The 115,343-nt window shown below is 65.6% G+C and carries 99 protein-coding genes and 2 tRNA genes (1 of these 101 running past the window's edge); 55 read left to right on the forward strand and 46 right to left on the reverse strand.

Annotated elements, in window-relative coordinates; all coding sequences use genetic code 11:
- A partial coding sequence (locus tag C4B30_RS09275) for a chloride channel protein (RefSeq protein ID WP_105132436.1) occupies positions 1 to 1,528 on the forward strand: 1,528 nt, incomplete at its 5' end.
- Positions 1,529 to 1,644: 116 nt separating this feature from the next.
- On the opposite strand, the gene C4B30_RS09280 is transcribed toward C4B30_RS09275, so the two are convergent.
- The 5 genes from C4B30_RS09280 to C4B30_RS09300 all read right to left on the reverse strand — a co-directional run bounded on the left by C4B30_RS09280 (position 1,645) and on the right by C4B30_RS09300 (position 4,928).
- Positions 1,645 to 2,046: a YXWGXW repeat-containing protein gene (locus tag C4B30_RS09280; RefSeq protein WP_105132437.1), complete on the reverse strand. Its 402-nt coding sequence runs from the start codon at positions 2,044 to 2,046 to the stop codon at positions 1,645 to 1,647.
- A gap of 160 nt (positions 2,047 to 2,206) precedes the next feature.
- The gene (gene minE / locus C4B30_RS09285; protein WP_006476634.1) at positions 2,207 to 2,461 is read right to left on the reverse strand and encodes a cell division topological specificity factor MinE; all 255 of its coding nucleotides are present in this window, start codon (positions 2,459 to 2,461) and stop codon (positions 2,207 to 2,209) included.
- Between the two features lie 12 nt (positions 2,462 to 2,473).
- Complete coding sequence (gene minD, locus C4B30_RS09290; RefSeq protein WP_027783808.1) at positions 2,474 to 3,289, reverse strand: septum site-determining protein MinD; 816 nt, start codon at positions 3,287 to 3,289, stop codon at positions 2,474 to 2,476.
- Positions 3,290 to 3,348: 59 nt separating this feature from the next.
- Entirely contained in the window at positions 3,349 to 4,134 is a 786-nt protein-coding gene (gene minC, locus C4B30_RS09295) for a septum site-determining protein MinC (RefSeq protein WP_105132438.1), read from the reverse strand.
- 170 nt (positions 4,135 to 4,304) lie between these two features.
- Positions 4,305 to 4,928 (reverse strand): GNAT family N-acetyltransferase, encoded by a 624-nt coding sequence (locus tag C4B30_RS09300; protein ID WP_227789552.1) that lies wholly within the window; start codon positions 4,926 to 4,928, stop codon positions 4,305 to 4,307.
- A 556-nt stretch (positions 4,929 to 5,484) separates the two neighbouring features.
- Here C4B30_RS09300 and C4B30_RS09310 point away from each other — a divergent pair.
- On the forward strand, positions 5,485 to 6,645 hold the full coding sequence (locus C4B30_RS09310) for an alkane 1-monooxygenase (protein ID WP_105132439.1): 1,161 nt from the start codon (positions 5,485 to 5,487) through the stop codon (positions 6,643 to 6,645).
- Between the two features lie 421 nt (positions 6,646 to 7,066).
- Here the strand turns inward: C4B30_RS09310 and C4B30_RS09315 are convergent.
- Together C4B30_RS09315 and serS are read right to left on the reverse strand one after the other, a co-directional pair.
- A tRNA-Ser gene (locus tag C4B30_RS09315) sits at positions 7,067 to 7,157 on the reverse strand.
- 118 nt (positions 7,158 to 7,275) lie between these two features.
- Positions 7,276 to 8,577, reverse strand: coding sequence for a serine--tRNA ligase (serS, locus tag C4B30_RS09320; RefSeq protein WP_105132440.1), 1,302 nt, complete (start codon positions 8,575 to 8,577; stop codon positions 7,276 to 7,278).
- A 248-nt stretch (positions 8,578 to 8,825) separates the two neighbouring features.
- On the opposite strand from serS, the gene C4B30_RS09325 reads away from it, so the two are divergent.
- Positions 8,826 to 9,098, forward strand: coding sequence for a DUF2164 domain-containing protein (locus C4B30_RS09325; RefSeq protein ID WP_105132441.1), 273 nt, complete (start codon positions 8,826 to 8,828; stop codon positions 9,096 to 9,098).
- Between the two features lie 19 nt (positions 9,099 to 9,117).
- Here the strand turns inward: C4B30_RS09325 and C4B30_RS09330 are convergent, their stop codons facing one another.
- From C4B30_RS09330 to C4B30_RS09340, 3 genes are all read right to left on the reverse strand, one after another.
- A complete protein-coding gene (locus C4B30_RS09330; protein WP_105132442.1) occupies positions 9,118 to 10,428 on the reverse strand; it encodes a replication-associated recombination protein A in 1,311 nt (436 codons plus the stop codon).
- A gap of 258 nt (positions 10,429 to 10,686) precedes the next feature.
- Positions 10,687 to 11,376 carry an outer membrane lipoprotein chaperone LolA gene (gene lolA, locus C4B30_RS09335; protein ID WP_027783801.1) on the reverse strand — a complete coding sequence of 230 codons (690 nt, stop codon included), beginning with the start codon at positions 11,374 to 11,376 and terminating at the stop codon, positions 10,687 to 10,689.
- Between the two features lie 46 nt (positions 11,377 to 11,422).
- Complete coding sequence (locus C4B30_RS09340) at positions 11,423 to 13,732, reverse strand: DNA translocase FtsK (RefSeq protein ID WP_027783800.1); 2,310 nt, start codon at positions 13,730 to 13,732, stop codon at positions 11,423 to 11,425.
- Positions 13,733 to 14,115: 383 nt separating this feature from the next.
- Between C4B30_RS09340 and trxB the strand changes: the two genes are divergently transcribed.
- The 4 genes from trxB to C4B30_RS09360 all read left to right on the forward strand — a co-directional run bounded on the left by trxB (position 14,116) and on the right by C4B30_RS09360 (position 17,107).
- Complete coding sequence (gene trxB / locus C4B30_RS09345) at positions 14,116 to 15,078, forward strand: thioredoxin-disulfide reductase (RefSeq protein ID WP_027783799.1); 963 nt, start codon at positions 14,116 to 14,118, stop codon at positions 15,076 to 15,078.
- Between the two features lie 136 nt (positions 15,079 to 15,214).
- Positions 15,215 to 15,994: a Smr/MutS family protein gene (locus C4B30_RS09350; RefSeq protein WP_027783798.1), complete on the forward strand. Its 780-nt coding sequence runs from the start codon at positions 15,215 to 15,217 to the stop codon at positions 15,992 to 15,994.
- The gene (locus C4B30_RS09355) at positions 15,981 to 16,604 is read left to right on the forward strand and encodes a trimeric intracellular cation channel family protein (RefSeq protein ID WP_027783797.1); all 624 of its coding nucleotides are present in this window, start codon (positions 15,981 to 15,983) and stop codon (positions 16,602 to 16,604) included. Before C4B30_RS09350 ends, C4B30_RS09355 begins: the two co-directional genes overlap by 14 nt.
- 272 nt (positions 16,605 to 16,876) lie before the next feature.
- Positions 16,877 to 17,107, forward strand: coding sequence for a bacteriocin (locus C4B30_RS09360; RefSeq protein WP_105132443.1), 231 nt, complete (start codon positions 16,877 to 16,879; stop codon positions 17,105 to 17,107).
- Positions 17,108 to 17,953: 846 nt separating this feature from the next.
- On the opposite strand, the gene C4B30_RS09370 is transcribed toward C4B30_RS09360, so the two are convergent.
- The 4 genes from C4B30_RS09370 to C4B30_RS09385 all read right to left on the reverse strand — a co-directional run bounded on the left by C4B30_RS09370 (position 17,954) and on the right by C4B30_RS09385 (position 22,355).
- Positions 17,954 to 19,072 carry an ABC transporter ATP-binding protein gene (locus C4B30_RS09370; protein ID WP_027783796.1) on the reverse strand — a complete coding sequence of 373 codons (1,119 nt, stop codon included), beginning with the start codon at positions 19,070 to 19,072 and terminating at the stop codon, positions 17,954 to 17,956.
- A gap of 112 nt (positions 19,073 to 19,184) precedes the next feature.
- A complete protein-coding gene (locus tag C4B30_RS09375; RefSeq protein WP_011544828.1) occupies positions 19,185 to 20,042 on the reverse strand; it encodes a carbohydrate ABC transporter permease in 858 nt (285 codons plus the stop codon).
- On the reverse strand, positions 20,032 to 20,970 hold the full coding sequence (locus C4B30_RS09380) for a carbohydrate ABC transporter permease (protein ID WP_027783795.1): 939 nt from the start codon (positions 20,968 to 20,970) through the stop codon (positions 20,032 to 20,034). The genes C4B30_RS09375 and C4B30_RS09380 overlap by 11 nt, the downstream gene beginning before the upstream one ends.
- Positions 20,971 to 21,107: 137 nt before the next feature.
- Positions 21,108 to 22,355: an ABC transporter substrate-binding protein gene (locus C4B30_RS09385; RefSeq protein WP_027783794.1), complete on the reverse strand. Its 1,248-nt coding sequence runs from the start codon at positions 22,353 to 22,355 to the stop codon at positions 21,108 to 21,110.
- A 427-nt stretch (positions 22,356 to 22,782) separates the two neighbouring features.
- Here C4B30_RS09385 and zwf point away from each other — a divergent pair, with 427 nt between their 5' ends.
- From zwf to C4B30_RS09400, 3 genes are all read left to right on the forward strand, one after another.
- Positions 22,783 to 24,252 carry a glucose-6-phosphate dehydrogenase gene (gene zwf / locus C4B30_RS09390; protein WP_105132445.1) on the forward strand — a complete coding sequence of 490 codons (1,470 nt, stop codon included), beginning with the start codon at positions 22,783 to 22,785 and terminating at the stop codon, positions 24,250 to 24,252.
- Positions 24,253 to 24,340: 88 nt separating this feature from the next.
- Entirely contained in the window at positions 24,341 to 25,021 is a 681-nt protein-coding gene (gene pgl / locus C4B30_RS09395; protein WP_105132446.1) for a 6-phosphogluconolactonase, read from the forward strand.
- Positions 24,999 to 26,927 carry a bifunctional transcriptional regulator/glucokinase gene (locus C4B30_RS09400; protein ID WP_027783791.1) on the forward strand — a complete coding sequence of 643 codons (1,929 nt, stop codon included), beginning with the start codon at positions 24,999 to 25,001 and terminating at the stop codon, positions 26,925 to 26,927. Before pgl ends, C4B30_RS09400 begins: the two co-directional genes overlap by 23 nt.
- A gap of 104 nt (positions 26,928 to 27,031) precedes the next feature.
- On the opposite strand, the gene C4B30_RS09405 is transcribed toward C4B30_RS09400, so the two are convergent.
- Entirely contained in the window at positions 27,032 to 28,249 is a 1,218-nt protein-coding gene (locus C4B30_RS09405; RefSeq protein WP_105132447.1) for a Bcr/CflA family multidrug efflux MFS transporter, read from the reverse strand.
- Between the two features lie 248 nt (positions 28,250 to 28,497).
- Here C4B30_RS09405 and C4B30_RS09415 point away from each other — a divergent pair, with 248 nt between their 5' ends.
- From C4B30_RS09415 to C4B30_RS09455, 9 genes are all read left to right on the forward strand, one after another.
- Entirely contained in the window at positions 28,498 to 28,950 is a 453-nt protein-coding gene (locus C4B30_RS09415; protein ID WP_012328082.1) for a hypothetical protein, read from the forward strand.
- A gap of 178 nt (positions 28,951 to 29,128) precedes the next feature.
- Positions 29,129 to 30,412, forward strand: coding sequence for a glutamate-1-semialdehyde 2,1-aminomutase (gene hemL / locus C4B30_RS09420; RefSeq protein WP_105132448.1), 1,284 nt, complete (start codon positions 29,129 to 29,131; stop codon positions 30,410 to 30,412).
- Positions 30,413 to 30,427: 15 nt separating this feature from the next.
- Positions 30,428 to 31,549: a bifunctional diaminohydroxyphosphoribosylaminopyrimidine deaminase/5-amino-6-(5-phosphoribosylamino)uracil reductase RibD gene (gene ribD, locus C4B30_RS09425; RefSeq protein ID WP_105132449.1), complete on the forward strand. Its 1,122-nt coding sequence runs from the start codon at positions 30,428 to 30,430 to the stop codon at positions 31,547 to 31,549.
- A gap of 14 nt (positions 31,550 to 31,563) precedes the next feature.
- Positions 31,564 to 32,199 carry a riboflavin synthase gene (locus C4B30_RS09430; protein WP_105132450.1) on the forward strand — a complete coding sequence of 212 codons (636 nt, stop codon included), beginning with the start codon at positions 31,564 to 31,566 and terminating at the stop codon, positions 32,197 to 32,199.
- A gap of 829 nt (positions 32,200 to 33,028) precedes the next feature.
- Positions 33,029 to 36,499, forward strand: coding sequence for a BPTD_3080 family restriction endonuclease (locus tag C4B30_RS09440; protein ID WP_105132452.1), 3,471 nt, complete (start codon positions 33,029 to 33,031; stop codon positions 36,497 to 36,499).
- A complete protein-coding gene (locus C4B30_RS09445; protein WP_105132453.1) occupies positions 36,496 to 37,104 on the forward strand; it encodes a hypothetical protein in 609 nt (202 codons plus the stop codon). Before C4B30_RS09440 ends, C4B30_RS09445 begins: the two co-directional genes overlap by 4 nt.
- 30 nt (positions 37,105 to 37,134) lie before the next feature.
- Positions 37,135 to 40,062 (forward strand): site-specific DNA-methyltransferase, encoded by a 2,928-nt coding sequence (locus C4B30_RS09450; protein ID WP_105132454.1) that lies wholly within the window; start codon positions 37,135 to 37,137, stop codon positions 40,060 to 40,062.
- A gap of 19 nt (positions 40,063 to 40,081) precedes the next feature.
- Positions 40,082 to 40,255: a hypothetical protein gene (locus C4B30_RS35260; RefSeq protein WP_158683446.1), complete on the forward strand. Its 174-nt coding sequence runs from the start codon at positions 40,082 to 40,084 to the stop codon at positions 40,253 to 40,255.
- A 17-nt stretch (positions 40,256 to 40,272) separates the two neighbouring features.
- Complete coding sequence (locus tag C4B30_RS09455; protein WP_105132455.1) at positions 40,273 to 42,420, forward strand: UvrD-helicase domain-containing protein; 2,148 nt, start codon at positions 40,273 to 40,275, stop codon at positions 42,418 to 42,420.
- Between the two features lie 91 nt (positions 42,421 to 42,511).
- Here the strand turns inward: C4B30_RS09455 and C4B30_RS09460 are convergent, their stop codons facing one another.
- Positions 42,512 to 43,162, reverse strand: a complete 651-nt coding sequence (locus C4B30_RS09460) for a hypothetical protein (protein WP_105132456.1) — start codon at positions 43,160 to 43,162, stop codon at positions 42,512 to 42,514.
- Between the two features lie 697 nt (positions 43,163 to 43,859).
- Between C4B30_RS09460 and C4B30_RS09465 the strand changes: the two genes are divergently transcribed.
- The 5 genes from C4B30_RS09465 to C4B30_RS09485 all read left to right on the forward strand — a co-directional run bounded on the left by C4B30_RS09465 (position 43,860) and on the right by C4B30_RS09485 (position 47,951).
- Positions 43,860 to 44,378, forward strand: coding sequence for a DUF1993 domain-containing protein (locus C4B30_RS09465; RefSeq protein WP_105132457.1), 519 nt, complete (start codon positions 43,860 to 43,862; stop codon positions 44,376 to 44,378).
- Between the two features lie 157 nt (positions 44,379 to 44,535).
- Positions 44,536 to 45,678, forward strand: coding sequence for a bifunctional 3,4-dihydroxy-2-butanone-4-phosphate synthase/GTP cyclohydrolase II (gene ribBA, locus C4B30_RS09470; RefSeq protein WP_105132458.1), 1,143 nt, complete (start codon positions 44,536 to 44,538; stop codon positions 45,676 to 45,678).
- Positions 45,679 to 45,731: 53 nt separating this feature from the next.
- Positions 45,732 to 46,250, forward strand: a complete 519-nt coding sequence (gene ribH / locus C4B30_RS09475; protein WP_011351235.1) for a 6,7-dimethyl-8-ribityllumazine synthase — start codon at positions 45,732 to 45,734, stop codon at positions 46,248 to 46,250.
- Entirely contained in the window at positions 46,247 to 46,684 is a 438-nt protein-coding gene (nusB, locus tag C4B30_RS09480; RefSeq protein ID WP_027783780.1) for a transcription antitermination factor NusB, read from the forward strand. The genes ribH and nusB overlap by 4 nt, the downstream gene beginning before the upstream one ends.
- A 70-nt stretch (positions 46,685 to 46,754) precedes the next feature.
- Complete coding sequence (locus C4B30_RS09485; protein WP_105132459.1) at positions 46,755 to 47,951, forward strand: pyridoxal phosphate-dependent aminotransferase; 1,197 nt, start codon at positions 46,755 to 46,757, stop codon at positions 47,949 to 47,951.
- 115 nt (positions 47,952 to 48,066) lie between these two features.
- Here C4B30_RS09485 and C4B30_RS09490 read toward each other — a convergent pair whose 3' ends face one another.
- The gene (locus C4B30_RS09490; protein ID WP_105132460.1) at positions 48,067 to 49,194 is read right to left on the reverse strand and encodes a lytic transglycosylase domain-containing protein; all 1,128 of its coding nucleotides are present in this window, start codon (positions 49,192 to 49,194) and stop codon (positions 48,067 to 48,069) included.
- Between the two features lie 598 nt (positions 49,195 to 49,792).
- Here C4B30_RS09490 and C4B30_RS09500 point away from each other — a divergent pair.
- A complete protein-coding gene (locus C4B30_RS09500) occupies positions 49,793 to 51,349 on the forward strand; it encodes a UbiD family decarboxylase (RefSeq protein ID WP_089499760.1) in 1,557 nt (518 codons plus the stop codon).
- 58 nt (positions 51,350 to 51,407) lie between these two features.
- Positions 51,408 to 52,076, forward strand: a complete 669-nt coding sequence (locus C4B30_RS09505; protein ID WP_105132462.1) for a LysE family translocator — start codon at positions 51,408 to 51,410, stop codon at positions 52,074 to 52,076.
- A 114-nt stretch (positions 52,077 to 52,190) separates the two neighbouring features.
- Here C4B30_RS09505 and C4B30_RS09510 read toward each other — a convergent pair whose 3' ends face one another.
- Positions 52,191 to 52,496 (reverse strand): hypothetical protein, encoded by a 306-nt coding sequence (locus C4B30_RS09510; protein ID WP_027783774.1) that lies wholly within the window; start codon positions 52,494 to 52,496, stop codon positions 52,191 to 52,193.
- A 516-nt stretch (positions 52,497 to 53,012) separates the two neighbouring features.
- Here C4B30_RS09510 and C4B30_RS09515 point away from each other — a divergent pair.
- Both C4B30_RS09515 and C4B30_RS09520 read left to right on the forward strand, forming a co-directional pair.
- Positions 53,013 to 53,942 (forward strand): Rossmann-like and DUF2520 domain-containing protein, encoded by a 930-nt coding sequence (locus C4B30_RS09515; protein WP_105132463.1) that lies wholly within the window; start codon positions 53,013 to 53,015, stop codon positions 53,940 to 53,942.
- 75 nt (positions 53,943 to 54,017) lie between these two features.
- Positions 54,018 to 54,581, forward strand: coding sequence for a YggT family protein (locus tag C4B30_RS09520; RefSeq protein WP_006488584.1), 564 nt, complete (start codon positions 54,018 to 54,020; stop codon positions 54,579 to 54,581).
- A 13-nt stretch (positions 54,582 to 54,594) separates the two neighbouring features.
- Here C4B30_RS09520 and C4B30_RS09525 read toward each other — a convergent pair whose 3' ends face one another.
- Both C4B30_RS09525 and crcB read right to left on the reverse strand, forming a co-directional pair.
- Positions 54,595 to 54,945, reverse strand: a complete 351-nt coding sequence (locus C4B30_RS09525) for a DUF190 domain-containing protein (protein ID WP_050011622.1) — start codon at positions 54,943 to 54,945, stop codon at positions 54,595 to 54,597.
- Positions 54,946 to 54,968: 23 nt separating this feature from the next.
- Entirely contained in the window at positions 54,969 to 55,355 is a 387-nt protein-coding gene (gene crcB, locus C4B30_RS09530) for a fluoride efflux transporter CrcB (protein ID WP_105132464.1), read from the reverse strand.
- A 410-nt stretch (positions 55,356 to 55,765) separates the two neighbouring features.
- Between crcB and C4B30_RS09535 the strand changes: the two genes are divergently transcribed.
- Entirely contained in the window at positions 55,766 to 56,977 is a 1,212-nt protein-coding gene (locus tag C4B30_RS09535) for a S53 family peptidase (RefSeq protein WP_105132465.1), read from the forward strand.
- A gap of 37 nt (positions 56,978 to 57,014) precedes the next feature.
- Here the strand turns inward: C4B30_RS09535 and C4B30_RS09540 are convergent, their stop codons facing one another.
- From C4B30_RS09540 to C4B30_RS09550, 3 genes are all read right to left on the reverse strand, one after another.
- On the reverse strand, positions 57,015 to 57,884 hold the full coding sequence (locus C4B30_RS09540; RefSeq protein WP_105132466.1) for an SIR2 family NAD-dependent protein deacylase: 870 nt from the start codon (positions 57,882 to 57,884) through the stop codon (positions 57,015 to 57,017).
- A 183-nt stretch (positions 57,885 to 58,067) separates the two neighbouring features.
- A complete protein-coding gene (locus C4B30_RS09545; RefSeq protein WP_105132467.1) occupies positions 58,068 to 58,448 on the reverse strand; it encodes a DUF4406 domain-containing protein in 381 nt (126 codons plus the stop codon).
- On the reverse strand, positions 58,445 to 59,044 hold the full coding sequence (locus tag C4B30_RS09550) for an NUDIX domain-containing protein (protein WP_105132468.1): 600 nt from the start codon (positions 59,042 to 59,044) through the stop codon (positions 58,445 to 58,447). Before C4B30_RS09550 ends, C4B30_RS09545 begins: the two co-directional genes overlap by 4 nt.
- An 81-nt stretch (positions 59,045 to 59,125) precedes the next feature.
- Here C4B30_RS09550 and C4B30_RS09555 point away from each other — a divergent pair, with 81 nt between their 5' ends.
- The gene (locus tag C4B30_RS09555) at positions 59,126 to 59,881 is read left to right on the forward strand and encodes a DeoR/GlpR family DNA-binding transcription regulator (protein WP_105132469.1); all 756 of its coding nucleotides are present in this window, start codon (positions 59,126 to 59,128) and stop codon (positions 59,879 to 59,881) included.
- 178 nt (positions 59,882 to 60,059) lie between these two features.
- Here the strand turns inward: C4B30_RS09555 and scpB are convergent, their stop codons facing one another.
- From scpB to C4B30_RS09570, 3 genes are all read right to left on the reverse strand, one after another.
- Entirely contained in the window at positions 60,060 to 60,869 is an 810-nt protein-coding gene (gene scpB, locus C4B30_RS09560) for a methylmalonyl-CoA decarboxylase (RefSeq protein ID WP_105132470.1), read from the reverse strand.
- Positions 60,866 to 62,089, reverse strand: a complete 1,224-nt coding sequence (locus tag C4B30_RS09565) for a CaiB/BaiF CoA transferase family protein (protein WP_105132471.1) — start codon at positions 62,087 to 62,089, stop codon at positions 60,866 to 60,868. Before C4B30_RS09565 ends, scpB begins: the two co-directional genes overlap by 4 nt.
- A gap of 61 nt (positions 62,090 to 62,150) precedes the next feature.
- A complete protein-coding gene (locus tag C4B30_RS09570; RefSeq protein WP_105132472.1) occupies positions 62,151 to 63,473 on the reverse strand; it encodes an MFS transporter in 1,323 nt (440 codons plus the stop codon).
- Between the two features lie 181 nt (positions 63,474 to 63,654).
- On the opposite strand from C4B30_RS09570, the gene C4B30_RS09575 reads away from it, so the two are divergent.
- Entirely contained in the window at positions 63,655 to 64,584 is a 930-nt protein-coding gene (locus C4B30_RS09575) for a LysR substrate-binding domain-containing protein (protein ID WP_105132562.1), read from the forward strand.
- A gap of 68 nt (positions 64,585 to 64,652) precedes the next feature.
- Here C4B30_RS09575 and C4B30_RS09580 read toward each other — a convergent pair whose 3' ends face one another.
- From C4B30_RS09580 to C4B30_RS09605, 6 genes are all read right to left on the reverse strand, one after another.
- The gene (locus C4B30_RS09580) at positions 64,653 to 65,819 is read right to left on the reverse strand and encodes an enolase C-terminal domain-like protein (RefSeq protein WP_105132473.1); all 1,167 of its coding nucleotides are present in this window, start codon (positions 65,817 to 65,819) and stop codon (positions 64,653 to 64,655) included.
- Between the two features lie 346 nt (positions 65,820 to 66,165).
- Positions 66,166 to 66,510: a cupin domain-containing protein gene (locus tag C4B30_RS09585; RefSeq protein ID WP_027783759.1), complete on the reverse strand. Its 345-nt coding sequence runs from the start codon at positions 66,508 to 66,510 to the stop codon at positions 66,166 to 66,168.
- 54 nt (positions 66,511 to 66,564) lie between these two features.
- Positions 66,565 to 67,515, reverse strand: coding sequence for an Imm72 family immunity protein (locus tag C4B30_RS09590; RefSeq protein WP_234015422.1), 951 nt, complete (start codon positions 67,513 to 67,515; stop codon positions 66,565 to 66,567).
- Between the two features lie 68 nt (positions 67,516 to 67,583).
- The gene (locus C4B30_RS09595; RefSeq protein WP_027783758.1) at positions 67,584 to 68,660 is read right to left on the reverse strand and encodes an Imm71 family immunity protein; all 1,077 of its coding nucleotides are present in this window, start codon (positions 68,658 to 68,660) and stop codon (positions 67,584 to 67,586) included.
- On the reverse strand, positions 68,657 to 70,114 hold the full coding sequence (locus C4B30_RS09600; RefSeq protein WP_105132474.1) for a hypothetical protein: 1,458 nt from the start codon (positions 70,112 to 70,114) through the stop codon (positions 68,657 to 68,659). Before C4B30_RS09600 ends, C4B30_RS09595 begins: the two co-directional genes overlap by 4 nt.
- Entirely contained in the window at positions 70,111 to 72,882 is a 2,772-nt protein-coding gene (locus C4B30_RS09605) for a type VI secretion system Vgr family protein (protein ID WP_105132475.1), read from the reverse strand. Before C4B30_RS09605 ends, C4B30_RS09600 begins: the two co-directional genes overlap by 4 nt.
- Positions 72,883 to 73,286: 404 nt before the next feature.
- On the opposite strand from C4B30_RS09605, the gene C4B30_RS09610 reads away from it, so the two are divergent.
- Positions 73,287 to 73,361 (forward strand) — tRNA-Gly (locus tag C4B30_RS09610).
- 133 nt (positions 73,362 to 73,494) lie between these two features.
- Positions 73,495 to 74,262, forward strand: a complete 768-nt coding sequence (gene trmB / locus C4B30_RS09615; protein WP_105132476.1) for a tRNA (guanosine(46)-N7)-methyltransferase TrmB — start codon at positions 73,495 to 73,497, stop codon at positions 74,260 to 74,262.
- A gap of 124 nt (positions 74,263 to 74,386) precedes the next feature.
- Here trmB and C4B30_RS09620 read toward each other — a convergent pair whose 3' ends face one another.
- The 3 genes from C4B30_RS09620 to C4B30_RS09630 all read right to left on the reverse strand — a co-directional run bounded on the left by C4B30_RS09620 (position 74,387) and on the right by C4B30_RS09630 (position 76,192).
- Positions 74,387 to 75,217, reverse strand: a complete 831-nt coding sequence (locus C4B30_RS09620; RefSeq protein ID WP_011544783.1) for an undecaprenyl-diphosphate phosphatase — start codon at positions 75,215 to 75,217, stop codon at positions 74,387 to 74,389.
- Between the two features lie 79 nt (positions 75,218 to 75,296).
- Positions 75,297 to 75,878, reverse strand: a complete 582-nt coding sequence (locus C4B30_RS09625; RefSeq protein ID WP_027783754.1) for a DUF1439 domain-containing protein — start codon at positions 75,876 to 75,878, stop codon at positions 75,297 to 75,299.
- On the reverse strand, positions 75,875 to 76,192 hold the full coding sequence (locus C4B30_RS09630; RefSeq protein WP_027783753.1) for a YkgJ family cysteine cluster protein: 318 nt from the start codon (positions 76,190 to 76,192) through the stop codon (positions 75,875 to 75,877). Before C4B30_RS09630 ends, C4B30_RS09625 begins: the two co-directional genes overlap by 4 nt.
- A gap of 172 nt (positions 76,193 to 76,364) precedes the next feature.
- Here C4B30_RS09630 and hemN point away from each other — a divergent pair, with 172 nt between their 5' ends.
- The 9 genes from hemN to urtE all read left to right on the forward strand — a co-directional run bounded on the left by hemN (position 76,365) and on the right by urtE (position 85,361).
- Positions 76,365 to 77,756 carry an oxygen-independent coproporphyrinogen III oxidase gene (gene hemN, locus C4B30_RS09635; protein WP_105132477.1) on the forward strand — a complete coding sequence of 464 codons (1,392 nt, stop codon included), beginning with the start codon at positions 76,365 to 76,367 and terminating at the stop codon, positions 77,754 to 77,756.
- Between the two features lie 88 nt (positions 77,757 to 77,844).
- Positions 77,845 to 78,102, forward strand: coding sequence for a hypothetical protein (locus C4B30_RS09640; protein WP_027783751.1), 258 nt, complete (start codon positions 77,845 to 77,847; stop codon positions 78,100 to 78,102).
- Positions 78,103 to 78,206: 104 nt separating this feature from the next.
- A complete protein-coding gene (locus C4B30_RS09645) occupies positions 78,207 to 78,863 on the forward strand; it encodes a protein-L-isoaspartate O-methyltransferase family protein (RefSeq protein WP_105132478.1) in 657 nt (218 codons plus the stop codon).
- Between the two features lie 14 nt (positions 78,864 to 78,877).
- Positions 78,878 to 79,201, forward strand: a complete 324-nt coding sequence (locus C4B30_RS09650) for a rhodanese-like domain-containing protein (RefSeq protein WP_006476692.1) — start codon at positions 78,878 to 78,880, stop codon at positions 79,199 to 79,201.
- 345 nt (positions 79,202 to 79,546) lie between these two features.
- Positions 79,547 to 80,854: an urea ABC transporter substrate-binding protein gene (gene urtA / locus C4B30_RS09655; RefSeq protein WP_089499750.1), complete on the forward strand. Its 1,308-nt coding sequence runs from the start codon at positions 79,547 to 79,549 to the stop codon at positions 80,852 to 80,854.
- A 147-nt stretch (positions 80,855 to 81,001) separates the two neighbouring features.
- On the forward strand, positions 81,002 to 82,621 hold the full coding sequence (gene urtB / locus C4B30_RS09660; protein ID WP_105132479.1) for an urea ABC transporter permease subunit UrtB: 1,620 nt from the start codon (positions 81,002 to 81,004) through the stop codon (positions 82,619 to 82,621).
- Between the two features lies 1 nt (position 82,622).
- On the forward strand, positions 82,623 to 83,810 hold the full coding sequence (gene urtC / locus C4B30_RS09665; RefSeq protein ID WP_105132480.1) for an urea ABC transporter permease subunit UrtC: 1,188 nt from the start codon (positions 82,623 to 82,625) through the stop codon (positions 83,808 to 83,810).
- Positions 83,807 to 84,664, forward strand: a complete 858-nt coding sequence (gene urtD / locus C4B30_RS09670; protein WP_105132481.1) for an urea ABC transporter ATP-binding protein UrtD — start codon at positions 83,807 to 83,809, stop codon at positions 84,662 to 84,664. Before urtC ends, urtD begins: the two co-directional genes overlap by 4 nt.
- Positions 84,665 to 84,668: 4 nt before the next feature.
- Positions 84,669 to 85,361, forward strand: a complete 693-nt coding sequence (urtE, locus tag C4B30_RS09675; RefSeq protein ID WP_105132482.1) for an urea ABC transporter ATP-binding subunit UrtE — start codon at positions 84,669 to 84,671, stop codon at positions 85,359 to 85,361.
- Between the two features lie 267 nt (positions 85,362 to 85,628).
- Here the strand turns inward: urtE and C4B30_RS09680 are convergent, their stop codons facing one another.
- Together C4B30_RS09680 and C4B30_RS09685 are read right to left on the reverse strand one after the other, a co-directional pair.
- Positions 85,629 to 89,261, reverse strand: coding sequence for a GLUG motif-containing protein (locus C4B30_RS09680; RefSeq protein WP_325047921.1), 3,633 nt, complete (start codon positions 89,259 to 89,261; stop codon positions 85,629 to 85,631).
- Positions 89,180 to 90,859: a ShlB/FhaC/HecB family hemolysin secretion/activation protein gene (locus C4B30_RS09685; protein ID WP_325047922.1), complete on the reverse strand. Its 1,680-nt coding sequence runs from the start codon at positions 90,857 to 90,859 to the stop codon at positions 89,180 to 89,182. Before C4B30_RS09685 ends, C4B30_RS09680 begins: the two co-directional genes overlap by 82 nt.
- Before the next feature lie 412 nt (positions 90,860 to 91,271).
- On the opposite strand from C4B30_RS09685, the gene C4B30_RS09690 reads away from it, so the two are divergent.
- From C4B30_RS09690 to ureG, 7 genes are all read left to right on the forward strand, one after another.
- Positions 91,272 to 92,147: an urease accessory protein UreD gene (locus tag C4B30_RS09690; protein ID WP_105132484.1), complete on the forward strand. Its 876-nt coding sequence runs from the start codon at positions 91,272 to 91,274 to the stop codon at positions 92,145 to 92,147.
- A 236-nt stretch (positions 92,148 to 92,383) separates the two neighbouring features.
- Positions 92,384 to 92,686, forward strand: a complete 303-nt coding sequence (ureA, locus tag C4B30_RS09695) for an urease subunit gamma (protein WP_006406310.1) — start codon at positions 92,384 to 92,386, stop codon at positions 92,684 to 92,686.
- Positions 92,687 to 92,694: 8 nt separating this feature from the next.
- Positions 92,695 to 93,000 carry an urease subunit beta gene (locus tag C4B30_RS09700; RefSeq protein ID WP_027783742.1) on the forward strand — a complete coding sequence of 102 codons (306 nt, stop codon included), beginning with the start codon at positions 92,695 to 92,697 and terminating at the stop codon, positions 92,998 to 93,000.
- A 38-nt stretch (positions 93,001 to 93,038) separates the two neighbouring features.
- A complete protein-coding gene (gene ureC / locus C4B30_RS09705; protein ID WP_105132485.1) occupies positions 93,039 to 94,745 on the forward strand; it encodes an urease subunit alpha in 1,707 nt (568 codons plus the stop codon).
- Between the two features lie 18 nt (positions 94,746 to 94,763).
- A complete protein-coding gene (ureE, locus tag C4B30_RS09710) occupies positions 94,764 to 95,369 on the forward strand; it encodes an urease accessory protein UreE (protein ID WP_105132486.1) in 606 nt (201 codons plus the stop codon).
- Entirely contained in the window at positions 95,356 to 96,036 is a 681-nt protein-coding gene (locus tag C4B30_RS09715) for an urease accessory protein UreF (protein ID WP_105132564.1), read from the forward strand. Before ureE ends, C4B30_RS09715 begins: the two co-directional genes overlap by 14 nt.
- Positions 96,037 to 96,052: 16 nt before the next feature.
- Positions 96,053 to 96,700: an urease accessory protein UreG gene (gene ureG, locus C4B30_RS09720; protein WP_105132487.1), complete on the forward strand. Its 648-nt coding sequence runs from the start codon at positions 96,053 to 96,055 to the stop codon at positions 96,698 to 96,700.
- 82 nt (positions 96,701 to 96,782) lie between these two features.
- Here ureG and waaA read toward each other — a convergent pair whose 3' ends face one another.
- The 4 genes from waaA to C4B30_RS09740 form a co-directional block, all read right to left on the reverse strand.
- On the reverse strand, positions 96,783 to 98,141 hold the full coding sequence (gene waaA / locus C4B30_RS09725; RefSeq protein ID WP_105132488.1) for a lipid IV(A) 3-deoxy-D-manno-octulosonic acid transferase: 1,359 nt from the start codon (positions 98,139 to 98,141) through the stop codon (positions 96,783 to 96,785).
- A gap of 37 nt (positions 98,142 to 98,178) precedes the next feature.
- Complete coding sequence (locus C4B30_RS09730; protein ID WP_027783736.1) at positions 98,179 to 99,063, reverse strand: Kdo hydroxylase family protein; 885 nt, start codon at positions 99,061 to 99,063, stop codon at positions 98,179 to 98,181.
- Positions 99,064 to 99,086: 23 nt separating this feature from the next.
- Positions 99,087 to 100,082 carry a lipopolysaccharide heptosyltransferase I gene (gene waaC, locus C4B30_RS09735; RefSeq protein WP_105132489.1) on the reverse strand — a complete coding sequence of 332 codons (996 nt, stop codon included), beginning with the start codon at positions 100,080 to 100,082 and terminating at the stop codon, positions 99,087 to 99,089.
- A gap of 175 nt (positions 100,083 to 100,257) precedes the next feature.
- Complete coding sequence (locus C4B30_RS09740) at positions 100,258 to 101,652, reverse strand: phosphomannomutase/phosphoglucomutase (RefSeq protein ID WP_027783734.1); 1,395 nt, start codon at positions 101,650 to 101,652, stop codon at positions 100,258 to 100,260.
- A 244-nt stretch (positions 101,653 to 101,896) separates the two neighbouring features.
- Here C4B30_RS09740 and C4B30_RS09745 point away from each other — a divergent pair, with 244 nt between their 5' ends.
- From C4B30_RS09745 to C4B30_RS09765, 5 genes are read left to right on the forward strand one after another with little or no spacing between them, the layout of a single operon-like run.
- Positions 101,897 to 103,153, forward strand: a complete 1,257-nt coding sequence (locus tag C4B30_RS09745) for a lipopolysaccharide biosynthesis protein (protein WP_105132490.1) — start codon at positions 101,897 to 101,899, stop codon at positions 103,151 to 103,153.
- The gene (locus C4B30_RS09750; RefSeq protein WP_105132491.1) at positions 103,150 to 103,974 is read left to right on the forward strand and encodes a glycosyltransferase; all 825 of its coding nucleotides are present in this window, start codon (positions 103,150 to 103,152) and stop codon (positions 103,972 to 103,974) included. The genes C4B30_RS09745 and C4B30_RS09750 overlap by 4 nt, the downstream gene beginning before the upstream one ends.
- Positions 103,975 to 104,026: 52 nt before the next feature.
- Entirely contained in the window at positions 104,027 to 105,163 is a 1,137-nt protein-coding gene (locus tag C4B30_RS09755) for a glycosyltransferase family 4 protein (RefSeq protein ID WP_105132492.1), read from the forward strand.
- Between the two features lie 14 nt (positions 105,164 to 105,177).
- Positions 105,178 to 106,200 (forward strand): UDP-glucose 4-epimerase GalE, encoded by a 1,023-nt coding sequence (galE, locus tag C4B30_RS09760; RefSeq protein WP_105132493.1) that lies wholly within the window; start codon positions 105,178 to 105,180, stop codon positions 106,198 to 106,200.
- 27 nt (positions 106,201 to 106,227) lie between these two features.
- Positions 106,228 to 107,334: an MraY family glycosyltransferase gene (locus C4B30_RS09765; RefSeq protein ID WP_105132494.1), complete on the forward strand. Its 1,107-nt coding sequence runs from the start codon at positions 106,228 to 106,230 to the stop codon at positions 107,332 to 107,334.
- Between the two features lie 115 nt (positions 107,335 to 107,449).
- Here the strand turns inward: C4B30_RS09765 and C4B30_RS09770 are convergent, their stop codons facing one another.
- From C4B30_RS09770 to C4B30_RS09790, 5 genes are all read right to left on the reverse strand, one after another.
- Complete coding sequence (locus tag C4B30_RS09770) at positions 107,450 to 109,816, reverse strand: protease pro-enzyme activation domain-containing protein (RefSeq protein ID WP_105132495.1); 2,367 nt, start codon at positions 109,814 to 109,816, stop codon at positions 107,450 to 107,452.
- A 350-nt stretch (positions 109,817 to 110,166) separates the two neighbouring features.
- Positions 110,167 to 112,047 carry a polysaccharide biosynthesis protein gene (locus C4B30_RS09775; RefSeq protein ID WP_105132496.1) on the reverse strand — a complete coding sequence of 627 codons (1,881 nt, stop codon included), beginning with the start codon at positions 112,045 to 112,047 and terminating at the stop codon, positions 110,167 to 110,169.
- A 12-nt stretch (positions 112,048 to 112,059) separates the two neighbouring features.
- A complete protein-coding gene (locus C4B30_RS09780) occupies positions 112,060 to 113,070 on the reverse strand; it encodes an MraY family glycosyltransferase (protein ID WP_234015423.1) in 1,011 nt (336 codons plus the stop codon).
- A gap of 5 nt (positions 113,071 to 113,075) precedes the next feature.
- On the reverse strand, positions 113,076 to 114,041 hold the full coding sequence (locus tag C4B30_RS09785; RefSeq protein ID WP_105132565.1) for a UDP-glucose 4-epimerase family protein: 966 nt from the start codon (positions 114,039 to 114,041) through the stop codon (positions 113,076 to 113,078).
- Positions 114,038 to 114,883, reverse strand: coding sequence for a glycosyltransferase family 2 protein (locus C4B30_RS09790; protein ID WP_105132498.1), 846 nt, complete (start codon positions 114,881 to 114,883; stop codon positions 114,038 to 114,040). The genes C4B30_RS09785 and C4B30_RS09790 overlap by 4 nt, the downstream gene beginning before the upstream one ends.
- Positions 114,884 to 115,212: 329 nt before the next feature.
- Between C4B30_RS09790 and gmd the strand changes: the two genes are divergently transcribed.
- On the forward strand, positions 115,213 to 115,343 hold the start of the coding sequence (gmd, locus tag C4B30_RS09795; RefSeq protein ID WP_105132499.1) for a GDP-mannose 4,6-dehydratase. 904 nt of this gene lie beyond the right edge of the window; only the first 131 of its 1,035 coding nucleotides appear in the window; the start codon lies at positions 115,213 to 115,215; the stop codon falls past the right edge of the window.

Below are 115,343 nucleotides of genomic sequence, written 5' to 3' on the forward strand. Positions count from 1 at the left end.
GTTTCCCGCCCTCACCCGCCGCTCGCTGCGAATCTGGCGCCAATATGGTGTTTTCTGGCTCGGCGCGATCGTCGTCGGCCTCGCTGCCGTACTGTACGCCCGGTTGATCGACTGGGGTTACGAGACCTTCCGTGCGATGCGCGATCACGCCGTCTGGCTGCCGCTGTTGCTGACGCCGGCGATCGCCGCGATGTCGGTATGGATCACGCGGCGCTTTTTTCGCGGCGCCGAGGGCAGCGGCATCCCGCAGGTGATCGCGACGCTGCATGCGCGCCCGAGCGCATTTGGCGCCCGGCTGCTGACGCTGCGCATCCTGTTCGGCAAGGTGCTGATCTCGTTCCTCGGCATCCTGGGCGGCTTCACGATCGGCCGCGAGGGGCCGACGGTGCAGGTCGGCGCGGCGCTGATGTTCAACCTGCGGCGCTTCTACCCGCGCTCGAACGCGCAGATCGAACGCCAGCTGGTGCTGGCCGGCGCGGCGGCCGGGCTGTCCGCCGCCTTCAATACGCCGCTCGCCGGGATCGTGTTCGCGATCGAGGAGCTGACCCGCAGTTTCTCCGCGCGCGCCAGCGGCGTACTGATCACCGCGATCATCCTCGCCGGCGTCGTCGCGCTCGGCCTGAACGGCAACTACACGTATTTCGGCACGATCGACACCGGCCTCCATTTCCCGAAGCTGCTGGCGGTCGCGGTGCTGGTCACCGCGATCGTGACGGGCATCGCGGGCGGCCTGTTCTGCTGGCTGCTGCTCAATACGGGCCGCTGGCTGCCCGCGCGACTGCTGGGCCTGTATCGCGAGCGGCCGATCACGTTCGCCGCGCTGTGCGGCTTCACGATCGCCGTCGTGGGCCTCGTATCCGGCGGCACGACGTTCGGCAGCGGCTATGCGGAGGCGCGCGGCCTGCTCGACGGCAGCCAGCAGCTGTCGGTGTTCTATCCGTTCCTGAAGATGATCTCGATGGTCGCGTCGTACCTGCCGGGCATCCCGGGCGGGATCTTCGCGCCGTCGCTGTCGATCGGCGCCGGCTTCGGCAACCTGCTGCATACCGTGTTCAGCAACATGAGCCTGCCGATGCTGATCGCGCTCGCGATGGTCGGCTATCTTGCCGCCGTCACGCAATCGCCGATCACGTCGTTCGTGATCGTGATGGAAATGATCAACGGTCATGCGCTGGTGATTTCGCTGATGGCGACCGCACTGGTATCGAGCCGCGTATCGCGCTTTTTCGCGCCGCCGCTCTACGAAACACTCGCGCAGCGCTATCTCGCGCCGCCCGTCGCGGCCGTCGCGCCAGCTGCGGCCACTGCAGCGGCCGCCGCGAGCAACGTGACCGACGTGACCGAACCCCAGGATGCAAACGCGGCCCCCGCCGATCCGCTCGACACGCTGCGCGATGAAGGCGGCGAGGAGCCGGCCGCCGCCGCGGCCGACAGCCCCGCGCATGCGCCGGCGCCGCACGATGCCGGGCCGGCTGCGACCGACGCGAACGATTCGGCGCAACGGCACGGCCCGCGCGACGCTCAGTAGATCACGACGGGCGCCGGCCGGTAGTAGACCGGCCGCGCCGGCACGACGATGCACCCGGCCAGCGTGATCGCGACGAGCACGATGGCGATTGCGGTTCTTTTCATCGCGCGCCTCCGTCAAGCCCAGTGGCCACGCGTCCAGAACCAGTTCGGGCCGCGCTGGTTCCAATGCCCGGGCACCCATTGCATGCCCACACGCTCGGTTTCCCAGTGGCCGCCGATCCACACGTAGCGGCCATGATCCCAGTGCCAGTGCCCGCGCTCCCACACGTAGCCCACGCGCGTGGCCGGTACGATCTCGTAGCGTACGGGCGGCGGCGCATTCGGCGCGACGACGACGATTTCCTCGGTGCGCACGGCGACCGGCTCCGCGATGACCATACGCCCCTGCGGCGCGAGCACGGGCGTACCGACGAGGATTTCGTCCGCATGCGCGGCGAACGGTGCGGCGACGGCTGACAAGCCCGCGGCAAACAGCGCGAGCGAAACGATACGACGTGAAGCGGTAGAGACGGCCATCACAACCTCCAGGTTGAACAAGTCACGCGAGCGTATTCGTTCAATGCGGGAGAGTCGATTACGGCCGACAGGCGCCGTGTTACGGCGTGCCCGAAAGTGCAACAGGGCGTAAGACGCGCACGGCGGCGGGCGCCGCCGTGCGGAGGGATACGCGCAAGCGTCAGGCTTGCGGGATCTCGATCTTCACTTCGAGGACTTCGAGGTCGTCCTGGCGCTCCAGGCTCACGCGGATGTCATCGTCCGAAATATGGACGTACTTCGAGATGACCGCGACGAGCTCTTTCTGCAGCGCCGGCAGGTAATCGGCCGGCGGCCGGCCGCCGACCCGCTCGTGCGCGATGATGAGCTGCAGGCGCTCCTTCGCGACCGATGCGGACTTCTTCTTCTCGCCGAGGAGAAACGAAAGGATGGACATGGGCGGCCTCCGTTACTTGCTGCCGAAGAGGCGCTGCAGCAGGCCCGGCTTCTGGTAATCGGTGAAGCGCAGCGGCTTGTCCTCGCCGAGAAAGCGCGAGACGACGTCCTTGTACGCTTCCGCGACGTCGGTGCCGTCGATGTGCACGGCCGGCAGACCCTGGTTCGACGCGTGCAGCACGGCTTCCGACTCGGGCACCACGCCGATCAGCTTGATGCGCAGGATCTCGCTGATGTCTTCCAGCGACAGCATCTCGCCTTCGCTCACGCGCTTCGGGCTGTAACGCGTGATCAGCAGGTGTTCCTTGATCGGCTCCTTGCCTTCGGTCCCGCGCTTCGTCTTCGACGACAGGATGCCGAGAATGCGGTCCGAGTCGCGTACCGACGACACTTCCGGGTTCGTGACGATCAGCGCTTCATCCGCGAAGTACATCGCATGCAGCGCGCCGGCCTCGATACCGGCCGGCGAATCGCAGACGATGTATTCGAAGTCCATCGCGACGAGGTCGTTCAGCACCTTCTCGACGCCGTCGCGCGTCAGCGCATCCTTGTCGCGCGTCTGCGACGCCGGCAGGATGAACAGGTTCTCGCACTTCTTGTCCTTGATCAGCGCCTGGTTCAGGTTCGCTTCGCCCTGGATCACGTTCACGAGGTCATACACGACGCGACGCTCGCAGCCCATGATGAGATCGAGGTTGCGCAGGCCGACGTCGAAGTCGATCACGGCCGTCTTGTGGCCGCGCAGCGCGAGGCCCGACGCGAAGCTCGCGCTCGTCGTCGTCTTGCCAACGCCGCCCTTGCCCGAGGTCACCACGATGATTTTTGCCATTTACCCAATACCCTGTGTTCGTCAATGAGAGCCGATCGATCCGGAGCGCACCGCGTGAATCACGTCAGGCGCAGCGGTTCGATCATCAGTTTTTCCTCTTCGAGCCGGATCTGCACCGATTTGCCCAGTACGTCGGCGGGCAGCGGGTTCTCGGTCGTTCGATAGATACCCGCGATCGAAATCAGTTCCGGTTCGAGACACGTGCAGAAAATGCGCGCGTCGTGATTGCCGTGCACGCCCGCTAGCGCGCGGCCGCGCAACGGCGCGTAGATGTGGATATTGCCTTCCGCGATGATTTCCGCACCGTGACTGACCGGCGCGAGCACCACGAGGTCTCCTTTCGCGTAAATCTGCTGCCCCGAACGCAACGGCCGGTCGATCACCAGCGTCTGCCCGCCGGCCTGCAAGAGCGTCGGCGCGGGCTCCGACGGCTGTTCGGGCGCCGCCGCGGCTGCGGGAGCGGCGGCGGTCTCGGCGGCTGGCATAGCCGCCGGTTCCGCTTCGTCGGCAGGTTTCGCGGCCGGCGCGCGGCGATCGCGCGCCTCCAGCAACGGCAGACCGGCTTCCCCCGCCCAGCCCTGCGTTGCCAGTGCGACGACGCCCACCGGGCGCATCCGCACGTCGTTCAGCATCTGCCGGATGTCCGCGAGCGCGACGCGTTCGCCGTCAGCCAGGCGGCGGACGTCGATCGCGACGACATCGTCGGCGAAAAACTCGGGAGTCGCTTCGAAGCGCTTGACCAGTTCGGCACGCAACGCATCGAGATCGGTCGTCTTCACGGTGAACAGCAACGTATCGACCGATCCGCTGCGCAGCTCGAAGAATGGCGATTTTTTAAGCGACATGGACACTCTGCAAAAATTTTTTGCGTATTTTACAGGCGTCCACGCACGCGGCCATTATTTTTGGGACGCGGGGTTGCGGCGGCACGGGCGGACGCGCCACCGGCCAACGGGCAGGCCAGCGGGCGAACGGGCTGTCATCGCGCCGCGCGGCTGGCTATTTCGAGGTCGCGTCAGTGCTTCACCTGCGACACGAACAGCGATTTCATCGCGCCGGGTATGCGCGCGATCGGCGCGTGTTCGCCGGTGTTGCCGAAACCGGCACGCTCGTAGAAGCGGATCGCGTTGCGGTTCGCATCGGCGATCCATGCGTAGACGTCGGTGGCGCCGCGCTCGGCGAGCCATGCGGTGGCCGTCTCCAGCAGCAGCACGCCGCCGCGCAGGTGACGCACCGCATGCGCCACCCACAATTCGCTGACGAACGCGCGCCGATCGGGCGTGTTGTCGAAATACGCGCCGATCATGCCGGCCGGGTGGCCTTCGGTGTACAGCAGGAAAGTCGTCGACTCATCAGAGACAGCGCGCTGCGCGGCAATCGCCGACGCCGCGTCCGTTTCGACGGTCAGCAATTCGGCCTCCGGCGCTTCGCCGGGTGCGTAGGGCTCACGCAGCGATGCGGCGCGGAGTTCGCGATACACACCGCCCTGATCGGCAGCGATACGACGAACGGTCAAGGTCGAACTCATGCAGGCACAGCCCCCTTCGGACAGCAAGCTAGTAGCTTCAACCGAAAGCGGGGCATGAGTCAAATCGTAATTTTCAAATGGCGGCGCGGATCGAAAGGCGGCAGATGTCATCAGCGACGATACGCGCCGCTCGATGTGCAGATGCAGCATCGGTGCATCGACGCGGGCGGGCGAACGGTAAGCGCGATCCCGTGATCCGGCGATTCGCGTCGTTCTCCTTGCGATGCGCGGCCGGCCGGTTTTGACTCGCATTGCATCGCGTTGCCGCGACCGTAATGCTACGTAATATAAGCAGGCGGAAAGCGCGCGACGCCCCTCCTTCGCCAGCCCGGTTATTGCGATGCAACATATGTTGCAGCCCCGTCATACCGGCCTGTGCACGCGGCACGGCGAGCCATTCGTCTGACAAACGCGTCGCCGCCGCGGGCCGATCCGCCGTCGGCGGCATGTTTCAATCGGCGCGTGCCGGCCCCTCCCCGACGCACGTTGCGCGCACCCCGTCGTTTGGAGCGACGCGCCTAGCGCCAGAGTTTGGCAAGCGCGCGCACCCAGTCGTATAACAGGCAGAACCGGGCAGCGATCCGGCGCCGCCGCGCACGCGGCGGACCACGACGATTCGAACAATCTGCATGCGGCCGCCCGCGGGCCGGCCGACTGGAGGGAGACAATGGCAACGACCGACGGATCGGCTTCGGGCTGGTCGGATGGCAAGCGTTACCTGTGGCTGCTCGGCGCGCTGACGATCACGCTGCCGATCCTCGCCGCGCAGCTCGCGCTGTCGACGGGCCTTCACGTGTTCTGGTGGTTCGGTCCGCTGTTCGCGTTCGGCGTGATCCCGATCCTCGACACGCTGATCGGCGACGATCGCGACAATCCGCCCGAAGCCGCCGTGCCGCATCTCGAACGCGAGCGCTATTACCGGTACATCGTCTATCTCGCGACTTTCGTCGAATACGTCGCGTTCTTCACGTGCGTGCGGATCGTCGGCACGCACGCGCTCGCGTGGTACGACTACGTCGGCTTCGCGCTGTCGCTCGGCGCCGCGACGGGCATCTCGATCAATACCGCGCACGAGCTCGGACACAAGACCGACCGCTTCGAACGCTGGCTCGCGAAGATCACGCTCGCGCCCGTCGCGTACGGCCACTTCTACGTCGAGCACAATCGCGGCCATCACGTGCGCGTCGCGACGGCCGAGGATCCGGCGAGCGCGCGCTACGGCGAGTCGTTCTGGGCATTCCTGCCGCGCACGGTGACGGGTGGCATCCGCTCGGCGTGGCGGCTCGAAAAGGCCCGCCTCGAACGGCTCGGGCATTCGCCGTGGACCTGGCGCAACGAAGTGCTGCACGCGTGGGCGATGACCGCCGTCGTGTGGGGCATCGCGATCGCGATGGCCGGCAAGGTCGTGATTCCGTTCCTCGTGATCCAGGCCGTCTACGGCGCGTCGCTGCTCGAAGTCGTGAACTACGTCGAGCACTATGGGCTCGGCCGTCGCAAGCTGCCGAGCGGCCGCTACGAACGCTGTACGCCGCAGCATTCGTGGAACAGCAATCACGTCGTCACGAACCTGTTCCTGTACCAGTTGCAGCGACACGCCGACCATCACGCGAATCCGACGCGCTCGTACCAGGCGCTGCGCCACTTCGACGATGCGCCGCAATTGCCGGCCGGCTACGCGACGATGATCCTGTTCGCGTACGTGCCGCCGCTCTGGTATCGCGTGATGAACCCGCGCGTGGTCGCGCACTATCGCGGCGACATGGCGCAATCGAACATCAAGCCATCGATCCGCGACAGGGTGCTGGCGCAGTATCCGACGGCGGCGTGATCGTTCGGTAAGGATTGTGCGGAAGCCGGCGTGTGCCGCTTGAAACGGTCGGCGCGCCGGCATCCGGTTTGCACGTGCCCGGTGTCGCAGCGACGCCGTCACACCTCATTGAACGTGGCCCTTGCCTGCGGCGCGCTCGACGTGCGCTGCGAACGCCCACGACCGCGATGGCCGCAATCCGCCATGCAATAACCGTCAGGACTTCCGACAGTCGGTTCGTCATCGAGCGGTGGCGGTCGTGATGCAGCGAGCTGCATCGAAGCTGCGGCACGATCGTGCGCGCGGCGGATCGCCATCGTCTCGGCACGATCCGATGCACCGGCAGCCGGCCTGTCGCCGCGGCATCGGCAATCGACGCATTGCATCTGCGACCCAAAACGAAAAACCCCTTGATCCTTCCGGATCAAGGGGCTTCGTATTTTGGCGGAGAGGGTGGGATTCGAACCCACGGTACGGGGAAACCGTACGCCTGATTTCGAGTCAGGTACATTCGACCACTCTGCCACCTCTCCTTCCTTACTGCATTTCGCGGTTGGTCATTCCCGCGAAAGAAGAGATTATAAAACGATCTTTTCTTGGCTGACAAGCCCCCCTCGGCAAATTTTTTTGCGGGGCTTCGGAAGGCCCGCGTTACGACGCCTGTGCCGGCGCGTCGATCCGCTCCATGCCGCCCATGTACGGACGCAGCACGTCCGGCACCGTGACCGAGCCGTCCGCGTTCTGGTAGTTCTCCAGCACCGCGACGAGCGTACGGCCGACCGCCAGGCCCGAACCGTTCAGCGTATGCACGAGCTCCGGCTTGCCTTGCGCGTTGCGGAACCGCGCCTGCATCCGGCGCGCCTGGAACGCCTCGGTGTTCGAGCAGCTCGAGATTTCGCGATAGGTGTTCTGCGCGGGCAACCACACCTCGAGGTCGAACGTCTTCGCTGCCGAGAAGCCCATGTCGCCCGTGCACAGCGTGATCACGCGGTACGGCAGGCCGAGCTTCTGCAGGATCGCTTCCGCGTGGCCGACCATCTCGTCGAGCGCCTCGTACGACGTTTCCGGCGCGACGACCTGCACCATCTCGACCTTGTCGAACTGGTGCTGACGGATCATCCCGCGCGTGTCGCGGCCGTACGAACCGGCTTCCGAGCGGAAGCACGGGGAATGCGCGGTGAGCTTGATCGGCAGCGCGGATGCGTCGACGATCGACTCGCGCACGGTGTTCGTCAGCGAAATCTCGGACGTGGAGATCAGGTATTGCGTGACCGTGTTTTCCGCACCGCCCTTCTCGACGCGGAACATGTCGTCCGCGAACTTCGGCAACTGGCCCGTGCCGTACAGGATCTCGGGATTGACGATGTACGGGGTGTACGTTTCGGTATAGCCGTGCTGCTGCGTGTGCGTGTCGATCATGAACTGCGCGAGCGCGCGGTGCAGGCGCGCGATCGGGCCGCGCAGCATCGTGAAGCGCGCACCGGCGAGCTTCGCGCCCGTCTCGAAATCGAGGCCGAGCGGCGTGCCGACGTCGACGTGATCCTTCACCTCGAAATCGAACTGGCGCGGCGTGCCCCAGCGACGCGCCTCGACGTTGCCGGCTTCGTCCGTGCCGACCGGCACGCTTTCGTGCGCGACGTTCGGCATGCCCAGCATCAGGTCGGACAGGCGCGCCTGGATCTCGCCGAGCTTGGCTTCTCCCGCCTTCATCTCGTCGCCGATTCCGCCGACCTCGGCCATCACGGCCGACGTGTCCTCGCCCTTCCCCTTCATCGCGCCGATCTGCTTCGACAGGCTGTTGCGGCGCGCCTGGAGCTCTTCGGTGTGGGTCTGGATCGCGCGGCGTTCCGCTTCGAGTGCGGAGAACGCGGCAACGTCGAGGGTGTAGCCGCGATCGGCGAGGCGCTTGGCGACGCCGTCGAGGTCTTTGCGCAGCAACTGGATGTCGAGCATGGGAGGACTTGGAAAAATCGTTGTGTAAGACGGGAATTCTAACGCACCCGGCGGCGGCCACGGCGTCGTCCGGACGGACGATGCCGCAAATGGGCGGCCGTGGCGGTATCGTATTGGCAGTCCGCGGCATCGGCGCCCGGAGAATTGCCGCGCGCCTCGCCATGACGGATCGCATCACGCCCGCGCCGTCTGGCGGCAATCGAATCGAGCGGAGCATCGGCTCCGCGTCACAGCCCCTAGGGAATCCGATGAGCATCGAACTCGACAAGGAGCTACGCGATCGCGCGATCGCGTCGCTGCAACGTTATTTCACAGAAAACATGGACGAGCCGATCGGCAACATCCAGGCCGGCGCGCTGCTGCATTTCTTCATCCAGGAAATCGCGCCGGCGATCTACAACCTCGCGATCGCCGACGCGCAGGAACGCCTGCATGCGCGGGTCGCCGAACTCGACATCGAATGCCACGAAGAGCCGTTCGAATACTGGAAGAAACAACAGCCGGGCCGCAACAAGCGCTGACGCATCCGCGGCAGCGCCGTCAGTCCTTCTTGCCGGCCTCGCGATCGAGCTCGCGCAGCCATGCAAGCTTGTCGGCGATCTTCGATTCGAGCCCGCGCGGCACCGGCTGGTACCAGCGCGGCTCGCGCATCCCGTCCGGCAGGTACGTCTCGCCGGCCGCGTACGCGTTCGGCTCGTCGTGCGCGTATCGATACGCGTGACCGTAGCCGAGCTCCTTCATCAGCTTGGTCGGCGCGTTGCGCAGGTGCACGGGCACCTCGCGCGACTTGTCCTGCTTCACGAACGCCATCGCCTGGTTGAACGCGTTGTAGCCGGCGTTGCTCTTCGCCGCGCACGCGAGATAGATCACGGCCTGCCCGAGCGCGAGCTCGCCTTCCGGCGAGCCGAGCCGTTCGTAGGTTTCGGCAGCGTCGTTCGCCACCTGCAACGCGCGCGGATCGGCCAGGCCGATGTCTTCCCACGCCATCCGCACGATGCGCCGCGCGAGATACTTCGGATCCGCGCCGCCGTCGATCATCCGGCAGAACCAGTACAGCGCGCCGTCCGGGCTCGAGCCGCGCACCGACTTGTGCAGCGCCGAAATCTGATCGTAGAAGTTGTCGCCGCCCTTGTCGAAGCGCCGCGCGTTCAGCGTCATCGCGCTGCCGACGAAATCGGCATCGATCGTCGCGACGCCGGCCGACGTCGCCGCCGTCTGCGCCTGTTCGAGCAGGTTCAGGAAGCGGCGCGCGTCGCCGTCCGCGTAGCCGACCAGAGTATCGATCGCCTTGTCGTCGAACGCGAGGCCGCCGAGCGCGATGTCCTGCGCGCGCTTCAGCAACTGGCGCATCTCGTCGTCGCTCAGCGACTTCAGCACGTACACTTGCGCACGCGACAGCAACGCCGAGTTGACCTCGAAACTCGGGTTCTCGGTCGTCGCGCCGATGAAGGTCACGAGGCCCGACTCGACGAACGGCAGCAGCGCATCCTGCTGCCCCTTGTTGAAGCGGTGGATCTCGTCGACGAACAGGATCGTGTGGCGCCCGGTGCGGTTCAGCGTGTCCCTCGCCTGCTCCATCGACTCGCGGATGTCCTTCACGCCGCTGAGCACCGCGGACAGCGCGATGAACTCGCAGTCGAACGCGAGCGCGGTGAGCCGCGCGAGCGTCGTCTTGCCGACGCCGGGCGGCCCCCACAGGATCATCGAATGCGGCTTGCCCGATTCGAACGCGAGCCGCAGCGGCTTGCCTTCGCCCAGCAAATGCGTCTGGCCGATCACCTCGGCGAGCGTTTTCGGCCGCAGCGCCTCGGCGAGCGGACGGCGCGGCTCGACTTGAAACAGGTCGGACATGAACCCTCGCTCCACATCAAACGATGGCGGCCGAACCGGCCGCCGGACCCGACATTATGACAGCCGCACGACGGCGCCGCCGGGCCTGGTGCCTGGTGCCTGGTGCCTGGTGCCTGGTGCCTGGTGCCCGGTGCCCGACGCCCGATGCCCGCGCCCGATGCCCGCGCCTGGTGCCCGCGCCTGGTGCCCGCGCGCAGAAACGACACGGGCCTGCCGTCGCCGGCAGGCCCGTTACGGAAAAGCAGTGCGCGGCGCCCGTCAGCCGTTGATCACGTCCGCGCCCTTCGGCACGACGAACTTGAACGTATCGCCCTTCAGCGACGGGTTCGTCTGGATGTTCGTGAAGGTCAGCAGCGTGACGTTGCCGAACACGTCGTGCAGTTCCATCGCGGCGAGCGTGCCGTTCCGGAAGCCGATGCCGATCCGCTGGAACTGCGTGTCCTGCGCCTTCGGCAACATCTCGAGCCACTCGATGCCGCCCTTCTCGCCGGCATCGCGCAACGTGTAGCTCTTGTCGAGGTCGTTGCTGCCGAACAGGATCGCGGCGGGGCTCGCGCCCAGCGCACCGTTCAGCTTGCGCTCGGTGACCTGGTTCAGGTCGCGGTCGTACACGTAGAGCTTGTCGCCGTCGGCCTGCAGGACCTGCTGATACGGCTTCTGGTACGTCCAGATGAACTTGCCCGGCCGCGCGAACACGAACGTGCCGCTCGAATTGTCGGTGGGCTTCGGCGCGGCCTGCGCGGCGCTCGCGCCCTTGGCCGGCGCCTTGACGATCTGCTGCGTGAAATCGCCCTTCGCCGAACGCACCTGCGACACGAAGGCCTTCAGTTGCTCGGTGCCGCCCGCGAACGCGTGCGTCGCCGCGAGCATCAGCGATGCGCCGGCGAGCGCCGCGCCGAGCCAGCGCCGCGTCGAACGAAGGGACATTGCGAACGAATGTTGCTGCATATAGCGGTTTTCTCCCTGGGTGGCCGGCGCTGCGGGCGCCGCGGACTCATTCCGCGTCGCGCGCCGGCACAAGAATTTCGCGGTTGCCGCTCGACGACATCGCCGACACGAGCCCCGACTGTTCCATCTGCTCGAGCAGCCGCGCCGCGCGGTTGTAGCCGATCCGCAGATGGCGCTGCACGAGCGAGATCGACGCGCGGCGGTTCTTGATGACGATCTCGACCGCCTGGTCGTACAGCGGATCTGACTCGCCGCCGCCTTCGCCGGTTCCCGCGCCGGCCGAGCCCTCGTCGCCGTCGGCGGTGCCGCCTTCGAGCAGGCCCTCGACGTAGTTCGGCTCGCCGTGCTCCTTGAGCTTCTCGACGACGCGATGCACTTCGTCGTCGGAGACGAACGCGCCGTGCACGCGCACCGGCAACCCCGAGCCGGGCGGCAGGTACAGCATGTCGCCCATCCCGAGCAGCGATTCGGCGCCCATCTGGTCGAGAATCGTGCGCGAGTCGATCTTCGACGACACCTGGAAGGCAATGCGCGTCGGCACGTTCGCCTTGATCAGGCCGGTGATCACGTCGACCGACGGACGCTGCGTCGCGAGGATCAGGTGGATGCCGGCCGCACGCGCCTTCTGCGCGATCCGCGCGATCAGCTCCTCGACCTTCTTGCCGACGACCATCATCAGGTCGGCCAGCTCGTCGATCACGACGACGATGTTCGGCAGGCGGCCGAGCGGCTCCGGATCTTCCGGCGTCAGGCTGAACGGGTTCGGGATCTTCTCCTCGCGCTTCGCCGCATCGTCGATCTTGTTGTTGTAGCCCGCGAGGTTGCGCACGCCGAGCTTGCTCATCAGCTTGTAGCGGCGCTCCATCTCCGCGACCGTCCAGTTCAGCGCGTGGCCGGCCTGGCGCATGTCGGTGACGACCGGGCACAGCAGGTGCGGAATGCCTTCGTAGACGCTCATTTCGAGCATCTTCGGATCGATCAGGATCAGGCGCACCTGCTCGGCGGTGGCCTTGTACAGCAGCGACAGGATCATCGCGTTGATCCCGACCGACTTGCCCGAACCGGTCGTACCGGCCACCAGCAGGTGCGGCATCTTCGCGAGATCCGCGCACACCGGCTTGCCGCCGATGTCCTTGCCGAGGCTCAGCGTCAGCGCCGACGAGGCGGCCGCATACACCTCGGAGCCGATGATCTCCGACAGATGCACCGTCTGGCGGCGCTGGTTCGGCAGCTCGAGCGCCATGTAGTTCTTGCCGGGAATCGTCTCGACCACGCGGATCGACACGAGCGACAGCGAACGCGCGAGATCCTTCGCGAGGTTGACGATCTGGCTGCCCTTCACGCCGGTGGCCGGTTCGATCTCGTAGCGCGTGACGACCGGGCCCGGATACGCGGCGACGACGCTCGCCTCGACGCCGAAGTCCTTCAGCTTCTTCTCGATCAGGCGCGACGTGAATTCGAGCGTATCGGCGGAAATCGCCTCCTGCGTCTTCGGCGCGGGATCGAGCAGCGACACCGGCGGCAGCGTCGAATCGCCCGGCAGGTCGGTGAACAGCGGCACCTGGCGCTCGCGCTCGACGCGCTCGGACTTCGCGGGCGTGACCACCGGCGGCACGATCGTCACAGGCTCGTGATCCTCGATGCGCACGCGCTCCTCTTCGACCTTGCCTTCGCGGCGCACCGCCGCGGCCTCGCCGAGCTTGCGGTCGCGCTCGGCCTCGCGGCGCAGCTTCGCGACGTTGACCGCGGACAGGATCGCGCCGCCGACACGCTCGGCGACCGACAGCCACGAGAAGCGGAAATACAGCGACAGGCCGATCGCGAGCGCGATCAGCAGCAACAGCGTGCCGCCCGTGAAGCCGAACGCGTGCGACATCGCGCCCGCGACGGCCTCGCCGACGACGCCGCCGGGCGCACGCGGCAACTGCACCTTCAGCGACCACATGCGCAGCGCCTCGATGCCGTCGCATGCGAGCACGACCAGCACGAACGCAAGGATTTCGGTGAGCCAGCCGATCGGCCGCTCCGGTTCGTCGGGCATCGCGTCGTGACGCGTGATGCGGCGGTAGTTGACGGCGATGCGCCGCCCGAGCGGCACGATCAGCCAGTAGGCCGACAGGCCGAACAGCAGCAGGATGATGTCGGCCGTCCACGCGCCGACGCGGCCGGCCCAGTTCGAGATGTGATCGACCTGGGCGGCGTGCGTCCAGCTTGGATCGCGCCGGCTGTAGCTCAGCAGGGCCATCACCAGAAAGGCGCAGAGCGCGACCTGGAGAATCCAGCGGATCTCCGTGAGGAGCTTCGACATCCGGTGCGGCAACGCCTGTGCCTGGGCGGAATAAGGAGCTTTTGCCATGAATCCGTATAAAGAGGACGGGCCGTGCGCCCGCCTGTCGTTCGATCGCGCTTATTGTAAACGCTGCACCGCGCCGCCAAGTGTAAATGACGGTTACATCACGGGGACGGGGCGCCGAACCGGCGCCGCCCGCGGCCGCAGGCCGGCCGAATGTTCGCCCCTGCGACAACTCGCCGCCGCGCGGCAAACCGCCGCCCGGCGCGCTGCCACGGTACGACGGCGCGCCGCGAAACGCTATCGGCGCGATTGAAACTCTCGTTCGGCAACGCAGCAACGGGGCCTTTATAATGCGCGTCTGATACCCATCTATGACGGCATCCCGGTCAACCGGAGCGTACGGCGAGCCTACCCCGCCCGCCGCGCCGCCTTTTACGGATTCGCACATGTCCACGCCCAAACACGCCAAAGTCCTGATTCTCGGTTCCGGCCCCGCCGGCTACACGGCCGCCGTCTACGCGGCACGCGCCAACCTGTCCCCGGTGCTGATCACCGGCATCGCGCAGGGCGGCCAGCTGATGACCACGACCGACGTCGAAAACTGGCCGGCCGACGCGAACGGCGTGCAGGGTCCGGAGCTGATGGCGCGCTTTCTCGAGCATGCCGAGCGCTTCAACACCGAAATCGTCTTCGACCATATCCACACCGCGAAACTGCACGAGCAGCCGATCCGCCTGATCGGCGACTCGGGCGAATACACGTGCGACTCGCTGATCATCGCGACCGGCGCGTCCGCGCAGTATCTCGGCCTGCCGTCCGAGGAAGCGTTCATGGGCAAGGGCGTGTCGGCCTGCGCGACCTGCGACGGCTTCTTCTATCGCGGCCAGGAAGTCGCGGTGATCGGCGGCGGCAACACGGCCGTCGAGGAAGCGCTCTACCTGACCGGCATCGCGAAGAAGGTCACGGTGATCCATCGCCGCGACAAGTTCCGCGCGGAGCCGATCCTGATCGACCGCCTGCTGGAGAAGGAAAAGGAAGGCGTCGTCGACATCAAGTGGGATCACGTGCTCGACGAGGTGACCGGCGAAGCGTCGGGCGTCACGGGCCTGCGCATCAAGAACGTGAAGACCGGCGCGACGGAAGACCTGCACGTGCAGGGCGTGTTCGTCGCGATCGGCCACAAGCCGAACACCGATCTGTTCCAGGGCCAGCTGGAGATGAAGGACGGCTACATCCTGACGAAGAGCGGCCTGCAAGGCAACGCGACGTCGACGAGCGTGCCGGGCGTGTTCGCCGCGGGCGACGTGCAGGACAACGTGTACCGCCAGGCGATCACCAGCGCGGGCACGGGCTGCATGGCCGCGCTCGACGCGCAGCGCTACCTCGAAAGCCTGCACGACAAGAAGTAAGCCGGAAGCCTTGCCGCGGCGGGCGCTACAATGGCGTCCGCTGCCGCGAAGCGGGCTCGACCGGAAAGCCGCTGCCGCCGCGCAGCGGCTTTTTTTGTGCCCGCGCGCCCGAACGCGCCTGCCCCGTTACCGAATCATGGCGAAGAACCAGCCCCATCCGAGCGATCCCGCGAAGCGAAAGATCGCTGCCCGTCCCGTGACCCCGGCGCCCGAGGCGCCCCCGCCCGCGCCCGATGCGGCCGCGTTACGCGGCCAGGGCCTCGCGGGCCTCGGCGCATTGCGCAAGTCGCTGCAAGGCGAAGCCGATCGTCGCGAACGCGCGCGCGTCGAAACCGCGAAGGCCGAGCGCAAGGCGGAAGCCGACGCGAATCTGTTCCGCAACGAAATCGGCACGATCCGGCCGCTGAACGCGCCGCCGCGCGCGTCGTCCGGCCGCATGCCGCCCGACCCGCTGCCGAAGCAGACGCAGCGCGACGAGGAAGCCGTGCTGAACGCGACGCTGTCCGATGAATTCGATCCGGAGACGCTGCTCGACAGCGACGACTCGCTGTATTACCACCGCCCCGGCATCAGCCGCGACGTCGTGCGCAAGCTGAGGAGCGGTGCGTGGATCGTGCAGGCACAGATCGATCTGCACGGCATGCGGCGCGACGAAGCGCGCGATGCGCTCGCCGAATTCATCCGCGAAGCCGGCAAGAAAGGGCTGCGCTGCCTGCGCGTGATCCACGGCAAGGGGCTCGGCTCGATCGGCAAGGAACCCGTGCTGAAGGGCAAGGTGCGCGCATGGCTCGTGCAGAAGGAAGAAGTCATCGCGTTCTGCGAGGCGCGCGGCCACGACGGCGGTGCGGGCGCGGTGCTCGTGCTGCTGCAGCCGCACCCGGCGCCGGCCGAGCGGGGGCCGCGTGCCGCATCCTAGGCTGACGCTCGCGATCGCGGTACTGGAGGCGATCGCCACGCTGGCTTTCGCGATTTCGGGGTTCATCGAGGCGCGCAAGAACCGCCTCGACTCGGTCGGCACGTTCGTCGTCGCGCTCGCGACCGCATTCGGCGGCGGCACGCTGCGCGACATCCTGCTCGAGCGCCGGCCGTTCTACTGGGTCGTGCACGACGACTACGTGATCGCGATCTTCGTGCTCGCCCTGTTCGCGCCGTTCGTATTGCGGATGCTGTCGCGGCTGTCGGCCGAACGGCTGCTGCTGATCGCCGATGCGATCGGGCTCGGCATCTTCAGCATCTCGGGCACGGCGATCGCGCTCGACGCCGAGATGCCGCGCTTCATCGCGGTGATGATGGGCGTGATTACCGGCGTGGTCGGCGGGATCGTCCGCGACGTACTGTGCAACGACATCCCGCTGATCCTGCGCGATTCGCGGCCGTACGCGACCTGCGCGTTCGTCGGCTGCTGGTTCTACCTGCTGCTCGTGTGGCTGCAGTGCGACTCGGTGTACAGCGTGCTGCTCGCCACCGGCTTCATCCTCGTCGCACGGCTGGCGACGTTCAAGTTCGACGTGCGGTTGCCGCACTGAGCGGCTCGATCCGCCGCCGCGCCCCACCTCGACAATTCACCGCTGAACGCCGATCGAGACGGATCTTGAACGCCGCGTCGAGAACAGTATGCAGCTTCGCTCCTTCGGACGTATCAGTTGCCTTCGCAGTGTTGCTTCTCACGATTAATGCAACACGACGGCTCCAGGCGAATATCTCAAAATAAACCGCTTGCAAACATCCGTCAATTACGCAACACTATGAAAGCAATTCGTAATTATTTATCTAAATAATTTTGAAGAGTAAATATCGAATGAGAGAATTGACCATCAACGAATTGGATCTCGTTTCCGGCGCCACGTGGGCAGGCGATATTGCGATGAGTTCGGCGACCGGCTGGGCTGGCGCTGTCGCGGGGTTCGGCATCGGCGGCGTGATCGGTTTTGGAATGGGAGTGGCCGCGAGTGCAGGGTTCTCTGCAAGAGGCGGTACATTCGGGCGTGAACCAGCCGGCACGGATTATTCCGGCTGCAGCCACCATTAACATTACGGATGCGTCACGATATAAAAATCTCCAAAAGGATACTTCGTGAGTATTCAATTCAGAGACGGAAATAAAATCACAAAACAAAACTAATAACCGATCTCTGCCACCATGACATTATTGAAATAATGACCGCATGACATGCAGAATTACCGTCGAAACCCGTCCCAATCGTTTCGCACGACCGGCCCCGAACTACCTCGCCTTGACCAAACTTTCCAATCAAACATCGATTACGCCAAAAGACGACAATGAAGACGATCCCATTCCTATTCGTCCTTCGACTAATTGTTCCGGAACTTAAATCCATCCCCGGAAACGAAATTCACTCCGTTCTCGAAAGAGCTGAACTAACCTCCGAGGACCGCAAAAGAAAATGCTACCGGCAATGCTTCGTCGCATCCATATTTGTTCCATTCCTCGCATTGTTCTCCATCTTCTTTTCGCTTGATCTGTTCTCAATGGCGCACAGGATGCTGACCGTACCGATTCTAAGTGCTGCCTCGGTCTACTTGAGCTTGCTCATGCTCTCCGTTCTCGGTTCAATTATATTTGCCCCCGAGATTCGTAGGGAACTCAAATCGAGGCGTCGCTTTCGCCAATTCGATTGACGTCGCTTCAGATGGGTATTTTTTGTCCGGTGATCGAGGACTCGTGAAGCTCTGTCGTCTCGTGAGAAATACAGGTTGGAACCGAGATGTTTTTTCGCACTTTTTTGACGGCACGGAGCGCGTTCGCCAACGTACGGAAAATTGTGCACCGCAGCTATCAACACCGATGTATTCCGAAAAAAAAGGCCGTCACACGTTGGACGGCCCTTTGCACTTTCGGTGAGACGTGCCTACATCACGCGATCCGCTCTTCCGACGCCGGATCGAACAGCACCGCCTTCGACACGTCGAACAGCAGCGACTGCGTCTGCCCCGGCTGCGGGTTCGCGGCCGGATGCACGCGGCTCACGATCCGCTTGCCGTTCACCTGCGCGAACACGTGCGTGTCCGGCCCGGTCGGCTCGGTCACGTCGACGCGCACGTCGATCGGTTGCAGGTTCGACGCCTCGCCGTTGTGCGCGTGGCGCGCGTCGGTGATGCGCTCCGGACGCAGCCCGAGGATCACCTCGCGGCCGACGTGCGACTTCAGCTTCGCCGCGTCGAACGGCAGGATCAGCGCGCTGCGCGCGAGGCCCGTGTCGATCTCGAGCGCGATCCCGCCGCCCTGCTCGACCAGCCGGCCGTTGATGAAATTCATCGGCGGCGCGCCGATGAAGCCCGCGACGAACAGGTTCGACGGCGAATCGTAGATCTCCTGCGGCGCGCCGAACTGCTGGACCACGCCGTCCTTCATCACCGCGATCCGGTCGCCGAGCGTCATCGCCTCGATCTGATCGTGCGTCACGTAGACGATCGTCGTGCCGAGACGCTGGTGCAGCAGCTTGATTTCCGCGCGCATCTCGATGCGCAGCTTCGCGTCGAGGTTCGACAGCGGTTCGTCGAACAGGAACAGCGACGGATCGCGTGCGAGCGCGCGGCCCATCGCGACGCGCTGGCGCTGGCCGCCCGACAGCTGCCCCGGCTTGCGGTCGAGCAGATGCTGGATCTGCAGCATCGACGACACACGGTCGACGATCTGCTGCTGCTCGTTCTTCGGCACCTTGCGGATGTTCAGCCCGAACGAGATGTTCTCGCGCACCGTCATCGACGGATACAGCGCGTACGACTGGAACACCATCGCGATGTCGCGATCCTTCGGCGACAGGTCGTTGACGACCTTGCCGTCGATGCAGATCTCGCCGCTCGTCACGGTCTCGAGGCCGGCGATCATGTTGAGCAGCGTCGACTTCCCGCAGCCCGAGCCGCCGACCAGGATCAGGAACTGTCCGTCCTCGATCTCGATGTCGACACCCTTCAGGACCGGCACCCCGTTCGGGTAGGTCTTGTACACGTCACGGATGGAAAGGCTTGCCATGCTGTGAATCCTCTGTCTCGTCTCGCGCGGCGCATTCGGGCGCCGCGTCGGGTTCGTTTCGATGCGCCGCGCGTGCTGCGCGGCCGGTTCGTCGTATCGGATAAAGCCGCGCTTACCCCTTCACCGCGCCCGCCGTCAGCCCGCGCACGAAGTAGCGGCCGGCGACGATGTAGACGAGCAGCGTCGGCAGCGCGGCGATGATCGCGCCGGCCATGTCGACGTTGTATTCCTTCACGCCCGTCGACGTGTTGACGAGGTTGTTCAGCGCCACCGTGATCGGCATCGAATCGACGCCGGAGAACACGATCCCGAACAGGAAGTCGTTCCAGATCTGCGTGAATTGCCAGATCAGGCACACCATGAAGATCGGCAGCGACACCGGCAGCAGGATCTTCGTGAAGATCGTGAAGAAACCGGCGCCGTCGATGCGCGCGGCCTTCACGAGTTCGGCCGGCACGCTCACGTAGAAGTTGCGGAAGAACATCGTCGTGAACGCGATCCCGTACACGACGTGCACGAACACCAGGCCCGGAATCGTGTTCGCGAGGCCGAGCATCCCCTGCAGGCGCGCCATCGGCAGCAGGATCACCTGGAACGGGATGAAGCAGCCGACCAGCATCATCGTGAACAGCGCGTCCGCACCGCGAAAGCGCCAGTGCGTGAGCACGTAGCCGTTGAACGCGCCGATCAGCGACGAGATCAGCACGGCCGGAATCACCATCTGCAGCGAGTTCAGGAAGAACGGCTTCATCCCGTCGCAGCGCACGCCGGTACACGCGCCGCTCCATGCCTTCACCCACGGGTCGACGGTCCACGTGGTGGGCGGCGTCAGCAGGTTGCCGGTGCGCAACTGGTCGAGGTCCTTGAACGACGTCGACAGCATCACGTAGATCGGAAACAGGAAATACAGCGCGAACAGGATCAGTGCCGCATAGATCACCGCCCGGCTGATCGTCATCTTAGGCTGCATTGCGGGTGCTCCTCGATTCCATATACATCAGCGGCACCAGCACCGCGACCACGGTCGCGAGCATCATCACCGAGGACGCCGCGCCGAGCCCGAGCTGGCCGCGGTTGAACGAAAACGTGTACATGAACATGGCCGGCAACGACGACGACGTGCCCGGGCCGCCGGCCGTCAGCGCGACGACGAGGTCGAAGGTCTTGATCGTGATGTGGCAGAGGATCAGCAGCACCGAGAAAAACACCGGGCGCATGCTCGGGATCACGATCTTGCGGTAGATGGTCGGCAGCGTCGCGCCGTCGACCTGCGCGGCCTTGAAGATCTCGCCGTCGACGCCGCGCAGCCCGGCGAGGAACAGCGCCATCACGAAACCGGTCGACTGCCACACGGCCGCGATCACCACGCAGAAGATCGCCTTGTCCGGATCGTCGAGCCAGCCGAACGAGAAGCTCGTCCAGCCCCAGTCGTGCATCACCTTCTCGAGGCCGAGGCCCGGGTTCAGGATCCACTGCCACGCGGTGCCGGTGACGATGAACGACAGCGCCATCGGGTACAGGAAGATCGCGCGCAGCGCGCCTTCGTTGCGGATCCGCTGATCGAGCAGGATCGCGAGGAACAGCCCGAGCCCGACGCAGATCGCGATGAACGGAATCCCGAACCAGCCGAGGTTCGCGGCGGAGGTCCACCACACGTCGTTCTGGAACAGGTCCGTGTAACGGCCGAAGCCGTCGAATTCGTAGTTGGGCAACAGCCGCGAGTTGGTCAGCGACAGATAGCCGGTAATCAGGATGAAGCCGTAGATGAACACCACGGCGATCGCGACGCTCGGCGCGAGCACGAGCTTCGGGATCCAGCGATCGGCGAAGGCCGACATCGGCGACGTACGCCGTGCGGCGGCAGCGCCGGATCCGTTTCCGCTAAGAGGGGCAGCCACTTGATTCGACTCCTGGAACGAGGGCGACGCAGGCCGGGCCGGCGCCGGTACGGCACGGGCCCGCGGGCGAGCCCGTTTGCTGCACATGCAAAAACGCCCGGCCGATGAAGCGTGTCCGGCCGGGCGCCTGGCGCGCGTTACTTGACCTTCGCGGCCTTCGCGAGCGCGGCGACCGCGCTCTTCGAATCCTGCTGCGAGTTCATGAACTTCGTCACGACGTCCGTGATCGCGCCGGCGGTCGCGTCGCTTTGCGCCATGCCGTGCGCGAGCGACGGCACGAAACCGCCCGACTTGATCGCGGTCTGCTCGTCGGCATACGACTTCTTCGCGCAGTCGTCGAACTTGTCCATCTTCACGCCGAGACGCACCGGCACCGAACCCTTCAGCAGGCTGAACTGCTCCTGGAAGTCCGGCGTCATGATCGTCTTCGCGAGCGCGAGCTGGCCCGGCGTCGCGTTCTTCTCGCCCTTCTGCTGGAAGAACACGAACGAATCGACGTTGAACGTGTACGCGTTCGCCGTGCCCGGCACCGGTGCGCAGATGTAGTCCTTGCCCGACTTCTTGCCGGCGTTCTCGAACTCGCCCTTCGCCCAGTCGCCCATGAACTGCATGCCGGCCTTGCCGTTGATGACCATCGCGGTCGCGAGGTTCCAGTCGCGGCCGTTACGGCCGGTGTCGAAGTAGCCCTGGATCTTGCGCACCGTGTCGAACACCGACAGCATCTGCGGCGACGTCAGCGTCGCCTGGTCGAGGTCGACCAGCGCCTTCTTGTAGAACGCCGGGCCCTGCGACAGCACGACGTCTTCCCACAGCGTCAGGTCCTGCCACGGCTGGCCGCCCATCGCGACCGGCTGGATGCCCGCGGCCTTCAGCTTGTCGGCCACCGCGAAGAATTCGGGCCAGGTGGCCGGCACCTTCGCGCCGACCTTGTCGAGCGCGGCCTTGTTGATGTACAGCCAGTTGACGCGGTGCACCGAGAACGGCGCGGCGACGGTGTGGCCCTTGTACTTGATGATCTTGTCGATTTCCGGCGGCAGGTTCTGCTTCCAGTCGCCGGCGACGGAATCGATGTTGACGAGCACGCCCTGGTCGGCCCAGTCCTGGATCAGCGGGCCCTTGATCTGCGCGGCCGACGGAGCGTCGCCGCTGATCACCTTGGTCTTCAGTGCGGTCATCGCCGCGGCGCCGGCGCCGCCCGCGACCGCGAAGTCCTTCCACACGTAGCCCTGCTTCTGCACGTCGTCCTTCAGCACGCCGACGGCCTTCGACTCGCCGCCCGACGTCCACCAGTGCAGCACGGTTACATTTTCGGCTGCCTGCGCCGCCACGGCGCCAGCCATCAGGCCTGCGGCGCAGAGCGCGCCCATGATCGAGCGAACTTTCATTACTTATCTCCTCCAGACTGAATCAACTCGTTAAGTTCCCATGGGGAACCGGCTTCTTGATAAACGACGGGGAAATCGAGCCGCGGGACGCATGCAGCGTACGGGCCGATGACCGGCCGGGCTCTTACAGAAAGCGTGAATCGAGATTCAACGGCGTGTCTCCTCTTTGTGTTTCTGGCCCGCCGCGATGCTGCGACGCGAGCCCGGGGTCGACGGTGCGCGGACGATGCGCGCCGTCAATGTCCGATACCATTCGGCACAAGGCGTTCCCGAAGGCGAAGCTCGCGCGGCTCGGCGACCGCACTTCTTTTTTTCTTCACCCGGGTGCTACCCCTTGCGGCGGATTGTAGTTAAACTACAATTCAGTGTCAAAAATATTTTTATCGCACTACGGATCGCTTCCCAGCACCCCCATTGGCGGAGACACATGCATACCGATTCCAGCTTTACCTTCGTACTTTTCGGCGGCACCGGCGACCTGTCGATGCGCAAGATCCTGCCCGCGCTGTTCGAAGCGCACCGCGGCAACATGCTCGCGGAAAGCGGCCGGATCGTTGCCGTCGCGCGGCACGAATCGGATCGGGCCGGCTATCTCGAATGGGTCGACACGCACGTGAAGCCGCATGCGGCGAAGGCCGCCGGCAAGGCATTCGACGAAAGCGGGTGGAAATCCTTCCTCGAACGCATCGAGTACGTGAAGCTCGACCTCGGCCGCGCGGAGGACTACGTCGTGCTGCGCGATGCGGTCGCGCACTTGCCCGGCATCCGCGTGTTCTATCTCGCGACGGGCCCGTCGCTGTTCGTGCCGATCTGCAAGGCGCTCGCGTCGGTCGGGCTGAACGAAGGCGCACGCATCGTGCTCGAGAAGCCGCTCGGCTACGACCTGAAGTCGTCGAATGCGATCAACGACGCGGTCGGCGAGATCTTCGCGGAAGGCCAGATCTACCGGATCGACCACTATCTCGGCAAGGAGCCGGTACAGAACCTGCTCGCGCTGCGCTTCGGCAATGCGCTGTTCGAGCCGCTGTGGCGCCGCGAATGGGTCGAGAGCATCCAGATCACGATCGCCGAGGAGCTCGGCGTCGAGGCGCGCGGCGATTTCTACGACAATACGGGCGCGCTGCGCGACATGGTGCAGAACCACCTGCTGCAGCTGCTGTCGATCGTCGCGATGGAGCCGCCGCACTCGATGGATTCCGACTCGGTGCGCGACGAGAAGCTGCGCGTGCTGCGCGCGCTGAAGCCGATCGATCCGCGCGACATCGGCAAGGTCGCGGTGCGCGGCCAGTATCATGCGGGCGTGATCAAGGGCGCGCAGGTGCCGGCCTACGCGACCGAGCCGGGCGTGAAGCCCGACAGCCAGACCGAAACCTTCGTCGCGCTGAAGGTCGAGATCGAGAACTGGCGCTGGGCCGGCGTGCCGTTCTTCCTGCGCACCGGCAAGCGTCTGGCCGACCGCGTCGCGGAGATCGTCGTCAACTTCCGCCCTGTGCCGCACTCGGCGCTCGGGCCGACCGCGCTGCGCCCCGGTGCGAACCGCCTCGTGATCCGGCTGCAGCCGAACGAGACGATCCGCCTGTACTGCCTCGCGAAGCAGCCGGGCGAAGGGATGAATCTCGCGAGCGTGCACCTCGACCTCGCGTTCGACCAGTTCTTCAAGGAAGGGCAGATGGAGGCGTACCAGCGCCTGCTGCTCGACGTGATCAACGGCCGGCTCGCCCTCTTCGTGCGTCGCGACGAACAGGAAGCCGCATGGCAGTGGGTCGAGCCGATCCTGAACGAATGGGCGCGCACGCTGAAGCCGCCGAAGCCGTATGCGGCGGGTACGTGGGGGCCGGCCGCGTCGAGCGCGATGCTCGCGCAGCACGACACCTGCTGGCTCGAAGAAGAAAACTGATGCAAACCGTTGCCGCGTACGCCACCGTACGCGGCAACGTGCCTCACGATTCGTACGATTTGAACAGACAAAGCAGTCCGGAGGAGATGTGATCGAGATCCACGCTTTCGACACCCAGGAAGCGCAAAGCGAAGCGCTCGCGCGCGCCGTCGGCGAGGCGCTGCGCGCGGCGCTCGCCGGCCCCGCGCGCCCGACGCTCGCGGTGTCCGGCGGCACCAGCCCGCGCCCGTTCCTGCACACGCTGTCGCATGCGGCGCTCGACTGGGCCGGCGTCGACGTCACGCTGGTCGACGACCGCTGGGTGCCGGACGACGACGCGGCCAGCAACGCGCAACTCGTGCGCGACACGCTGCTGCAGCACGCGGCGGCCCCTGCCCGCTTCCTGCCGCTCGTCGACACGCGCACCACGCTCGACGCACACGTCGCCGCGCTCAACGCGAACGCCGACTACCGCGTGCCGAGCGTCGCGGTGCTCGGCATGGGCGAGGACGGCCACACCGCGTCGATCTTCGCCGACGCGCCCGAATGGGACCACGCGATCACGACGCCCGAGCGTTTCGTCGCCGTGCATCCGGGCGCGGCGCCCCATGCACGCGTGAGCTATTCGCTCGATGCGCTGAAGCGCGTCGACCGGCTGTTCCTGCTGATCGCGGGTGCCCGCAAACGCGACGTGCTCGACGCCGCGGCCGCGTCGCTGCAGAAGAACGCGATTTCCCAACTGGCCAACGACAAGGGGACCCAGCTCGATGTCTACTGGTGCGCAAAGTAAGGCGGTCGTCGCGGGTCAGCATGCCGACGGCCCGCGCCTGCTCGCGGACGTCGGCGGCACCAACGCGCGCTTCGCGCTGGAAACCGGCCCGGGCGAGATCACGCAGATCCGCGTGTATCCCGGCGCCGACTATCCGACGATCACCGACGCGATCCGCAAGTATCTGAAGGATGTGAAGATCAGCCGCGTGAATCACGCGGCTATCGCGATCGCAAACCCGGTCGACGGCGATCAGGTCACGATGACCAATCACGACTGGCGCTTCTCGATCGAGGCGACGCGCCGCGCGCTCGGCTTCGACACGCTGCTGGTCGTCAACGACTTCACCGCGCTCGCGATGGCGCTGCCCGGCCTGACCGATGCGCAGCGCGTCCAGATCGGCGGCGGCACGCGCCGCCAGAACAGCGTGATCGGGCTGCTCGGGCCGGGCACCGGGCTCGGCGTATCGGGCCTGATTCCGGCGGACGACCGCTGGATCGCGCTCGGCAGCGAAGGCGGTCATGCGTCGTTCGCGCCGCAGGACGAGCGCGAGGATCTCGTGCTGCAGTACGCGCGCAAGAAGTTTCCGCACGTGTCGTTCGAACGCGTGTGCGCGGGCCCCGGCATGGAGATCATCTACCGGGCGCTCGCCGCGCGCGACAAGAAGCGCGTCGCCGCGTCCGTCGATACGGTCGAGATCGTCGAGCGCGCACATGCGGGCGACGCGCTCGCGCTCGAAACCGTCGAATGCTTCTGCGGCATTCTCGGCTCGTTCGCCGGCAGCGTCGCGCTGACGCTCGGCGCGCTCGGCGGCGTCTATATCGGCGGCGGTGTCGCGCTGAAGCTCGGCGAGCTGTTCACGCGCTCGTCGTTCCGTGCGCGCTTCGAGGCGAAGGGCCGCTTCGCGCACTATCTCGAGAACATCCCGACCTACCTGATCACCGCCGAATATCCGGCGTTCCTCGGCGTGTCGGCGATTCTCGCGGAGCAGTTGTCGAACCGTTCGGGCGGTGCGTCGTCGGCCGTGTTCGAGCGGATCCGCCAGATGCGCGACGCGCTGACGCCGGCCGAGCGCCGCGTCGCCGATCTCGCGCTGAACCATCCGCGCTCGATCATCAACGACCCGATCGTCGACATCGCGCGCAAGGCGGACGTGAGCCAGCCGACGGTGATCCGCTTCTGCCGCTCGCTCGGCTGCCAGGGCCTGTCGGACTTCAAGCTGAAGCTCGCCACCGGCCTCACCGGTACGATTCCGATGAGCCACAGCCAGGTGCATCTCGGCGACACGGCTACCGATTTCGGCGCGAAGGTGCTCGACAACACGGTGTCCGCGATCCTGCAACTGCGCGAGCACCTGAACTTCGAGCACGTCGAGAACGCGATCGAGATCCTGAACGGCGCGCGCCGCATCGAGTTCTACGGGCTCGGCAACTCGAACATCGTCGCGCAGGACGCGCATTACAAGTTCTTCCGCTTCGGGATTCCGACGATCGCGTACGGCGACCTGTACATGCAGGCCGCGTCGGCCGCGCTGCTCGGCAAGGGCGACGTGATCGTCGCGGTGTCGAAGTCGGGGCGCGCGCCCGAGCTGCTGCGCGTGCTCGACGTCGCGATGCAGGCCGGCGCGAAGGTGATCGCGATCACGTCGAGCAACACGCCGCTCGCGAAACGCGCGACCGTTGCGCTCGAGACCGATCACATCGAGATGCGCGAATCGCAGCTGTCGATGATTTCGCGGATCCTGCATCTGCTGATGATCGACATTCTCGCGGTCGGCGTGGCGATCCGTCGCGCGTCGACCAACGGCGAGCTGCCCGAGGCCGTCGCGCAGGCGAAGGCGCGCGCCGCCGACGACGAAACGGCCGACGTGCTCGACTGGCTGAGCCACGGCGCATCGCCGGCGGCGAAGGACGTCGCGCGGGACTGACGCGCGGCGCGGCAACCGCCGCCGCCCGCGTCCCAACGAAAAACGCCACCGGCGCATCGCGCGCGGTGGCGTTTTTCATTGTGCGGCCCGACTGCCGGTGCGCTTCAGGCGCCCGCTTTCACCGGCCGGCCGTGCCAGCGCAGCACGAGGTAGCGCCCGGCGAAACACAGCACGCCGGTGACGCCGATCGTCACGCCCATCGCGAACGGCGTGCCGTCCGCGAGTGCGCCGATCGCGACGCTCGCCAGCGCGCCGAGCGCGAGCTGCATCGCGCCGAACACGGCCGCCGACGCACCCGCGTTGTGCGGATAGCGGTGCATGAGATCGGTCGTGCAGTTCGCGGACAGGATCCCGACCACGCCGACGACGAAGAACAAACACACGACGATCGACCACAGCCCGCCCCACCCCGTCAGCGCGACGAGCGCGACCGCGAGCGACGCGATGCAGCTCACGAGCGACGCGGCCGCGATGATGCGCAGCGAACCGATGCGGCCGACGAGGCGCGTGTTCGCGAAGTTGCCGATCATGATCCCGACGACGTTCAGGCCGAACAGCAGCCCGTAGTGCTGCGGCGACACGTGGAAATACTCGATGTACACGAACGGCGTCGCGGTGATGTACGAGAACATCGAAGCGAACGCCATCCCGCCGCACAGCATGTGCCCCCATGCGACGGGGTCGGACAGAATGCGCCCGTACGATGCGAACGACGCCAGCACGGCCGCGCTCTTGCGCCGCTCCTTCGGCCAGGTTTCGGGCACCCGCAGATACGCGGTCGTCGCGCATATCGCGCCGAACACGGCCAGCACGACGAACACGCCGCGCCAGCCGGAGAAACGCAGGATCTGGCCGCCGATCAGCGGCGCGAGGAGCGGCCCGACCGCGGTCACGATCGCGACCATCGACAGCACCTTCGCCGCGTCGCTCGGCTCGTGCGCGTCGCGCGCGATCGCACGCGCGAGCACCGACGCGGCGCCCGCGCCGAGCGCCTGCAGGAAGCGCACGACGATCAGCATGTCGATCGAGCCCGACACGAAGCAGCCGATGCTCGCGAGCGTGAACAGCGCGATGCCGCCCAGCAGCACCGGGCGGCGGCCCCACGTGTCGGACAGCGGGCCGTACAGCAGCATGCCGATCGAGAAGCCGGCCATGAAGCTCGTCAGCGTGCGCTGCGCGGCGCCGGGGCTGACGGAAAAGCCGGCGGCGATCGACGGCAGGCTCGGCAGGTACATGTCGGTGGCGATCGGCCCGCAGGCCGCGAGCGCGCCGAGCAACAGGATCAGCCGGGCATCGGGCCGGCGCCGGACGACGTGGGACATGGGTATCCGGAATGGAAGCCCGCGCGCATCGGGGCGCGCGTGACGGTGAAGACGGGATGCCGCGCCGCACGCGGCGCGTTCAGGCCCATGATTGTACGCGCAACTTTTTTGCCTGCCTCGGGCCGCGTGCAGCGGCGGCCGGGGAACCGTCCTCGCCCGTCGCGCGCGAACGAACGCGCGTACGGATTCGATTAAGCTTGCGGCTGCCCGTCTCTCTTGTCCGATCCATTCGACGTACGACCGAACCGATGACCGCTTTCCTGCTGATCTGGAGCCCCAAGAAATGGCCGTGGCCCGAGCTGCCCGACGTCGCCGCGCGCGTGAAGGCCGGCGAGGCCGTGCATGACGTGTGGGGCTGCGGCTTCGCGCGCGGCATCCTGCCGGGCGATCGCGTGTTCCTGCACCGCGTCGCGAAGGAGCCCAAGGGTGTGTTCGGCTCCGGCTACGTGACGCGCGCGCCGTACGAGGTGCCCGATCCGTCGACCAAGCGCGGCTACCGGCTGTGCATCGACTTCGTGTACGACTGGCTGGTCGACGCGCACCAGGACGTCGTGATTCCGCGCGACGCGCTGCGCGTCCATCCGTATTCGGTACAGACGTGGGATGCGCAGAGCTCCGGCACGTCGATCAAGCCGATGGTCGAAGGTCCGCTCGAAAAGCGCTGGGCCGAGCTGACCGGCAAGCGCAAGCCGCCGCGATAACCGGAAACCGGGTCGAATCGGCCCGGCGCGTCCGGCCGGGCATCCCTCGCGCGCCGAAAGGCCGCGGGCCGGCCGGCGGGCCTGCGTCGCGTGTCTCCGGTACAATCAGACGATCGTTCCGCCTAGGCGCCGCGGCCCGTGCACAGGCCCCCGCGCCGTTCTCTCGCAGGTTTCGCTCATGTCCAACAATCAGATCCTCTTCGAACGCGCCCAGAAGACCATTCCCGGCGGCGTCAACTCGCCGGTGCGCGCGTTCCGTTCGGTCGGCGGCACGCCGCGCTTCGTCGCGCGCGCGCAAGGCCCGTATTTCTGGGATGCCGACGGCAAGCAGTACATCGACTACATCGGCTCGTGGGGCCCGATGATCGTCGGCCACGTCCATCCGGAAGTGCTGTCGGCCGTGCAGAACGTGCTCGCCGACGGCTTCTCGTTCGGCGCGCCGACCGAAGCCGAGATCGAGATCGCCGAGGAAATCTGCAAGCTCGTGCCGTCGATCGAGCAGGTGCGGATGGTGTCGAGCGGCACCGAGGCCACGATGAGCGCGCTGCGTCTCGCGCGCGGCTTCACGGGCCGCAGCCGCATCGTGAAGTTCGAGGGCTGCTACCACGGCCACGCGGACAGCCTGCTGGTCAAGGCCGGCTCGGGCCTGCTGACGTTCGGCAACCCGACGTCGGCCGGCGTGCCCGCCGACATCGCGAAGCACACGACCGTTCTCGAATACAACAACGTCGCCGCGCTCGAGGAAGCATTCGGCGCGTTCGGCGACGAGATCGCCGCGGTGATCGTCGAGCCGGTCGCCGGCAACATGAACCTCGTGCGCGGCACGCCCGAATTCCTGAATGCGCTGCGCACGCTGTGCACGAAGCACGGCGCCGTGCTGATCTTCGACGAGGTGATGTGCGGGTTCCGCGTCGCGCTCGGCGGCGCGCAGGCGTACTACGGCATCGCGGCCGACCTCACCTGCCTCGGCAAGGTGATCGGCGGCGGGATGCCGGCCGCCGCGTTCGGCGGCCGCCGCGACATCATGGCCCACCTCGCGCCGCTCGGCGGCGTCTACCAGGCCGGCACGCTGTCGGGCAACCCGATCGCGGTCGCCGCGGGCCTGAAGACGCTGCAGCTGATCCAGGCGCCGGGCTTCTACGACGCGCTCACCGCGCAGACGAAGCGCCTCGCCGACGGCCTCGCGGCCGAAGCGCGCGCGGCCGGCGTGCCGTTCGCGGCCGACTCGATCGGTGCGATGTTCGGGCTGTACTTCGCCGAACGCGTGCCGACCAGCTTCGCGGAAGTCACGAAGAGCGACATCGAGCGCTTCAACCGCTTCTTCCACCTGATGCTCGACGAGGGCGTGTACTTCGCGCCGTCCGCGTACGAGGCGGGTTTCGTGTCGAGCACGCACGACGACGCGGTGATCGACGCGACGCTCGCGGCCGCGCGCCGCGCATTCGCGGCACTCGCCGCCTGACCCGGGGCCGCGCGCATGTTCTCGGATACCGATTTCGCCCACATGCAGCGCGCGCTCGCGCTCGCCGCGCGCGGCATGTACACGACCGCGCCGAATCCGCGCGTCGGCTGCGTGATCGTCAGGAACGGCGACGTGATCGGCGAAGGCTTCACGCAGCCGGCCGGCCAGGATCACGCGGAAGTGCAGGCGCTGAAGGACGCGCGTTCGCGTGGCCACGACGTCGCGGGTTCGACCGTGTACGTGACGCTCGAGCCGTGCAGTCATTTCGGCCGCACGCCGCCGTGTGCGAACGCGCTGATCGACGCGCGCGTCGCGAAGGTCGTCGCGGCGATGGAAGACCCGAATCCGCAGGTGTCGGGCCGCGGCCTCGGGATGCTGCGCGACGCGGGCATCGACGTGCGCTGCGGGCTGCTCGCGCACGAGGCCGGCGAGCTGAACATCGGCTTCGTGTCGCGGATGACGCGCGGCCGCCCGTGGGTACGGATGAAGACCGCCGCATCGCTCGACGGCCGCACCGCGCTGCCGTCCGGCGAAAGCCAGTGGATCACCGGCGAGGCCGCGCGCCTCGACGGGCACGCATGGCGCGCACGCGCGTGCGCGATCCTCACCGGCATCGGCACCGTGCGCGAAGACAATCCGCTGCTGACCGTGCGCGGCATCGACACGCCGCGTCAGCCGCAACGCATCCTCGTGGACAGCCGCCTCGACCTGCCGCTCGACGCGCGGCTGCTCGAAGGCGCGCCGCTGCTGATCTTCTGCGGCCGGCTCGACGCCGCCGGCGAAGTCCGCGCGAACGTGCTGAAGTCGCGCGGCGCGGAAATCGTGCCGCTCGCGAATGCGCTCGGCAAGGTCGACCTGCCCGCGATGCTGGCGGCGCTCGGCGCGCGCGGCGTCAACGAGCTGCACGTCGAGGCCGGCCACAAGCTGAACGGCTCGCTGCTGCGCGAGCGGTGCGTCGACGAATTGCTGGTGTATCTGGCGCCGAGCCTGCTGGGCGCCGACGCGGCCGGCATGTTCGATCTCGCCGCGCCGGCGAGCCTCGACGTGCGCACCCGACTGTCGTTCCACGGTATCGAGCGGATCGGCGACGACCTCCGGATCCTCGCGCGGCTCGCGCCGCCCGACGCGTCTCACTGAACGGAATCGTCACGATGTTTACCGGAATTGTCGCGGCCGTCGGCCGCATCGAATCGATCGCCCCGCTCGGCACGTCGGCCGACGCCGGCGTGCGCCTGACCGTGCAGGCTGGCGGGCTCGACCTGGCCGACGTCGCGCTCGGCAACAGCATCGCGATCCAGGGCGCGTGCATGACGGTGATCGACAAAACGGATACCGCCTTCGACGTCGACGTGTCGCGCGAAAGCCTGAACCGGACGGTCGGCCTCGCGCAGCCCGGCGAAGTGAATCTCGAGAAGGCGCTGCGCGCGCACGATCGCCTCGGCGGCCATATCGTGTCGGGCCATGTGGACGGCCTCGGTACCGTGTCGCGCGTCGCACCGGTCGGCGAGTCGCACGAACTGCGGATCGTCGCGCCGCGCGAACTCGGCCGCTATCTCGCGTACAAGGGCTCGATCACGGTCAACGGCGTGAGCCTGACCGTCAATACGATCGACGATCGCGCGGACGGCTGCGAATTCTCGATCAACCTGATTCCGCATACGGTCGAAGTCACGACGCTGCGTCACGTGAAGGCCGGCGACAAGGTCAATCTCGAAGTCGACATGATCGCGCGGTATGTGGAGCGGATGCTCACCTCGCCCCAGGACGGCCATAAATGGTTGAAATGACGCGATTTTTGTCGATTGGACTGTCTACCGTCGTCTCGTCAGAACCGCCCAAATCTGCCAGTAAGTGACGGATACCGTCGATTCGGCGGCAAGGATACCGTCACGCCTTCAGAAATCAGTCTCCTTCAGCCGCCGAATCGGTACCCTACCGCGCCAGCATCGGGATCCGCGGAGACTGGTAAAGATTGCGCTAGAGCGTCATTGCCGGGGTTCGCGAGCGCTTCCGAACCCGGGCGTCAACACTACACCCGCAGATATCCCGGCCTTTCAAAACCATGGACTACCGAGTTAGTTACGAATATAGCCTGAAGAGCGAGTCCGACGCATTCATCACGCAGGTACCATCGCAGTTAGTGCAGGAGGTGCGCGGCAATATCCCTCATACGTTGTTGCCCGAGCACATCACCGACCTCACCCGCCGTTGCATTAGGCTAAGTGTTATCGCAGTGTTCGGAATTTGCGGTAGCGGTGTGTCGCACACCATACGTACCGGCATAGCATCGCCGCGAAATACCGGCCAGTTCAAATGCACACAGACAGTCGGCTGGAAGAGCCCCACTGCTCCAGTTCACTACCAATCGTGAATGTCCAAACTACCGAATCCTCTGCACATATACAATACGATCCACGCCATCGGAACCCGTGGGGTACTCTATAAAACGGGGGGATCGAAGGGGGCGCGGACCGATTGGGTAATCCGAGTCGCTGCACGGCGTTTAAACAGCCTTTCCGATCGCTCGTCGCGCAGCAGCTTCGTCAGCGCGGCAGCGGTCGAGGTGTCCGGTATGAACTGGGGTAACGCAATGGACTGCGGCATACGCTTTCAATAATGACCAACGTATTCTTTGAAAAGCCCATTCTCAACTCTCCGTACGGCTATCCGTCGCGACACTGGGAGTTGGACAAGAATGGGCAACCCACGCAGCAAATTATTGCCAGCCGTCGTCGGGCTAAACTCATCACCCCGATCCCGCAGCCGAAGAAACGCATGGGCCTGCCGAAGCAGGATGTGCTTCTTTTCGACGAGGGCGAAGGCGTTTCGACCCAGGCACAGCAATACGATCACGAAGCCGTCGTCAATGCCGTGCGGCAAGAGGTGGACAAGTGGCGTGTTCTGCCAAACCCCGCAGATTGGCGCGTGACGCCTGAAACAGCGCGGCTTCTTCAGCATTGGCGCCATCACGAATTCAGTGGCGTGCGTCCTTTCTTCTGCCAGGTAGAAGCAGCGGAAACCGCCATCTGGCTTACCGAGGTGGCCCCTCAACTCGGTAAGACGGGCAAGACCTTTATCGATCACCTGGACCGTGCAAACCAAGATGCCAATCCTGGCCTCGCGCGTCTGGCGCTGAAACTGGCCACTGGAGCTGGCAAGACCACCGTGATGGCCATGCTGATTGCCTGGCAAACCATCAATGCAGTTCGTAGGCCGACCAGCCGCCGCTTTACCCGCGGCTTTCTTGTCGTCGCCCCCGGGCTGACCATCCGTGACCGCCTGCGAGTGTTACAACCCAACGATCCCGGCAGCTACTATGCCAGCCGTGAACTGGTGCCCAGCGACATGCTGGCTGACGTAGCGCGTGCCAAGATCGTCATCACGAATTACCACGCCTTTAAACGGCGCGAACGCGTGGAACTGTCTAAGGGCGGCCGAGCGTTGTTGCAAGGCCGCAGCGGCGAGGATCTCGATACGCTGGAAACCGAGGGCCAGATGCTCCAGCGGGTGATGCCTGAGTTGATGGGCTTGAAGGACGTGCTCGTCATTAACGACGAAGCTCACCATTGTTACCGCGAGAAGCCAGATGCCGCTGAAGATAGCGACCTGAAAGGCGATGACAAGAAGGAAGCTGAGGAAAACAACGCCGCTGCTCGGCTCTGGATCTCTGGCCTCGAAGCCGTGCAACGCAAACTGGGCGTTTCGCGAGTGTTCGACCTCTCGGCCACGCCCTTCTTCCTACGTGGCTCGGGCTACGCCGAAGGCTCGTTGTTCCCTTGGACCATGAGCGACTTCTCGCTCATGGATGCCATCGAATGTGGCATCGTCAAGCTGCCACGAGTGCCCGTCGCCGACAACATCCCCGGCGCCGAGATGCCAATGTTCCGCAACCTTTGGGAACACATCGGCACCAAAATGCCCAAAAAGGGGCGTGGCAAAGCCGAGGGCTTGAACCCGTTGGCACTCCCGGTGCCCTTACTAACGGCGCTGGAAGCCCTTTACGGGCACTACGAAAAAACCTTCACGCTCTGGCACGAAGCGAAGATCGCGGTACCACCTTGCTTCATTGTGGTGTGCAACAACACCGCGACTTCGAAGCTCGTGTACGACTACATTTCGGGCTTTAGGCGTGCCGACGGGGCACACGAGCCCGGTCACCTGCCACTGTTTCGCAATCAGGATGACTACGGCAATGTGCTTGGGCGACCGCGTACATTGTTGATCGACAGCGAGCAGTTGGAATCCGGCGAAGCGTTGAACGACAGTTTCCGTGACGTGGCGGTCGACGAAATTGGTCTATTCCGCCGCGAGATCGTCGAGCGCACTGGCGATGCCCAAGCGGGAGATAAACTCTCCGACCAGGAACTGCTGCGGGAGGTTATGAACACAGTTGGCAAGCCTGGTCGGCTTGGCGATTCCATTCGCTGCGTGGTTTCCGTCTCCATGCTCACCGAGGGCTGGGACACCAACACCGTTACCCACGTGTTGGGCGTACGCGCGTTCGGCACTCAGTTGTTGTGCGAACAGGTCATCGGCCGCGCATTGCGCCGCCAGTCCTATGAACTCAATAGCGAAGGCCTGTTCAACGTCGAATACGCCGACGTACTGGGCATTCCCTTCGACTTCAACGCCGAGCCCGTCGTCGCGCCGCCGCAAAAGCCGCGCGAGACTATTCAAGTCAAGGCGCTGCGCGAACGCGAGGCGTTGGAGATCCGTTTTCCTCGCGTGCAAGGCTACCGAGTGGAGTTGCCCGAGGCGCAGTTGCATGCGGAATTTACGGACGACTCGCGATTGGAACTCACGCCAGCGCTCGTGGGAGCGACCGAAACGCGCCAATCTGGCATCATTGGCGAACAGGTAGATTTGAACCTAGTTCACACGGGCGACGTCCGCCCCTCGCAAGTCGTATACGAGCTGACATCTCACCTATTGCTGACGCGCTTTCGCGACGCCGACGGCCAGCCCCAGTTGCACCTGTTCGGGCAGCTCAGACGCATTGTCCGCCAGTGGCTGGACGGCTACCTAGAGTGCAAGGGCGGCACCAACCGCGCACAGCTGAAGTACAAGACCCTCGCCGACGATGCCTGCGAACGCATCGATGCCGGCATTACCCGAGCCTTCCTCGGCCAGCGACCCATCCAGGCCGTGCTTGACCCATACAACCCTGTGGGCAGTACGCGTCAAATCAACTTCAACACGTCGAGAACCGAGCGCTGGGACACCAGCGGCGCGGCCATTGAGGGCCAGTCGCGCGGGCCTCGTTGCCACCTCAACTGGGTCATCCTCGACAGCGATTGGGAGGCCGAATTCTGCCGCGTGGCGGAGGCCCACCCGCGCGTGCGTGCCTACGTGAAGAACCACAACCTAGGGCTGGAGGTACCGTACCGCAAGGACGGCCAACCCCGTAGCTATCGCCCTGACTTTATCGTGCGCGTGGACGACGGCCATGGCGATGAAGACCTGCTGAACCTTGTGGTCGAGATTAAGGGCTACCGCGGCGAAGACGCCAAGATCAAGAAGGAAACGATGCTCACCCGCTGGGTGCCGGGTGTGAATCGGCTGGGTACACACGGACGTTGGGAATTTGCCGAACTCGTGGACGTCTGGCAGATGCAGGACGACTTTCGCGAACGTGTTGAAGAATCATTTGCTCGGATGATCGAATTGTCATCCGGGCGTGAATTCACAGCGTGGACGCAAGCAGCTGATCGCGCGGAAGCACTCCTTGCGTTGCCTGCACAGGCGAACCCTTGGATTCTGGCCGTGGCACAAAAACTCTGGAGCCTAGCTGCACAAAGAGACGGCGCCATCGATTTAGTGGATGTCAGCCACACCGCACATGCATTAAACCGAGATGACCTAGAAGTCTTCTCGGTGCTTTCCATGCTCACCGGTAGTCGATTCGGCCAGTTCGGCATGCGGCTTCAACGGATCGCGGACGGAGCACCAGTAAGTATGGAGCAATTCGTCGAGCGCCTGCGCACGTCGCGGCAAGCGGGCACCACGAGCGATAGTGACTGGCGCGCCTGGGCGTCGACCATTAGCGTGTCGTGGCGCCCTAACGGCAAAAGGGGAGAGCAAAGATGACAGCGCCTCAGAGCAGAGCGCTTGAGCTGGGCGAACTGATACTGCGTAAAGCGCCGGAATACTTCGATTTGTTTAGTCGGGATGACGCCGTCTTTGAACAAGCCTTCGACGTCCATTTGGAGCGCGCGTTACGTGGCTTGGAGGCCAACTGCAAGAATTTCGCACGGTTAGACGAAAACGGCTTGACGGGAGCATTGATCTTCGCTCTGGGAGTCCCCGGTATCGACGTCAAGCCTGAACGCTACGTCAACGGCCACGTGGACATCACGATTGAGATTCATGACGGTCACCTCACGCGTACAAAGCTCGGAGAAGCCAAAGTCTACAACGGCCCACAATGGCACTTCCAAGGGGTGAAGCAGCTCCTTGGCTACAGCACCGGCCGGGAATGCCGGGGGTTGATGATTACATATGTCAAGAAACCCGATATCGAAGGTTTGATAAAAAAGATGCGCAAGAAAATGGACAAAGAGCTGCCTGAACAGCAGCAGGGTGCGACTGTGGATCATTCGTCCAAGTGGTGCTTTCTTTCAAGGCACCTGCATTCCAGCGGCGCTGTGGTAGAAATCGGCCATGTCGGCTGCAACATGCACGTCGCCCGCTAACAAGCCATTGCCACCGCAAGAGAGTCTGAAATGGCTACCCAAAGAAACAAAGCCCCCATCGTCGTCGACACGATCAAACACGACAGCGCGACGCGCAAAAATATCCCCACGGCCGAATACCAATCGGTCATGGCCAAGGATGAACAACGCCCTAAGCCCGTGGTGTACGAACGTACGGGCGGCCTCGGCTTGGAGGAAGAAAAGGCCTGCCGCACCCGTGATCTTGACCCACAACTCGTATGGCGCGGCAAAGACGAGCAGGACTGGTCTAACCTAATCGTGCAGGCCCCACCTCTGTACATCCAGGAGAAGGTGCACCCCAAGGCACTGATTGACGACCTGCAACGCGAAGCTGAGCGACAACGGGATATCAAGGAACGTGGCAAAAGCGGGTCCACCGAACAGGTAGATCTATTCGCCGACTTCAACGGTCTGCCCAGCGAGGATGCGCGCACCGAGTTCTACAAGCATGACGCCCATTGGGCCAACCGCATGATCTTGGGCGATAGCCTGTCGGTAATGGCTTCGCTAGCAGAGCGCGAGAGCCTTCGCGGCAATGTACAGTGCATCTACTTCGACCCGCCCTACGGCATCAAATTCAACAGTAACTTTCAATGGTCAACCACCAGTCGGGATGTGAAGGACGGCAATTCCCAGCACATCACGCGCGAGCCGGAGCAGGTGAAAGCCTTCCGTGATACTTGGCGCGACGGCATCCACTCCTACCTGACCTATTTGCGCGACCGGCTGACGGCGGCGCGTGATTTGCTGACTGAATCGGGATCGATCTTCGTGCAGATCGGGGACGAGAACGTGCACAGAGTGCGTGCTGTGATGGATGAGGTTTTTGGAGACGAAAACTGCATCACTGAAATCCTTGTGAAGAAGAAGGGAAGTCAAAAGGGAGGAACGTTAGACCCTGTAAATGACTTTATTCTCTGGTATGGGAAGCAAAAGAAGACGTCCGGTCAGGTGAAAATTCGGCCAGTCTATGAAATACGCCGTCATTCTGAGCTTCTTGATGATTTTCCATTCGTTGAACTAAGTGATGGACGTCGACTGCGTTTGACAGAACTTGAAAACGAGGACGGGTGCAACTATAGCGAAGACATATCCATCCTAGATCGACGTTATCCTGGATGTAAGCTTTTTGCGGCCAACCCACTAAAAAGCGGTGGTAATCGGCGCCAACAATCACATGACTTCAAGTTCCGTGGTCGAGTATTCCCCATCAAACCAGGACAGTGCTGGAAGCACACCGTGATTGAGGACGACGGGAGTACTCCAGGCATGGAGCGACTTGCGCGAGCAGACCGACTCCATCCTCAAAATAAGGACGTGCGCTTCGTGCGTTATTCGCCCCAACCATCGATACGGGAAATCTCCAACTGGTGGGATGGCTTTGGGGGCGCTTCCAATCAAGTCTACGTCGTTCAGACCAATGAACGCGTTGTGCAGCGATGCCTGCTCCTTGCTACTGATCCTGGCGACCTCGTCTTAGACATTACCTGTGGATCGGGAACAACTGCCTACGTTGCCGAGCAGTGGGGGCGGCGCTGGATCACCATCGACACTTCGCGTGTCGCTCTGGCGCTTGCCCGCGCGCGCATCATGGGCGCTCGATATCCATACTACCTGCTGGCCGACAGCCGCGAGGGCCAATTAAAGGAAGCCGAGATAACCGGAAAGGCCCCCTCTAGCATGCCAGTGCATAACGACGTTCGCCTCGGCTTTGTCTACGAGCGGGCGACGAACACGACTTCGGGGTCGATCGCGAATAACGCCGAAATCGATGTGATCTGGGAGAGCTACGAGCAGTTGCTTAAGCCGTTGCGTACAGCGCTGAACAAGGCGCTCGGTGAAAGCTGGCAAGAGTGGGAGGTTCCGCGCGAGGTCGGCGACCAATGGCCGGAAGAGGCCAAATCCCTGCACGCTAAGTGGTGGCAACAGCGCCTTGCGCGCCAGAACGAAATTGACGTCTCAATCGCCGCCAAGGCCGAGTCCGAGTACCTCTATGACAGGCCTTATCCGGACAATAAAAGGGTGCGCGTGGCGGGCCCCTTCACGGTGGAAAGCCTTTCACCCCACCGCGTGCTGGCTGTGGGCGCGGATGACGAACTGATCGACCCTGCCAGCCTTCAAGTAGCCGAACGGAAGGCCGAGTACAACGCCGAGCGTAACTTCGTCCAGATCATCTTGGAGAATCTCAAAACGGCTGGCGTGCAGCAGGCGCACAAGCAGGACAAGATCAGCTTCACCTCACTCACACCCTGGCCGGGCGAACTGGTCTGCGCCGAGGGGTGCTATGCGGAAGGCGACGCCGAAAAACGCGCCGCTATCTTCATCGGTCCGGAGTTCGGCACTGTGTCCCGCCCCGACCTGGTGGCGGCCGCACGCGAAGCGGGCGATGCTGGCTTCGACGTGCTGATCGCCTGCGCCTTCAATTACGACGCGCACTCCAGCGAGTTCGCTAAGCTTGGCCGTATCCCAGTTCTCAAGGCGCGCATGAACGCCGACCTGCACATGGCCGACGACCTTAAGAACACTGGCAAGGGTAACCTTTTCGTGATCTTCGGCGAACCCGATATCACCATTCTCGACGCCGGGCCAGACGGCGCCGAAGGCCAGATGCGCGTGAAAGTGAATGGCGTAGATGTGTTCCACCCCAACACAGGCGAGGTGCGCAGTGATGGTGCCGAAGGTATTGCGTGCTGGTTCATCGACACTGACTACAACGAAGAAAGCTTCTTCGTCCGCCACGCCTACTTCCTGGGCGCGAACGATCCTTACAAGTCTTTAAAGTCAACTCTCAAGGCCGAGATCGATGCAGACGCTTGGGCTACGCTCAACAGCGACATCTCGCGTCCGTTCGAAAAGCCGAAGTCGGGGCGTATTGCGGTGAAGGTCATCAATCACCTGGGCGATGAGGTGATGAAGATATTCCGGATCGAAGCATAAGAAAGCCGAGGACCAGTTCATGTCCACCACTCCGAATTCGCTGCCCGTTGCGCAATTGCTCATAGGGCAAAGCGAGCAATATGTCATTTTGGCATACCGGCGTCGCTACTCTGGCAAGACCAGGAGTTGGGCGAACTGCGGGACGCTGATCGCTTTCGCGAAGGTCGCTGTGAACATCTGGTCCATCGCCTGATCAACTGGAGCCCCCTTATGGACTTTCGCATCGCCGACACTTTCACCGACAGCCTCGCCCGTCTGACCGGCGAGGAGCAAAAACTCGTCAAGACGACGGCTTTCGATCTGCAAATGAACCCGGTGAATCCGGGCATGCAGTTACACAAGATTGAACAGTCCAAGGACAAGCACTTCTGGTCGGCGCGGATAAATCGCGATCTGCGGTTAATCGTGCATCGCACGGCGTCGAGCTTTCTGCTCTGCTACGTGGCGCACCACGACCAAGCTTATCGCTGGGCCGAACGCCGCAAGCTGGAGACGCATCCGACAACCGGTGCTGCGCAGTGGGTGGAGATCCGTGAACGGGTAGAGGACATTGCCGTCCCTTCAACGATGGTGACACCGTTGGCGGCAGCAGTTTCCACGACAGCATCTGTGCCCGTCAAGCCGGCCTTGTTCGCGCACTGTTCTGACGGCGATTTGTTGGCATATGGCGTGCCGGCCGAATGGTTAGCCGATGTACGCGCTGCCGACGAAGATGCGTTGCTTGCCCTAGCAGGTCACCTGCCCGCCGAAGCGGTTGAGGCCTTGCTTGAAGTGGCAACGGGTGGTCAGCCCACTTTCGCGATAGCCGCCCCCGCAGGTGCCGACCCCTTCGCGCACCCCGATGCGCAGCGGCGATTCCGCGTGATGCACGATATGGAAGAACTGGAGCGCGCCCTCGATTTTCCTTGGGACAAGTGGACGATCTTCTTGCATCCTGCCCAGCGGCAGTTGGTCGAGCGGGACTACGTCGGACCCGCGCGCATCGCCGGTTCCGCAGGCACGGGCAAGACCATCGTCGCCTTACATCGCGCTGTATTCCTCGCACGCAGCCAGCCGGAGAGCCGCGTCCTTCTGACCACGTTCTCCGACACACTGGCGTACGCGCTTCACGACAAGCTTCGGCGCTTGATCAGCAATCAGCCGCGACTGGCAGAACGGTTGGAAGTGCTGTCGCTGAACGCAGTCGGCCTGCGGCTGTACCAAGCGCAGTGCGGCCAGGTGCGCATCGCCTCACGTGACGAATTGCGTGCACTGATGCAGGCTTCATCGGCCCAATGCGTACCAAGTTCGGGGAGCCAAAAATTCGGCCTCTCTTTCCTGCTCAACGAGTGGGAAGAAATGGTCGATGCTTGGCAGATCAACCATTGGGAGGCATACCGGGACATCAAGCGACTAGGCCGCAAAATACGGCTATCTGATGCGCAACGCGCGGCGTTGTGGCCAGTATTCGAGGCTCTGCACGCCAAGCTTGAGAGCCAAGGGCTCGCAACTTGGGCACGTCTGTTCACACAGCTAGCACTGGTCCAATCCCAGCGCACGATTGTTGGCCGCCCCGCAATCTTTGATCACGTGGTGGTCGACGAGGCGCAAGACCTCAGCGTGTCGCAACTGCGTTTTCTCGCGGCACTGGCGGGTTCCACGCCCAACGGCTTGTTCTTTGCGGGAGACCAGGGACAACGCATCTTCCAGCCACCTTTCTCCTGGAAATCGCTCGGAGTCGACGTGCGCGGACGCTCTCGCACGCTGCACATTAACTATCGTACTTCGCACCAGATTCGTGTCCAAGCTGATCGCCTGCTGGAGCCAGAACTATCGGACGTGGACGGCAACATCGAGGATCGTCGAGGTACAGTGTCGGTGTTCAATGGGCCGGAGCCAGTAATCAGCGCCTTCGGCGATGAAGAGCAGGAGATCTGCGCCGTAGCGGACTGGCTGCGAGCACGGCTTGCAGAAGGCATGCCCGCACGCGATATCGCCCTTTTCGTTCGATCTGATGCGCACATCGAGCGTGCGCAAGCCGCTGCTATTTGTGCAGCAGTCGCGCATACGGTACTGGACGGCAGGCTAGCCGCGGTCACTGCGATGCCGGGAGTAGCACCGGACGCACTAAACATCTGCACGATGCACTTGGCTAAGGGACTGGAATTCCGGGCTGTTGCCGTAATGGCCTGCGACGACGAAGTTCTGCCGCTGCAGGAGCGTATCGAATCCGCGGCCGACAAAGCTGATCTGGAAGACGTCTACAACACCGAGCGGCACCTGCTCTACGTCGCATGCACGCGGGCCCGTGACCTATTGCTGGTCACCGGCGTCGCTCCCGTGTCAGAGTTTTTGCAAGACATGCAGGACATCGGGTGAAGGCCAGCCAGCTCGCAACTAGAGCTACAGAATCGCGCTCACTAGCTCAACTTCGCAGGCTTGATGTAACGACGAGCGCTTCGCCCCTGCCCTACTGTCCGGCGACAGGCTGGCCCACCAACCAGTTGTTGATATCTTTCAGCGTGTCGCTTTCGATGCCGAGGAAGCCGTGCGGCGAGTGGCCGCCACAGTCAGACTGCCTGTCGCCACCGCCTTCGTTTGACTCCTCGCTGATGAATGCCACGTCATTGCGCAAGGCCAGACGCTTGCCCCCAGCATAATGCGCCACGGGGCAGACGTCGTTCTTGTTTGAGACGATCAGTACCTTGTTGTGGTATTGCTCCGGTACGTCGAGGTCGGAGATACTGGGATGCTTGATGGCGACCGACTCGGGCGAGATCAGCACGTACCCGTCAGCCAGCTCCGGTGCATGCTCCAGTACGTTGCCAACCGTGACGGCCGCGCGGCTCGTGCTGACCAAAACGATTTTCGAGTTGGGAAAGCTCTGACGCACCTGCGCGATGATCGCCCGCTGATCGACCAGCGTATCCTTGCTGCGCCGCCAGTAGTCGTTCATGCCGTCCCCTTGCATGTCGGATGGTGCATCAGTCAGAATCGCCGCGTAACCGTGCCGGACCCAGAAGTGGGCGGTACGCACGATAAAATTTCCATGCTGGTTCGTCGCGCCGGTTTGTTCGAGCCGAGTGGTTCCGTCGCTACCGCTGTACAGGATGACGACCATCGGCGGATTCGGCGACGGCGATTCGATGAAGAGACTTTGCGCCACACGCTCACGGAAAGGTCACGAGGTCGCCATGATCGAGCGGGGCCGCGTGCCCATAAGCCGCAATGAGAAAGGCTGCCACTGCGCAGCAAAGGCGTTTCATGCGTTTGCACCAGCCGACCGTGTTATCGGCCGCCCCCATGCCGGCCGTATGGGGAGTCTCCATATGCGGCAGTTGTCTGGTGATGCGGTACCTGCGCTGGGAAGAAACTCGCCTGTGCCGTCGGGCCTGACGGCACAGGCGGGACGCCCCGCGCTTCGGCCGAATCAGCCGCCATCACGGTGGCAAGGTTGCGAAGCGCGGCAGCGTACAATCTCTGGGCGCTGATAGCGTCCATGAATGAGGGCTACTGGGCGCCTCAGCAAGGTCATATGCATTAGCCATCACAGTGGCGAGGATACCCGATTCAATCGCTGCCCATCGGTGCCACCGCTCCTTCGCGCTAAGATTGCTCGGCCGCCCCGTCGGCCGTCCGAAGCGACACTATCCGGATCGCGTTCCTTCGATGGCCGTCCGGCCTGTCGATACCTGGCCGAACGGCCAACGACGCGCACGGGTCATGCCATCGCGCTAAGATGCGTCGACAGCGGTTTCCACGCCGCCACGCACGACGCGCCGCAAAGCGGCCGCCCCTCTTCCCATTGGAGTCGTCCCATGTCCATCTCGATGTACCAGGCTTCGCTGCCCGTCCTGATCCGCGGTCTCACCAACCTGCAGCACATCCTCGGCAAGGCGCAGGCGCATGCGGCCGAAAAGCAGATCGATCCGTCGGTGTTCATCGGCGCGCGCCTCTATCCGGACATGCTGCCGCTCGTCCGCCAGGTCTACATCGCGACCGACACGGCCAAGGGCTGCGCCGCGCGGCTCGCCGGCGTCGACATCCCGAGCTACCCGGACGTCGAGCAGAGCTTCGACGAACTGCATGCGCGCATCCAGAAAACGATCGACTACCTGAAAAGCTTCGACGCCGCGCAGATCGACGGCAGCGAGGCGCGCCAGATCGTGCTGAAGATGCGCGTCGGCCCGATCGAGTTCACCGGCCAGTCGTACCTGCTGAATTTCGTGCTGCCCAACTTCTTCTTCCATGTGACGACCGCGTACGACATCCTGCGCCACAGCGGTATCGAACTCGGCAAGCTGGACTACCTCGGTGGGCGCAACGAGCACGCGTGACGCGCGGCCGGGCAACGCGCGGCCCGCCATGGTCCGCACCCGCGCGCGGGCCGGCCGCGGCGCTTTCCGGAGCACTCGCAGGCCCCGCGCGGCCTGCGCCAGCCGAAACGCCGCCCGGCTGGCGTAAAATACGCACTTTCCTCTTTCTCGCCCCTTTATGACGCTCGCCTCCACGCTCGACATCATCGCCGAGCTGAAAGCCGGCCGGATGGTGATCCTGGTCGACGAAGAAGACCGCGAAAACGAGGGCGACCTCGTGATCGCCGCCGAATTCGTCACGCCGGAAGCGATCAACTTCATGGCCAAGTACGGCCGCGGCCTGATTTGTCTGACGTTGACGCAGGAGCGCTGCAAGCAGCTGCACTTGCCGCTGATGACCTACCGCAACGGCACGCAGTACGGCACCGCGTTCACGGTCAGCATCGAAGCGGCCGAAGGCGTGACGACCGGCATCTCGGCCGCCGACCGTGCGCACACGATCGCCACGGCGGTCGCGCACGACGTGCGCCCCGAGCACATCGTGCAGCCGGGCCACGTGTTCCCGATCATGGCGCAACCGGGCGGCGTGCTCGTGCGCGCGGGCCACACCGAAGCCGGCTGCGACTTCACCGCGCTCGCGGGGCTGACGCCGGCCGCGGTGATCTGCGAGGTGATCAAGGACGACGGCACGATGGCGCGCCTGCCCGACCTGCTCGAGTTCGCGAAGGAACACGACCTGAAGATCGGCACGATCGCCGACCTGATCCAGTACCGCAGCCGCACCGAATCGATCATCGAGCGGATCGCCGAGCGCACGATGCAGACCGCGCACGGCACGTTCCGCGCGGTGCTGTACCGCGACCAGCCGAGCGGCTCGCCGCACATCGCCCTGGTGCGCGGCACGCCGTCGCCCGACGTCGATACGCCGGTGCGCGTGCACGAGCCGCTGTCGGTGCTCGACCTGCTCGAGACGGGCATCTCGACCCACTCGTGGACGCTCGACGCGGCGATGCGCGAGATCGCGGAACGCGACCTCGGCGTGATCGTGCTGCTCAACTGTGGCGATACGAAGGAACACCTGATCGACGTCTTCAAGGCGTTCGACGAGGAAGAAAAGGCCGCTGCGCTCAAGCGCCGGCCGGTTGATTTCAAGACGTTCGGCATCGGCGCGCAGATCCTGCGCGATGTCGGCGTCGGCAAGATGCAGGTGCTGTCGAATCCGCGCAAGCTGGGCAGCATGTCCGGCTACGGCCTCGAAGTCACGGGCTTCATTCCGATGCCCGGCGCCGAAGCCAAGTCCTGTCCGGCGTCCCACGCGTAACCCGCCACGGCGCTTTCGCCCTATAACCGTTCATCCACACCACGGACCAGATCATGGAAATCGGACAATACCAACCGAATCTCGAAGGCGACGGCCTGCGTATCGGCATCGTGCAATCGCGCTTCAACGAACCCGTGTGCAACGGCCTCGCCGACGCGTGCGTCGAAGAACTGGAACGCCTCGGCGTCACCGGTGAAGACGTGCTGCTCGTGTCGGTGCCCGGCGCGCTGGAAATCCCGCTAGCGCTGCAGAAGCTCGCCGAAAGCGGCCAGTTCGACGCACTGATCGCGCTCGGCGCGGTGATTCGCGGCGAGACCTACCATTTCGAACTCGTGTCGAACGAGAGCGGCGCGGGCATCACCCGCATCGGCCTCGACTTCAACCTGCCGATCGCGAATGCGGTCCTGACGACCGAAAACGACGAGCAGGCCGTCGCGCGCATGACCGAAAAGGGTCGTGACGCCGCACGCGTCGCCGTCGAGATGGCCAACCTGACGATGGCGCTCGACCAGCTCGGCGACGACGACGAGGACGAAGAGGAAGACGAAGACGACGAAGAGGAGCGCGCATGAAGAAGAGCGCCCGCCGACAATCGCGCGAGCTGGCGACGCAGGGCCTGTACCAGTGGCTGCTGTCGAACGCGCCCTCCGGCGAGATCGACGCGCAACTGCGCGGCGCGCTCGGTTACGACAAGGCTGACAAGGAACTGCTCGAAGCGATCCTGCACGGCGTGATCCGCGAGCATGCGACGCTCGCCGAAGCGCTGGCGCCGTCGCTGGACCGTCCGATCGATCAGCTGTCGCCGGTCGAACGCGCGGTGCTGTTGATCGCGACGTTCGAGCTCACGCACCACGTCGAAACGCCGTACCGCGTGATCATCAACGAAGCCGTCGAACTCGCGAAGACGTTCGGCGGCTCCGACGGCTACAAGTACGTGAACGGCGTGCTCGACAAGCTGGCCGCGAAGCTGCGCCCCGCCGAAACGCAGGCGCGTCGCAACGGCTGATACCGTTGGTTTGTCCACGGGCGCGCAAGCGCCCGTTTTTCATTCTTTTCCCCCTCCGCCCTGCCCGCCGATGAATACCACCGCCGATTCGCTCGTCACGCTCGCCGCACGCGTCGACGCGATCCAGCCCTTCCACGTGATGGAACTGATGAAGGAGGCACAGCGGCTCGAGTCCTTGGGGCGCGATGTTATCCACATGGGCATCGGCGAGCCGGATTTCACCGCGCCGGAGCCGGTTGTCGAGGCCGCCGCGGCGGCGCTGCGCCGCGGCGTCACGCAGTACACGAGCGCACTCGGCATCGCGCCGCTGCGCGAGGCGATCGCCGCGCACTATGCGCGCGCGTACGGCCTCACGATCGCCCCGGAGCGGATCGTCGTGACGGCCGGCGCATCGGCCGCGCTGCTGCTCGCGTGCCTTGCGCTGGTCGGCCGCGACGACGAAGTGCTGATGCCCGACCCGTCGTATCCGTGCAACCGGCACTTCGTCGCGGCGGCCGAAGGTCGGCCGGTGCTCGTGCCGAGCGGCCCGGACGCGCGCTTTCAGCTGACCGAAAACGACGTCCGCACGCACTGGAACGCGCGCACGCGCGGCGTGCTGCTCGCGTCGCCGTCGAACCCGACCGGCACATCGCTCGAACCGGACGAACTGAAGCGGATCATTGAAGCGGTGCGCGCACGCGGCGGCTTCACGATCGTCGACGAGATCTACCAGGGGCTCAGCTACGACGCCGCGCCCGTGTCGGCGCTGTCGTTCGGCGACGACGTCATCACCGTGAACAGCTTCTCGAAGTACTTCAGCATGACGGGCTGGCGGCTCGGCTGGCTCGTCGTGCCGCCCGCGCTCGTCGGCACGTTCGAGAAGCTCTCGCAGAACCTGTTCATCTGCCCGTCCGCCCTCGCGCAACATGCGGCGCTCGCCTGCTTCGAACCCGCGACGCTCGACATCTACGAAACACGCCGGCTCGAATTCAAGCGCCGCCGCGATTTCATCGCACCGGCGCTCGAACGGCTCGGCTTCACGGTGCCGGTGATGCCGGACGGCGCGTTCTACGTGTATGCGCATTGCGGCGGCGTCGCCCACCCGGCGGCCGGCGACAGCGCCGCGCTCACGCAGGCAATGCTGCACGACGCAGGCGTGGTGCTGGTGCCGGGCATGGACTTCGGTGTCCATGCGCCGCGCGACTATATCCGCCTGTCGTATGCGACGGCCTACTCGCGACTCGAAGAGGCTGTCGACCGGCTCGCGACGCTATTCGGCCGGCACTGACGCCGCACCCGGAGCACACCACCGCTTCACGCATCGCAAAAAGCAAAAGGCACCCGATTCGGGTGCCTTTTTCATGTTGTGCCGGCCGGGGCCGCCGGAACGCGACCGTTAAGCGTTACGCGCCGAGCTCCGAATGATCGCCGTGCGACTGCTTCGCGGTATCGACGCCCGCGTCGTCCTGCGAGGCGGCTTCCTTCGGCGCCGCCTTGACCGACGTCGTGCCGTCGAGCGTCGCATGCACGCGCTTCGCGCCGCCTGCCGCGGCCGTCACGGCAGCGGCGGTGACGATCGGCTTCGCGGGTTGCGTCGGTGCCTGCGGCGCATTGATCGGCACGCTGCGGCCACGCGCGACGTCGCGCAGGCGGCCGCGTTCGGCCATCACCTTCGAGCCGTAGCCGTTGTCGTCGGGGTTCGTCGAGCCGTTGTACAGGCGCAGGCCGTTCGCGAGCGAACCGCCGCGCGCGATACAGTCCTTCAGCACCAGTGCGCCGACCTGCAGGTTCGCGAGCGGCTGCAGCGCGGTGTCCGTGCCGCCGAAATACTCGAACTTGTCGGAATGAACCTTCGACATGACCTGCATCAGCCCCTTCGCGCCGACGCCGCTTTCGGCGTACGGGTTGAAGCCCGATTCGATCGCCATCACCGACAGCAGCAGCAGCGGATCGAGGCCGACGTCACGACCGGTCTGGAACGCCGCCTTGACGAGCTGGCCGAGCGGCTCCTGGGCGACGCGGTAACGGCGCGACAGATAGGTGGCGACGAGCGCCTGTTCGCGGTTCGACGCAAGCGCGCGATCGTCGCGGGCATCGGCCGCCACACGCTGAATCGGAATCAGTTTCGCAAGCGCGACGGGCGACGGGCCGTTACGGGCCGGATCGGACGCATCGCTCTGGGCGCCCTGAGCGGCGGTTTCCGGTGCGACATCGAGGCCGACCGCAAGCGCATCCGTTTCGGGACTCTCTTCCTGCTGCGGCTGCGCGCCGGCAGGCGCGAAGTTCGGCAGCGGATGGCCGGACAGCAGACGGGCCGGACCGGCCTGCACGGCCGCGGATACGACCGGCATCAGCTTCGCGGCGAGCGTGCCGCGGACGGTTGGCAGCAGCCACAGTGCAAGCGCAACCGCGACAGCGAAACAGCCGACAACGCTGAATAGATGGTGACTGACACGCGTCCCGCGACGCAGCAAGTTGCGCACGATTTGCGCATGCTGCTCAGTGGGACGCCACGATAACCAAGCGTTCATTCAGATCATCTCCCATGAACATGACTCGTGCGGCTCGCTCAGCTCGATGGCGAGACAGAAAACGCGCCGCGGAATCACGACGCCGCACGCCTTGGTTGGGACGCGCAAGCATCGGGGGAAACGGTATAAGTACCGTTCGAGGCCACGGTGTAAGAAGGCCGGCGCCTTCGCACACTGGGCGAGGCAGGCATACGCGGTGGCACCCACGCAAAAAACCAGCGTCTGGTAGCGCTGGCTGGGACTACGACAAAAGCCGTCGAAGACGCCGTGCAGGATTCGGCGGACGGTGACGCGCTGCGTCAAAGATCGGTGATTGGCGGCTCGAAGCCTTTTACCCTGCAACCAATGTGAGCGGATTCTAGCAGGGTTTTATAGATCGTCAACACTATAAAATCTCAAAATCATAACAAAAAGTAATTTAAAACCGCTCTTCAGAACGCAATCCCCGTGCCGTAGGGGGTTTGCGCGCGGTCGACTTTTTTCCGCGCCGGGCGGCCCGACGGCCGGCCGGGTAAAATCGTCGGTCGATTCGGGGTCGCAGCCGGCCGTTGCACCCGCCCATCGCTGCCCGTCCCTGCGGGTGGCCCGGACCTTTTTCATGAAATACAAAGACTTACGCGATTTCATTCAGCGCCTCGAGGCGCTCGGCGAACTGCGGCGCGTCACGCAGCCGGTGTCGCCCGTGCTCGAAATGACCGAGCTGTGCGACCGCGTGCTGCGCGCCGGCGGCCCGGCGCTGCTGTTCAACGCGCCGCCCGGCCATGCGTTCCCGGTGCTCGGCAACCTGTTCGGCACGCCGCGTCGCGTCGCGCTTGGGATGGGCGTCGATGCGGGCGACGATGCCGCGCTCGGTTCGCTGCGCGATCTCGGGCGCCTGCTGTCCGCGCTGAAGGAACCCGATCCGCCGAAGAGCCTGAAGGACGCCGGCAAGCTGCTGTCGCTCGCGAAGGCGGTGTGGGACATGGCGCCGAAGTCGGTGTCGTCGCCGCCGTGCCAGGAAATCGTCTGGGAAGGCGCCGACGTCGACCTGAACAAGCTGCCCATTCAGACCTGCTGGCCCGGCGATGCGGGGCCGCTGGTCACGTGGGGCCTGACGGTCACGCGCGGGCCGAACAAGTCGCGCCAGAACCTCGGCATCTACCGTCAGCAGTTGATCGGCCGCAACAAGCTGATCATGCGCTGGCTCGCACATCGCGGCGGCGCGCTCGACTTTCGCGAGTTCGCGCTGCAGAACCCGGGCAAGCCGTATCCGGTCGCGGTCGTGCTCGGCGCCGATCCGGCCACGACGCTCGGCGCGGTGACGCCCGTGCCGGATTCGCTGTCCGAGTATCAGTTTGCCGGCCTGCTGCGCGGCAGCCGCACGGAACTCGCGAAGTGCCTGACGCCCGGCGTCGACACGCTGCAGGTGCCCGCGCGCGCGGAAATCGTGCTCGAAGGCTTCATTCATCCGCAGGAAGGCGCCCCTGCCCCCGCGCCGGCCGGCGCGCCGCCGCGACCGGCCGGCAATGCGGCGGCCGCGTACGAACACGCGCTCGAAGGGCCGTACGGCGACCATACCGGCTATTACAACGAGCAGGAGTGGTTTCCGGTGTTCACCGTCGAGCGCATCACGATGCGCCGCGACGCGATCTACCATTCGACCTATACGGGCAAGCCGCCCGACGAGCCTGCGGTGCTCGGCGTCGCGCTCAACGAGGTGTTCGTGCCGCTGCTGCAGAAGCAGTTCACGGAAATCACCGACTTCTATCTGCCGCCCGAAGGCTGCAGCTACCGGATGGCCATCGTCCAGATGAAGAAGAGCTACGCGGGCCACGCCAAGCGCGTGATGTTCGGCGTGTGGAGCTTCCTGCGGCAGTTCATGTATACGAAGTTCATCGTGGTCGTCGACGAGGACGTGAACATCCGCGACTGGAAGGAAGTGATCTGGGCAATCACGACGCGCGTCGACCCCGTGCGCGACACGGTGATGGTCGACAGCACGCCGATCGACTATCTCGACTTTGCGTCGCCGGTGGCCGGACTCGGCTCGAAGATGGGGCTCGACGCGACCAACAAGTGGCCGGGCGAAACGAATCGCGAATGGGGCCGCCCGATCGAGATGGACGCGGCCGTGAAGGCGCGCGTCGACCGGCTCTGGCAGGAGATCGGCCTCTGACGCCACGCGGCCGGCGCCCGCCGGCCCACGCATCGCAATCGCCGCAAGTACCCAGAAGATGAGTTTTCCGCCCGCCTCCATGCTGTCCGACGGATTCTTTCTGTCGCTTTCGTTGTGTCTCGACATCGGCCTCGTGAACGTCGCGATGCTGTCGCTGACGCTGTCGCACGGCTTCCGGCCGGGCTTCTGGCTCGGCGTCGGCTCGTGCGTCGGCGATCTCGTCTACGCGGCGCTCGCGCTCGCGGGGATGGCCGTGCTGCTGCAGTTCGAAGCCGTGCGCTGGATCGTGTGGATCGGCGGCGGCGCGGTGCTGCTGTTCCTCACGTGGAAGATGGCGCGCGAAGCGCTGGCGCCCGTCAAGGCGGCCGACGACGACGCGGACGATGCACCGCCGCCGCGGGCGAGCGCGCGGCGCAGTTTCGTGCGCGGGATGCTGCTCGCGATGTCGTCGCCGAGTGCGATCCTGTGGTTCGCGGCGGTCGGCGGCGCGCTGATCGCGAAAGCCGGTGCGACCACCCCGGCCACCGCGTCGGTGTTCCTGTCGGGCTTTTTCCTCGGCGGTCTCGCGTGGACGCTCTTCATGTGCACGCTCGCGAGCCAGGGCCGCAAGCGCGCGGGCGCCGGGCTGATGCGTGCGTGCCATGTCGCGTCGGCGCTGCTGTTCGCGTATTTCTCGTACAGCGTGATCGTCGGCGGCTACCGCGACCTGATCGTGCACGCGGTGTAATCGCGCCGCCCTGCCGAGCCGCGCACGGAATGGCGGCCCAATGAAAAACGGCGCAGCGCCCCTCGCGGGACGTTGCGCCGTTTTGCCGCGCGCGGTCAGGCCGCGCGGGACGAATCAGCGACGCCAGTAGCCGTGATGGCCCCAGCCGCCGTAACCATGGCGCCAGTACGGGCGACCGTAGTAGCCACCATAGCCGCCGACGACCACGGCGGGCGGCGGCGCATAGTAGGCCGGCGCCGGTGCGTAGTACACGGGCGGGGGCGGCGGCGCGTAATACACGGGCGGCGGCGGTGCATAGACGGGATACGCGGGTGCGACCGGGATACCGATGCCGACCCCGATCGACACGTGAGCCTGCGCGGCGCTTGCGGCACCCAGGCCCAGCGCGGCGGCGGCGATGAACGGAATGAGCTTTTTCACTTCGATTCTCCTGCTGGAGCGGTATTTTAGGCGCTCCGATCGGCAACGGCGGGCATGCACGTCGCATGCAAGCAATGTAGCGAAAACCCGCCTCGCGCGTATCGTGCATTTGTTGCAAATTGCAATTGCACGCGGGCAGAGCCGCCTTCCGGCGTGGGGCCCGGCGCGGGCGGCGAGCCTTGCGGGTCGCGCACTTCCATCCGATGAGTCGGGTCGCGACGCGACGGCCGGTCAGTCTTACCGAATCCGGCGCGCGCAGCCGGCACGCATGCGTAATGAACGATTACAAATTCGAGACAACATGCCGACGTTTCAAGCAGGATGCAGGCACATGGAGTTTCGGGGTCGGATTCCACGATCCTGATTCCGTCGCGATGCCGGACGCCAGTTCACGCATTCGATTGCACTGCGCATCGGTAATTCATACGTGCGGCCGCCTCGCAAGCTGCCTTCCGCGGCACCGCCGCCATTCCTGCGATACTGACGGCTGCTTCGTTTTCGCTTACATCCGCCGCCATGCCGCTTCCCGACACACCCCGCCTCGGCTTCATCGGCGCCGGCCGCCTCGCGCGCTGTGTCGCGCAGCGTTTCGCGCAGGCCGGCTTTCCCGTCGTCGCGATCGCGAGCCGCACGCCCGCATCGGCCGCCGGCCTCGCCGCACGCATCGACGGCTGCCGCGCGGTCGATACCCCGCAGCAGGTGGTCGACGTCGCCGACCTAATCTTCGTGACGACGCCCGACGATCATCTCGCGTCGACCGCCGCGGCGCTGCGCTTCGACGCATCGCGCGCCGCCCGCCAGGCGGTCGTTCATTGCAGCGGCGCATCGGCGGTCGCGCTGCTCGATCCTGCGAAGCAGCAAGGCGTGGCCACCGGCGGCTTCCATCCTCTTTATCTGTTCGGCGGCACCGATGCCGATCTCGCGCGCATCGACGGCTGCTCGGTCACGATCGAAGCGGACGGTGCGCTGCACGCGACGCTGCTGCGACTTGCCGCCGCACTCGGCTGCCATCCGCTGACGATTCCGGCCGGCGGCCGGATGCTGTATCACGCGGCCGCCCACTACGCGGCGAGCTTCGCGCTGTGCGGGCTGTCGGAAGCGGTCGAGCTGTGGCGCGGCCTCGGTTTCGACGAGCAAGCCGCGCTGCGCGCGCTGTTGCCGATGCTCGCCGGTACGATCGAGACCGCCCGCGACAAGGGGCTCGCGAATGCGCTGTCCGGGCCGGTGTCGCGCGGCGACACGGGCATCGTCGAGCGCCAGCTCGCGCTGCTCGAGGCGCGCGGCGGCGATCATGCGGCGCTGTACGCGCTGCTGACGCGCCGCGCGGTCGTGCTCGCGGCGAAGCGCGCGACGCCGCCGGCCTCGCTGCCGGCGCTGGCCGAAGCCGTCGAAACGTCGCTCGCGCGCGTGGCCGCGTACCCCTCCCCGTCGCGAGACGAGGCGTGATAAGGTGTCGGCCGATGCGCCGCCAACCGGCGTTGGCGGCCGCACGCTACTGACTGTATAAAAAGGATGCCAACGATGTTCGGCGAGATCGCCCGTTTTCTGCTCAATACCGTCTTCACGCTATTCGGCGCCGCGCTGATCCTGCGCGTCTGGATGCAGGCCGTCCGCGTGCCGCCGTACAACCCCGTCACGCAAGCCGTGCTGCAGGCGACCAACTGGCTCGTGCTGCCGCTGCGCCGCGTGATCGCGGGCGTACGCGGCATCGACTGGGCCAGCGTCGTCGCCGCGCTGCTCACCGCGCTCGTCTACGTGGTGCTGATGGTCGTGATGGCCGGCTTCGATCCGGCCGCCGTGATCGCGACGCTCGTCGTGGTCGCGCTGCTCACGGTCGTGAAGTGGGCGCTCAATCTCGTGATCTGGATGACGATCCTGATGGCGCTGCTGTCGTGGCTCAACCCGCGCTCGCCGGCGATGCCGATCCTCTATCAGCTCACCGCGCCGTTCCTGAACCCGCTGCGCCGCGTGATCCCGAACCTCGGCGGCATCGACCTGTCGCCGATCCTGCTGTTCGTGATCGTGCAGGTGCTGCTGATGATCGTCACGCGCGCCGCCGTGTCGCTGACGATGTTCGGTATCTGATCCGGCGCGATGCCTACGCCGCCGGCCCCTGCGCCGGCGGTGCACCGAGCGTGTCGATCACGCCAAACTGTGCGGGCATCATCGCGTAGCACACGCGCACTTTCTCGTGCGATAGCCGCTCGAGCAGCCGCTGCGCTTCGTCCTCGGTGACGACGAATTCGACCTCGATCGCGAGCGAGCCCTGCAGTTCGAAAAAGCGATCCTCGTGCAGCACGCGATGCTGCCCGAAACCGGCCATCGCGCGAAACGCGGAACCGCCCGCGACGCCCATCCGGTTCGCCTCTTCCAGCAGCCACTCCCACAGCGGCTTCCAGTGCAGCCGGTGCTGCTCGTGCACGTAGAAGCGCAAAAAGACCCTGTCCATCGCACCCTCCGATGGCGGCCCGCTCAGGCCGCCGCGAGCCACGCGCGCGCGGTCCACATGCCGAGCGCCGTCAGCGCGAACGATCCAGTCAAGTGTAGGGCAGCCACCGCCAATGCCCATCCGAATTCGCCCTCGAGCGCGTGCGTCATCACTTCGACCGAATAGGTCGAGAACGTCGTGAGGCCGCCGAGAAAGCCCGTGATCACGAACAGCCGCCATTCGGGCGGCAACCCGACGCGAACGGTAAACACGACGGCGGCCACGCCGATCACATAGCCGCCGAGCAGGTTCGACGCGAGCGTGCCGAGCGGCACCGCGGGAAAGAACGCGTTGAGCGCGAGGCTCAGGAACCAGCGCAGCAACGCGCCGAGCCCGGCGCCGACGAAGATCGCGACGATCGAATAGAACAAGGGCATCCCCCACTGACGGCGCCGCGCGGCGCACGCGGCCTACGCCGAACTGTATGCGCAATCGCGCCGCGCCGGCAATGCCGACGGGCCGGCAGGCGGCGGATCGTGCCGCAACCGCATGCCACCCTTCACGATTTCCACACGCGCGCCGCAGCGGATATTTACCGAATAATTACATCGGACATTACGAATCCATTTTGAATCGGTCGATTATTTATCAGCCTTTTTAAAACCGATAAAGCAGTTCCATCCGGCGCAGGTTAACCCTGCACAACGCCACTCCATAACGGGTGCCGCGTACTTTCCCTTATCAGACATTCCCTTATTCGGCCGATATTCGATGTAGTTATCGTCGTCGATTTCGTAAAATTGTTTCGCTACTCCACTCGATCGACATGGAGACTCGAAAAATGAACAATATCCGCCCGTCATCCATGTTGATTCCGGCGCTGTGCGCGTGGCTGCTCGCGTCGGGCGTCGCGCTCGCCGACGGCAACGGGCCGCCGTCCTACGTCGAAGGCCATCGCGCGCCGAAAGGATTCGCGCGCCCGCCGTTCCACACGAAGCCGCGTGCGAGCACGGCGACGATCGCCGGCCTCACGCCGGCGCTCGCCCGGCATGCATACGGGTTCGATGCGATCGCGAACCAAGGCGACGGGATGGTCGTCGCGATCGTCGACGCGTACGACGACCCGAAGATCGAGTCCGATCTCGGCGTGTTCAGCAATGCGTTCTCCCTGCCGGCCTGCACGTCGTCGAACGGCTGTTTCACCAAGGTGTACGCCCACGGTGCACGGCCCAAGCCCGATTCGGGCTGGTCGCTCGAGATCTCGCTCGACGTCGAATGGGTGCATGCGATCGCGCCGAAGGCGAAGATCGTGCTCGTCGAGGCCGCATCGGCCAGCTTCAGCGACCTGATGGCCGCGGTCGACGTCGCCGTCAAGCACGGCGCGTCGGTCGTGTCGATGAGTTTCGGCGGCAACGAATTCAGCAGCGAGACGGGCTTCGACGGCCATTTCAACGTCCCGGGCGTGACGTTCGTCGCGTCGTCCGGCGACAGCGGCACCGGCACCGAATACCCGGCCGCGTCGCCTTATGTGGTGTCCGTGGGCGGCACGACGCTGTCGTCCGATACGGCCGGCAACTACATCGGCGAGGCGGCGTGGAGCGGCAGCGGCGGCGGCGTGAGCAGCGTCGAGACCGAGACGGCCGGCCAGAGCGCGTGGCCGATTCCGGTGGCCGGCAAGCGCGGCGTGCCCGACGTCAGTTACGACGCGAATCCGTCCAGCGGTTTCGCGGTGTACGACTCGGTCACCTATCAAGGGCAGGCCGGCTGGTTCCAGGTCGGCGGCACGAGCGCGGGTGCGCCGCAATGGTCGGCGCTCGTCGCGATCGCCGATTCGCTGCGCACGGCGGCCGGCAAGAAATCGTTGAGCGGCACCGGCGACACGCTCTATACGGTCGGCAAAACCGCCTACGGCAGCGACTTCCACGACGTGACGACCGGGTCCAACGGCAATTGCGGGAGCATCTGCAACGCGGCGGGCGGCTACGACTACGTGACGGGCCTCGGTTCGCCGGTCGCGCCGGCGCTCGTGCAGGCGCTCGTCGCGCAGCCGTAATCGCGCGGCCTCGGCCGGCCGGCGCGAGGCACGGGGCTCAGCCGCCGTGCCACGCGCGCTCGAGCACGTTCAGCGTCGCCAAGGCACCGCCCTTCAGCCCGATCACGTCCGCCCGGCGCGCATGCGCTTCGCGCGCGTTGATGCGGATCACGTCGGCACCGAACCGTTCGCTCAACAGGCGCACGGTCGGAATCGCGGTGCCCGCGCCGATCTCGACCACGGCAACGCGCCCGGCCCGCGCGATCCAGTCTTCCAGCGCGCGCTCCTGCGCGTCGTAGCGCGCACCGAGCCAGCCGGTGTCGCCGAACATCAGGATGTTCGGTCGCGCGAGCCCGCCGCAATGCGGGCAGCACGGCATGTCGCCCACCACGCGGCACGTCGTTTCGTCGACCTCCGGCACGAACGGCGTCGCGTCCCAGGTCTCGTCCGTGCACGGGCGCAGGCATTGCATCGCATGAATCGAGCCGTGGATCTCGACGATGCGCGCCGGATCGAAGCCGGCCTTCTGGAACTGGCCGTCGACGTTGCTCGTCAGCACGAAGCCGCCGTTCGGCATCGCGTCGATCCAGCGGCGCAGGATCGCAAAGCCCGCGTGCGGCGCCGTTGCGCGGTAGAGCGCGAGACGGTGGCCGTAGAACCCCCAAGCCAGCGGTGCACGCGCACGAAACGCGTGCGGCGACGCGATCTCGTGGAATTCGAAACGCTCGTGGCGCAGCGCCGGATACGCGCGCCAGAAGCCGTCCGTGCCGCGAAAATCGGGCAGGCCGGAATCGACACCGATGCCCGCGCCGGCTGTGACGAGCAATGCGTCGGCGCGTGCGAGTACGTCGACGGCGGACGCAACGAGACTGGCGGGAAGCGGCGCGGCGGCGGAATCGGCGGAATCGGCGGAATCGGAAAGCGGCATGATGGAAAAGCGGTGGCGTCGAACGTTGCGCGAGTGGCGTCGCGATCATACGCCGGTTAGCGCGTCGCGCCGCATCGGCAACGCCACTGCGCGACGCTGCGTGTGTACGGCTACCGGCAATGCGAATGCCGACTGTCCGCACGCGTCGCACCGGCGATGCCGCAACCCGGCGCCCACGTTTGCTCAGTCAGTCGAATCGTCCTGCGCGACCGGCATCTCGTCGACCGCGAAATAGACCGGCTTGCCGAGTTGCCGCGCAAGCGCCACGTCCGCATCGGCCCCGCGCGATGCGCCGTCGATGCGCAGCACCGCATCGCAGCGCCGCAGCAGCCGGTGCGCGGCCGGATACAGGAAAGCCTCGCAGATCGCGTCGCCGACCTGCGTCGATCCGGCCGCGGCCGCGAGCGGCAACGACACCCATTCGCCGATCATCGGTACGTGCCCGCGGCGATACACGGCGAGCGCCGCCGCTTCCAGCCGGTGCAGGTTCGCGGCGATGCGCGCGGGGTCGCCGTCCGTCCCGCTGCGATAGGGGCCGACGACCAGCACGAGCCGCGGCGTCATGCGGCGCGCGCGCCGGCGGTTTCCCGCAGCGCGACGTACTGGAGCAGCATGATCGTCTTCGCATCGACGATCTCGCCGCGCTCGATCGCGTCCAGCGCCGCCTGCAGCGGCATCTCGACGACCTCGAGATCCTCGCCCTCTTCCGCGACGCCGCCGCCCGCGCCGGTGCGCAGCGACGCATCGTATTCGCCGACGAAGAAATGCAGCTTCTCCGTCACGGAACCCGGGCTCATGAACGCCTCGAACACCTTGCGCACGCCGCGCACGCGATAGCCGGTCTCCTCCTCGGCCTCCGCGCGGATGCGCGCTTCGGGTGTTTCGTCGTCGAGCAGCCCGGCGGCGGCTTCGAGCAGCATGCCGTCGTGCCCGCTCACGAACGCCGGCATCCGGAACTGCCGCGTCAGCAGCACGTCGCCCGTCTCGGCATGACGCAGCAGGATCGTCGCGCCGTTGCCGCGATCGTAGGTCTCGCGGCTCAGGCGCTGCCACGTTCCGTCGCGGCGCAGGAAATCGAACGTCACCTTGCGCAGCACATACCAGTCATCGGACAGCACCGTCGACTCGACGATGCGGACCCGCTCCCGCGTTGCAGCCATTGCAGCCTCCGGTTCGACAAAGGACGGCGCCCATGGTAACGTGCAGATTCGTGCAATTTCAAGAATTTTCGTGCAAATGCGATGCTGACGACACAACGCAAGAAAACGATCCTCGATGCACTCGCGCGCGACGGCCAGGTGCTGGCCGCCGAACTGAGCGTGCAATTCGGCGTGTCCGAAGACACGGTGCGCCGCGACCTGCGCGAACTCGCGGCCGAAGGGCTGCTGCAGCGCGTGCATGGCGGCGCGCTGCCGGCATCGCCGGCCGTCGCGCCGTTCGCGCAGCGCGAGGCGCTCGAAACCACGGAGAAGCGGCGCATCGCGCGGCGGGCCGCGCAGATGATCGCGCCGGGGCAAGTCGCGATCGTCGACGGCGGCACGACCTCCGCGCTGCTCGTCGGCCAGTTGCCGGCCGACCTGCGCGCGACGATCGTCACGCACAGCCCGAGCGTCGCGGTCGCGCTGGCCGCGCATCCGTCGATCGACGTGATCCTGATCGGCGGGCGGCTCTACAAGCACTCGATCGTCGCGGTCGGCGCGGCGGCGATGGAAGGCATCGCGCGCATTCACGCGGACCTGTACTTCATGGGGGTCACGGGCGTGCATCCGGTCGCGGGGCTGAGCACCGGCGATTTCGAGGAAGCGGCGATCAAGCGCGCGCTGTCCGAACGCGCGGCCGAGACGGTCGTGCTCGCGTCGCAGTCGAAACTGCGCGCGGCGTCGCAGTTCGTGATCGGCGATATCGCGCTGGCGCAGACGATCGTCGTCGAAAAGGAAACCGACGCCGCGCTGACGGAGCCGATCGAGGCGGCAGGCGTGACGGTGGTGCGCGCGTAGCGGCGGTGCGACCGGGCCGCACGCGCGATGGCGATCGTGTCGATACCGCGCGTGATCGATACGTACATTCACGCGCGGCTGCCGATCGCGATCGGCGCGCTGCTGTTCGTTGGCGTAGACGCGCTCGGCGGCGAACAACGTGCGCCGCCGTCGCCGCATCGAACCCTCGCCTGCCCGCCTAAATCCCGCGAAACACCGGCGCGCGCCGCTCCGCGAACGCGCGCAGCCCTTCGTCGAAATCCGCGCCTTCGCACGCCTGCCGGCGCAACTCGGCGATCCTTTCGAATGCATCGGCCGGCAACGGCCGAGCGTCCTGCAGCACGCGCAACTGCTCTTTCACCGCGTGCACCGCGAGCGGCGCCTTCGCGGCAATCGCGCGCGCGACGTCGAGCGCCGCGTCGTCGACCCCGCCCGCATCGGCCAGCCGGTTCACGAGCCCGTGATGCGCGGCGCGCTCCGCATCGAGCGGCTGCGCGCAGAAGAACATTTCCTTCAGCACGTGGATCGGCAGGTTGTCGTAGAAGCGCAGCAGGCCGCTCGTCGAATACGGCAGGCCGATGTTCGCGGGCGTCATCGCGAAACGCGCGTCGCGCGCCGCCACGACGAGATCGCAGCTCATCACGAGATCGACCGCCCCGCCCCACGCCGATCCGGACACCGCCGCGATCACCGCGCCCGGATAGGTCCGCACGCGCCGCAGCGCGCGTTCGAGCGGCTTGCCGTATGCGAGCGGATCGCGGTCGTCGGCCAGTTCGCGCAGGTCGTGCCCCGCGCTCCACACGTCGCCGCTGCCGTCGTTCGACAGGATCACGACGGGCGGCGGACGATGTCCGGCCAACGCATCGAGGTGCGCGACGAGGCCATCGAGCAGCGGCGCGTCGAGCGCATGCCGCCGCGCCGGATTCGCGAACCGCACGCGCGCGATCCGCTCGCCGATGAGGTCGACCGTCACGGTCGACGCCCCGTTCTGTTTCGTCATGTCGGTCATTGCACGGCCTCCGCCACCGCATCCGCCTGGAAGATCGCGCGCCCGGCCAGCAGTGCGTCGATCGCGTCGTCGCCGTAGCCGGCTTCGCGCAGCACGTCGACCGTATGCTCGCCGAGCAGCGGCGGCGCATGGCGGGTGCGCGGCGCCGGCAGGTCGTCGCCCATCCCGCCGAGCGGCGTGACGACCTGACGCAGCGTGCCGAGCGTCGGATGCGCGACCGGCTCGACCAGCCCGCAATGCGCGAGCTGCGGATCGTCGAATACTTCGTCAAGCGTATGGATCGGCCCGGCCGGCAGCCCGGCCTCGACGAACCGTTGCGTCCATTCGCGCTTGCCGCGCGTGCGCAGCCGGCTTTCGAGCAGCACCTTCAGTTCATCGCGATGGGCGACGCGCGCATCGTTGGTCGCGAAGCGCGGATCGGCCGGCAGGTCGGGCAGATCCAGCAACCGGCACAGCCGCAACCACATGTCGGTCGTGATCGGTGCGAGGTTCAGCGGGCCGTCGGCCGTCTCGAACACGCCGTACGGCGCGATCACCGCATGCGCATTGCCGGTACGGCGCGGCACGTCGCCGAGGCTCAGGTAGCGTTGCCCGTGCACGCTCAGCAGCGCCACGAGGCTTTCGAGCAGCGACGTGCCGACATGCTGGCCGCGCCCGGTGCGCTCGCGCTCGAACAACGCGGCCATCACGCCGGTCGCGACCCACATCCCCGAGCTGAGATCGCCGATCGCGGTGCCCGTGCGGGTCGGCTCGCCGTCGGGGAAACCTGTGAGGCTCATCAGCCCCGCATAGCCCTGCGCGATCTGGTCGAAGCCCGGCCAGTCGCGCAGCGGGCCGCGCGGGCCGAACGCGGTGACGCTGCCCATCACGAGCCGCGGGTCGCGCGCGCTCAGCGCGGCATAACCGAGCCCCATCGCGTCCATCGTGCCGGCCTTGAAATTCTCGATCACGACGTCGGCCTGCGCGATCAGGCGCCGCACGACGTCGAGGCCGGCCGGCTGCCGGAAATCCACGCAGATGCCGCGCTTGTTGCGGTTGCAGGACAGGTAGTACGTGCTCACGCCGCGATCGAACGGCCCCCAGGCGCGACTCATGTCGCCGTGCGGCCCCGACTCGACCTTGATCACGTCGGCGCCGAGATCGGCGAGCACCATCGAGCAGAACGGCCCCGACAGCGCGCGACTCAGATCGACGACCTTGATTCCCGTTAATGCCTGCATTACGGACTCCTGATATGGATGACTGGGTGTGGCGTGTTGGCGAACGACCGCGGCGTGCCGCTCACTCGGGCAGCGTCTGATGCCGCGTTTCGACCGCGAACGGCAGGATCAGGATGCCGAGCCCGAACACGGCCGCGGTCCATGCGACCGGCACGCCGAGCGATCCATAACCGTGAATCGCGGCGCCGAGCAGGAAGTTCACGCCCGCGCCGATGAAGCGGCCGATCGACGCATTGAACGCGAACGCGGTGGCCCGCACGCGCGTCGGATACTGCTCGGGCAGCCACAGCGAGAAGATCGCGAAGTTGCCGCCGAAGAAACCGAGGAACGCGAGCGACACCATGAACGCGGCGAGCCCGTTCGGCTGGTAGAACGCCCAGCCGAACGCGAACACGATCGAGCCGGCCATCCCCGCGAAATACACGCCGAGCGCGGTACGCCGGCCGAGCCGCTCCGACAGCCACGGCGCCACCAGACAGCCGGCAATCGTCGCGCACGACAGGATCGCCGCACCGATCGACGCAAGCCGCAGCGCGCCGACGTGATCGATGCCCGCGCGTGTCGCGAGCGTGGTGACCGCGCTCGCCTCGTAGACGGAGCCGGCCCACAGCCCGACGATCGCGACGCCGACGAGGCTCGCGCTCGTCAGCGTGCGGCGCAGGAACGCCGGCGCGAAGATCTCGCGCAGCGGATGCGCGCGCCGCGCGTCGGCCACGTCGCCGTCGCGCGCGTCGTGCCGGCGCCACTGCCCCGGCTCCTTCACGCGCATCACCGTAAACACCGCGAGCAGCGCGGGAGCCAGCCCGCACAGGAACATCGCGCGCCAGCCGTAGGTCGCGCCGATCGTGTAGTTCAGGCAGGCCGCGATGAAGAAGCCGAAGTAGTAGCCCGTCTGCAGGTAGCCGGCACCCATCTTGCGGCGGTCTTCCGGCCAGCTTTCGGCGACGTAGGTGCCCGCGAGCGCCCATTCGCCGCCGACGCCGATCCCCGCGATCAGACGGCACGCGGCCAGCGCCCACACGTCGTGCACGAACGCGGCCGCGCCGGTGAACACCGAATAGATCAGGATGCTCGCCGCGAGCGTGCGCACGCGGCCGAAGCGATCGGCGAGCGGCCCCCAGATAAACGACAGCCCCCAGCCGATCAGGAACAGCGCGAACAGGATCGAGCCGTACATCCCCAGATTCGCGGGCGTCGCCGCGATGCCGGAGGCCGGCAGCAGTTCGGTCAGCGCGGGAATCAGCACGAGCGCGTAGATCACCGAATCCACGCCGTCGAGCACCCAGCCCGCGTACACCGCCCAGAAACCCTTGACCTGCTCGCGCGTGAGCGGCGTGCGCCGCGGCTTCGCGCCGGCCGCCGGCGCGTCGATCGCCTTGAACATCTTCGTCTCCTTGCCGGCGGGGCCGGCGCTTTCGCCGTGTCCGGCCCGGGATGGCCGGCAGTCGGGCTCTTTTGTGAGACGAGTATAGAAACACCATCGATCGCCGAAAAATATGATATTCATCTTGCTCGATCGGATTGACTTATGGCTCGAACCGGGCGTGAATCGGGAGACGTCGGCGATGGACTTGAGGCAGTTGCGCTATTTCGTGAAGGTCGTCGAATACGGCAACGTCACGCATGCGAGCGAGGCGCTGCACGTCGCGCAGCCGGCCGTGAGCCAGCAGATGCGCAATCTCGAGCAGGATCTCGGGATGCAGCTGCTCGAACGAAGCGTGCGCGGCATCGCGCCGACCGCCGCCGGCCGCACGCTGTACCGGCACGCGCTCGAACTGCTGCGCCAGGCCGACGGCACGCGCGAACTGCTGCGCCGCGACGCCGACACGCCGCAAGGCCGCGTGACGGTCGGCATGCCGTCGAGCACCGCGCGCGTGCTGGCCATTCCGCTCGCCCGCGCGGTGCGCGACCGCTATCCGGGCATCATGCTGGAGCTGATCGAAGCGCCGAGCGCCGATCTCGACACGCTGCTCGAACGCGCCCGGCTCGATCTCGCGATCGTCGTCGATGCGGTCGACACGCGCGGCATCGCGATCCACCGGCTGCTGACGGAAACGCTGTACCTGATCACGTGGCCCGGCTTCCCGGTGCCGGACGCCCCTGTGCCGCTCGACGCGATCGCGCGGATGCCGCTCGTGCTGCCGAGCGCGCCGAACACGATCCGCAACCGCGTCGACTGGGCGATGCGCGAGGCCGGGCTGTCGTACGAGATCAGCTTCGAGGCAAGCTCGACCGGGCTGCTGTTCGCGGCCGTGATGGCGCAGCTCGGCGTGACGATCCTGCCGTGGACGGCCGCCCACGTCGAGATCGAGGAGCGCAAGCTCAAGCTGTCGACGGTCGCGCACCGGCTGTTCGCGCGCGACCTGTCGCTGTGCTGGCACGACACGGCGCTCGTCAGCAACGCGGTGCAGAAGGTGAAGGCCGAAATCGTCCGGCTGTTCGACACGCTCGGGCAGCGGCCGGAGTGGGCGGCCGGCAATGCCGGTCGCGTGTGATCGATGGCTTCGTCGCAGTGACGATGCTCGGCTTCGCGGTGCGTTTCGCGATCGGCGCGTTTTAGGCGTCAGCGGCCCGACACCGAGACCGCGCGGAATGCGTCGTACGCGTGGGCATGCAGTTCGAACCCGATGCCCGGCGCCTGCGGCACGCGCGCGTATCCCGCATCGACGATTTCGCCATCGGCGAGTCCGCTGAACGGATGGAATGCGAACGGGTTGACTTCCGCGCCGCCGAGCCCCAGCGCCGCGACGACGTGCAGCGAGAACAGATGGCCGCCATGCGGCCAGAACGCGTCGCGCCGCCAGCCGCGCGACACGAAGTGATCGACGATCTGCAGATAGCCCGGCAGCCCGTAGCTGTGCACGGGATCGAACACCAGCACGTCGCGGTCGGCACGCAGGCCGCCGTAACGGTCGAGCAGCTTCGCTTCCGCAAGCGAGAACAGCGCTTCGCCGGCCGCGATCGGCGGTGCGTACCGCGTAGCGACGTCTGCCTGGAGCGGCAGGTCGAGCGGATCGCAGATGTCCTCGAACCACCAGAGACCGAACGGCGCGAGCATGTCGACGGCCTGGTAGGCGGTCGTCGCGTCGTACGTGTTCATCGCGTCGACCGCGAGATGCGATGAACCGGCAAGATGCGCGGCCGCGGCTTCGATACGGCGCCGGTCCTGATCGAGATTCGCGCCGCCGATCTTGATCTTCGCGTGCGTGTAGCCGAGATCGACGATCCGACGCATCTCGTCGGACAGCCGCGCGAGATCGTCATGCGGATAGCGGTAGCCGCCGCCCGCGTACACGCGCACGCGTGGGGCTCCCGTGCGTTGGAGGCGATCGGCGAGAAAGCGGTGCAGCGGCAGGTCGGCGATTTTCGCGGCGGCGTCCCAGATCGCCATGTCGAGCGTGCCGACCGCGACGCAGCGTTCGCCGTGTCCGCCCGGCTTCTCGCCGGCCATCATCGCGCGCCATGCGCGGAACGGGTCGAGATTCGTGCCGGCTTCGTCGGCGAGCGTGTCGGCGGCAGCGAGCAAACGCGGCGCGAACCGTTCGCGGATCAGGCCGCCCTGCGCGAAACGGCCGATCGATGCGTAGCCGTAGCCAATCACCGGACGGCCGTCGCGCACGACGTCGGTGACGACCGCGACGACGCTCGTCGTCAGACCACCCGACGGAATCGCCGGATCGGCATAGCGGGACACGGGAATCGCGCGTTCGTGGATCGCGGTGATGCGCATGGTCGACTCCGGAGGGGGCATCCGGCGCAGGCGGAAGGTTCGTGTGCTGCAGCGGAAACGATGGGCGGATCGCTGCATCTTAGGGGTTTGCGTGACAGCGTGCAGGACCGGTGGCGAACGTCATCGGGGCGTCACCGGACAACCGCGTTTCGCATACGTCACGTCACGGGTTGCAGTCGGATAGCGGAGCGCGCCGAGCTAGTAACCACGCTCGGCGCGCTACTTCCGAACCGGTCGACTTTTGTTGAACCGGAATCCTCGTTTGTGCCTCCTGGCTTCGTGAACCGGGAGGATGCGGGGTGATGACGGTATGCCTGGCGCGGATCGAGTCGAATCGATCGCCCGCTCAGGCAAAGACGAAGTACTTGCGCACCGTCTCCACCACTTCCCAGGTCCCTTTCATTCCGGGTTCGATCACGAACACGTCGCCGGCCTTCAGGTGCACCGGCTCCTCGCCTTCCGGCGTGATGATGCAGTAACCGTCGAGGAAGTGGCAGTACTCCCATTTTTCGTAATTCACCTCGAACTTGCCCGGCGTGCAGATCCAGGTGCCCATGATCTTGCTGCCGTCCTTCGAGACGTACGCGTTGAGGTTCACGGTGTGCGGATCGCCGCCAATGCGCTTCCACTTGGTCGCGTCAAGGACAGGCGTCGGGCAGGTTTTGCGCAGAACGGTGATGAAATCGGACATGTCGGCTCCTGACTAACGATCGGGTAAGTGATCCGTCACGTTAGTTCGGATGCGTTACCGGGGCTTGTATGCTTCCGACACCGACTCGTCTATTTTCGACATCGGCTGGCGTGCCAGGAGGTAGGTTTCCTCCTCTGGCGGAATACTGCCATCCCGATAACGCTTGTCTTCCCACAGCAGCCGCCAGCGCACCACATGCTCGTCGTTGGTACCTTCCAACAGGTACTTGTGGGCAATACTGCCCTTGAGAAAGTAGTTCGGACATCCAACCTCGCCAGCCGGAAACCATGGCTCCCAGATACCCTCGACAGGGATCTCCTGATCACTGTAAATCTCGCCGCTTCCGGATTCGTTCTTGGGCGGACACGGCGGAAGTTCTGCGGGATAGCTGCGACCGGGCGGCCAATATCGCCACGCAGGAAGGGGCGCATCTTCGAACATGGATTCATAGGTCCAGTGCTCAAAAACACGGGGGCCTCCGTCCGCACGCGTTCCGTATGCAAGCATCCCGGTAAAACCAGATCCGACCGTGCACTTGAGCGCGTGGCAAATCAATCTCTCGATCCACACGCCCTCTACGAACCCGGTGGCATACATCGGGTCGCCAAAGTTGGTGTCCTTCAGTCCCAGCGAATGGAAAAACGGATCGTATTTCCGACCGATTTCAAGTGCACTCCGTCCGAACAACAAGTCGCCACCTTGCTGGCTTCCCATAACCAGCGCGTCGTATGCTGCTCGTTTATCAAGACCTCGGCGTAATGCGTCAACGCCCAGATCCATTTGCACTAGCGCCCCCAAGAAATCATGCGAATACGCCGCCTCCAACTCCACCTGATTTGGGCTCGGCGCGTCCAACTGTTTGGCGTACGCGCCGAGGAAATCCCGATATAGTCCAACAGCGGACTCCAGGAACGTGAAACTCGTCCATTTCTTGAGAAGATGAAACGCCTTCGCCCGCGCCCCCTGTTCCTGCTCGGGAGTGATGGTCAAAGTATTCAACATCATGTCCGCCCGTGGATTGTTTGCCGGCATCGGCTACCGCTCGCGCCGTTACCTCTTGCCTCAGCAGCTGTTCAGTTGTCCGGTTGAGGATCTCCGTAATGCCAAATGACCATTCCCCATGCTGTGCGCTGCGGCCCCGGCATAGACGCTCCGGCCTCGACATAAACCGAATCTTTCATGGCCGGGCTTTGCCAGTAACCGGTGCGCGGACAAGGCTCCCCGGGCAGAACTCGTAGCCTCGGTTGCGCGGCAGGCTTGGGGAAGTAAGTTTCCTCCTCTGTCGGAATGCCACCGTCCCGGTAACGCTTGTCTTCCCACAACAGCCGCCAGCGCACAACATGTTCGTCGTTGGTACCTTCCAGCAGGTACTTGTGGGCGATACTGCCCTTGAGGAAGTAGCTCGGACATCCAACCTTGCCAGCCGGAAACCATGGCTCCCAGATACCCTCGACAGGAATCTCCTGATCGCTGTAGACCTCGCCGGCCCCGGATTCGTTCTTGGGCGGACAAGGAGGAAGTTCTGCGGGATAGCTGCGACCCGGCGGCCAATATCGCCATGCAGGAAATAACGGATCCTGAAACAACGATTCATAGGTCCAATGCTTGAACACACGAGTGCCACCGTCGGCACGCTTGCCATAGGTAAGGTATTCGGAAAAATCGAGCCCGACAGTGCACTTGAGCGCCTGACAGCTCAACTCTTCAATCCATGCCCCTTCCGCATACCCTGTTGCATATTCGAAATCCGAAAATTTCGTGTCCCTCACGCCAAGCGCGTGGAAAAACGGGTCATATGTTCGACCAACCTCGTGCGCACTCCGCCCGAACAAAAGCTCGCCCCCCTTCTCGCTACCCGTTATGAGCGCATCGTAAGCCGATCGCTTGTCGGCACCTTGTCGCAATATCTCAATGCCTTGATCCATCCTCACCAACGCACTCAGGAAATCGCTGACATACGCTGCCTCTAACTCCGCCTGATTTGGGCTCGGCGTGTCCAATTGCTTGGCGTACGCGTGAAGGAAATCCCTGAACAGACTAACTGCATGATCCAGGAACGTAACGCTTGTCCATTTCTTGAGCAGGTAAAACGCTTTAGCGCGCGCGTCCGACTCCTGCTCAGGAGTCATGGTCAGAGTATTCAGCATCATTGATTCTGTTCTTCCGTCGCTTGTTTTCCGACATCGGCGAGGGCTCGCCGCGCATAGCCTTCCTGTCTGATCTTGGCCGATCGTTCGCGCTCTACCAGGAAGAGTGCCCGAGCTTCTGCTTGATCGGGCAACCTCAAGTCCGTCCAATTCGTCCGTTGCGCCTTGACCTGGGTTTTTATCCACTCTGCCACAGGAGCGTTGGACGGATGCTTAAAGTCCACGAAAAACTGAAGATCGCCTCCGACTAACAAGCGCATGGTCGCCTCCGCCCCCTCATCGTCCCATTGCTCGGCAATGCGCCCCTCCCATAGGCGCATCCCATCCCAATCAGCAGGCACCTTGATACCAAGCTTTTCCATGGCTTCTCGCGTTGGCACGTTCATCTTCGCATAGCTGCCATTCATGCTCCAAGCGTGCTTGATCGCGCTCCGGATACGCCACCAAAATCCGTTTGAAGCAAGTTTATCAGCCCAGAACTTGCCAGCGATCGTCCACGGGTTATCCAATCTTCGGCTATCGACAACGCGTATCATTACCTCGCCTGGCTTTCGTGTAATTGCCTTGATGGGCGTCTTTACACTAAAGGTGCCGATCGCATCGCCCACCCTGAATTCCCTGAGATCCGGCCATCCGTCCTTGTGCACATAGTCTTCCTTGCTCATCGGCTTATGCCCCAGGCTCTTCGTGTCCTCGGCCAGATGAGCCAACCGCGCCTCCTCCGTCATCGTCCGAGTGGTCCCGCCCCCCACCTTCACGTCCGCCCAGGTGCCCTCCACCAGATGGCCTCGCACATGCTCCAGCAAGCGCATCAGATCCTTGATGGCCAGTGCGATTTTCGTGTCCCCCAGCTTGCGCAGTTCCTCCAGTATCGGCAGCAGCCTTCGGATATAACTCTCCACTCGCGCCGGGATGACGGTACCGAGCCTGTTCAGAACAAAATTCAGCGCCTTGCCGATGCGATCCAGCATCATGCCGAATGCGTTGCTCACCACAAGTTGATACTTGGTGAAGTCCAGTTGCCTGAACCACTGCACAGCATCGCCGAAGCCAGCCTTGCGGATTAAGGCCACGATTTCCTGGCATAGCTTGACCAGATCTTCGGATTTGTTGACAGCTCGCATCAGCAACTTACCTATTCCCTTGAGCAAACCTCCGGCCACCGGAACGACCGCGACAAGGCAAAGCACGAGCGCCACCCACTCCCACTCGTCGTCCCTAACCTTCGGGTCGTCGCTCATGCGAAGCGTGATGGCGATTGCGTCGCGCGCGGCCGTGACCTCTCCGGCGACAGGGAACATGCTGATGACCGCATCGATGATGATGGCGCCGGTATTGCGCTTTTGCGAGAACTCCCCTGCTACCGCACCGGCGACGGTATCGCCTACTGTGGCGGCGCCGCGCCAAAGATAGTCGCCGACCTCGGATGCCGCTTGGCTGACCCAGCTGCTGCTCATGCCCGGCCTCCTTGCATCCGGTCCAGGGAGGCTTGCATGTCGAATTCATCCCAATGAGCCTTATAACTGGGATTTTTTTCGGTAGCCTTGATTTCGTAGGGTCGGCTGTCCTCACCCAACTCGATGCGCCCCGGTCCTTGCGGAGCATCTGTCAGATCAGCCATGCCTTTGCTGTCGACGGTGCCAGAGAAGGTAGCGCCGCTGTCGTAGTGGATGGTGAACTTGGCGCCCTGCACGGGCGTGTCGTCGTGGTAATGGTATTGCAACGCTGCAGCACCGCGGGACGTCGGCACAGGCGACAGCGGATAGTCAATTCGCGTCGGCCCGCTGAATGCGTGCTGCCCACCCTTCACGTCGATCTTTCCGGGCGCGTGAATCTCGATGTCGCCGCCCTTGAGCCGGATATAGGCGCCACCCGAGGTAAGCAGAATCTCCTGCTGCGCCGCCACCTCGATATTCTCGGTAGCCGACAGGACCTTGACAGTTTTCTGGGCCGTTATTTCGATATTGTCCGAATGCGCCTGAACCTCCACCTTTCCCTTGGCCGCAAACAGCTTCATTCCGGCGTTTTGCACAAACAGGCTAATCTTCTCCGCAACACTCGCTACCAATGACTTCCCGCTGGCGATGAACGTGCTCTGACCACTGACCAGATTCGTTTGCTGATCGCTCGACACATGCACGGATTCCTGCGTCGACAGCGCGATACCGGAAGGACTCGCTACCAGCATGACTGGTGTCTTGAACGCGTTCACACTCCCGGCACCACCTCCCGCCGTCCGTCCTCCGGACTGCGAGCCTTGCACGCTGCTTTGCGTCGCATCGGTAAACGTCCTCAGCGCGTCGTGCCCCTCTCCCAGGCTTTCAGCCTGATGCGCTTGGCTTACCTGCGACATTGCCTCAATCATGCTCTCGGCATTGACGAGTTGCTGTTGCGCTTCGCGAACGTCGAGGGGCTGGCTGTTCGCCGATTTTGGATACGTCGAAACATACAGCCCCTGCGAAGCACGCACGGCGCCGTACGCATCTGTCCTCAGATCGAAACCCGACCCAAGATACGTACCGCGAGTATTGCCGCTCTGATCGATGAGATAGCCCAGATGCAGCAAGCTATTCGCACTGCTGCTCATCAACTGGACGCGGTTCTGGCCCGTCGCGTCGTCCATTACCATCTGGTTGTAACCACTGCCGCCGTACTCTTTCGAGCGATGGCCCGACAGGATTCCGTTGCTATGCCAGTGCGGGTTGACCGCACCGTTGTAGACGCGATGCAGCACGATCGGCCGGTCGCAGTCGCCGCCGACGTAACCAACGATGACTTCCTCACCGACTCGCGGAATATGCACTCCCCCGTAGCCCGCGCCGGTATCCGATTGTGCAACTCTGACCCAACACGAGGCGCCGGCATCTCCCGGATTCTGCCGGTCCCAGACGAACATCACCTTCACACGGTTCAGTTCATCGGTATGGACCTCTTCCCCCTGTGGACCGACAACGATCGCCGTCTCGAGGTGCATCTCCGGTTTCAAGTGTTCGAACGGGCTGCGATACGGAACCGTGGTGCGTTGCGCCTCGACTTCGACCAAATAGAAGCCTGCAGAACCGTCATCATGGTGGACGGAAACGCCCGTGTACCGCGCTTTCGCCCACTTCAGGTCGGATTGCACGCTATGCGGAAAGCCGGTTTCCTGATTCGACAGCGGTAGATTGTTCTCGATGTAGCGCCGGACCTTGATCGCAACGAACTCTCGCTGCTCGGCAGAATCGCGATCGTGTTCCGGATGGCCGGTCAATCCGAAGCGCAGGCCAGCGTCGATACCCCGCACCCCTCCCATCCCGACGAACCGCTTGGCGCGCGACTCCCATTCTTCCAGATGGATTTTCGAGAGTTGCTCCCCTCGGTCCTGACGTCCATAGGTATAGGCGCCCGTGTACTCGTAGACTTCGGCCCGTTCCGGCAAATTTCCCTGGCCGGCCTTTGTCGGCAACGTCGTTCCATTCGGACTGTCGGCGGACGACGGCGCTTTATAGTCGAACGTGCGCGTTGTATGGACCGTGCTTTGCAAAGTCCTCGAACCCGCCCACTGCGTGAATGCATCCGTGTCGCTGCCGGCGCCCGAACTGTTGAATCCGACCGACTTCGGCGACAACTCGTCCAGCGCATAAATGTCGTCGGTCACGACCAACGTATGTGACTTGCCGTCCTTGCCTTGGCGCCAGAAGCCGTACAGGCCCTCCTCTTCCATCAGCCGATGGACGAAATTCCAGTCGGTTTCGCTCTGACGGCAGTACGAGCGCGAGGGCAGCGGCTTCGACAACGCAAACTGATACTGTCCACGAGCCTGCGGATGCGCATCGAATACGTCGGCGATGATGCCGTCGGCGCTCTTGTCCTGCCAATACCGCATATCGCGACGGAATTTGAGGAAATACATCCACGAGGCGACGACAAGTTGATAGCTAGAAAGGCTACCGTCATAACCCAGCCTGCGCGCCGTGTGGATATATCCGTTGACCGGCAGATAAGACTTGCTCGCCTGCTGAATCCACAGCGTCATCGGTTGCGCGATCAATGCCTTGAGTTCGATGTCGCCTGCCGTGGACACCATGTCGAGCGTGACACAGAAGTCGCGGCCGAGCTCGGAATAGGTCACAGCCCGGCACGGTATGAGCGCATTGTCCGGCAACGACGGGATGTCTGTCTTGAGCAAGCGATCTTGTTGGATCAGGCCACCACGAATTGCCTGAGCTAATTCGGTCATGTTCATGCGTTATCCATCTTCTTATTGGTTGCAAGCCCACGGTGGCTCGCGCTCTCACGGGGACGGCTCCCCGGTTATATCGCCCTAATTCTAGCGGAGCCGACAAGTCGTGAGAATGTAGCTCGCTGAAGCCAGCAAATATATCGAATCGGGAGTTTAAACACGAATCGCCTAAGAAACGCATTCGACACACCCGCTGGACCATTGAAATTCGGTCTCGATGCTACAGCCCGCCGAAGGATGTGCCTTGCGCTTGGCTTGAATTGGTAGATCCCGTGAATGGTTGGCGGCTCACCCGACACTGCCAGCGATGGCACCGCTCCGCCGCCGAGCCATGCCAGTTTCACCCCCACCGGCCAGAATCCGCCGCTTGCCATCCCGCCCGAAACCCCTGTACAATCATCCGTTCTGCGGGCGTCGTATAATGGCCATTACCTCAGCTTCCCAAGCTGATGACGTGGGTTCGATTCCCATCGCCCGCTCCACTTTCCGGCTGCACGGCAGCCTGCGCAAAAGCCGCCTCGTCGAAGGCGGCTTTTTTGTACCATGTGCCGGTTCCCCGGCGCACTGCTGCGCGCAACGGGCCCCTCGCCCGCAACAACGCCTTTCTCTGTACCGATGATGCACGACGATCCGAACGAAGCCGGCCTGCCGCCGCACGACGACGCCATTCCCGACGAAGCGACCGAAGGCGCCGACGAAGTCAACCCGCTGCACCACCGCCGCATCCGCAGCTTCGTCACGCGCGCCGGCCGCGTGTCGACCGGCCAGCGCCGTGCACTCGATGAATTCGGCCCGCGCTTCGTCGTCCCGTATGCGCCGGAGATGCCCGACTGGAATGCGATCTTCGGCCGCAGCGCGCCGCGCATCCTCGAGATCGGCTTCGGGATGGGCGCATCGACCGCGGAAATCGCCGCGAACCGCCCCGGCGACGATTTCCTCGGCGTCGAAGTGCACGAGCCGGGTGTCGGCGCGCTGCTGAAGCTGATCGGCGAGCAGGATCTGACGAACATCCGCATCATCCAGCACGACGCGGTCGAGGTGCTCGAGCACATGCTCGCGCCGGAAAGCCTCGACGGCGTGCATATCTTCTTCCCCGATCCGTGGCACAAGGCGCGCCACCACAAGCGCCGGCTGATCCAGCCGCCGCTCGTCGCGCATCTCGCGTCGCGCCTGAAACCCGGCGCGTACATTCACTGCGCGACCGACTGGCAGAACTACGCGGAACAGATGCTGGAAGTGCTCGGCGCGGAACCGACGCTCGAAAACACGGCCACCGACTACGCGCCCCGCCCCGACTACCGCCCGGTGACGAAGTTCGAGCGACGCGGGCTGCGGCTCGGCCACGGCGTGTGGGACCTGGTGTTCCGCAAGCGCGCAGGCTGAGCCCGGCCGGCGCTCTACTCGGCGGCCCCGCCAAATAAAACGGCTTGATCGGCAAATGCCGATCAAGCCGTTTTTCATGATGTCCGCGATGCTCGCCGGGCCCGCCCGGCGTGTCTGCCCGGCATCACGCCCAGTTCAGCCACCCGCTGTAACCCACCAGCAGCACGAACAGCCCGAACGCGATCCGGTACCACGCGAACACCGTGAAGTCGTGCGTCGCGACGTAGCGCAGCAGCCAGCGCACGCACACGAACGCGCTGACGAACGCCGCGACGAGCCCGAGCGCGAACAGCCCGAGCGAATCGACGGTGAACGCCTGCCAGTCCTTGACGGTTTCATAGAGCGTCGCGCCGAAGATGATCGGAATCGCGAGGAAGAACGAGAATTCGGTGGCCACGCGCCGGTCGAGACCGAACAGCATCCCGCCGATGATCGTCGAGCCCGAACGCGACATGCCGGGCACGAGCGCGAAGCACTGCGCGATACCGACCTTGAGCGCGTCGAGCGGCGTCAGCGCATCGACCGACATCACGCGCGGCGGCTCGCTGCGTTCGCGCTGCCGCGCCTCGGCCCACAGGATGATCGCGCCGCCGACGACGAGCGCGAACGCGACGGGCACCGGCGAGAACAGCACGGCCTTGATCTTCTTCTCGAACAGGAGGCCGAGCGCGATCGCGGGAATCGTCGCGATCACGACGTTCAGCGTGAAGCGCTGCGCGTCGGGCCGGCTCGGCAGCCCGGACACGACGGACACGATCCGTTGTCGGTATTCCCAGCAGACCGCGAGGATCGCGCCGAACTGGATCACGACGTCGAACGTCTTCGCGTGCGAATCGTTGAAATTCAGGAAGCTGCCCGCGACGATCAGGTGACCGGTGCTCGACACCGGCAGGAATTCCGTCAGCCCCTCGACGACGCCGAGGATCAATGCCTTGCAGATCAGGATCCAGTCCATCCGTGGCCCAACTCCGAAATGGTCGAAAGAAAAGGCCACTCTTGCGCGCGCGGCCCGCCCGGCCGTGCGCGCCCCGTCGTCACTTTTCGACGATCGCCACGCGTATGCCGTTTGTAAGGATCGTAATTGTACCGGGTTCGTAGTTCACCCCGGCAAATTGCAGTTGTTCCGGCTTGAACGTGTAGATCGGATAGTTGGTCAGCAGCTGCGTCGCGAGCAGGCCGGCTGCCGCGCCGACCTGCTGCGCGTACATCTGCGCGTCGCCGTCGAGCACGAGGCTGTCGACGGCCGGCGCCTTCAGCACGACCGAGCGGCTCGGCGCGTCGTACGCGAGCTGGCCCGACACGGTGAATTTGCCGCTGACGGGCCCGCGCAGGAACGGGCTCGCGAAATGGGCGTCGAGCTGCACGGCGACGCGGTTCTGGTCGGGCAGCAGGTTGACGGCCGGGTTCGCGAGCGACACGTCGACCACCTGCGCGACCGTCTTCTGGTAAGGAAACTTGCGCGCGACGGCCTTCTGCACGTCGCCGCGCGAGAACGTGTAGTGATCGGGGATGAACGGGAAGGTCGACGCGCACGCGGCAAGCGATACGCACACGCCGACGGCGCCGATCGCGCCAGCGAGAAAACGGCGCCGGCCGGGCGCGCGAGGGACGGTCATGCTGAACTCTCTCCTGGATGCGCCGGCCGCGTCGCGGCCTCGAGGCGCGTGAGCCACGCGAGCGCGTCGTCGCGCGACGCGCCGCACATGTCGGCGGACGGCTGCAGCCCGGAACAGCACGCGGGGCGCTCGGGCCGGCCGAAAATCATGCAACGCAGGTCGTCGCCGAGCTGCACGCAGCGCACGCCGGCCGGCTTGCCGTCGGGCATGCCCGGAATCGGGCTGGAAATCGACGGCGCGATGCAGCACGCGCCGCAGCCCTCGCGGCACGCGTGCGGCGGCGGGACTTCGGCGGGCGCCGGGCGGACAGGCATTTCGACGGACACTCGGCTCTCTCGACGAACAACGAAAACGGTGCGGCAACCGGACGCGGCGTCCGGCAGCCCCACCCCGCATTGTGCCATCGCCGGCTGCGACGTTATTACACAATGCAGCCCGATCGCGCGTCCATATACTCGAAAGCATCTAAAAACGCGCGAGACCGTCATGCGTTCTGGTTCTGCCGACTCGATGTTCCGTCCCGATTTGCTCGCGAAATACGGCGCGAACGGGCCGCGCTATACGTCGTACCCGACCGCGCTGCAATTCCGCGACGATTTCGATCCGGCCGACTACGTACGCGCGGCCGGCGACCCCGGCGCATCGTCGAGCGACCTGTCGCTGTACTTCCACATCCCGTTCTGCAACACCGCGTGCTTCTACTGCGGCTGCAACAAGATCGCGACCAACAACCGCCGCCGCGCGCGCCCGTATCTCGACCAGCTCAAGCGCGAAATGGCGCTGCAGGCCGCGCTGTTCGATCCGTCCCGCCCGGTCACGCAACTGCACTGGGGCGGCGGCACGCCCACCTTTCTTTCCGACGAGGAAACGGCCGAGCTGATGGCGGCCACGCGCGAGCATTTCGCGCTCGCGCCGGACGCCAACGCCGAATTCTCGATCGAGATCGATCCGCGCACGGTCACGCCGGCGACGCTCGTCCATCTGCGCACGATCGGCTTCAACCGGCTGAGCCTCGGCGTGCAGGATTTCGACCCGGTCGTGCAGCAGGCGATCAACCGCATCCAGCCGCGCGCGATGACGGCCGACCTGCTCGCCGCCGCGCGCGCGACGGGCTTCCATTCGGTGAGCGTCGACCTGATCTACGGCTTGCCGCACCAGACGGTCGCCGTGTTCGCGCGTACGCTCGAGACGATCATCGAGCTCGCGCCCGATCGCCTGTCGGTGTTCGGCTACGCGCACATGCCGCACCTGTTCAAGATGCAGCGGCAGATCGACGATGCGGCGCTGCCGCCGCCGGAAACGCGCATCGCCCTGCTCGGCCTCGCGATCGACATGCTGACGTCGGCCGGCTACGTGTACATCGGGATGGACCACTTCGCGCGGCCGTCCGACGAACTCGTGCGCGCGCAGCGCAACGGCACGCTGCAGCGTAATTTCCAGGGCTACAGCACGCGCGCGGATACCGACCTGATCGGCTTCGGCGTGTCGTCGATCGGCAAGTTCGGCGACGTCTACGCGCAGAACGCGAAGGACCTGCCCGCATACGGCGCCGCGCTCGACGCGGGCCGGCTGCCGATCGCGCGCGGCGTACGGCTCACGCCGGACGACCGGCTGCGCCGCGACGTGATCACGCAACTGATGTGCAACCTCGAACTGCCGTTCTCGCATGTCGAGGCCGCGCACGGCATCCGCTTCGCCGATCATTTCGCGCGCGAGCTCGACGCACTGCGCCCGTTCGAGCGCGACGGGCTGCTGACGATCGCGCGCGACCGGCTGACGATCCATCCGGCCGGCCGGATGGTCGTCCGCAACATCGCGATGGCGTTCGACGCGTACCTCGGCCAGACGCCGCGGCAGCGCTACTCGCGCACGGTCTAGGGGGCGGTTCGCGCGGGCACGGGGCGGGCGCCGGCCCGGCCGGTTTGATAGAGTGTGAGGCTTACCTCCGCTTCGCCTGCCCCCAAAGATGCGCACCACCAAAGCGACCTACGCGGTCGAACGCCTGAAGACCCGCTCCGGCAACCCGCAATTCGCGGCCGTCTCGATGGCGGGCGGCCTGTTCTATCTCGTCGACCGCTCGGGCGGCACCGCCGAGAAGCGCTGCGAGCCGCTGCCGCTCGACGAATTCGTCAAGTTCGTCGATGCATTCGGCCCCCAAAAGCCGCGCAAGGCGAGCAAGCTCGACCTCGCATTCGAGGCGCAGATCAAGAAGAGCAAGGGGTAAAGGTCTGTTGCAGGCCGCCTGAAGGCCTCGCGGCCGTGCCGTTTGGTACAATCACGAAGTTTCTCTATCCCCGCTGATGGCCGACCAGGCTGCGTGACCACACCATGAATATCGAAAACGCGCGTTTCAACATGATCGAACAGCAGATCCGTCCGTGGGACGTGCTGGATCTGGATGTCCTGAGCCTGCTGTCGATCGTCAAGCGTGAAAACTACGTGCCGGCCGAATACCGCGATCTCGCGTTCGCCGATCTCGAACTGCCGCTGCCCGGCGGCGCCAGCAAGATGCTGTTCCCGCGCGTCGAAGCGCGCGTGCTGCAGGAACTGACGGTCAAGAAGCACGAGAACGTGCTCCTGATCGGCGCGGGCTCGGGTTACCTGGCCGCGCTGTTCGCGCATCGCGCGCAGCACGTGACGGCCGTCGAGATCGATCCGACGATCGCGAAGTTCGCGGAAGACAACCTGCGCAACGACGGCGTGACCAACGCCGAAGTCGTGCTCGGCGACGGTTCGCGCGGCTGGGCCGCGAAGGCGCCGTACGACGTGATCTGCGTCGCGGGCGGCCTGCCGGTCGTGCCGCAGGAAATGCTCGAACAGCTGAAGATCGGCGGCCGCCTGTCGGCGTTCGTCGGCGGCCGTCCGGTGATGAAGGCGCAGATCATCACGCGCATCGACGACAAGCAGTACCGCGTCGCCGACGTGTTCGAAACCTACATCAGCCACCTCGTCAACGCGATCGAGCCGTCGCGCTTCAAATTCTGAGCGGCGGAGCCTCCATGCAGATCCTGACGCCCGCAATGCTCGCGGAATGGCTCGGCGACACGGCGCGCCCCGCACCGGTCGTGCTCGACGTGCGCGAGCCGTGGGAAATCGCGACCGCGCAGATCGCCGGCAGCGTGGCGATTCCGATGCAGCAGATTCCCGCGCGCAGCGAAGAGCTCGACGACGAAGCGGAAATCGTCTGCGTGTGCCATCACGGGATGCGCAGCGCGCAGGTCGCGATGTTCCTCGAATCGCGCGGCTTCACGAAGCTGTACAACCTGCAAGGCGGGATCGACGCGTGGTCGCGCGACGTCGATCCGTCCGTGCCGCGCTACTGATCGATACTCCCGGCGGCGCGTCATGCGCCGCTGCGCCGCCCGGCACCCTGCCGCCGGCCACACCGATCCGCCGAACGGGCGCGCACTGCGCGCCCGTTTCTCTTTTCCCCTCCCGTTTCCTGCGTTGCGACGCCGCGGCACCGCCGTGCACCATTTGCGCCCGCGCGTGTGCACCGCAACGGACCGCGCATGCTGCACGGCGCGTCATCCGCACCACCCCGATGCCCGCCGGCACCCCGCACAGGCACGCCGGGCGTGCATCCGCGCGACTGGCACATGCCTTGCGTTACACGATGGCCGGCGCCGCCACGGCGCACGCGCATCCAACACGACAAGGGGATCCCGATGAAACGTCGCAGTCTGTTGAAGTTCGGTTCGATGGCCGGCGCGCTCGCGCTGGCGGGCAAGAGCCCGTTCGCGCAAGCGGCCGATGCGGGCACCGGCCCGATCAAGGTCGGCATCCTGCATTCGCTGTCGGGCACGATGGCCATCTCGGAGACGTCGCTGAAGGACACCGCGCTGATGACGATCGCCGACATCAACAAGAGCGGCGGCGTGATGGGCCGCAAGCTCGAACCGGTAGTGGTCGATCCCGCGTCGAACTGGCCGCTGTTCGCCGAGAAGGCGCGCCAGCTGCTCACGCAGGACAAGGTCGCGTGCGTGTTCGGCTGCTGGACGTCGGTGTCGCGCAAGTCCGTGCTGCCGGTATTCGAGGAACTGAACGGACTGCTCTATTACCCGGTGCAGTACGAAGGCGAGGAAATGTCGCGCAACGTGTTCTACACGGGCGCCGCGCCGAACCAGCAGGCGATTCCGGCCGTCGAGTACCTGATGAGCGCGGAAGGCGGCGGCGCGAAGCGCTTCTTCCTGCTCGGCACCGACTACGTGTATCCGCGCACGACCAACAAGATCCTGCGTGCGTTCCTGAAATCGAAGGGTGTAAAGGACGCCGACATTCAGGAGGTCTACACGCCGTTCGGCCACAGCGATTATCAGACCATCGTCGCGAACATCAAGACCTTCTCGCAGGGCGGCAAGACGACCGTGATCTCGACGATCAACGGCGACTCGAACGTGCCGTTCTACAAGGAGCTGGGCAACCAGGGGATCAAGGCGACCGACGTGCCGGTCGTCGCGTTCTCGGTCGGCGAGGAAGAGCTGCGCGGGATCGACACGAAGCCGCTCGTGGGCCACCTCGCCGCGTGGAACTACTTCATGTCGGTGAAGAACCCGACCAACACGAAATTCAAGGACCAGTTCGCCGCGTGGGTGAAGGCGAACAACCTGCCGGGCGGCGCGAAGCGCGTGACCAACGATCCGATGGAAGCGACCTACGTCGGCATCCACATGTGGAAGCAGGCCGTCGAGAAAGCGAAGAGCACCGACGTCGACAAGGTGCGCGTCGCGATGATCGGCCAGACGGTGGCCGCGCCGTCGGGCTTCACGCTCGCGATGGACGGCAACCATCACCTGCACAAGCCGGTGATGATCGGCGAGATCCGCGGCGACGGGCAGTTCAACGTCGTGTGGAAGACGAAGACGGCCGTGCGCGCGCAGCCGTGGAGCCCGTTCATCGCGGGCAATCAGAGTAAGCCGGACATCGTCACGTCGATCCCGGCGTTCCTGCGCCGGCAGCGCGCGGCGCTGGCCTGATGCCCCGCGGCACGGCGCGCTTCGTGTGCGACGTGCCGCCAAGCATGCCGATGCACCCGCCGCCCTGGCCGAGCGTGCCGTAACGATCCGCACGCGCCGGTGCAGCACTGCCCGAATCTGCTTCCCCACGCCCGACAGGACTTCCCGATGCCTACACGCTTTCGCCGAGCCGCCCGCGCGATCGCGGCATGCGCCGCCCTCGCGGGCATGCTGCCGCACGCCGCGTTCGCGCTGACGGCGGCCGATACCGCCGCGCTCGCCGGCGACGACTTCGACGCGAAGACCGCCGCGATCGAACGGCTCGCCGCCGACACCGATCCGCGCGCCGTTGCGGTGCTCAACGCGCTGTCGAGCGGCGATGCGCTCGCGACCGGCGACGGCCGCCTGCTGATCCAGGCCGGCGACACCGCGCACGATGCGCTCACGCAGGCCGCGACGCCGGCCGGGGACGCGCAGCCGGTAATGCTGAACAACCTGCTGCGCACGAAGATCGCCGGCGCGCTGTCGGGCCTCGCGCTCGCGTCGCCCGACGTGGCCGCGCGACGCGACGCGATCGACGCGCTGCTGAAATCGCCCGACCCGGCGCTCAAGCCGATGATCGACCGCGCCCGCGCCAAGGAAACCGATCCGTCATTGAAACGTCGTCTCGACGCGCTGTGGGCGATCGCCGCGCTGCACGACGCCGATCCGGCGAAGCGTCTCGAAGCCGTGCAGGTGGTGGCCGCCCGCAGCGATCTCGACATGATCGAACCACTGCGCCCGCTCGTCGCGAAGAACGCCGACGGCAGCTACGCGGAACCCGATGCGCGCGTGCGCGCCGCCGCGCAACAAGGACTCGACGCGCTCCACGCACTGCAGCGCCGCGGGGAAATCGTCGGCACGTTGTTCGCGGGCCTGTCGCTCGGCAGCGTGCTGCTGCTCGCCGCGCTCGGCCTCGCGATCACGTACGGGCTGATCGGCGTGATCAACATGGCGCACGGCGAATTCCTGATGATCGGTGCGTACGCAACCTATGTCGTGCAGACGATGATCCAGCGCTACGCGCCGGCCGCATTCGACTGGTATCCGCTCGTCGCCGTGCCCGTTTCGTTCGCGGTGGCCGCGCTCGTCGGCATCGTGCTCGAGCGGCTCGTGCTGCGGCACCTGTACGGCCGCCCCCTCGAAACGCTGCTCGCGACCTTCGGCGTGAGCCTGATCCTGATCCAGGCGACGCGCATGGTGTTCGGCGCGCAGAACGTGCAGGTCGTGAACCCGTCGTGGATGAGCGGCGGCGTGACGGTGATGCAGAGCCTGATCCTGCCGTACAACCGGCTCGCGATCCTCGCGTTCGCGCTCGCCGTGGTGTTCGTTGCGTGGGCCGTGCTGACGAAGACGCGGCTCGGCCTGTTCGTGCGCGCGGTCACGCAGAACCGCCGGATGGCCGCCTGCGTCGGCGTGAAGACCGCACGCGTCGATGCGTATGCGTTCGCATTCGGCGCGGGCATCGCGGGCCTCGGCGGCTGCGCGCTGTCGCAGATCGGCAACGTGGGCCCCGATCTCGGCCAGAACTACATCATCGATTCGTTCATGGCGGTCGTGCTCGGCGGCGTCGGGCAGATTGCCGGCACCGTGCTCGGCGGCTTCGGCCTCGGCCTCGCGAGCAAGGCGATCGAACCGTTCTGGGGCGCCGTGCTCGCGAAGATCGCGGTGCTCGTGATGATCGTGCTGTTCATCCAGAAACGCCCGCAGGGCATGTTCGCCCCGAAGGGCCGCAGCGCGGAGGCTTGACGTGACTTCATTCACCGATTCGATCTCGAACCCGGTCGCCGATACGTCGAAGCCCGCTGCCGGCGTGCGCGCGGTCGACGGCTTCGCGCTCGGCCTGCCGCCCCGCCCTGCGCTGCTGTCGCGCCGCGCGTGGCTCGCGCTCGTCGCGCTGTGCGTGGCGATCGGCATCGGCGTGCCGCTCGCCGCGCTCGTCGCGCCGGAAGCCAGCGCGTTCCATCTGTCCGCGTACACGATGACGCTTGCCGGCAAGCTGATGTGCTACGCGATCGCCGCGCTCGCGCTCGATCTCGTGTGGGGCTACTGCGGCATCCTGAGCCTCGGCCACGGATTGTTCTTCGCGCTCGGCGGCTATGCGATCGGCATGTACCTGATGCGCGAGATCGGCCGCGACGGCAAATACGGCAGTGACCTGCCCGATTTCATGGTGTTTCTCGACTGGCACCAGTTGCCGTGGTACTGGAGCGGCACGCAGCATCTCGCGTGGGCGCTCGCGCTCGTCGTGCTCGTGCCGGCCGTGCTCGCGTGGGTGTTCGGCTTCTTCACGTTCCGCTCGCGCGTGAAAGGCGTGTACCTGTCGATCATCACGCAGGCGCTGACGTTCGCCGCGATGCTGCTGTTCTATCGCAACGAGACGGGCTTCGGCGGCAACAACGGCTTCACCGATTTCAAGCGCATCGCCGGCTTCGCGATCACGTCGCCGGGCACGCGCACGGTGCTGTTGCTGCTGACGTTCGCAACGCTCGTGCTCGCGTTCATCGCCGCGCGCGCGATCGTCACGAGCAAGCTCGGGCGCGTGGTGACCGCGGTGCGCGACGGCGAGACGCGGCTGATGTTCCTCGGCTACAGCCCGCTCGCGTACAAGCTGTTCGTGTGGACCGTGTCGGCCGTGCTGTGCGGCATCGCCGGCGCGCTGTACGTGCCGCAGGTCGGCATCATCAATCCCGGCGAGATGTCGCCGGGCAACTCGATCGAAATGGCGATCTGGGTCGCGGTGGGCGGCCGCGGCACGCTGATCGGACCGATCGTCGGCGCGTTCGCGGTGAACGGCGCGAAGAGTTTCTTCACCGCGTATTTCGCCGAATACTGGCTGTTCTTCCTCGGCCTGATCTTCGTGCTCGTGCCGCTGCTGCTGCCGCGCGGAATCATGGGCCTCGTCGAAACCGTGCTCGCGAAGGGGAAACGTACATGAACGGAACGGCTCTCTACCAGTTCACGCCGCCGCCGGAAGACGAATTGCTCGCCGTCAGCGGCACGGCTTCGATGGGTCGCGTCGTGCCGCCCGGTATCGACACGTCGCACGGCACGATCCTCTATCTCGAGGATATCGAGGTGAGCTTCGACGGCTTTCGCGCGCTGAAGAAGCTGTCGCTCGCGATCGACGCGGGCGAGCTGCGCTGCGTGATCGGCCCGAACGGCGCGGGCAAGACGACGATGATGGACGTGATCACCGGCAAGACGCGGCCCGATGCGGGCAACGTGTTTCTCGGCCAGACGATCGACCTCGCGCGGATGAGCGAGCCCGAGATCGCGCGTGCGGGCATCGGCCGCAAGTTTCAGAAGCCGACCGTATTCGAACAGCATCCGGTGTGGGAAAACCTCGAACTCGCGATGCAGACCGACAAGGGCTGGCTCGCGTCGCTGCTCGCGCGGCTCGACCGCACCGCGCAGGCGAAGATCGAGGAGACGCTCGCGCTGATCGGCCTCGAAAGCCACGCGTATCGCGCGGCCGGCGAGCTGTCGCACGGGCAGAAGCAGCGGCTCGAAATCGGCATGCTGCTGATGCAGCGCCCCGCGCTGCTGCTGCTCGACGAGCCGGCGGCCGGGATGACCGACCACGAGACGATGGAACTCGCCGAGCTGCTGAACACGCTGCGTGGCACCTGCTCGATGATGGTCGTCGAGCACGACATGGAATTCGTCGCGGCGCTCGCGGGCGACACGGGCCGCGTGACGGTGATGGCCGAAGGCGCGGTGCTCGCGCACGGCACGCTCGACCAGGTCAAGCGCGACGACGCGGTGATCGAGTCTTACCTCGGACGATGATGCAATGCTGAAAATCGAAGCGCTGAACCAGTACTACGGCGGCAGCCATATCCTGCGCAACGTGAACCTTTCCGCCGACGACGGCAAGCTCACCGTGCTGCTCGGCCGCAACGGCGTCGGCAAGAGCACGCTGCTGCGCTGCCTGATGGGCGTCGTCGCCGCGAAGAGCGGCAGCGTGTCGTGGCGCGGCACCGCGCTCGGCGCACTGCCGCCGTATGCGCGTGTCGCGGCCGGGCTCGCGTACGTGCCGCAGGGCCGCGACATCTTTCCGCGGCTGACCGTCGAGGAGAACCTGCTCGTCGGCGCGGCGAGCCGCAAGGCGCCGTCGAAGGTGCCCGACCGTATCTACGACCTGTTCCCGGTGCTGAAGGACATGCGCGCGCGCCGCGGCGGCGACCTGTCGGGCGGCCAGCAGCAGCAGCTCGCGATCGGCCGTGCGTTGATGAGCGAGCCGCAGTTGCTGATCCTCGACGAGCCGACCGAAGGCATCCAGCCGTCGATCATCCAGGACATCGGCCGCACGCTGCGGCAACTCGTCGACGAATCGAAGATGACGGTGCTGCTCGTCGAGCAGTATTACGATTTCGCGCGCTCGATCGCGGATCGGTACTGGGTGATGAGCCGGGGCGAAATCGTTGCGGGGGGCGATGCGCTCGACATGGAAGCGAACGGCGTGCGCGAGTTGATCGCGGTGTGACACGGGGCCTCGCCCGTCTTCGCCAGTCACGCGGCCGCATCGCGCGATGCATGTCCGGCGATCCACCGCATCCCGCCGCTCCGCGCCATCGACGAAACGACGACGCTCGCCGTCACGGCGCCGGACAATCGATATGCTGCATGGCCCGATGGCCGGCGTCGAGCCGCCGGCCATCGGACGCGGGCAATAGACAAACTACCCGTGATGCATTGCGGAAGCCGGACGGTCACCCGTTCGGATAACGCCGGCTTCCACGACCCTCGTCGCTCAGTTCTTCACGATACCGAGGTTGGAGCCGACAAGCGGAACCCCTGCGCCGCTCCCGCTTGCGCTATTGCCGATCAGGCTCCTGAAGTTCAGAGCAGCGAGCGCGCCGTAACGCTGACCGTAGCCGTTCACGAATGCGATGCGGCTGCTCGTCGCCGAACGGGAGACGTAACCGAAGTTCCCGCCGACCAACCCGCCCAAATCGGCGTCGCGGCCACCGGAGACGGTGCCGCTCGAAGACGACGCCACGATATTGCCGCCGTTGGAGCCGACCAGGCCGCCGACGCGACTCATTGCTCCGCCATTGACCGAGCCGGTGGCGCTGGACCCGTCGACGCTGCCCATCAGGGTGCCGATGAGGCCGCCGACCTGGCTGTTGTCACCGGCTTGCACGTCGCCCGACGCGCTCGACTGCGCGATGCGCCCGGACTGGTTGTAGCCGATGAGGCCGCCCGCATCGGACAGGTTGCCGGCCGTCACCTTGCCGTCCGCCGCCGACGCCACAACGGTTCCGGTATTGAGCCCGATCAGGCCGCCGACGCGGCTGCCCGAGCCCGCCCGTACGTTGCCGTCCGCGCTCGAACTCTTGACGCTCGCGAAGTTGGTGCCGACGAGACCGCCTGCGGCGCTTCTGTTGCCGGCATCGACGTTGCCCGACGCGGCGGACGCGGTAACGACGCCGCTATTGACGCCCGCCAGGCCGCCCGCGGTGCTTTCGTCCGATGCCTTCACGTGGCCTTCGGCCGTCGATGCGTGGATGGAACCGCCGTTCTCGCCGACGAGGCCGCCGAGCGTTCCCTTGCCCGTCACCGTCACGTCGCCGCTCGCCGTCGAGGCCTCGATGGTGCCGAGGTTCCGGCCGACGAGGCCGCCCGCCGCGCTGTTCGCGGCGGCTACCACGGTGCCTGCCGCAGTCGACGCGCTGATGGCGCCCTTGTCCTCGTTGAAGCCGACGAGGCCACCCGCCCAGCTCGACGCGCCCGCCTTCACGTTGCCGTTCGCCACCGAAGCCGCGATGCTTCCCCGGTTCAAGCCGGCGAGACCGCCCACCTGGCCGGACACGCCCGCGACGACGACGCCGTCGGCGCTCGACGCATCGACGTTGGCATTGTTGACGCCGACGAGGCCGCCCGCGATGCCCTTGTCGCCGACCGTGACCGCGCCCGTCGCGCGCGATTGCGCGATCGTGGCGTCATTCAGGCCGACAAGCCCGCCCGCGACCGCGTTCTGACGCGCCGTCACGCTGGCGGACGACGACGAGCCGACGATCGTGCCGCCGCGCGTGTTCAGACCAGCGAGACCGCCAACCAGCGCCTTGTCGCCGTTCGCGACGACGCTGCCCGCGTTCGACGAATACTCGATCGCGCCTGCATTGACGCCGACAAGACCGCCCGCGGCGCCATCGAGGGCGGCAACCACCCGAACGTCGGCGTGGCTGTTGGCGATCTTCGCTGCCTGCGACTTCGGCCAGATCGCCGTGACGTTCTCGCCGACCAGACCGCCGAGCGCGCGCGTCCCGCGATCGCCTTCGACACGCCCGCTCACGCGTGCGCGATCGATCGTGCCGCTGATGTTCGAGCCGACCAGGCCGCCGACATACGAGACGCCCTGACCCGCGACGACGACGTCCCGGGCGTTCACGTTCGAAATCGTGCCAAAGTTGACACCGGCCAGCGCGCCAATGGAGAGGGGCGCCGTGGCGGACGCAGTCGCCGCCGCGCGGATGCCTTGCAGCGTGACGTTGGCGATGCGGCCACTGTTGGCCGCGAAGAGACCGACCGGGCCCTGGCCGGGATTGCTGATATTCAACCGGCTGAGGGTGTTGCCGAGACCGTCGAACACGCCGGCGAACCCATTGCCGCCACCGATGCTGCGGAAGCTGGCGTTCCCGCCGTCGATCGCGTTGCCGAGTACGTAGCGGCCGTTCAGGTTCGTGTCGATCTTGCGCAGGCCGTCGAGCGTATGCAGCACCTGGTAGTCTTCGCCGTTCGAACGGTACGACGCGCTGTCGCCCGACAGCGTCACCACGGCCTTGTCGCTCCCGAGCGTGTGGCCGTTCTTCGCGTTCAGCTCGAGATGCGCGTCGCGGCCGGTGAGCTTGACGGCATCGTTCACGTTGATCCCGTTCGCCGCGTCGACGCGCAGGCTCGCCTTCTCGCCGGTAGCCGAAAGCGCCTGCTGCAGATTGACGTTGCCCTTGCGCGACGCAAGCACGAGCGCGTTGTCGCTCGTCCACGATACGGGGCCGCCGACCATCAGGTCGCCCTGCGTGTTGGCGAGCTCGACACTCGTCGTGCCAAGGCTGCGCGACAGCGTGTCCGCGCCGATCGACCGGCCGGCGACATTCGCGCCGTTCACGCCGGCGTTGGCGGCCTCGATAGTCCACTTGCCCGCGGCATTCCCCGAACGCGTATCGACTTGCACGCCGTCGGCCACGTCCACGCGTTCACCGCGGGTCGTCACCGTGCCGGCTGGCGCGCCGCCTTCGGCCGCGCTGGCGTCGAGCCGGCCGCCGACGTTCACGGCGCCGCCGTCGAGCGTGATCCTGCCGCCGTGCCCGCTCAGGCCGCGCGCCTCGATCGTGCCGGTGTTGTTGACCACGGCGCCGAGCAGGTCGCCGGCTGCACGGGCGCTCATCAGCACTTCGCCGCCGTCGGCCTTCAGCAGACCGCCGTTGCGCACCTGCGCGTCGACGGCGCCACCGTCGACCTGCACGCTCAACAGACCGTTGCCGTCGAAGTTGACGCTGACTGCGTTGCCGGCCACGAGCGCGACATTGCCGAGCCTGGCCTGAATCACGCCGTTGTTGGAGACGCGCGCACCGAGCAGCGCGACGCTGCCGCCATCGGCGGCGACGATGGTGCCGTCGTTGGCGACGGACTGCCCCGACGTGCCGGCGAATCGGTAATTACCGGCGAGGAAGTTGGCATCGGAGAGGCCCTGCGTCGACGCGACGAGGCCGCCGACGTTGACCTGCGAGCCGGCGCCGAACAGGACGCCGTTCGGGTTGACCAGGAACACCCGGCCGTTGGCGCTGATCTGGCCGTCGATCTGGCTGCCCCGGTTACCGATCACGCGGTTGAGGGCGATCGACATCGCATTGGGCTGGGCGAACGTGACGCGCTCGCCGCCGGCGACGCTGAAGTCCTGCCAGTTGGTGATGAGCTTGTCGGTATGCTGATTGATGGTCACGGTGCGGCCGTCGCCGGACTGCGCGATGTCGGCCTTGCCGGCGGCGATCTCGGCGCCCGTCGGGAGCGCGAAGGCGGGGAGCGCGGCGCAGCCGAGCAGCAAAACGGCGGCCGCGGCGATGCGCTTGCCGCCTGATTTGCCATGCCGGCGCGCGGTTTCCCCGACCGCGGTCCAGGTTCCCTGGGTGTGATTCCACACCAGTGCATAGGTCTTGTTCATCGTTGTTGTTCCTCGTGGTTGAGTTGATTCAACTGCTTGAAGCGATCCGCATGCACGACGTGCGCATGCGGTCGGGGCGGGAATTGCACCCCTTGCCGAACTGCCCTGCTCCGTCAACGACGGGCAGTCCGACCCACTGCTCAGAAATATTGGGTCGCCTGCAGCCAGACGCTCGGCGAACGGGTGACGGTCGCGACTTGTTCGGCATTGCCCAGCGGCCACGCGGCGGTCACGCTGAGCTGCCGGCTCGTGCCGTACCAGTTCAAGCCGAGCCCTGCCGCCGACAGTTGCAACGTGTTGAATTCACGTTCCCATGGCTGCTTGTTGCGCTGTATGCGTCCCGTATCGACGAACGTACTGACCTGCCAGCCTGGCGCGGCGAGATAGCGAAGCTCCGCGCTGGCCTGCCAGCCTTGGTCGCCGCTGCCTGCGCCGAGCGCATACGCGCGTACGCCGTACGGGCCGCCGAGGCTGAACTTCTCCGATGCGTCGAGATTGCGCGATGCGAGTTGCGCGCTGAATCGGGTGTAGAACTGCAGCCGCTGCCCGAGCGCCTGCAGGCGCAGCGCGCTCAGGTTCAATCGGCTGAAGCTGCCGTGCGTCTTCGCGAACGCGTTCATGTCGAGCGGATCGTTTCCGCGCAGCCGACCGACGCCGAGCGTCGCCGAGAAGGCGTTGCGACCGCCGCCGAACCACCCGTCCTCGCTGTTGCCGCTGAGGCTCAAGGTCCACAGGCCGACGTGCTTGTCGCTCAGGACGCCGAATGATCCGTAGTCGTCGTGGAGGCGCTTGTTTTCGTAGAGGATTTGCGCGGTGACGCGGGCACGCCGGCCGCGCAGCAGCGGCTGCGTCACGAATGCGCTCTGCACGGTGGCGCGACCGTGGTAGCCGATCGCCCGAAGCTCCCGGCCGAGCCGGTACGTCATCGCCGAGTAGGCGACGCCGATCCGCGTCGACGCGGGTCCGACCGGCACCTGATAGGCGGCGCGGTAATAGCGCTGGTTCGCGTTGCTCGTCAGGCCGCGCAGCGCGAACTGATCGCCGAGCCGCAACGGCGAGTTGACATCGATGCTGCCCGTCGCGCGATATCGACCGGTGAGCGGATCGCCGAAGTTGTCGAGTTCGAGCGAGCCGGTTGCGAGCGGCCCGCGTTCCACGTCGATCACGAGATCGGTCGTGCCCGGTTCGGCGCCCGCGCGCAACGTGCCTTTTGCAGCGGCGCCGGGCAGTTCGTCGAGCAGGGTCAGGCTGCGTTCGAGATCCGCGCCGCGCACCACGCCGCCCGGCTGCAGCGAGCCGAGCGGCTGATGCAGCACGCCGTCGAGTACGCGCGAGCGGTTGTGCAGTTCGACCTGCCCGTAGCGGCCCTCCACGACGGCGATGCGAACCGTGCCATGTTCGATGTCCTGGCGCGGCAGGTACGCGCGGGCAAGCACATAGCCGTGCGAACGGTAATAGGCAGTGATCCGGCCGGCCGCTTGCTGGAGTTCGTCAAAGCCGAGGTCGCGGCCGACGAGGTCGGTGAGCAGCGTGCGAAGTTGTGCCGTGGCGAAGACGGCATTGCCTTCCAGTTCGAAATGACGAACGGGTACGCGCAGGCCCGGGTCGGCCGCCACTGTGCCTGAGGCTTCCTGCGGGGGAAGCGCGATATCGGGCCGAGGTGTGTCGGGCAGCGTGGGATGGACCGTCTCGATATCGCGCATCGATTGCCCGGCGTTGGGCATCTGAGCGTGAACGGGGCCGCAGAGCAACATGACGATGCTGAGCAGGCTCGCGTAATGCATCGTCGATCGTGGCGCGCGCACTGCTTTCCGTTTCATGCGCGCTTGCCGGCAGTCGGTGGAATCTGAGAATCGCTCGCGTCGCGGCGGCTCGACATTCGTGGATAACTCGCGTGCAACAAACGTCGTACGGACTGCATGAACAAAGCGAATATCCCACCCCGATGTTTGCCTCTGACGCGGTGAATCGTTTCCCGGTCAGTTATTTCGAACTGCGTGGAATATTACGAAATGCTTCCGATCCTGAAAATTGAACGAGTACTAACGGCGACTCGCCTTTCGTCAGATTTGTCGGATTTATTCGTTTGCGGCATGCAAACCGGGTGGGTCGATCATGAGACGTGTCAGGAACGAACTCGTCGCGATCCACAACGACAGTGAAATCGGCGCACGCCCGGCGGCCTGCCGCATCCTGTAGCATTGGGGTCGCTCCGCTTCCCGTTCGCCTTCGATGTCCGCTCACGATTCGCACGTTTCGCTCGCCCGTCCCGCCGTCGCCAAGTCGTGGCGCGGCCGCCTCGAACTCGGCTTCGAGCGGCACGGCCCGCGCACGACACTCGCACACCGGCTGCACGATGGCCCGCTGCGCGTGCAGCGGCCGCTGTACCCGGAAGGCGACGCGATCTGCCATGCGGTAATCGTCCACCCGCCGGGCGGCGTCGCGGGTGGCGACCGGCTCGACATCGACATCGCGCTCGGCGACGGCACGCACGCGGTGCTGACGACGCCCGGCGCGACCAAGTGGTACAAGTCGAACGGCCTCGATGCGACGCAGCGCATCGGCATCGCGCTCGGCCGCAACGCGAAGCTCGACTGGCTGCCGCAGAACAACCTGTTCTTCGACTCGGCGCATGCGTCACTCGACTTCACGGTGACGCTCGGCGCGGGCGCGAGCGCGATCGGCTGGGACGCGACACAGCTCGGCCGGCAAGCGGCCGGCGAAACCTGGTCGGCGGGCCGTATCGTATCGACCGCCGCGCTCGTCGATGCCGACGGCCGGCCGCTTTGGACCGAACGCGCGCGGCTCGACGCACCCGATCCGCTGCGCGGCGCGCTGCAGGGCCTCGCCGGCTTTCCCGCCTACGGCACGCTGTGGGCCGCCGGCGCCGCATGCGACGCCGCGCTCGCCGAATCGCTCGCCGCGCGGATGCCTTTCGACGACACGCTGCGCGCGGGCGCGACCTGCGTGACGCCCGGCGTCGTGCTCGTGCGTGCGCTGTCGACATCGATGGAAGCGCTGCAGCGCCACTTCACCGACTGCTGGCTGCAGTTGCGGCCGATCGTGCACGGCGTCGACGCACGGCCGCTGCGCCTCTGGCAAACCTGAGCACGCTCGCGCCGCGCACCGTTTCGGCGCACTCCCCCATCGGGCGCCGCACGTTATCCATGCATCGCGCACCACGAACGCGCATCGCGCCGCATTCCATGCACATGGCACGCGCCTTGCTGCTTACATAATCGATACACGGCGCGCGCCAAACAGCGTGGTGCTACGATGACCCGCGCATCCGCCCGGTTACGGGTGCACCGATAAAAATTACGTTTTCCTGAACGTTTGCCTTCATGAAACTGACTCCCCGAGAAAAGGACAAGCTGCTGATCTTCACGGCGGCGCTGCTGGCCGAGCGCCGTCGCGCGCGTGGCCTGAAGCTCAACTATCCGGAGGCGGTCGCGTTCATCACCGCCGCGCTGATGGAAGCCGCGCGCGACGGCAAGACGGTTGCCGAGGTGATGCACTACGGCACGACGCTGCTCACGCGCGACGACGTGATGGACGGCGTGCCGGAGATGATTCCCGACATCCAGGTCGAAGCGACCTTCCCCGACGGCACGAAGCTTGTGACCGTCCACCACCCGATTCCGTGAGGCCACGCATGATCCCCGGCGAAATCCTCACCGACGACGGCGAGCACGAATTGAACGCGGGCCGCGAAACAGTGACGCTCGTCGTCGCGAACACCGGCGACCGCCCGGTGCAGGTCGGCTCGCATTACCACTTCTTCGAAGTCAACGACGCACTGTCGTTCGACCGCGCGGCCGCGCGCGGCTTCAGGCTCAACATCGCGGCCGGCACGGCCGTGCGCTTCGAGCCGGGCCAGACGCGCACCGTCGAGCTCGTCGCCCTCGCGGGCGAGCGCGCCGTCTACGGTTTTCAGGGCAAGGTGATGGGGCCGCTCTGAGCGACGCCTCACGTCCGTCTCTTCAGGAACAGCACGACATGACACTACGCTTGAGCCGCCGCGCGTACGCGGAAATGTTCGGGCCGACGACGGGCGACCGCGTCCGGCTCGCCGATACCGAACTGCTGATCGAGATCGAGCGCGACTTCACGACCTACGGCGAGGAAGTGAAATTCGGCGGCGGGAAAGTGATTCGCGACGGGATGGGCCAGTCGCAGCGTGTGTCTGCCGAGGTGCCCGACACGGTGATCACGAACGCGGTGATCCTCGATCACTGGGGCATCGTGAAGGCCGACATCGCGATCAAGCACGGCCGCATCGCCGCGATCGGCAAGGCCGGCAACCCGGACATTCAACCGGGCGTGACGATCGCGATCGGCGCTGCGACCGAAGTGATCGCCGGCGAAGGGCTGATCGTGACGGCGGGCGGCATCGATACGCACATCCACTTCATCAGCCCGCAGCAGATCGACGAGGCGCTCGCATCGGGCGTCACGACGATGCTCGGCGGCGGCACGGGGCCGGCCACCGGCACCAACGCGACGACCTGCACGCCGGGCCCGTGGCACATGGAGCGGATGCTGCAGGCCGCGGACGGCTGGCCGATCAACCTCGGCTTTCTCGGCAAGGGCAATGCGAGCCTGCCGCAGCCGCTCGTCGAGCAGATCGCGGCCGGCGCGATCGGGCTGAAGCTGCACGAGGACTGGGGCACGACGCCCGCCGCGATCGACAACTGTCTTTCCGTGGCGGACGACACCGATACGCAGGTCGCGATCCACACCGACACGCTGAACGAAGCCGGTTTCGTCGAATCGACGGTCGCCGCGTTCAAGGGCCGCACGATCCACACGTACCACACCGAAGGCGCGGGCGGCGGCCATGCACCCGACATCCTGAAGGTGTGCGGCGAGGCGAACGTGCTGCCGTCGTCGACCAACCCGACGCGCCCGTACACGATCAACACGCTCGACGAGCACCTCGACATGCTGATGGTGTGCCATCACCTCGATCCGTCGATCGCCGAGGATCTCGCGTTCGCCGAATCGCGCATCCGCCGCGAGACGATCGCGGCCGAGGACATCCTGCACGATCTCGGCGCGCTGTCGATGCTGTCGTCGGATTCGCAGGCGATGGGCCGCGTCGGCGAAGTGATCATCCGCACGTGGCAGACCGCGCACAAGATGAAGGTGCAGCGCGGCGCACTGCCGGAAGACGGTGCGCGCAACGACAACTTCCGAGCGAAGCGCTACGTCGCGAAGTACACGATCAACCCGGCGCTCACGCACGGCATCGCGCACGAAGTCGGCTCGATCGAGCCCGGCAAGTGGGCCGACCTCGTGCTGTGGGAACCGGCGTTCTTCGGGATCAAGCCGTCGATGATCCTGAAGGGCGGGATGATCGCCATCGCGCAGATGGGCGACCCGAACGCATCGATCCCGACGCCGCAGCCGGTTCACTATCGCGAGATGTTCGCGACGCGCGGCGGTGCGCTCGCGCGCACGTCGCTGACCTTCGTGTCGCAGATGGCGGCCGATGCGGGCATCGCGCAACGCTACGGCCTCTCGAAGCAAATCGTGCCCGTGCGCAACTGCCGCAACGTGACGAAAGCCGACATGATCCACAACGCATGGCGTCCGTCGATCAGCGTCGATCCGGAAACCTACGACGTGATCGCCGACGGTCAGTTGCTCACCTGCGAACCGGCAACGGTGCTGCCGATGGCGCAGCGCTACTTCCTGTTCTGATTCGGAATCCTTCGTTTCATGCGCACCCTCGACAAACGCATTGCCCCGAACGTGAAACTCGCCGCGTCGCTCGTCGCCCGCGCGCCGACGCTCACGCTCGCCTATGACGCCCGCTGCAAGAGCCGCCTCGCGGCGACGCTCGACACCGGCGAGGACGTCGCGGTCCTGCTGCCGCGCGGCACCGTGCTGCGCGACGGCGACGTGCTCGTCGCCGACGACGGCGCGCTCGTGCGCATCGCCGCGGCGCCGGAAACCGTGCTGCTCGTGCGCGCGGCCGACCCGCTCACGCTGATGCGCGCCGCGTACCATCTCGGCAACCGCCACACGCCGGTCGAGATCGGCGACGGCTACCTGAAGCTCGAGGCCGATCCGGTGCTCGCGGACATGCTGCGCCGGCTCGGCACGCAGGTCGAAGAAGCACGCACGCCGTTCCAGCCGGAAGCCGGCGCGTACGGCGGCGGCCACAAGCACGGGCACGACGCGACGTTCGCCGAGGACTACGCGCTCGCGCAGCAGGTGTTCGGCGAACACCACGGGCATTCGCATTCGCACGATCACGATCACGATCACGATCATCAGCATGGTCCCGGATGCACGCACGGCCACGGCCATGACCACCACTGAACTCGTCGCGCTGCTGCACCTCGCGTCGCCCGCGCTGCCGATCGGCGCGTACAGCTATTCGCAGGGCCTCGAAGCCGCGCTCGACGCGAACCTGATCCGCGACGCCGATTCCGCGCGCGACTGGATCGCCAGCGGCCTGACCGACGTGCTCGCGCACGGCGAATTGCCGTTCCTCGCGCACCAGCTCGCCCGCTGGCAGACGCACGACACGCACGCGCTCGCCGTGGAAAACGCCTGGTTCGTCGCGAGCCGGGAATCGGCCGAACTGCGCCGCGAAACCGAACAGATGGGCTGGTCGCTCGCGCAACTCTGCGCGTCGCTCGAATGGGGCGACGCCGCGCGCCGCGCGACGCTCGCGTCGCTATCGCCGGTCGCGCTGCCGACCGCGTTCGCGTATGCGGCCGCCACGCACGACGCGAGCGCCGATGCGGTGCTTGCCGCGTACGCATTCGGCTGGGTCGAGAACCAGACGTCCGCCGCGCTGAAGGCCGTGCCGCTCGGCCAGCTCGCCGGGCAACGCATCATCGTCGCGCTGCGCGGCGCGATCGACGCCGCCGTACGCCGCGCGCTCGCGACACCGCCCGACGCCGTCAACACGTTCGCGCCGCAGCTCGGCATCCTGTCCGCGCGGCACGAAACCCAGTATTCGCGGTTGTTCCGCTCCTGAACCTCATCGCCAGACCATGAACGCACCTGCCCTCTCCTCCGCCCACCGCACGAAGAAACTGCCGCCGCTGCGCGTCGGCATCGGCGGCCCCGTCGGCTCCGGCAAGACCACGCTGCTCGAAATGCTGTGCAAGGCGATGCGCGACCGGTACGACCTCGTCGCGATCACGAACGACATCTATACGAAGGAAGACCAGCGGCTGCTGACAGTCGCGGGCGCGCTGCCCGAGGAACGCATCATGGGTGTCGAGACGGGCGGCTGCCCGCACACGGCGATCCGCGAGGATGCGTCGATCAACCTCGAAGCCGTCGACCGGATGCTCGCGCGCTTTCCCGATGCCGACATCGTGTTCATCGAGTCCGGCGGCGACAATCTCGCGGCGACCTTCAGCCCCGAGCTGTCGGACCTGACGATCTACGTGATCGACGTCGCCGGCGGCGAGAAGATTCCGCGCAAGGGCGGCCCCGGCATCACGAAGTCCGACCTGCTCGTGATCAACAAGACCGACCTCGCGCCGCTGGTCGGCGCGAACCTCGACGTGATGGCGTCCGATACGAAGAAGATGCGCGGCGAACGGCCTTACGTGATGACGAACCTGAAGGCGCTCGACGGCGTCGCGGACGTGATCGCATTCATCGAGAAGAAGGGCCTGCTGACGGTGTGAGGGTGTGAGGGTGTAAGCGGCGTGGCGGCGCCCTGCGACGCCGCCGCGCGTGTTGCGGGCGGCATCGCGCCGCCCGTCCCGTCTATGCGTCGTCGGCGGCGTCCGGCACGTCCGGCAACGCACGCGCGCCGGCCTCGGCGGGCGGCAGCAGCGCGGCGAGCACGTCGACCGTGCGCGCGGTCGCGCCGCGGTGACGCGACGCGAAGGCCGCACCGGCCGCGCCCATCGCGATGCGCCGCGCCTTGTCGGCGAACAGCGCGTCGAGCACGTGCGCGAGATCGAGCGGATCCTCGACCTGCATCGCGGCACCTGCCGCGACCGCATCGGCGGTCGCCTGCGTGAAGTTGAACACGTGCGGCCCGATCAGCACCGGCACGCCGACCGCGCATGCCTCGATCAGGTTCTGCCCGCCGAGCGGCAGCAAGCTGCCGCCGATGAACGCGATATCGGCCGCCGCGTAGTACGCGCCGAGTTCGCCCATCGAATCGCCGAGCAACACCGTCACGTCGTCCGGCAGCGGCTCGGCGGCCGGGCGGCCCGCCGCGAGCGCGGCCGCATCGGCGGCCCAGACGGAGCGTCGCACGCACTTGAGCCCGCCGCGCGCGACGAGCGCCTCGACTTCGGCGAAGCGCTGCGGATGACGCGGCACGAGCACCAGCAGCGCGCCGGGCGTGCGCATTTCCGCGAACGCCTGCAGCACCAGCGCCTCTTCGTTCTCGCGCGTGCTGGCGGCGACCCACACCGGCCGCGCGCCGATCGCATCGCGCCACGCATGGCCGCGCGCCGCGAGTTCCGGCGGCGTCGTCATGTCGAACTTCAGGTTGCCGAGCACGGTCACGTTGCGTGCGCCGAGCGTGGTCAGCCGCTCCGCATCGGCCGGGCTCTGCGCGAGCACGCGCGAGAAGCCGCCGAACACGTCGCGCGTCGCCGCGCCGAACTTCGCCGCGCGCCGGAACGAACGCGCGGACATCCGCGCATTGGTCAGCACGAGCGGCACGTCCGCGCGGCGGCACTCGTCGATCAGCGTCGGCCACACCTCGGTTTCCATCACGAGGCCGAGCGTCGGCCGCCATGCGTGCAGGAAGCGCCGCACCGCGCCCGGCATGTCGTACGGCAGGTAGCAGCGCAGCACGCGATCGCCGAAGATCTGTTCGCCGGTCGCACGGCCGCTCGGCGTCATGTGCGTGAGCAGGATGCGCGCATCGGGGCGCGCGCGCAGCAGCGCATCGATCAGCGGCTGCGCGGCACGCGTCTCGCCGACCGACACCGCATGCACCCAGATCAGCGGCGCGCGGTCGTCGCGCGAGCGGCCCGCGACGTGACCGAAGCGCTCGCCGATATGCTCGCGATAGCCGCGCTCCTTGCGCGAGCGCACGTAGAGCCGGATGACAGCGGCCGGCGCGACGAGCCACCACAGCGCGCGATAGATCGCCCTCAGCATGCGGCCGCCCGGAGGTTGCGTCGAAGCAGATGCGCGCTCAAACCAGCGCCCTGCCCGTCAGGCGTTCGAGAATGCCGAGCGGCGCGCATTCGCGGCGAACCATCGCATCGACCGGCAGGAAGAAGGTCTGCTCGAGCATGAACTGGCCGGACATCACAGCGTGCGAAGTCTGATCCGAGAAACATATCCACACGCTGCCCGGCGGAAACGGCATCGTTTGCTGTGGACAAGTCTTCTGGTAGTCGAGATCGGCCTTCATCCCGTCGTGCAGGTTCAGCATCAGGTGGTCGTACGCGCTGCGCGGCGATTTCGTCACGTGCAGCAGGTTCAGCAGCCACGCCGAGCCCGGGAACTGCGGCCGGATCGTCGGCAGGAAACGCTTTGCGACGTCCTCGAACGGCTCGCCGACACGCCACACGCGCGGCACGCCGGCCGGATTCACGTTCGTGAACACGCGCAGGATGCGCTCGCCGTAGTTCGGCCGCGACGGGAACGCGTCGACGTGCAGCCGGCTGTCGTCCTTGCGCCACGACGTCTGGCGCGTCTCGACCTGCATCAGCCGCAGGCTCGTCGGCGCGACGCGCAGCTTGCCGCGGTATTCGGGAAAGAGGCCGTCGACGAGCGTGCCGGCCTGCTGCTGGAAGCGCGCGACCAGCGCGCGCACGGCCGATTGCGTGACGCTGTCGCCGAGCACGCCGGCGAGCGCGCCGCCGTTCGGCGCGAGGCTGATGTTCTTGCGTTTCGGATCGGCGAGCGCCGGATCGAGCAGCGCTTCCTCGCCGCCTTCGATCGCGAAGCGCAGGTGCGGAAAATACAGCACCTTGCCTTCCTCGACCGCGGCCAGCAACTGCTCGCGCGGCGCCGACAGGTTGTGTCCGCTCCAGTCGGCGGACGGGACTTCGATGATCTGGGATTCGCTCATGATCGGTTCGCGTGTGGACAGCGTTACAGGAGACCGAAGCCCGCGAGCGCCGACTTCACCTGCGCGATCGACGGGGGCTGCCCCGCCGTGCCGAGATTGACGACGTTCGGCGACCAGTAGCCGCCGGTCCGCCAGGCCGTCGCGAAATTGTACAGTTCGATCGTCGGACGCTTCAGTGCGGCCGCGATGTGAACCAGACCTGTATCAACCCCCACCGTCGCGGCCGCGCCATCGATCAGCCCGACCACGGCCGGCAACGACAGCTTCGGCGGCACGATCGCCGCCGCGCCGAATTCCTTCGCGAGCCGCTCGCTGGTCGCCCGTTCCGCATCGTTGCCCCACGGCAGCACGAGCGACGCACCGCGCCGCACGAGCGCCTGGCCGAGCTCGATCCAGGCGGCGTCCGGCCACTGCTTGTCGGCGCGCGACGTCGCATGGACGAACACGACGTACGGCACCGGCAGGTTCAGGCCGAGCGCGGCCACCGCGAGCGCCGCCGCACGCGTGTCGAGGCCGAATTCGACCGGATCGGCCGGGGTCGGCGCCGGGTCGTCCAGCGCGGCCGCGACGAGCTGGCGCGAGCGCTCGACCACGTGCGTGCGCGGCGCGATCGGCACACGCTTGCGGTAGAAGAAACGCACCGGCCATTCGTAGCCGGCGCCGTCGGTGCGGTTGCCGAGCCCGACGAGCGGGCCGCGCGCCCAGCTCGCGACCCACGCCGTCTTGATGAGGCCCTGGCAGTCGATCACGAGGTCGTACTGCTCGGCCGCGAGGCGCCGACGGAATGCGCGGATTTCGCGCCACGTCGCGCCCGAGAACGGCTTCTTGCGCCAGCGGCGCAGCGAGAACGGCAGCACGTTGCGCACGCCGTCGACGAGCCGCACGAGGTCGACGAAGCTTTCCTCGACGAGCCAGTCGATCTGCGCATCGGGGTGGCGGCGCCGGATATCTGCGACCACCGGCATGTTGTGCACGACGTCGCCCAGCGACGACACGCGCACGATCAGGATCTTTTGCACGCTGAAAAAACGCCGGCTGGGAGCCGGCGACAGACATAAAGGAGGGATTTTATCCCGCCCGGAGGGCCGGACAGACAAAAAGCGGCCGCGCGCCTGAGGCGCGCGCCGCTTTTCGGGGATGGCGCGACCGGTGTATCGGCCGTCGCACCGTTGGCGGCCCACCGGCCGCCGGCGCTCAGAACGGCAGCTTGACGTCCGGCTTCGCGGCCGTCAGCACGCGGCGGAAGTCTTCCTGGATGCGCTTGAGCCCTTCCTGCGTCTCGGCCTCGAAACGCATCACGACGACCGGCGTCGTGTTCGACGAACGTGCGAGGCCGAAGCCGTCCGGATACTCGACACGCAGGCCGTCGATCGTCACGACTTCCTCGGCGCCGTCGAACTTCGCCTCTTTCTGAAGCTTGTCGATCAGGCGGAAATTCTCGCCTTCGTCGAGCCAGAGCTGCAGTTCGGGCGTGCTCATCGCGTCCGGCAGGCCGTTGAGCAGTGCGCTCGGATCGGCCGTCTTCGCGAGGATCTCGAGCAGCCGTGCGCCGGTGTACAGGCCGTCGTCGAAGCCGTACCAGCGATCCTTGAAGAACACGTGGCCGCTCATTTCGCCGGCGAGCGGCGCACCGGTCTCGCGCAGCTTCGCCTTCACGAGCGAGTGGCCCGTCTTCCACATCAGCGGCTCGCCGCCTTTCGACTTCACCCACTGCGCTAGATGGCGCGTGCACTTCACGTCGTAGATGATCTGGGCGCCCGGGTTGCGCGACAGCACTTCTTCCGCGAACAGCATCAGCTGGCGGTCCGGATAGATGATCTGGCCGTCCTTCGTGACGACGCCCAGGCGATCGCCGTCGCCGTCGAACGCGAAGCCGAGCTCCGCATCGGTGTCCTTCAGCGCCTGGATCACGTCCTGGAGGTTTTCCGGGTGAGCGGGATCGGGGTGGTGGTTCGGGAACGTGCCGTCGATGTCGGTGAAGCGCTCGACGAGTTCGCAGCCGAGCGCCTTGAACAGGCGCGTCGCGAGCGGGCCCGCGACGCCGTTGCCGGCGTCGACCACGAGCTTCAGCGGCCGTGCGAGCTTCACGTCGCCGACGATGCGTGCGATGTATTGATCCGCAACGTCGATTTCTTCAAACGTGCCGCTGCCCGTCTCGAACCGCTCGTCGACGATGCGGCGGTACAGCGCCTGGATCTGCTCGCCGTAGATCGCGGCGCCGCGCAGCACCATCTTGAAGCCGTTGTAGTCGGGCGGGTTGTGGCTGCCCGTGACGACGATGCACGAATCGACGCGGCGCTCGCCGCCCTTCAGCGCCAGCGGTACGTTCGCCGCGAAATAACCGACCGGCGTCGGCACCATGCCGACGTCGACGACGTCGACACCGGCCGCACGCAGGCCGTCGGCCAGCGCGCCGACCAGTTCCGGCCCGGACAGGCGACCGTCGCGCGCGACGACGACCGCGTCGCCGCCCTGCGCACGCACTTCGCTGCCGAATGCCCGGCCGATGCCGCGCGCCGTGTCGACGTCGAGTGTCTTGCCGACCACGCCACGAATGTCATATGCCTTGAAGATGGATTGGGAGATCATCGATTCTCTTCTCTCGGTTGCGTGCATGGAAAATTGTCTGGCTTGCGCGGCCACCGCTCGCGGGCGCCGTGCATGATACTTGCCTGCCGGCACAACACGGCGAGCAACGGCTGGAGCGGCCGCGATCCCACTTATAATCGCGGGTTTTGATGACGCGCATGTCGCCCATTTTAATGCCTAGCCGCTCCGCCGCCGCCCACCCGCCGTTTCCGGCCGCCCTCCGCGCGCGCCGCCGCTGCCGCGCATGCTGAAGCGCTTCGGCAACCCGGACGTCGCGAAGGCCGTCGCGAACCTCGTCTGGCTGGGGCTCGAACGGCTCACGCAGATCGGCGTCGCGATCGCGATCAGCGGACTGCTGGCCCGTTATTTCGGGCCAGATGTGTTCGGCAAATGGCAGTATGCGAATACGCTTCTCCTCGTACTGGCGCCGCTCACCTGGGTGTGCGGCGCGGAAATCCTCGTCCCGACCATCGTCCAGCGCCCGCCCGCCCAGCTCGGCGCGGTGCTCGGCAGCGCGTTCGTGCTGCGCATCGCCGTGTCGGTCGCCGCGCTCGTCGCGACCTGGATCGCGATCGCCGCGGGCGCCTTCGACCCGCTGGTCGGCGCGATGCTCGCGGGCCTCGCGGTCACCATGGTGTTCCGCGAGCCGTTCGTCGGCGTGATCAACGCGTGGCTGCAGAGCATGACCTACAGCAAGCCGCAGCTCGTCACCAGCATGGTCACCGCGCTCGCCAAGGCGCTGCTCGTCTGGCTGTTGGTGCGCGCGGCCGCCGGCCCCGCCCGCTTCGCATGGCTGTGGGCGCTGGAAGCCGCCGCGATCGGCGTCGCCCTGCTGCTGTACTACCGCCATCGTAACGGCGGTGCGCTCGGCTGGACGTTCGACACACCGCTGTTCCGGCACTTTGGGACGGCCGGCACCGTGTTCTGGCTCGGTCTCATATGCATGTATCTGTTCCTGAAGCTCGACCGCCTGATGCTCGAGCGTCACGTGTCGTTCGCCGATCTCGGCCGCTATTCGGCCGCGCAGCAGCTCAACGAGAACTGGATCACGCTCGCGCTGATGCTCGCGCAGACGATCGCGCCCGCCTTCGTCTACCGCGTGCAGGACGTCGCACGGCTGCGCCGCAACATCGTCCGGTTGATCGCGATGACGGCCTGCCTGATGACGGCCGGCGCGCTCGTGCTCGACGCGGCCGCCCCGCTGATCGTCGGCAAGGTGTTCGGCCGCGGCTACGAGGCGTCGGTCGACATCTTCCGTTGGGCCGTCTGGCTGTCCGTGCCGGCCGGCATCGAGGCGATAGGCAATCTTATCGTTCTCAAATATCAAGCAAAATTCGTGTTGCTGACGAAATGGCTGCTCGCGCTGGCGATTGCCGCGCTCGTCAACCTGTTCGCGATCCCGCGGCTCGGCCTGTACGGCGCGCTGGTCGGGCTGGCGGCCGGCTACCTGGCCGCGGCCGCCGTCAACTTTTATTACATCCGTTTCAAGCTGCGAACATGACGCCTCCTGACTGCCCGCCCCCGCTCGACGACGTGGCCGTGCTGATGCCGGCCTACAACGGGCACGACGAAGTCGTCCGGACCCTCGCGTCGTTTCGCGAGGATGCGCCCGTGCACGTGCTGATCGTCGACGACGGCAGCACGCCGCCGATCGTCGCGCCCGACTTGCCGGGCCTGTCGATCGACGTCCTGCGCATGCCGCAAAACGGCGGCATCGAACGCGCGCTGGCGGCCGGCATCGACGCGCTCGCGGCGCGCGGTTTCCGCTACGCGGCCCGCATCGATGCGGGCGATCTCGCCGCGCCGCAGCGCCTCGCGAAAGAGCGCGCCTATCTCGGCGCCCACCCGCGCGTGGCCTGCGTCGGCATGTGGACGCAGGTCGTCTCGCGCGCCGGCGAGCCGCGCTTCATGCTGACGCCGCCCGCCGATCCGCGCACGCTGCGCCGCACGCGCTTCCTGCGCTCGCCGCTCGTGCATCCGTCGGTCATGTTGCGCATCGACGCCGTGCGCGAAGTGGGCAACTATCGTGCGAAGTACCGCGCGGCCGAGGATCTCGATCTTTTTTTACGGTTAATGCAACGCTACGATTGCGCGAACCTGCCGGAACTCGGCCTGTATTACGAGCTTAACGAGGGCGGGATCAGTGCGACCAAACGCCGGCGCCAGCTGGTGTCGACGCTCACGCTGCTGCTGCGCCACTTCAACGTGCTGAACCCGTACGACTGGGCCGGCCTCGCCAAGAACCTGCTGCATTTCGTGACGCCGTACCGCACGCTGCAGCGGATCAAGCAGACGCTATTCGCCGCGCGCCCGTCCGCTTGAGCGCGGATCCGGCCCCTTCGGCATTTTCGACGCTTTATTTTTTTCTTTTTTCATGTCCGCCACCTCCCCGCTGCGCATCGCGCTCGTCTGCAACACGGCCTGGGCGATCTACACGTACCGCCACGGTTTGATCCGTGCGCTCGTCGCGCGCGGCGCCGAGGTCGTCGTGATCGCGCCGCACGACCGCACGGTGCCGTTGCTCGAGCAGATGGGCTGCCGCTACGTGGCGCTCGCCGTCGCGTCGAAAGGCACGAGCCCGCGCGAGGATCTCGGCACCCTCGCCGCGCTGGTGCGCCACTACCGGGCGCTACGCCCCGATCTCGTGTTTCATTACACGATCAAGCCGAACATCTACGGCTCGGTGGCCGCGTGGCTCGCGCGCGTGCCGTCGATCGCGGTGACGACGGGCCTCGGCTACGTGTTCATCCAGAAGAGCCGCGCGGCGAGCGTCGCGAAGCGCCTGTACCGGTTCGCGTTCCGCTTCCCGCGTGAAGTGTGGTTCCTGAACCGCGACGATCTCGCGACCTTCACCGACGAGCGGTTGCTCGCGCATCCCGACCGCGCGCGGCTGCTGCACGGCGAAGGCGTCGATCTCGAACAGTTCGCGCCCGTGCCGCTGCCGGCCGGCGACGCGCCCGTCTTCATCCTGATCGGCCGGCTGCTGTGGGACAAGGGCGTGCGCGAATACGTCGAGGCCGCGCGCGTCGTGCGCGAGCGCTTCCCGAACGCGCGCTTCCAGCTGCTCGGGCCGCTCGGCGTCGACAATCCGAGCGCGATCGGTCGCGCGGATGTCGATGCGTGGGTCGACGAAGGCATCGTCGAGTATCTCGGCGAAGCGCACGACGTGCGCCCGCACATCGCGGCGGCCGATTGCGTCGTGCTGCCGTCGTACCGCGAAGGCGTGCCGCGCACGCTGATGGAGGCATCGGCGATGGGCCGGCCGATCGTGGCGACCGACGTGCCGGGCTGCCGCGACGTCGTCGCCGACGGCGAAACGGGCTTTCTGTGCCGCGTACGCGACGGCGCGAGCCTCGCCGAACAACTGAATCGCATGATCGCGCTCGGGCCGCAAGGCCGTGCGGCGATGGGCGCACGCGGCCGGCACAAGGTCGCGGCGGAATTCGACGAACAGCAGGTCGTCGAACGCTACCGGGAGACCATCCATTCGTTGACAGGATTCACACTCTAAGGAGCGCAACAGCAATGACCGCTAAAGGCACCATCCTCGTCACCGGCGGCGCGGGCTATATCGGCTCGCACACGGCCGTCGAGCTGCTCGACAACGGCTACGACGTCGTGATCGTCGACAACCTCGTCAACAGCAAGGCCGAGTCCGTGCGACGCATCGAGCGCATCACGGGCAAGACGCCCGCGTTCCACCAGGTCGACGTGTGCGACGAAGCCGCGCTCGCGAAGGTGTTCGACGCGCACCCGATCACCGGCACGATTCACTTCGCGGCGCTCAAGGCCGTCGGCGAATCGGTCGCGAAGCCGCTCGAGTACTACCAGAACAACATCGGCGGCCTGCTCGCCGTGCTCAAGGTCATGCGCGAGCGCAACGTCAGGCAGTTCGTGTTCAGTTCGTCCGCGACCGTGTACGGCGTGCCCGAGCGCTCGCCGATCGACGAATCGTTCCCGCTGTCCGCGACCAACCCGTACGGCCAGTCGAAGCTGATCGCCGAGCAAATCCTGCGCGATCTCGAGGTATCGGACCCGTCGTGGCGGATCGCGACGCTGCGCTACTTCAACCCCGTCGGCGCGCATGCGAGCGGGCTGATCGGCGAGGATCCGGCCGGCATTCCGAACAACCTGATGCCGTACGTCGCGCAGGTCGCGGTCGGCAAGCTGGAGAAGCTGCGCGTATTCGGTTCGGATTATCCGACGCCGGACGGCACGGGCGTGCGCGACTACATCCACGTGGTCGATCTCGCGAAGGGGCACATCGCCGCGCTCGACGCACTGGCGAAGCGCGACGCGAGCTTCATCGTGAACCTCGGCACGGGCCAGGGCTACAGCGTGCTGGAAGTCGTGCGCGCGTTCGAGAAGGCATCGGGCCGCCCGGTGCCGTACGAGCTCGTCGCGCGCCGGCCGGGCGACATCGCCGAATGCTATGCGAACCCGCAGGCCGCGGCCGACATCATCGGCTGGCGTGCAACGCTCGGCATCGAGGAAATGTGTGCCGACCACTGGCGATGGCAGGAGGGCAACCCGCGCGGTTTTGTATAATCCGCTGTCCATTTTTCGAGCGATCCCATGCTCAGCTTCGCGTCCGGCTTCATCGTCTCCCTGCTCGTCACGCTGTTCATCGTGCGCTACGCGCACCTTCACGAGAAATTCTCGGTCGACAGCGATCTGGCCGGCGTGCAGAAATTCCACGTGCGGCCCGTGCCGCGGGTCGGGGGCATCGGGATCCTCGCCGGGGTCGTCGTTGCCGCGCTGCTCCTGTCGCGGCGCTATCCGACGATCGCCGGCAGCATTCTCGGGATCGCCGCCTGCGGAATGCCGGCGTTCCTGTCAGGGCTCGTCGAGGACCTGACCAAGCGCGTGTCGCCGCGCGCACGGCTGCTCTGCACGATGGGGGCGGCCGCGCTGGCGTTCTGGCTGATGGGGATCGCCGTCACGCGCATCAGCGTGCCGCCGCTCGACTTCCTGCTCCACTACGTCGCCATCTCGGCGTTCATCACGGTGCTCGCGGTTGCGGCGCTGGCGAACGCGATCAACATCATCGACGGCTTCAACGGGCTCGCGTCGATGGTCAGCTTCATGATGTTCGCTTCGCTCGCGTACGTCGCGTTCCACGTCAACGACCCGGTCGTGATGTCCGCGTCGATCATCATGATGGGCGCGGTGCTCGGGTTTTTCCTGTGGAATTTCCCGGCCGGGTTGATCTTTCTCGGCGACGGCGGCGCGTATTTCATCGGGTTCATGCTGGCCGAGCTTGCGATCATGCTCGTGATGCGTAATCGCGAAGTGTCCGCTTGGTATCCGGTGCTGCTGTTCATGTATCCGATCTTCGAGACCTGCTTCTCGATCTATCGGAAGAAGTTCATCCGCGGGATGTCGCCGGGGATTCCGGATGGTGTGCATCTGCACATGCTCGTGTACAAGCGGTTGATGCGGTGGGCGGTGGGGACGAAGCATGCGCACGATCTGACGCGGCGGAATTCGCTCACTTCGCCTTATCTTTGGCTCCTGTGCCTCGTTGCCGTGATTCCAGCGACACTGTTCTGGCGGCATACCGTGCATCTGTTCGTTTTTGTCGTGCTGTTCGCGCTGACGTATGTGTGGCTGTACATCAGTATCGTGCGGTTCAAAGCGCCGAGGTGGATGGTGGTGAGGAAGGCAAAGCGCAGACATTGAGTGTAGCTGGCGTGTCGTCCCGCAGGCTCGCGCAACGATACGGCGCCCGACGGCGGACAAGCCGCCGTTGCCGACGGGATCATGACGGCGCCGCAGCGACTCGACGAATGGACTGCTAACTTCCCGAAGTGTTCGTGCTCCAGCGGGGGGCTTGTGTATAGATCACGACGTTACCGTCGTCCTGAACGTACACAGCCGCGCCTGAATTGCCACCAGTGCCGGAATTCCAGAGCGGCGCCCCCGCTGCACTGTAGATGACAAGATTGCCGTCCCCTTGCATCACCGCACTGGCACCCGAATGACCAACGGTACCGGAATTCCATACCGGAGTGCCCTGGCGAAGCAGAACCAGGTTCCCGTCGCCCTGCATGACGAGCACGTTGGCACCGTTGCCTGACGTAAAACTCTGGCCGTTGCTGATCGCGACGCCTCCCTTCCAGACGGCCGGTCCACTCGAGGAACTCGCCAATCCCGTCGTGGCGGTCGACGTGGCAAATATCGGAAAGTACGATCGGTATATCACCATGTTGCCGTCGTCCTGCACGGCAAGATACTGATCATAAGATGCGCCGTTGGTCGACGAGAACCACAGTGCCGTGCCGCTCGCGCTGTAGACCACAAAGTTGCCGTCGGTCTGGAAGACGGCATTCGCTCCGGCGTTTCCGTACGTCCCGGAACTCCACACCGCGGCACCATTGGTCGCGTTGTAAAGGACGAGGTTGCCGTCATCCTGCATGGCCAGCTCATGGCTTTGGGAAGCCGAATACACGACTTGCCCGGGCTTGAGCATCGTCCCTCCGTTGATCACGCCGCCGTAGATCGGAGCCGTCGGAGCGCATATCGCAGAATACAGCACACTCACGTTCGGCGAGCCCCAACCGGTCACGAAGTCCCATCCCGAACCTGCACTGTATGCGCCGTTGCTGCCGTTCGTGATATCGCGAAAGATAGACCCGATCGTTGATTGAGCGCTGTATATGGTGGGTGCCGCGAACCCGAGGCTCGTCGCGCAACTGCCGGACAGCAGGCGCGCCCAGGTCGCGGCAAACAGCGGCGCGGACAGGCTCGTCCCTCCCACCGTCTCGAATTGTCCGTTGACGATGACCGATGCGCCGCTGTTGGGATCGGCATCAAACGCAAGATCCGGCAGGCCGCGAAACGCCCGCCCCTTGAGCGCGGGTACGTTCGACTGCCACGACGGAATCGGCTCAAAGCCGCTGCTGCCGCCACCGCTGGAGTCCCAGGCCGTCTCGCCGGCGTAGCTTCCATTCCCGTTCGTATAGAGGGTCGTGCCGCCTACGGATACGACATAGGGTGAACTAGCTGGGTATTGGACCGACGTGCCGGTACAGCCATAGGCCACGCTGCCCGAATCCCCGGAACTCACCGAGAACGTCTGTCCCTGCGCGACGGCGAGTTCGAACAGCGTGTCGATGGTGGCCGTCGGCGCCCAGTTCTCGCACCCGCCGATCGACATGTTGATGACCCGGGCGGTGTTGTCGCTCACGGCTCGATTGATCGCGAGCGCCATATCACTCCACGCGAACGACGACGCAACGTAAAAATTGAGCTGCCTGACACCACCGGACATTCCGACAATGGCCTGACTATCGAGCGACCATTCGACGCTCGAGCCCGTGTCGGCGCTCGGTAGTCCGGCATGGATCACCGAAACGGGTACGGCAGACAAATGGTTGTTGCTTTCGAACGTCGCAAGGTCGATGACGGGTTGCGTCACATCTCCCTCGGCAATGATGCCGACCGTGGTATTGCCAGCCGTCGGCGCGCTGCCGACGGAATAAATGCCAGGAAAGGCCGTCGGGTTGTGGCCGACCGTGACCGCGGAGGTGATTGGCGAGGTACTGGCGCGCGGCACAGCCCCGGCATTTGAAGCGCGCACGAAATTCGGATGCAGGCGAGTCGCTGTATCGAGCCCGAGCACGCGTTGAACGACTGCGCTGATCGCATCGGGCACCGTCTCGGGGGCAGTGTTGATATGCGTACGGGTACCGTCCGCCATCGCGACCGGTACGAGCGACGTCTGGAACACGCCGGATATTACGCCGGCCGGAGCATCGGCTTCGACGATCATGTTGTTGTCGGCCACCGTGATGTTCGTGAAGCCTTTACTTCCTAAATAGGCCTTCACGGTGGCGACCTGGTTCGCGGTGGGTGCGTATTGCGCGGCAATCTGCGTGGAAGTCAGCACGGTCCCGAAGCGGGCGCTTCCGGGCGTCCGTGCTTGCTCAAGAAAGCGACTCAACCCGGCTTCGTTATTCAGCTTCAGCAGCAGCACAACATGGATCGGCGCTGTCGCGCTCATCGGCACTGCACTCACCACGTTACCTGCCGCTCGCAGCGCCGACATTTTTTCGGTCTGCGCCGTACCCGCCGTTAGACTTGCATCGTCGCCGCCGCAGCCAGCAAGTGCGAGCACCATGAGTGCCGCACTCATTCCCCTGACAATATGTTCCACTTTCATCGGATTGGTATCGAACGTAGATTACTTATTGGTTTTTATCTTTTGTTCTTTACGGCAATCGCGCGGCTATCTTGAGGAAAACATATGCAAGAATCGGCTGATCGTCAAATATGCAGACTTATCGAACCCTATGCTCGTTCAGCGCAATTTGGGCCGCGGGTCGCTCCCCGACGGACGCGACATCAGGCCGGCGATGTTGCAAAACTGAAAGCATCACATTCGCCATGCATAGAGCCAATTTCGTTCGCGGTGATTCCGCGATGAAACAAAAAAAATGCCGTTCAGTTCTCGACTGAACGGCAACGATTTCGCGACCACCAGCTATTTCAGTGCAATCGATTACGGCCCGATCACTGGTTCACAATGGCCCGTCTCGGCACACTTTGCAGAACCGGTGCGACGACCGTCTGATACTCCGGCACCCAGCGCCGCAAATCGCGCCGCACCTCGTCGTCACTGAGCACGCGATGCTGCATCAGCCACGGCAACAACTCATCGAGCAGATGGTCCGGCACTTCACGAGCACGGGCGATCCGCAGTTTCGGATGCGGTGTGCGCGTAGTCGTTTCGTCGTCCGCAAGCAATTCCTCATAAAGCTTCTCGCCGGGCCGCAAACCCGTGAATTCGATCCGGATCTGCCCTTCCGAGAAGCCGTAGAGACGAATCAGGTCGCGCGCGAGGTCGACGATCTTCACTGGCTCGCCCATGTCGAGAATGAAGATCTCGCCGCCGCGCCCCATGCTCGACGCCTGCAGCACGAGTTGCGAGGCTTCCGGAATCGTCATGAAAAAGCGCGTGATCTCGGGATGCGTGACCGTCACCGGCCCGCCCTTTGCGATCTGCTGCTGGAACTTCGGGATCACGCTGCCGGCACTCCCGAGCACGTTGCCGAAGCGCACCGTCTCGAACTGCGTGCCATCGCTCGTCTGCTGCAACGCTTGGCACGCCATTTCTGCAAGGCGCTTGCTCGCGCCCATCACATTGGTCGGGTTGACAGCCTTATCGGTCGAAATCAGCACGAAGTGGCGCACATCGTGACGGATCGCCGCGCGCGCAACGCGGTACGTGCCCAGCACGTTGTTACGCAGCGCCTGCCACGCGTTGTGCTCCTCCATCAGCGGCACATGCTTGTACGCGGCCGCGTGGAAAACGATATACGGCGCATAGCGCAGCATCACTTGATCGAGGAGCAGCGAATCCTTCGCATCGCCAATGATCGGCACGACGGGCTGATCGGGAAAGCGCTCGCGCAACTCCTCGGCGAGCCGGTACATCCCATACTCGGAAAGATCGAACGCGACCAGTTGCGCCGGCTTGAAGCGGAGGATCTGCCGGCACAGCTCGGAACCTATCGAGCCGCCCGCCCCCGTCACCATCACGACGCGTCCGTGCAGCAATGCCTCGACATGCGGGGTGTCGATCGTCACGGTATCGCGGCCAAGCAAATCCTCGAGATCGATGCTGCGTACCTGCGACAGCACCCCTTGCCCCGGCATCAGCGCGGTCAGCGACGGCAGCACCATTGCCTTGATGCCGGCGCGCACGCATAGCGTGGCGACGCGGCGCTGCGTTTCGACAGATGCCGACGGAATCGCGATGATCGCGTATTCGACCTTCATCGTGTCGGTCCAGTGCTTCAGGTCGTTGAACGAGCCGAGCACCTTGTAGCCGTAGATCTCGCGCCCCTGCTTGGTCGGATCGTCATCGAGGAGGCCGACCAAGCGCCATTCTCCCGAACGCGACAGCTCACGGGCGAGACTCGCACCGGCCGTGCCGGCGCCCAGCACGAGCACCGGCTTGCCCTGCCCGACCAGCCCGCCGTACAGATAGAACTCCTTCGTTGCGCGATACAGCGCGCGGGCGCCGCCCATCACGAGGAATAGTATCAGCGGCGACACAAGCAGCACCGAGCGCGGGATAATCGGTGACGGCTGGAACATGACGGCGCCTATCATCACGATCACGCCGCCGCCGATCACCGCCTTCGAAATCCGCATCAGGTCGGGAAGGCTCGCGAACACCCACAGGCCGCGATACAAGCCGAACACGTGAAACATCAGTGCATAGACGGGCAGCACCCAGACGAGTGCCGTCAGCGCGCCATCCATGAAATTGGACGGAACGCTGCCGTTAAATCGAACGAGATAAGCGAACAACCATGCGGCGAGGACCGCCGTCAGGTCAAATAGGAAAGCGCTTAGAGAAAGCCATGATGCTTTGGATCGCAACATCGGCGGGACACCTCAAGAGTTATTTTCGGCGGCCGATTGGAACCGGCGCCAGCGCATGTCGATCACCAGTCCGATACATGCCAGGACACCATACCATGCGAAGAACGACAGCCACTGCTGCAGTTCCGGGCGGCCCTTTGCCCACAAGGCGACGATTATGCCCGCGAGCATGACGAGGTACCAATAAAGGGCGGTCCGACGGTGACCTATGCCCGCTCGGACCATCCTTTGATAATAATGCTCGCGATGTGCCTGCCAGAATTTTTCGCCGCGTAACAGACGTCTCAAAAGTGTTACAGATGCGTCGGCGATAAAGGGCGCGAACACTAGTGCCGGAAACCAGACTGGCCAGACACCGGTTCGCCAGCCCCAGTAGCCGAGCCCACCGGCCAGGAATCCCAGCGGAATCGAGCCAGCATCGCCGAGAAACAATCGGGCCGGGTGGAAATTGAGCAGCAGGAAGCCGAACGCCGCGCCTGCGATGGCCGAAGCGGCCACGGCCAGATCCGGCGACGGCGTCGCGCCGATCAGCGCGGCGACCGCGTATGCGCCGAAACCGAACAGCGCCATGCCGCCCGCTAGGCCATCAGCACCGTCCATGAAGTTGTACAGGTTCGTCAGCCAAACCATCGCGAAACCGATGCCAGCCAGCAGCCACCACGGCGCGTCGGCGGGAAAGGCGACAATCAGCGCGACAACCGCCACCAGATGCGCCGAAAACCGCACGCGAGCCGGCAACCCGCGCCGGTCGTCGATCTGGGATATCGCCGCGAGCCCGGCCGTGGCGAGGGCGATCAGCCACAGGTGCGGCGCCAGTGTGAATAGCGCGACGATGCATACCGGTACGATGCCCCATCCGCCGACGCGCGGCGTTGGCAGCGTATGGAGCGAACGATCGTTCGGAATATCGGTGGCAAGGCGCCACGCGAGGCCGGTCGCGAGCAACGTGCGCAGGATAACCGTCGACGTAATGGCGGCAGCCACCGCCACCACACCGGGCCATGTGGAAATCGGGAAATGCATGTCGGCTATTGTTGTGTATCGCGCGAACGATACCATGCGGCGGTCGCTTCGAGGCCCTCTCGTGTCGTATAAGGCGGATGCCAGCCGAGCACACGCGTGATCCGGCCCGTATCGAGCTGTAGGCTACCGGTCAGGCGGTCGATCGCTGCACGGCGGCCGGTCAGCGCACCGAGCGCCCGCAGTACGGCTGACGGAACGGCGATCAGCCGCGCCGGCTTGCCAAGCGCGTCGCCGACCAGACGCAATAGCCCCGTGACCGACGGTGCGTCATCGTCGGCAACGTGAAAACATTCGCCGGCCGCGCGCGGATCGATCGCGCATTGCAGCAACGCGTCGGCAAGATTGTCGACGTAGATGACGCTGCGGCGTGCCGAGATGGAGCCCAGCGGCAGTGGCATCCCGCGCGCGACCGCGTCCATCATGCGCAGGAAGTTAGCACGGACGGACGGACCGTAGACGAGCGGCGGTCGCACGACCACGACATCGAGCCCGTTCGAGCCACCGAACTGCGCGAGCTGCCGCTCGGCGCGCAACTTCGAGCGCCCATAGGGATCCTGCGGGTCAGGTTCGGCCGCTTCCGACAACGGTTTCCCTCCATCGCTCTCGCCGACCGCCTTGATGCTGCTGGCGTAGACGATGCGACGCACGCCGTGATGGCGGGCGGCTTCGGCAAGACGCAGCGTACCGACGACATTGGTCGCCTCGAATGCGGCGTCGGGGTTCGGCGACTCGTCGCGCATCACATGCACGCGGGCAGCGAGATGAATGACGGCGTCGACCGCGATGTCAGTCGGCCACCCCTCGTCAAGGCCGTCGAAATCCGCTGCACCATGCACCCATTCGCGCACGCCGTCGACGCATCCCCCCGGGCGTCGCACCCATGCCGTGACCGTATGTCCGGCGTCCAGCGCGCGGCGACAGACTGCGCGCCCGACGAAGCCGTTCGCGCCAGTGACGACAAGATGGCTCACCACAGCCTCCAGCCGAAGCGGTTGTAAAACTTGAAGGCCGACGCGACGAACATGCGGATATGCGTGAAGCCCTTGCGGGATGCACCGCCGCCGTGGTGAATCACCCGGACCGACGGAACGTATGCAACGCGCGTGACGTCATGCGTGCGCAGGCTCAGGTCGTAGTCCTCGAAATACAGGAAGTAACGCGGATCAAAGCCGTCCAGTTTCTTCAAAACGTCGACGCGAAACAGCATGAAGCAACCGCTGACGATAGGGGGGTCCCAGAAGACCTCCCGCGCGTTGATCCGGTCCCGAAGCTCGTATCGGTCGAGGCGTCGTGCAAACCGCCGCCGCACGCCTGCAGGTGCGAAGCCGCGCAACAGGAGATCCATCAATGACGGATAGCGGCGGCAAAGATACTGCTGTCGTCCTTCGTCATCGCCGATCCATGGGGAGACGAGGCCCGATTCTGGGTGCGCCTCGAGGAACGCGAGCCCGACCGACAGGGTGGTCCTGTCGAGGTCGATGTCGGGGTTCAGGATCAGATGGAACCGCCCGACCGCTTGATCGATTGCGAGGTTGTGGCCTCGACCGTAGCCAACGTTACCCTGGCCGGACACGATCTCGCAGGCCACGCCCCGCGCCCGGAGCGACTCGATGGCTTCTGGCAGCGCGTCCAGTCCGCCGTTGTCGACCAAGTAGAGAATGATCGGCAGGCCAGGGCGAGCGCTGCGCAATTCGTCGCAAGCGACGCCGAGGCTGGTCAGCGTGTGCTCAAGCTGCGCGCGATCCGGCCGGTAGACGACAATCGAAACAGAAAGGCCATCGGCAGAAAAGGATGACGCGAGGTCGAGGGGCATCAAGAGTGCGGCGGTGTCGGATGTGGAGGAAACCAGGCCATCGCGTTTAAGACGGCGCCGCGCAAGTTTGCTCAAATTTGCCGCTTCAGGCAACCCGATGTTGCGACCCCATGTACGTGCCCAACAGGCCATGGCGACAGTTTGATCCTCGCGCACCACAGCGAAATCAGGTTCTCTGGATGTTAGAATTCGTCCATTGCGGCCAGCAACACATGCCCCGGCAAACGCCCACTGCGGCGGCCAACCCGATGCAATCCTCAAACGAGGACGTGTACCGGTGCATGTAGCGGCACACCGAAACTTCCATTTACGAACCAATCAAACAGCACATGACAGTCGCAATCGTTACCGGCATTACAGGTCAGGATGGGGCTTACCTCGCGCAGCTTCTCCTCGAGAAAGGCTATACCGTGTACGGCACCTATCGCCGTACCAGTTCAGTAAATTTCTGGCGAATCGA

The sequence above is a fragment of the Burkholderia sp. BE12 genome (assembly GCF_002959955.1).
Taxonomy (GTDB): Bacteria; Pseudomonadota; Gammaproteobacteria; order Burkholderiales; family Burkholderiaceae; genus Burkholderia.

Coding starts and splice junctions, on each gene's coding strand:
- minC (WP_105132438.1), bottom strand. CDS start 4,134: ATGTCGCTTAAAAAATCGCCATTCTTCGAGCTGCGCAGCGGATCGGTC.
- C4B30_RS09535 (WP_105132465.1), top strand. CDS start 55,766: ATGAACAATATCCGCCCGTCATCCATGTTGATTCCGGCGCTGTGCGCG.
- C4B30_RS09455 (WP_105132455.1), top strand. CDS start 40,273: ATGGACTTTCGCATCGCCGACACTTTCACCGACAGCCTCGCCCGTCTG.
- serS (WP_105132440.1), bottom strand. CDS start 8,577: ATGCTCGACATCCAGTTGCTGCGCAAAGACCTCGACGGCGTCGCCAAG.
- trxB (WP_027783799.1), top strand. CDS start 14,116: ATGTCCACGCCCAAACACGCCAAAGTCCTGATTCTCGGTTCCGGCCCC.
- C4B30_RS09690 (WP_105132484.1), top strand. CDS start 91,272: ATGTCCGCTCACGATTCGCACGTTTCGCTCGCCCGTCCCGCCGTCGCC.
- C4B30_RS09430 (WP_105132450.1), top strand. CDS start 31,564: ATGTTTACCGGAATTGTCGCGGCCGTCGGCCGCATCGAATCGATCGCC.
- ribH (WP_011351235.1), top strand. CDS start 45,732: ATGGAAATCGGACAATACCAACCGAATCTCGAAGGCGACGGCCTGCGT.
- lolA (WP_027783801.1), bottom strand. CDS start 11,376: ATGCAGCAACATTCGTTCGCAATGTCCCTTCGTTCGACGCGGCGCTGG.
- C4B30_RS09485 (WP_105132459.1), top strand. CDS start 46,755: ATGAATACCACCGCCGATTCGCTCGTCACGCTCGCCGCACGCGTCGAC.
- ureE (WP_105132486.1), top strand. CDS start 94,764: ATGCGCACCCTCGACAAACGCATTGCCCCGAACGTGAAACTCGCCGCG.
- C4B30_RS09640 (WP_027783751.1), top strand. CDS start 77,845: ATGCGCACCACCAAAGCGACCTACGCGGTCGAACGCCTGAAGACCCGC.
- C4B30_RS09450 (WP_105132454.1), top strand. CDS start 37,135: ATGGCTACCCAAAGAAACAAAGCCCCCATCGTCGTCGACACGATCAAA.
- C4B30_RS09625 (WP_027783754.1), bottom strand. CDS start 75,878: ATGACCGTCCCTCGCGCGCCCGGCCGGCGCCGTTTTCTCGCTGGCGCG.
- C4B30_RS09700 (WP_027783742.1), top strand. CDS start 92,695: ATGATCCCCGGCGAAATCCTCACCGACGACGGCGAGCACGAATTGAAC.
- C4B30_RS09750 (WP_105132491.1), top strand. CDS start 103,150: ATGACGCCTCCTGACTGCCCGCCCCCGCTCGACGACGTGGCCGTGCTG.
- C4B30_RS09605 (WP_105132475.1), bottom strand. CDS start 72,882: ATGAACATGACCGAATTAGCTCAGGCAATTCGTGGTGGCCTGATCCAA.
- minD (WP_027783808.1), bottom strand. CDS start 3,289: ATGGCAAAAATCATCGTGGTGACCTCGGGCAAGGGCGGCGTTGGCAAG.
- C4B30_RS09590 (WP_234015422.1), bottom strand. CDS start 67,515: ATGATGTTGAATACTTTGACCATCACTCCCGAGCAGGAACAGGGGGCG.
- C4B30_RS09490 (WP_105132460.1), bottom strand. CDS start 49,194: ATGAACGCTTGGTTATCGTGGCGTCCCACTGAGCAGCATGCGCAAATC.
- C4B30_RS09755 (WP_105132492.1), top strand. CDS start 104,027: ATGTCCGCCACCTCCCCGCTGCGCATCGCGCTCGTCTGCAACACGGCC.
- C4B30_RS09310 (WP_105132439.1), top strand. CDS start 5,485: ATGGCAACGACCGACGGATCGGCTTCGGGCTGGTCGGATGGCAAGCGT.
- C4B30_RS09575 (WP_105132562.1), top strand. CDS start 63,655: ATGGACTTGAGGCAGTTGCGCTATTTCGTGAAGGTCGTCGAATACGGC.
- C4B30_RS09745 (WP_105132490.1), top strand. CDS start 101,897: ATGCTGAAGCGCTTCGGCAACCCGGACGTCGCGAAGGCCGTCGCGAAC.
- C4B30_RS09405 (WP_105132447.1), bottom strand. CDS start 28,249: ATGTCCCACGTCGTCCGGCGCCGGCCCGATGCCCGGCTGATCCTGTTG.
- C4B30_RS09465 (WP_105132457.1), top strand. CDS start 43,860: ATGTCCATCTCGATGTACCAGGCTTCGCTGCCCGTCCTGATCCGCGGT.
- hemN (WP_105132477.1), top strand. CDS start 76,365: ATGCGTTCTGGTTCTGCCGACTCGATGTTCCGTCCCGATTTGCTCGCG.
- trmB (WP_105132476.1), top strand. CDS start 73,495: ATGATGCACGACGATCCGAACGAAGCCGGCCTGCCGCCGCACGACGAC.
- C4B30_RS09780 (WP_234015423.1), bottom strand. CDS start 113,070: ATGCATTTCCCGATTTCCACATGGCCCGGTGTGGTGGCGGTGGCTGCC.
- C4B30_RS09730 (WP_027783736.1), bottom strand. CDS start 99,063: ATGAGCGAATCCCAGATCATCGAAGTCCCGTCCGCCGACTGGAGCGGA.
- C4B30_RS09685 (WP_325047922.1), bottom strand. CDS start 90,859: ATGAAACGGAAAGCAGTGCGCGCGCCACGATCGACGATGCATTACGCG.
- C4B30_RS09585 (WP_027783759.1), bottom strand. CDS start 66,510: ATGTCCGATTTCATCACCGTTCTGCGCAAAACCTGCCCGACGCCTGTC.
- ureA (WP_006406310.1), top strand. CDS start 92,384: ATGAAACTGACTCCCCGAGAAAAGGACAAGCTGCTGATCTTCACGGCG.
- C4B30_RS09740 (WP_027783734.1), bottom strand. CDS start 101,652: ATGATCTCCCAATCCATCTTCAAGGCATATGACATTCGTGGCGTGGTC.
- C4B30_RS09620 (WP_011544783.1), bottom strand. CDS start 75,217: ATGGACTGGATCCTGATCTGCAAGGCATTGATCCTCGGCGTCGTCGAG.
- C4B30_RS09765 (WP_105132494.1), top strand. CDS start 106,228: ATGCTCAGCTTCGCGTCCGGCTTCATCGTCTCCCTGCTCGTCACGCTG.
- urtD (WP_105132481.1), top strand. CDS start 83,807: ATGAACGGAACGGCTCTCTACCAGTTCACGCCGCCGCCGGAAGACGAA.
- C4B30_RS09340 (WP_027783800.1), bottom strand. CDS start 13,732: ATGGCAAAAGCTCCTTATTCCGCCCAGGCACAGGCGTTGCCGCACCGG.
- C4B30_RS09330 (WP_105132442.1), bottom strand. CDS start 10,428: ATGTCCGACCTGTTTCAAGTCGAGCCGCGCCGTCCGCTCGCCGAGGCG.
- C4B30_RS09540 (WP_105132466.1), bottom strand. CDS start 57,884: ATGCCGCTTTCCGATTCCGCCGATTCCGCCGATTCCGCCGCCGCGCCG.
- C4B30_RS09525 (WP_050011622.1), bottom strand. CDS start 54,945: ATGGACAGGGTCTTTTTGCGCTTCTACGTGCACGAGCAGCACCGGCTG.
- urtA (WP_089499750.1), top strand. CDS start 79,547: ATGAAACGTCGCAGTCTGTTGAAGTTCGGTTCGATGGCCGGCGCGCTC.
- C4B30_RS09715 (WP_105132564.1), top strand. CDS start 95,356: ATGACCACCACTGAACTCGTCGCGCTGCTGCACCTCGCGTCGCCCGCG.
- C4B30_RS09280 (WP_105132437.1), bottom strand. CDS start 2,046: ATGGCCGTCTCTACCGCTTCACGTCGTATCGTTTCGCTCGCGCTGTTT.
- C4B30_RS09500 (WP_089499760.1), top strand. CDS start 49,793: ATGAAATACAAAGACTTACGCGATTTCATTCAGCGCCTCGAGGCGCTC.
- C4B30_RS09570 (WP_105132472.1), bottom strand. CDS start 63,473: ATGTTCAAGGCGATCGACGCGCCGGCGGCCGGCGCGAAGCCGCGGCGC.
- C4B30_RS09600 (WP_105132474.1), bottom strand. CDS start 70,114: ATGAGCAGCAGCTGGGTCAGCCAAGCGGCATCCGAGGTCGGCGACTAT.
- C4B30_RS09325 (WP_105132441.1), top strand. CDS start 8,826: ATGAGCATCGAACTCGACAAGGAGCTACGCGATCGCGCGATCGCGTCG.
- C4B30_RS09595 (WP_027783758.1), bottom strand. CDS start 68,660: ATGATGCTGAATACTCTGACCATGACTCCTGAGCAGGAGTCGGACGCG.
- C4B30_RS09565 (WP_105132471.1), bottom strand. CDS start 62,089: ATGCAGGCATTAACGGGAATCAAGGTCGTCGATCTGAGTCGCGCGCTG.
- scpB (WP_105132470.1), bottom strand. CDS start 60,869: ATGACCGACATGACGAAACAGAACGGGGCGTCGACCGTGACGGTCGAC.
- C4B30_RS09550 (WP_105132468.1), bottom strand. CDS start 59,044: ATGGCTGCAACGCGGGAGCGGGTCCGCATCGTCGAGTCGACGGTGCTG.
- C4B30_RS09385 (WP_027783794.1), bottom strand. CDS start 22,355: ATGAAAGTTCGCTCGATCATGGGCGCGCTCTGCGCCGCAGGCCTGATG.
- C4B30_RS09505 (WP_105132462.1), top strand. CDS start 51,408: ATGAGTTTTCCGCCCGCCTCCATGCTGTCCGACGGATTCTTTCTGTCG.
- galE (WP_105132493.1), top strand. CDS start 105,178: ATGACCGCTAAAGGCACCATCCTCGTCACCGGCGGCGCGGGCTATATC.
- zwf (WP_105132445.1), top strand. CDS start 22,783: ATGCATACCGATTCCAGCTTTACCTTCGTACTTTTCGGCGGCACCGGC.
- C4B30_RS09790 (WP_105132498.1), bottom strand. CDS start 114,883: ATGCCCCTCGACCTCGCGTCATCCTTTTCTGCCGATGGCCTTTCTGTT.
- C4B30_RS09555 (WP_105132469.1), top strand. CDS start 59,126: ATGCTGACGACACAACGCAAGAAAACGATCCTCGATGCACTCGCGCGC.
- waaA (WP_105132488.1), bottom strand. CDS start 98,141: ATGCTGAGGGCGATCTATCGCGCGCTGTGGTGGCTCGTCGCGCCGGCC.
- C4B30_RS09580 (WP_105132473.1), bottom strand. CDS start 65,819: ATGCGCATCACCGCGATCCACGAACGCGCGATTCCCGTGTCCCGCTAT.
- C4B30_RS09515 (WP_105132463.1), top strand. CDS start 53,013: ATGCCGCTTCCCGACACACCCCGCCTCGGCTTCATCGGCGCCGGCCGC.
- C4B30_RS09650 (WP_006476692.1), top strand. CDS start 78,878: ATGCAGATCCTGACGCCCGCAATGCTCGCGGAATGGCTCGGCGACACG.
- C4B30_RS35260 (WP_158683446.1), top strand. CDS start 40,082: ATGTCCACCACTCCGAATTCGCTGCCCGTTGCGCAATTGCTCATAGGG.
- minE (WP_006476634.1), bottom strand. CDS start 2,461: ATGTCCATCCTTTCGTTTCTCCTCGGCGAGAAGAAGAAGTCCGCATCG.
- C4B30_RS09440 (WP_105132452.1), top strand. CDS start 33,029: ATGACCAACGTATTCTTTGAAAAGCCCATTCTCAACTCTCCGTACGGC.
- C4B30_RS09520 (WP_006488584.1), top strand. CDS start 54,018: ATGTTCGGCGAGATCGCCCGTTTTCTGCTCAATACCGTCTTCACGCTA.
- hemL (WP_105132448.1), top strand. CDS start 29,129: ATGTCCAACAATCAGATCCTCTTCGAACGCGCCCAGAAGACCATTCCC.
- C4B30_RS09300 (WP_227789552.1), bottom strand. CDS start 4,928: ATGACATCTGCCGCCTTTCGATCCGCGCCGCCATTTGAAAATTACGAT.
- C4B30_RS09375 (WP_011544828.1), bottom strand. CDS start 20,042: ATGCAGCCTAAGATGACGATCAGCCGGGCGGTGATCTATGCGGCACTG.
- C4B30_RS09545 (WP_105132467.1), bottom strand. CDS start 58,448: ATGACGCCGCGGCTCGTGCTGGTCGTCGGCCCCTATCGCAGCGGGACG.
- C4B30_RS09370 (WP_027783796.1), bottom strand. CDS start 19,072: ATGGCAAGCCTTTCCATCCGTGACGTGTACAAGACCTACCCGAACGGG.
- C4B30_RS09460 (WP_105132456.1), bottom strand. CDS start 43,162: ATGGTCGTCATCCTGTACAGCGGTAGCGACGGAACCACTCGGCTCGAA.
- C4B30_RS09770 (WP_105132495.1), bottom strand. CDS start 109,816: ATGAAAGTGGAACATATTGTCAGGGGAATGAGTGCGGCACTCATGGTG.
- nusB (WP_027783780.1), top strand. CDS start 46,247: ATGAAGAAGAGCGCCCGCCGACAATCGCGCGAGCTGGCGACGCAGGGC.
- urtE (WP_105132482.1), top strand. CDS start 84,669: ATGCTGAAAATCGAAGCGCTGAACCAGTACTACGGCGGCAGCCATATC.
- C4B30_RS09630 (WP_027783753.1), bottom strand. CDS start 76,192: ATGCCTGTCCGCCCGGCGCCCGCCGAAGTCCCGCCGCCGCACGCGTGC.
- C4B30_RS09645 (WP_105132478.1), top strand. CDS start 78,207: ATGAATATCGAAAACGCGCGTTTCAACATGATCGAACAGCAGATCCGT.
- ureC (WP_105132485.1), top strand. CDS start 93,039: ATGACACTACGCTTGAGCCGCCGCGCGTACGCGGAAATGTTCGGGCCG.
- ribBA (WP_105132458.1), top strand. CDS start 44,536: ATGACGCTCGCCTCCACGCTCGACATCATCGCCGAGCTGAAAGCCGGC.
- C4B30_RS09360 (WP_105132443.1), top strand. CDS start 16,877: ATGAGAGAATTGACCATCAACGAATTGGATCTCGTTTCCGGCGCCACG.
- C4B30_RS09350 (WP_027783798.1), top strand. CDS start 15,215: ATGGCGAAGAACCAGCCCCATCCGAGCGATCCCGCGAAGCGAAAGATC.
- C4B30_RS09775 (WP_105132496.1), bottom strand. CDS start 112,047: ATGTTGCGATCCAAAGCATCATGGCTTTCTCTAAGCGCTTTCCTATTT.
- C4B30_RS09415 (WP_012328082.1), top strand. CDS start 28,498: ATGACCGCTTTCCTGCTGATCTGGAGCCCCAAGAAATGGCCGTGGCCC.
- ureG (WP_105132487.1), top strand. CDS start 96,053: ATGAACGCACCTGCCCTCTCCTCCGCCCACCGCACGAAGAAACTGCCG.
- C4B30_RS09400 (WP_027783791.1), top strand. CDS start 24,999: ATGTCTACTGGTGCGCAAAGTAAGGCGGTCGTCGCGGGTCAGCATGCC.
- ribD (WP_105132449.1), top strand. CDS start 30,428: ATGTTCTCGGATACCGATTTCGCCCACATGCAGCGCGCGCTCGCGCTC.
- urtB (WP_105132479.1), top strand. CDS start 81,002: ATGCCTACACGCTTTCGCCGAGCCGCCCGCGCGATCGCGGCATGCGCC.
- C4B30_RS09445 (WP_105132453.1), top strand. CDS start 36,496: ATGACAGCGCCTCAGAGCAGAGCGCTTGAGCTGGGCGAACTGATACTG.